87 protein-coding genes, 8 tRNA genes, 1 rRNA gene and 1 other RNA gene (1 of these 97 cut by a window edge) are annotated in these 91745 nt (G+C 57.8%); 63 read left to right on the top strand and 34 right to left on the bottom strand.

Features of this window, described 5'->3' with window-relative positions:
• Window positions 1-10: 10 nt before the first annotated feature.
• The 10 genes from rrf to DCS96_RS15205 all read left to right on the top strand — a co-directional run bounded on the left by rrf (window position 11) and on the right by DCS96_RS15205 (window position 7936).
• A 5S ribosomal RNA gene (gene rrf / locus DCS96_RS15250) occupies window positions 11-125 on the top strand.
• Between the two features lie 234 nt (window positions 126-359).
• Window positions 360-536 (top strand): hypothetical protein, encoded by a 177-nt coding sequence (locus DCS96_RS15245; protein WP_157953644.1) that lies wholly within the window; start codon window positions 360-362, stop codon window positions 534-536.
• Between the two features lie 72 nt (window positions 537-608).
• Window positions 609-785, top strand: coding sequence for a DNA recombination protein RmuC (rmuC, locus tag DCS96_RS15240; protein ID WP_198650101.1), 177 nt, complete (start codon window positions 609-611; stop codon window positions 783-785).
• Between the two features lie 66 nt (window positions 786-851).
• Window positions 852-1939 (top strand): IS3 family transposase gene (locus DCS96_RS15235; protein ID WP_116475254.1). Its coding sequence is split into 2 segments (ribosomal slippage): window positions 852-1107 and window positions 1107-1939, totalling 1089 coding nucleotides; the frame shifts between segments, so codons are not numbered across the junction.
• 237 nt (window positions 1940-2176) lie between these two features.
• Entirely contained in the window at window positions 2177-3187 is a 1011-nt protein-coding gene (gene dctP, locus DCS96_RS15230) for a TRAP transporter substrate-binding protein DctP (RefSeq protein ID WP_198650095.1), read from the top strand.
• Window positions 3188-3204: 17 nt separating this feature from the next.
• Window positions 3205-3711, top strand: coding sequence for a TRAP transporter small permease (locus tag DCS96_RS15225; protein WP_116475253.1), 507 nt, complete (start codon window positions 3205-3207; stop codon window positions 3709-3711).
• Between the two features lies 1 nt (window position 3712).
• A complete protein-coding gene (locus DCS96_RS15220) occupies window positions 3713-5002 on the top strand; it encodes a TRAP transporter large permease (RefSeq protein WP_116475252.1) in 1290 nt (429 codons plus the stop codon).
• A 9-nt stretch (window positions 5003-5011) separates the two neighbouring features.
• Window positions 5012-5416, top strand: coding sequence for an OsmC family protein (locus DCS96_RS15215; protein ID WP_116475251.1), 405 nt, complete (start codon window positions 5012-5014; stop codon window positions 5414-5416).
• A 5-nt stretch (window positions 5417-5421) separates the two neighbouring features.
• Complete coding sequence (locus DCS96_RS15210; RefSeq protein WP_116475250.1) at window positions 5422-5757, top strand: GYD domain-containing protein; 336 nt, start codon at window positions 5422-5424, stop codon at window positions 5755-5757.
• Window positions 5758-6556: 799 nt separating this feature from the next.
• Window positions 6557-7936, top strand: a complete 1380-nt coding sequence (locus DCS96_RS15205) for a PhoH family protein (protein ID WP_116475249.1) — start codon at window positions 6557-6559, stop codon at window positions 7934-7936.
• Here DCS96_RS15205 and thiQ read toward each other — a convergent pair.
• The 7 genes from thiQ to leuA form a co-directional block, all read right to left on the bottom strand.
• Window positions 7933-8628, bottom strand: a complete 696-nt coding sequence (gene thiQ / locus DCS96_RS15200) for a thiamine ABC transporter ATP-binding protein (protein WP_116475248.1) — start codon at window positions 8626-8628, stop codon at window positions 7933-7935. The two genes, DCS96_RS15205 and thiQ, sit on opposite strands and share 4 nt — an antisense overlap.
• Entirely contained in the window at window positions 8615-10213 is a 1599-nt protein-coding gene (gene thiP / locus DCS96_RS15195) for a thiamine/thiamine pyrophosphate ABC transporter permease (protein ID WP_116475247.1), read from the bottom strand. Before thiP ends, thiQ begins: the two co-directional genes overlap by 14 nt.
• Window positions 10213-11202 (bottom strand): thiamine ABC transporter substrate binding subunit, encoded by a 990-nt coding sequence (gene thiB, locus DCS96_RS15190; protein ID WP_116475246.1) that lies wholly within the window; start codon window positions 11200-11202, stop codon window positions 10213-10215. The genes thiP and thiB overlap by 1 nt, the downstream gene beginning before the upstream one ends.
• Before the next feature lie 235 nt (window positions 11203-11437).
• Window positions 11438-12037 carry a 3-isopropylmalate dehydratase small subunit gene (gene leuD / locus DCS96_RS15185; RefSeq protein WP_116475245.1) on the bottom strand — a complete coding sequence of 200 codons (600 nt, stop codon included), beginning with the start codon at window positions 12035-12037 and terminating at the stop codon, window positions 11438-11440.
• Between the two features lie 10 nt (window positions 12038-12047).
• The gene (gene leuC, locus DCS96_RS15180) at window positions 12048-13445 is read right to left on the bottom strand and encodes a 3-isopropylmalate dehydratase large subunit (RefSeq protein ID WP_116475244.1); all 1398 of its coding nucleotides are present in this window, start codon (window positions 13443-13445) and stop codon (window positions 12048-12050) included.
• Complete coding sequence (gene leuB, locus DCS96_RS15175) at window positions 13445-14545, bottom strand: 3-isopropylmalate dehydrogenase (RefSeq protein ID WP_116475243.1); 1101 nt, start codon at window positions 14543-14545, stop codon at window positions 13445-13447. Before leuB ends, leuC begins: the two co-directional genes overlap by 1 nt.
• A 2-nt stretch (window positions 14546-14547) precedes the next feature.
• The gene (gene leuA, locus DCS96_RS15170; RefSeq protein WP_116475242.1) at window positions 14548-16113 is read right to left on the bottom strand and encodes a 2-isopropylmalate synthase; all 1566 of its coding nucleotides are present in this window, start codon (window positions 16111-16113) and stop codon (window positions 14548-14550) included.
• 481 nt (window positions 16114-16594) lie between these two features.
• On the opposite strand from leuA, the gene DCS96_RS15165 reads away from it, so the two are divergent.
• The 13 genes from DCS96_RS15165 (at window position 16595) to tuf (ending at window position 27362) form a co-directional block, all read left to right on the top strand.
• Window positions 16595-17542, top strand: coding sequence for a hypothetical protein (locus tag DCS96_RS15165; protein ID WP_116475241.1), 948 nt, complete (start codon window positions 16595-16597; stop codon window positions 17540-17542).
• Between the two features lie 377 nt (window positions 17543-17919).
• A complete protein-coding gene (locus DCS96_RS15160) occupies window positions 17920-19638 on the top strand; it encodes an acetolactate synthase 3 large subunit (RefSeq protein ID WP_116475240.1) in 1719 nt (572 codons plus the stop codon).
• Window positions 19638-20132: an acetolactate synthase small subunit gene (ilvN, locus tag DCS96_RS15155; protein WP_116475239.1), complete on the top strand. Its 495-nt coding sequence runs from the start codon at window positions 19638-19640 to the stop codon at window positions 20130-20132. Before DCS96_RS15160 ends, ilvN begins: the two co-directional genes overlap by 1 nt.
• Window positions 20133-20234: 102 nt before the next feature.
• On the top strand, window positions 20235-20537 hold the full coding sequence (locus DCS96_RS15150; protein WP_116475238.1) for a DUF2845 domain-containing protein: 303 nt from the start codon (window positions 20235-20237) through the stop codon (window positions 20535-20537).
• A gap of 125 nt (window positions 20538-20662) precedes the next feature.
• Window positions 20663-21379, top strand: coding sequence for a helix-turn-helix transcriptional regulator (locus DCS96_RS15145; RefSeq protein ID WP_116475237.1), 717 nt, complete (start codon window positions 20663-20665; stop codon window positions 21377-21379).
• A 12-nt stretch (window positions 21380-21391) separates the two neighbouring features.
• Window positions 21392-21775, top strand: a complete 384-nt coding sequence (locus tag DCS96_RS15140; RefSeq protein WP_116475236.1) for a RidA family protein — start codon at window positions 21392-21394, stop codon at window positions 21773-21775.
• 49 nt (window positions 21776-21824) lie between these two features.
• Entirely contained in the window at window positions 21825-22226 is a 402-nt protein-coding gene (gene tusD / locus DCS96_RS15135) for a sulfurtransferase complex subunit TusD (RefSeq protein ID WP_116475235.1), read from the top strand.
• Entirely contained in the window at window positions 22226-22582 is a 357-nt protein-coding gene (gene tusC / locus DCS96_RS15130) for a sulfurtransferase complex subunit TusC (RefSeq protein WP_116475234.1), read from the top strand. The genes tusD and tusC overlap by 1 nt, the downstream gene beginning before the upstream one ends.
• A gap of 7 nt (window positions 22583-22589) precedes the next feature.
• Entirely contained in the window at window positions 22590-22874 is a 285-nt protein-coding gene (gene tusB, locus DCS96_RS15125) for a sulfurtransferase complex subunit TusB (RefSeq protein ID WP_116475233.1), read from the top strand.
• A gap of 135 nt (window positions 22875-23009) precedes the next feature.
• Complete coding sequence (gene rpsL / locus DCS96_RS15120; protein ID WP_116475232.1) at window positions 23010-23384, top strand: 30S ribosomal protein S12; 375 nt, start codon at window positions 23010-23012, stop codon at window positions 23382-23384.
• Window positions 23385-23467: 83 nt separating this feature from the next.
• Window positions 23468-23938, top strand: coding sequence for a 30S ribosomal protein S7 (rpsG, locus tag DCS96_RS15115; protein WP_116475231.1), 471 nt, complete (start codon window positions 23468-23470; stop codon window positions 23936-23938).
• Between the two features lie 76 nt (window positions 23939-24014).
• Window positions 24015-26114, top strand: a complete 2100-nt coding sequence (gene fusA, locus DCS96_RS15110; RefSeq protein ID WP_116475230.1) for an elongation factor G — start codon at window positions 24015-24017, stop codon at window positions 26112-26114.
• Between the two features lie 63 nt (window positions 26115-26177).
• Window positions 26178-27362 (top strand): elongation factor Tu, encoded by a 1185-nt coding sequence (tuf, locus tag DCS96_RS15105; RefSeq protein ID WP_116475229.1) that lies wholly within the window; start codon window positions 26178-26180, stop codon window positions 27360-27362.
• A gap of 105 nt (window positions 27363-27467) precedes the next feature.
• On the opposite strand, the gene dolP is transcribed toward tuf, so the two are convergent.
• The 4 genes from dolP to DCS96_RS15085 are packed head-to-tail and all read right to left on the bottom strand — an operon-like array spanning window position 27468 to window position 30803.
• Window positions 27468-28049, bottom strand: coding sequence for a division/outer membrane stress-associated lipid-binding lipoprotein (gene dolP / locus DCS96_RS15100; protein WP_116475228.1), 582 nt, complete (start codon window positions 28047-28049; stop codon window positions 27468-27470).
• Window positions 28050-28640: a D-sedoheptulose-7-phosphate isomerase gene (locus DCS96_RS15095; protein ID WP_116475227.1), complete on the bottom strand. Its 591-nt coding sequence runs from the start codon at window positions 28638-28640 to the stop codon at window positions 28050-28052.
• An 8-nt stretch (window positions 28641-28648) separates the two neighbouring features.
• Entirely contained in the window at window positions 28649-29014 is a 366-nt protein-coding gene (locus DCS96_RS15090) for a YraN family protein (RefSeq protein WP_116475226.1), read from the bottom strand.
• Complete coding sequence (locus tag DCS96_RS15085; RefSeq protein ID WP_157953643.1) at window positions 28989-30803, bottom strand: penicillin-binding protein activator; 1815 nt, start codon at window positions 30801-30803, stop codon at window positions 28989-28991. Before DCS96_RS15085 ends, DCS96_RS15090 begins: the two co-directional genes overlap by 26 nt.
• An 83-nt stretch (window positions 30804-30886) precedes the next feature.
• On the opposite strand from DCS96_RS15085, the gene rsmI reads away from it, so the two are divergent.
• From rsmI to msrA, 23 genes are all read left to right on the top strand, one after another.
• The gene (gene rsmI, locus DCS96_RS15080) at window positions 30887-31723 is read left to right on the top strand and encodes a 16S rRNA (cytidine(1402)-2'-O)-methyltransferase (protein ID WP_116475224.1); all 837 of its coding nucleotides are present in this window, start codon (window positions 30887-30889) and stop codon (window positions 31721-31723) included.
• A gap of 102 nt (window positions 31724-31825) precedes the next feature.
• Window positions 31826-32210: RNase P RNA component class A (gene rnpB, locus DCS96_RS15075), an RNA gene on the top strand.
• A 235-nt stretch (window positions 32211-32445) separates the two neighbouring features.
• Window positions 32446-32904, top strand: coding sequence for a division/cell wall cluster transcriptional repressor MraZ (mraZ, locus tag DCS96_RS15070; RefSeq protein ID WP_116475223.1), 459 nt, complete (start codon window positions 32446-32448; stop codon window positions 32902-32904).
• A complete protein-coding gene (gene rsmH / locus DCS96_RS15065) occupies window positions 32905-33849 on the top strand; it encodes a 16S rRNA (cytosine(1402)-N(4))-methyltransferase RsmH (protein ID WP_116475222.1) in 945 nt (314 codons plus the stop codon).
• Complete coding sequence (gene ftsL / locus DCS96_RS15060) at window positions 33846-34160, top strand: cell division protein FtsL (protein WP_198650094.1); 315 nt, start codon at window positions 33846-33848, stop codon at window positions 34158-34160. The genes rsmH and ftsL overlap by 4 nt, the downstream gene beginning before the upstream one ends.
• Window positions 34157-35902: a penicillin-binding transpeptidase domain-containing protein gene (locus DCS96_RS15055; protein WP_116475221.1), complete on the top strand. Its 1746-nt coding sequence runs from the start codon at window positions 34157-34159 to the stop codon at window positions 35900-35902. Before ftsL ends, DCS96_RS15055 begins: the two co-directional genes overlap by 4 nt.
• A complete protein-coding gene (murE, locus tag DCS96_RS15050) occupies window positions 35886-37358 on the top strand; it encodes a UDP-N-acetylmuramoyl-L-alanyl-D-glutamate--2,6-diaminopimelate ligase (RefSeq protein ID WP_116475220.1) in 1473 nt (490 codons plus the stop codon). Before DCS96_RS15055 ends, murE begins: the two co-directional genes overlap by 17 nt.
• Window positions 37355-38695, top strand: coding sequence for a UDP-N-acetylmuramoyl-tripeptide--D-alanyl-D-alanine ligase (locus tag DCS96_RS15045; protein WP_116475219.1), 1341 nt, complete (start codon window positions 37355-37357; stop codon window positions 38693-38695). Before murE ends, DCS96_RS15045 begins: the two co-directional genes overlap by 4 nt.
• Window positions 38689-39771: a phospho-N-acetylmuramoyl-pentapeptide-transferase gene (mraY, locus tag DCS96_RS15040; RefSeq protein ID WP_116475218.1), complete on the top strand. Its 1083-nt coding sequence runs from the start codon at window positions 38689-38691 to the stop codon at window positions 39769-39771. Before DCS96_RS15045 ends, mraY begins: the two co-directional genes overlap by 7 nt.
• 3 nt (window positions 39772-39774) lie before the next feature.
• Window positions 39775-41070 (top strand): UDP-N-acetylmuramoyl-L-alanine--D-glutamate ligase, encoded by a 1296-nt coding sequence (gene murD, locus DCS96_RS15035; protein WP_116475217.1) that lies wholly within the window; start codon window positions 39775-39777, stop codon window positions 41068-41070.
• Entirely contained in the window at window positions 41067-42242 is a 1176-nt protein-coding gene (gene ftsW, locus DCS96_RS15030; protein WP_116475216.1) for a cell division protein FtsW, read from the top strand. Before murD ends, ftsW begins: the two co-directional genes overlap by 4 nt.
• Window positions 42239-43330: an undecaprenyldiphospho-muramoylpentapeptide beta-N-acetylglucosaminyltransferase gene (gene murG / locus DCS96_RS15025; RefSeq protein ID WP_116475215.1), complete on the top strand. Its 1092-nt coding sequence runs from the start codon at window positions 42239-42241 to the stop codon at window positions 43328-43330. The genes ftsW and murG overlap by 4 nt, the downstream gene beginning before the upstream one ends.
• Window positions 43327-44793 carry a UDP-N-acetylmuramate--L-alanine ligase gene (gene murC / locus DCS96_RS15020; RefSeq protein ID WP_116475214.1) on the top strand — a complete coding sequence of 489 codons (1467 nt, stop codon included), beginning with the start codon at window positions 43327-43329 and terminating at the stop codon, window positions 44791-44793. Before murG ends, murC begins: the two co-directional genes overlap by 4 nt.
• Window positions 44790-45707, top strand: coding sequence for a D-alanine--D-alanine ligase (locus DCS96_RS15015; RefSeq protein WP_116475213.1), 918 nt, complete (start codon window positions 44790-44792; stop codon window positions 45705-45707). The genes murC and DCS96_RS15015 overlap by 4 nt, the downstream gene beginning before the upstream one ends.
• Before the next feature lies 1 nt (window position 45708).
• Window positions 45709-46482 carry a cell division protein FtsQ/DivIB gene (locus tag DCS96_RS15010; protein WP_116475212.1) on the top strand — a complete coding sequence of 258 codons (774 nt, stop codon included), beginning with the start codon at window positions 45709-45711 and terminating at the stop codon, window positions 46480-46482.
• Window positions 46442-47698: a cell division protein FtsA gene (gene ftsA / locus DCS96_RS15005; protein ID WP_116475211.1), complete on the top strand. Its 1257-nt coding sequence runs from the start codon at window positions 46442-46444 to the stop codon at window positions 47696-47698. Before DCS96_RS15010 ends, ftsA begins: the two co-directional genes overlap by 41 nt.
• 41 nt (window positions 47699-47739) lie before the next feature.
• Window positions 47740-48879 (top strand): cell division protein FtsZ, encoded by a 1140-nt coding sequence (gene ftsZ / locus DCS96_RS15000; RefSeq protein ID WP_116475210.1) that lies wholly within the window; start codon window positions 47740-47742, stop codon window positions 48877-48879.
• 103 nt (window positions 48880-48982) lie between these two features.
• Window positions 48983-49906, top strand: coding sequence for a UDP-3-O-acyl-N-acetylglucosamine deacetylase (lpxC, locus tag DCS96_RS14995; RefSeq protein WP_116475209.1), 924 nt, complete (start codon window positions 48983-48985; stop codon window positions 49904-49906).
• Between the two features lie 67 nt (window positions 49907-49973).
• Window positions 49974-50825, top strand: coding sequence for a M23 family metallopeptidase (locus tag DCS96_RS14990; RefSeq protein WP_116475208.1), 852 nt, complete (start codon window positions 49974-49976; stop codon window positions 50823-50825).
• A gap of 55 nt (window positions 50826-50880) precedes the next feature.
• A complete protein-coding gene (gene secA / locus DCS96_RS14985; protein WP_116475207.1) occupies window positions 50881-53625 on the top strand; it encodes a preprotein translocase subunit SecA in 2745 nt (914 codons plus the stop codon).
• A 120-nt stretch (window positions 53626-53745) separates the two neighbouring features.
• Window positions 53746-54465, top strand: coding sequence for a 1-acylglycerol-3-phosphate O-acyltransferase (locus DCS96_RS14980; RefSeq protein WP_116475206.1), 720 nt, complete (start codon window positions 53746-53748; stop codon window positions 54463-54465).
• A 40-nt stretch (window positions 54466-54505) separates the two neighbouring features.
• Window positions 54506-54850, top strand: coding sequence for a ribonuclease E inhibitor RraB (gene rraB / locus DCS96_RS14975; protein WP_116475205.1), 345 nt, complete (start codon window positions 54506-54508; stop codon window positions 54848-54850).
• A gap of 123 nt (window positions 54851-54973) precedes the next feature.
• Entirely contained in the window at window positions 54974-55582 is a 609-nt protein-coding gene (gene msrA / locus DCS96_RS14970; protein ID WP_116475204.1) for a peptide-methionine (S)-S-oxide reductase MsrA, read from the top strand.
• A gap of 20 nt (window positions 55583-55602) precedes the next feature.
• Here msrA and DCS96_RS14965 read toward each other — a convergent pair whose 3' ends face one another.
• Window positions 55603-56526 carry a bifunctional helix-turn-helix transcriptional regulator/GNAT family N-acetyltransferase gene (locus DCS96_RS14965; protein ID WP_116475203.1) on the bottom strand — a complete coding sequence of 308 codons (924 nt, stop codon included), beginning with the start codon at window positions 56524-56526 and terminating at the stop codon, window positions 55603-55605.
• A 136-nt stretch (window positions 56527-56662) separates the two neighbouring features.
• On the opposite strand from DCS96_RS14965, the gene DCS96_RS14960 reads away from it, so the two are divergent.
• Together DCS96_RS14960 and DCS96_RS14955 are read left to right on the top strand one after the other, a co-directional pair.
• The gene (locus DCS96_RS14960) at window positions 56663-58954 is read left to right on the top strand and encodes a DUF6351 family protein (protein ID WP_116475202.1); all 2292 of its coding nucleotides are present in this window, start codon (window positions 56663-56665) and stop codon (window positions 58952-58954) included.
• Between the two features lie 36 nt (window positions 58955-58990).
• On the top strand, window positions 58991-59398 hold the full coding sequence (locus tag DCS96_RS14955) for a hypothetical protein (protein ID WP_116475267.1): 408 nt from the start codon (window positions 58991-58993) through the stop codon (window positions 59396-59398).
• On the opposite strand, the gene DCS96_RS14950 is transcribed toward DCS96_RS14955, so the two are convergent.
• Window positions 59399-60211 (bottom strand): helix-turn-helix domain-containing protein, encoded by an 813-nt coding sequence (locus DCS96_RS14950; RefSeq protein WP_116475201.1) that lies wholly within the window; start codon window positions 60209-60211, stop codon window positions 59399-59401.
• A gap of 190 nt (window positions 60212-60401) precedes the next feature.
• Between DCS96_RS14950 and DCS96_RS14945 the strand changes: the two genes are divergently transcribed.
• From DCS96_RS14945 to DCS96_RS14935, 3 genes are all read left to right on the top strand, one after another.
• Window positions 60402-61799, top strand: coding sequence for an aspartate ammonia-lyase (locus DCS96_RS14945; RefSeq protein WP_116475200.1), 1398 nt, complete (start codon window positions 60402-60404; stop codon window positions 61797-61799).
• 1 nt (window position 61800) lies between these two features.
• A complete protein-coding gene (locus DCS96_RS14940; protein WP_116475199.1) occupies window positions 61801-62814 on the top strand; it encodes a type I asparaginase in 1014 nt (337 codons plus the stop codon).
• 170 nt (window positions 62815-62984) lie between these two features.
• Complete coding sequence (locus tag DCS96_RS14935) at window positions 62985-63203, top strand: glycine zipper 2TM domain-containing protein (RefSeq protein WP_116475198.1); 219 nt, start codon at window positions 62985-62987, stop codon at window positions 63201-63203.
• 83 nt (window positions 63204-63286) lie between these two features.
• Here the strand turns inward: DCS96_RS14935 and DCS96_RS14930 are convergent, their stop codons facing one another.
• Window positions 63287-63856 (bottom strand): CAP domain-containing protein, encoded by a 570-nt coding sequence (locus tag DCS96_RS14930; protein ID WP_232818288.1) that lies wholly within the window; start codon window positions 63854-63856, stop codon window positions 63287-63289.
• 229 nt (window positions 63857-64085) lie between these two features.
• Here DCS96_RS14930 and DCS96_RS14925 point away from each other — a divergent pair, with 229 nt between their 5' ends.
• The gene (locus DCS96_RS14925; protein ID WP_116475197.1) at window positions 64086-64940 is read left to right on the top strand and encodes a GNAT family N-acetyltransferase; all 855 of its coding nucleotides are present in this window, start codon (window positions 64086-64088) and stop codon (window positions 64938-64940) included.
• A gap of 137 nt (window positions 64941-65077) precedes the next feature.
• Window positions 65078-65710: a glutaredoxin family protein gene (locus tag DCS96_RS14920; protein ID WP_116475196.1), complete on the top strand. Its 633-nt coding sequence runs from the start codon at window positions 65078-65080 to the stop codon at window positions 65708-65710.
• A gap of 436 nt (window positions 65711-66146) precedes the next feature.
• Here the strand turns inward: DCS96_RS14920 and DCS96_RS14915 are convergent, their stop codons facing one another.
• From DCS96_RS14915 to pepA, 3 genes are read right to left on the bottom strand one after another with little or no spacing between them, the layout of a single operon-like run.
• Window positions 66147-69002 carry a valine--tRNA ligase gene (locus DCS96_RS14915; protein ID WP_116475195.1) on the bottom strand — a complete coding sequence of 952 codons (2856 nt, stop codon included), beginning with the start codon at window positions 69000-69002 and terminating at the stop codon, window positions 66147-66149.
• A gap of 4 nt (window positions 69003-69006) precedes the next feature.
• Window positions 69007-69459: a DNA polymerase III subunit chi gene (locus tag DCS96_RS14910; protein ID WP_116475194.1), complete on the bottom strand. Its 453-nt coding sequence runs from the start codon at window positions 69457-69459 to the stop codon at window positions 69007-69009.
• Between the two features lie 2 nt (window positions 69460-69461).
• On the bottom strand, window positions 69462-70973 hold the full coding sequence (gene pepA / locus DCS96_RS14905; protein ID WP_116475193.1) for a leucyl aminopeptidase: 1512 nt from the start codon (window positions 70971-70973) through the stop codon (window positions 69462-69464).
• A gap of 162 nt (window positions 70974-71135) precedes the next feature.
• Between pepA and lptF the strand changes: the two genes are divergently transcribed.
• Complete coding sequence (gene lptF, locus DCS96_RS14900) at window positions 71136-72245, top strand: LPS export ABC transporter permease LptF (protein WP_232818287.1); 1110 nt, start codon at window positions 71136-71138, stop codon at window positions 72243-72245.
• The gene (lptG, locus tag DCS96_RS14895; RefSeq protein WP_116475191.1) at window positions 72245-73315 is read left to right on the top strand and encodes an LPS export ABC transporter permease LptG; all 1071 of its coding nucleotides are present in this window, start codon (window positions 72245-72247) and stop codon (window positions 73313-73315) included. Before lptF ends, lptG begins: the two co-directional genes overlap by 1 nt.
• An 81-nt stretch (window positions 73316-73396) precedes the next feature.
• Here lptG and DCS96_RS14890 read toward each other — a convergent pair whose 3' ends face one another.
• Window positions 73397-73891: an RDD family protein gene (locus tag DCS96_RS14890; RefSeq protein ID WP_116475190.1), complete on the bottom strand. Its 495-nt coding sequence runs from the start codon at window positions 73889-73891 to the stop codon at window positions 73397-73399.
• A gap of 182 nt (window positions 73892-74073) precedes the next feature.
• On the opposite strand from DCS96_RS14890, the gene DCS96_RS14885 reads away from it, so the two are divergent.
• From DCS96_RS14885 to DCS96_RS14875, 3 genes are all read left to right on the top strand, one after another.
• A tRNA-Leu gene (locus DCS96_RS14885) sits at window positions 74074-74158 on the top strand.
• A 75-nt stretch (window positions 74159-74233) separates the two neighbouring features.
• Complete coding sequence (gene rlmD, locus DCS96_RS14880) at window positions 74234-75586, top strand: 23S rRNA (uracil(1939)-C(5))-methyltransferase RlmD (RefSeq protein WP_116475189.1); 1353 nt, start codon at window positions 74234-74236, stop codon at window positions 75584-75586.
• Between the two features lie 56 nt (window positions 75587-75642).
• A complete protein-coding gene (locus DCS96_RS14875) occupies window positions 75643-75837 on the top strand; it encodes a hypothetical protein (RefSeq protein WP_157953642.1) in 195 nt (64 codons plus the stop codon).
• 90 nt (window positions 75838-75927) lie between these two features.
• Here the strand turns inward: DCS96_RS14875 and DCS96_RS14870 are convergent.
• From DCS96_RS14870 to rsmC, 4 genes are all read right to left on the bottom strand, one after another.
• Window positions 75928-76013 (bottom strand) — tRNA-Leu (locus DCS96_RS14870).
• Between the two features lie 72 nt (window positions 76014-76085).
• Window positions 76086-76171 (bottom strand) — tRNA-Leu (locus DCS96_RS14865).
• A gap of 71 nt (window positions 76172-76242) precedes the next feature.
• Window positions 76243-76328: transfer RNA gene (locus DCS96_RS14860), tRNA-Leu, on the bottom strand.
• Window positions 76329-76459: 131 nt separating this feature from the next.
• A complete protein-coding gene (rsmC, locus tag DCS96_RS14855) occupies window positions 76460-77482 on the bottom strand; it encodes a 16S rRNA (guanine(1207)-N(2))-methyltransferase RsmC (protein WP_116475187.1) in 1023 nt (340 codons plus the stop codon).
• 290 nt (window positions 77483-77772) lie between these two features.
• On the opposite strand from rsmC, the gene dapA reads away from it, so the two are divergent.
• Together dapA and DCS96_RS14845 are read left to right on the top strand one after the other, a co-directional pair.
• Window positions 77773-78645: a 4-hydroxy-tetrahydrodipicolinate synthase gene (gene dapA / locus DCS96_RS14850; protein WP_116475186.1), complete on the top strand. Its 873-nt coding sequence runs from the start codon at window positions 77773-77775 to the stop codon at window positions 78643-78645.
• Between the two features lie 41 nt (window positions 78646-78686).
• A complete protein-coding gene (locus tag DCS96_RS14845; RefSeq protein ID WP_116475185.1) occupies window positions 78687-79277 on the top strand; it encodes an HAD family hydrolase in 591 nt (196 codons plus the stop codon).
• Window positions 79278-79312: 35 nt separating this feature from the next.
• On the opposite strand, the gene hfq is transcribed toward DCS96_RS14845, so the two are convergent.
• Window positions 79313-79684: an RNA chaperone Hfq gene (gene hfq / locus DCS96_RS14840; protein ID WP_116475184.1), complete on the bottom strand. Its 372-nt coding sequence runs from the start codon at window positions 79682-79684 to the stop codon at window positions 79313-79315.
• Window positions 79685-79795: 111 nt separating this feature from the next.
• Here hfq and DCS96_RS14835 point away from each other — a divergent pair, with 111 nt between their 5' ends.
• Window positions 79796-80974, top strand: coding sequence for an MFS transporter (locus DCS96_RS14835; RefSeq protein ID WP_116475183.1), 1179 nt, complete (start codon window positions 79796-79798; stop codon window positions 80972-80974).
• 255 nt (window positions 80975-81229) lie between these two features.
• Here the strand turns inward: DCS96_RS14835 and DCS96_RS14830 are convergent, their stop codons facing one another.
• The 10 genes from DCS96_RS14830 to mutY all read right to left on the bottom strand — a co-directional run bounded on the left by DCS96_RS14830 (window position 81230) and on the right by mutY (window position 87942).
• On the bottom strand, window positions 81230-82426 hold the full coding sequence (locus DCS96_RS14830; RefSeq protein ID WP_116475182.1) for a multidrug effflux MFS transporter: 1197 nt from the start codon (window positions 82424-82426) through the stop codon (window positions 81230-81232).
• Window positions 82427-82529: 103 nt separating this feature from the next.
• The gene (locus DCS96_RS14825) at window positions 82530-82739 is read right to left on the bottom strand and encodes a cold-shock protein (RefSeq protein WP_071472183.1); all 210 of its coding nucleotides are present in this window, start codon (window positions 82737-82739) and stop codon (window positions 82530-82532) included.
• A 479-nt stretch (window positions 82740-83218) separates the two neighbouring features.
• Window positions 83219-84190 carry a hypothetical protein gene (locus tag DCS96_RS14820; protein WP_116475181.1) on the bottom strand — a complete coding sequence of 324 codons (972 nt, stop codon included), beginning with the start codon at window positions 84188-84190 and terminating at the stop codon, window positions 83219-83221.
• Between the two features lie 149 nt (window positions 84191-84339).
• Window positions 84340-86040 carry a sensor domain-containing diguanylate cyclase gene (locus DCS96_RS14815; protein ID WP_232818286.1) on the bottom strand — a complete coding sequence of 567 codons (1701 nt, stop codon included), beginning with the start codon at window positions 86038-86040 and terminating at the stop codon, window positions 84340-84342.
• A gap of 107 nt (window positions 86041-86147) precedes the next feature.
• Window positions 86148-86223 (bottom strand) — tRNA-Phe (locus tag DCS96_RS14810).
• Window positions 86224-86234: 11 nt separating this feature from the next.
• Window positions 86235-86310, bottom strand: a tRNA-Thr gene (locus DCS96_RS14805).
• Between the two features lie 10 nt (window positions 86311-86320).
• Window positions 86321-86396: transfer RNA gene (locus tag DCS96_RS14800), tRNA-Phe, on the bottom strand.
• A gap of 30 nt (window positions 86397-86426) precedes the next feature.
• Window positions 86427-86502: transfer RNA gene (locus tag DCS96_RS14795), tRNA-Phe, on the bottom strand.
• Between the two features lie 94 nt (window positions 86503-86596).
• The gene (locus tag DCS96_RS14790; protein WP_116475180.1) at window positions 86597-86884 is read right to left on the bottom strand and encodes an oxidative damage protection protein; all 288 of its coding nucleotides are present in this window, start codon (window positions 86882-86884) and stop codon (window positions 86597-86599) included.
• Window positions 86881-87942, bottom strand: a complete 1062-nt coding sequence (gene mutY / locus DCS96_RS14785) for an A/G-specific adenine glycosylase (protein ID WP_116475264.1) — start codon at window positions 87940-87942, stop codon at window positions 86881-86883. Before mutY ends, DCS96_RS14790 begins: the two co-directional genes overlap by 4 nt.
• Window positions 87943-88119: 177 nt before the next feature.
• Between mutY and DCS96_RS14780 the strand changes: the two genes are divergently transcribed.
• Window positions 88120-89298, top strand: a complete 1179-nt coding sequence (locus DCS96_RS14780; RefSeq protein WP_116475179.1) for an aminotransferase-like domain-containing protein — start codon at window positions 88120-88122, stop codon at window positions 89296-89298.
• 471 nt (window positions 89299-89769) lie between these two features.
• Window positions 89770-90486 (top strand): tRNA (guanosine(46)-N7)-methyltransferase TrmB, encoded by a 717-nt coding sequence (gene trmB, locus DCS96_RS14775; protein ID WP_116475178.1) that lies wholly within the window; start codon window positions 89770-89772, stop codon window positions 90484-90486.
• Window positions 90487-90700: 214 nt separating this feature from the next.
• Here trmB and hemW read toward each other — a convergent pair whose 3' ends face one another.
• Window positions 90701-91745, bottom strand: partial view of a radical SAM family heme chaperone HemW gene (gene hemW / locus DCS96_RS14770; RefSeq protein WP_116475177.1) — the 3' portion only. It continues 101 nt past the right edge of the window; 1045 of the gene's 1146 nt are visible here — the last part of the coding sequence; its start codon lies beyond the right edge, outside the window; the stop codon is at window positions 90701-90703.

The raw sequence follows: 91745 nt of genomic DNA, 5'->3' as shown, positions 1-91745 counted from the left end.
CCAGTTTATGCCTGGCGGCGATAGCGTTGTGGTCCCACCTGATCCCATGCCGAACTCAGAAGTGAAACGCACCCGCGCCGATGATAGTGTGGCAGCTGCCATGTGAAAGTAGGTCACTGCCAGGCACCCAATAGAAAAGCCCGATACTGCTGTGTCGGGCTTTTTTGCGTCTGTGCAAAATGTGAGGGGAGAAGCATTTCTCTTATAGTATTCTGGGAAGCTAACCGGCCAGGTTTGCCCTCTCTGGAACATATTTTCGTCACCCGTTCCGCACTCTCGGTAAAGGTATTCCAAGCCTCGCAAACGCTATCCACAATGCCTTCATAATGGGTGTAAACCCGATTGGCAAGACAATGCTGATGCATCCAGAATTGTCTTGCTCTATCGAGTTTAATTCTGGGGAATACGGCGGCAATTTGATGATGCTGACGTTATTTATTAAATGCAGCGGCGATATCATCGGTATGCCAGCCAGCACCATCCATTATCACGACCGCATGCCTGCCCGGCTCCGTCAGGTAGGAGCGTTTGCCTGATGGAGCGGTATGAATTGAGAGGTTCACGTACCGTTCAGCGAGAGCCCGTGGGGGAGATTCCCTTGGTCTACTCTGGCTGCTCATACTCGCGCCGTGAGTGATCGAATCAACGAGCTGGCCGATAAACATTATTTCACGCTGCCAGGCCTCAGCTCGCCCGAGGTGGTGATCATGTTTATTCCCATTGAGTCGGCTTATGTAGAGGCACTAAAAAATGACGAGGCCCTGTTACAGAGAGCCAGACGGTAATCCCCCCGAAAAACAGCAGTGATCAAAAGTAGAATTTTCCGTAAGCTACACGCAGGGAGATTCTGCATGAAGAAATCACGTTTTTCCGACAGCCAGATTATGTCGATACTCAAGCAAGCCGAGAACGGCGTGCCGGTTCCGGAACTGTGCCGTGAGCATGGCATGAGCAGTGCCAGCTTTTACAAATGGCGCGCCAAGTTCGGCGGTATGGACGCGTCGATGATGGCCCGCTTGAAAGAGTTGGAGGATGAGAACCGCCGACTCAAAAAGATGTATGCCGAGGAGCGCATCAAGGCCGAGATCCGTAAGGAAGCGCTTGAGGGAAAGTTGTAAAGCCATCTCACCGCCGCGAGATGGCGACATGCGCGGTTGAGCGGCACGGCATCAGCGTACGGCTGGCATGCGAGGCCCTGGGCATTAGCGAGACCTGCTATCGGTACCAGGCAAAGCTCAGCGACGACAATGCCGAGATTGCTGACTGGCTGGTACGGTTGACCCATAACCAGCGGAATTGGGGCTTTGGCCTGTGCTTTTTGCATCTTCGAAACGTCAAAGGATTTGGCTGGAATCACAAACGGGTCTACCGGATTTACCGGGAGCTGGAGCTGAACCTTCGCATCAAGCCCAAGAAGCGCCTGGTTCGTGAAAAGCCTGAGCCATTGGCCGTGCCGGAAACGATTAATGATAGTTGGTCGATGGACTTCATGCACGACCAGCTCAACGATGGACGCAGTTACCGGCTGCTGAATGTGATCGATGATTTTAACCGCGAGGGGCTTGGCATCGAAGTGGACTTCTCGCTTCCGGCCGAGCGGGTTATCCGATCACTGGAGCAGATCATGGAATGGCGAGGCAAACCGCGTTCTATCCGCTGTGACAACGGACCTGAGTACATCAGCGGCAAGCTGTCAGCCTGGGCTGAAAAACGGGCGATCAAACTGGCATTTATCCAGCCCGGAAAACCGCAGCAAAATGCCTACATCGAACGCTACAACCGAACGGTCCGTTACGATTGGCTGGCCCAGTATCTGTTCGACAGCACCGAAGAAGTCCAGGATTATGCCACCCGTTGGCTCTGGCACTACAATCACGAACGACCCAATATGGGACTTGGAGGAATTACTCCTCAACAGAAGTTGGCTATGATGGCCTGAGGTCTACTTTTGAACCCCGCTAAAAATGGGGGGATTACCAGACCATCTTAGGCACCATAGCCATCCGTTTAAAGATAGCTGTCATAGTTATTCAATCAAACGTTCGTTTTTGTTTGCATTTTGTTACAATAACCATGGGGTTATACGTTATAACCAAAGGTGTTTGGAGTGGTAGAGTGAATTAATTTACAGTACGCCACAAATAAAAAAACGAACTAAACAAGGAAAGGTTTTGCAGTGAAAACATTCAGCAAGTATCTTCTGGCTGGGGTAAGTGCCAGCTTGATATCGATGTCAGCCGCTCAAGCACAAGAGTGGCGTTTTAATAACTTCCTACCTGAAACTCGACCTGAAACAAAAGAACTTGAACAGTATGCGGCGGATGTAAAAGCAAAAACAAACGGCGAAATTGATATCAAAATTTTTAGTGGTAGTTCTTTAGGTTTGAAGAACACTGACGTTTTACGTTTTTTACCTCGTGGCGCAGTAGATATGAGCTTGGCGTGGGCGAATTACCTAGGTCGCGACGCTGAAAGCTTAAGTACGGTTATGGTTCAGGGTACTATTGGTTCGGTAGAAGAGCTGAATGCAGCACTGCCAGAAGTGAAGAAGATTTATGCTGAAGAGTTTTCTGACTGGGATGTGGCAATTACCGGTTATGTTGCATTGCCTATGCTAGAAGCATCTATCTTCTGTCGTGAAGACCCAATTAACTCTCTTGAAGATCTTCGTGGTAAGAAGCTGCGAGTGTGGGCGAAAGATCAGGTTGATACATTTGGCCGTCTGGGCATTTCAGCGCAAATTATTCCTCAAGAAGAAATGTACGTTGCAATGAAAACAGGTGTTGTAGATTGTGCGGTTTACCCTGCGCTATACGCCCACACGGTTTCTCTACAAGAAGTAAGTAGATACGCTGCTTATCTGTACCCAATGGCATCTGGTCCATACATTTTAGGTATGTCTCAACGTAAGTGGGATTCACTATCTAAAGAACATCAACAAGCGCTGACTGAAGCGGGTGATGCAATTTGGGCTCGCACTAACTCATACGAAGAAGATCACCAGAAAGAACTGGATGCACGAGCTAAGTTAGTGAAAGGTGGTGTTCAATGGCTTGATGATTTCTCGGCAGAAGACCGCAAAGAATTCACTGCTGCTATTACTGAAGTATGGGGTGAACTTGCGAATGAGGCGGGTGGTAAAGCGCCTGAATATCGTGAGCGTGTACTAAAAGCCTTGGGTCGTTAATCACACCGAGACCAAATATGAATTTATTTTCATCATTAATTGATAAAGGGCTGAAGCATACAGCCTTTTTTCTTTCTATACTTTCTGCCCTCTCCCTGGTTGCGATCCTTGTTGTAATTGTTTCGAGTGTTGTATTGCGGAAATTATTTAATACTCCCCTTTTCTTTACTGAAGAATTAGTCGGTCTGTTGATGAGTGCGAGCTTATTTCTTGCATTACCGATGGTAACCATCAAAGGTCAGCATATTCGCGTAACCCTGTTACTGGATTCCCTGAAAGAACGTGTTCCGTTTCTCTCAACGATATTGGTGCTATTTGGTATTCTGGTTGGGATTAGTTTTACTAGCTGGATCTTTTGGGAAGCAATTCCGTGGATGGAGTTTGCAATCAAAAGAGAGCTTAAATCAGAAACCGCGCGCATCTTGCTTTATCCATTAATGTCAGTTGTACCGATTTCAATGGGACTGTGCGGCATTATTTACTTCGCAAGAATATTTGGCCTTCTTAAACTAGAGGAACGTTAAGATGTTTTGGACGACCCTCGTCTCTGTATTAGTTGCAACCGCGAGTAGTGGGATTGCACTTGGGGCTGCTTTGGGTTTCACCGGCCTAATTATTTTGCACTTTTTCAATTATGGTTCTGCCTACCTTGCGGTAGATACCATTTGGGGTATTTTTAACTCATTTACGCTTAGTGCTGTTCCGATGTTCATTCTGCTGGGTGAAATTTTGTTAAGAAGCGGGCTAAGTGAGCGCGCCTATACTGCATTTACTCCTATTTTTGCCCGCGTTCCGGGCGGGTTGCTGCATTCCAATGTTGCGGTTTGTACTTTATTTGGAGCGGTCAGTGGCTCAAGTTTATCAACGGCTGCGGCGATTGGTTCGGTTGCTTATCCTGAACTAAAAAAACGGGGTTACAACAAAGAAGCTGTAGTGGGAAGCCTTGCTGGCGCAGGTACGCTGGGGCTGCTTATTCCGCCAAGTCTGTCGCTATTAATTTTCGGTGCGCTGACTGAAACGTCTATTGGTCGACTTTTCGCTGCGGGTATTGTTCCGGGCATTATGGTGAGTGCGCTCTTTATGCTATATATCCTATTATGCAGTATGAAGAACCCTTTAATCGCCCCTAGAGATAACATCTCATACAGCCTGAAATACATTCTTGCAGGAATGATGCGTGTATGGCCAATCATGCTGCTTATTCTGGCTATTATGGGCAGCATTATGTTTGGTATTGCCACGCCTACCGAAGCCGCAGGTGTTGGTGTTGCAGTCGCTATTGTCATCTCGTTTGTATGGGGAGACCTGACTGTAAAAGGGCTGGTGGAGTCTGTCTACCGTAGCGCTTTGATGTTTGCTTCTATCGGTTTCATTGTTTTGGGCGCGACCATTCTTTCTCAATCAGTCAGTATATTGGGTGTTCCACAAGCGATTTTAGAAGCAGCAATTGACAGTGGATTAGGTAAGTACGGGGTCTTCCTACTTATCGTTCTAATTTACGTGATGTTTGGCTGTGTATTTGACGGCTTATCACTGATGATCATGACGATACCAATTGTGTTCCCGCTATTAACCGGCCTTGGTTTTGACCCGATTTGGGTAGGTGTGATGATCACCATATTGATTGAAATTGGTCAGGTGACTCCACCGGTTGGTTTAAACCTTTCAGTCTTAACTGCTGTGACAAATGGCGAAATCAGTTTAGGTCGCACGGCTATCGCGACCATACCATATTGGGGAATCTTATTACTGGCGATCGTGATTATTACGATGATGCCAAATGTCGTTTTGATTTTACCCAACACAATATTTTAAGGGGTATTTATGGGGATTAAAGTAAAACCTTCAAGCTACGGGCCGGCCACCGCTCATCTTGATGAGAACGGTGTTATTCGATTTTGCCTGAATGATAGTGAGTTAACAGCAACGCCTTCATTAGATAGCCCGGCGGTAACGCTGTTGTACTCGATTGCGTCTTGTATGGTTTTGTCACTGCAAATGGTTTCAAAGCGTAAAAAAATCGAAATTCAACCATTTAGTTTTGAAGTTACTGCTCACAAAGGCAGTGAATTACCAGCTCGTTTTGCTCATTATGACATCGTACTAAGCCGCAATGTGCACGAAGACCAGGAAGTGGCGAAGAAACTTCTGAAAGACGCAAAATCCATCTGTACCATCAGCAATAGTGTGTCTGGTACGTTTAAACTTTGTCTGGAAGGTGAGGAATAAAAGTCATGGCTTTAGAAACCTATTTAGTTCAAGTTGCTTTTACAGCAGATGCAATGGCAGGTCTGGTAAAGAATCCGGAAAACCGACTAAGCAGCATGATTCCTATTGTGGAAAAAATGGGCGGGCGTTTTATTGGCAGCTGGATTTCTTTTAGTGAGTATGACTCTATCGCGGTCATTGAAATGCCAGATCAGGTACACATTAAGGCATTTTCAATGGCTGCGATGGCTGGAGGCGGTCTGCGTCATTTCCACATCACACCTATGATGTCTTTCGAAAAAGGTGTGGAAGCAATGAAGCTGGCGGGTGATTTAGCTTATCAGGCACCACAAGAAGATTAGATGTAGAAAAAATAGAAGTGGTATTAAGCCGCTTCAGCCTGACGACAGTAAGCGCCATTAAATCAGCACCCTTGCTTTCAGCCGGATAATATTACTGTTTTTGAGATAGCTCAGCAGCAACCTGCCAGGGCGAGCAACAACTATTGACCTAATGCCTATAACTTAATAAATTTTTCATAATAAGCTATTGATATATATGACTAATTATTAGCAGGCACATTGCATCTCGAGGACAAGGTCAGTAAAGGGAACATGGTGTTTTCCGCTTCTGCGGAGCACTCACTTGCACATGGCAAAAGCAACGCCTTTTCAACGTCGAGCGGCCCTCGCCCTGCGAGGGGGCGGACTGCCAGGGAACCAATAGATAAGCCCGATACTGCTGTATGGGGCTGTTTTTCGTTTCGGTGGCCGGCACCTTTCACATGGCAAAGGTAGACTCAGGGTCGCAGAGACCTCTGTACTGTGAAAGGTGGGCGAGGTGTGCCCGGAAAAGGCTCTGCCTTGAAAGCCGGCGAGCGAGCCGTTCCCGAGTCATGCCGGGCAGTCCATTGAACAGCCCTTCACCGATGTGAAGGGCTTTGTCGTTCTGCATTCTATTGCGTTGAGCACCCTCTCCGTCTTGCCTCGTGGTCATCTTGCTTTTGTAAGTTTTCAGCCATACCGAGAAAAGAACCCTTGCCGATTCAGTAAAAGCGTTTTAGGTTAAACGTAATAAAGCTGTCATCTTGCTATCACCTTTACATGGTGTAACTGATAAAGCCGATGAACATTACAGGGGCTTAGCCCGGGGAGAATGCCTATGGACGGCAATGACCGTAAGCGCTTTATTCTGGATACCAATGTACTCCTGCACGAACCCCTCTCCATCTACTCCTTCAAGGAACACAATGTCGTTATTCCCATGACGGTCCTGGAGGAGCTTGACCGCATCAAGGACAGGCAGAAAGATGTCAGCCGCGACGCTCGTGTCGCCATCCGTACCCTGGAAGATATTTTTCACGATGCCACCCCGGAGCAGATTATCGCCGGGGTTCCACTGGGACTGAAGGACGATGAGGCGTCCGGCTCCATCGCCATTATTTCCGATCGACACCTGCCGGAAGGCTATTCGATGTTTACCGATGATGAAGCGGATAACCGCATCATCAATACCGCCCTCTACCTGCAAAAACATAATGCCGATGGCATGGCGGTACTGGTAACCAAAGACATCAATATGCGACTCAAGGCCAAGGGCGCCGGACTGGAGCATGTGGAAGACTATCGCTCCGACCAGCTGATCGACGATATTCGTCTGCTTTCAAAGGGCTTCAATCATATCAGTGACAGCTTTTGGGACAAGGTAGGTGAATGCGAGAGCGAAGCCCACGGCCGCGAGGTGATTCACATGGTGGCCGACGAGTTGCTGCCGGGAGCCCATACCAACCAGTATCTGATCGATGATGGTGACGATTTTGCTGGTCGGGTACTGAGCCGGGAAAATGACAAGGTGCGCTTCATCGATCTGGGGCGGGAACGAATGATGGGTCGCAAGGCCTGGGGCATACAGCCCAAGAATATCTATCAGGCAATGGCGCTGGATGCCCTGATGGATCCCCATATTGAACTGGTGATACTGACCGGTCCGGCAGGCTGCGGCAAGACCCTGCTGGCAATGGCCTCGGCGCTGGAAATGACCATTGAAAAGGGGGTATACGATCGGGTTATCGTTACCCGCAACACTCCGGAAATTGCCGAAAGTATCGGCTTCCTGCCCGGTACCGAAGAAGAAAAGATGGCACCCTGGCTGGCGGCCATTACCGATACTCTGGAGGTGTTGCACAAGCAGGATGAATGTATGGATGGCTCGCTCAGCTATATTATGGGCAAGGCCAATATCCAGTTTAAATCCGTCAACTTTATGCGCGGACGCAGCATCCAGAATACCTTTGTGCTGTTGGATGAATGCCAGAACCTGACGGCGTCCCAGCTGAAGACCATCATTACCCGCTGCGGCGAGGGCACCAAGCTGGTGTGTTCCGGGAACCTGGCTCAGATTGACTCCAGCTACCTGACCCCGGTGACCTCAGGGCTGACCTATATAGTGGAGCGTTTTAAAGACTTCGAGGGAAGTGCCAATATCTATCTGAATGGCGTGGTGCGTAGCCGTCTGGCCTCTTTTGCCGAGGAAAATCTCTAACTGCCCAGATAGGCCTTCAATTCTTCAGTGCGGGGGGCTGACAACAGCTCCCTGCCACCGTTTTCCACAATGCTGCCACTGTGCACGAAAGCGATGTTGTCGGCTACCCTGACGGCTTCCTCCGGGTGGTGGGTGACCAGCAAGACGGCCAGCTCCTGTGCGTCTGTTTGCTGCCGCAGCAGGCTCAGCAATTCGAAGCGCAAGGCGGGATCCAGGGCGGAGAAAGGTTCATCGAGTAACAATAGCGGCTTGCGCCGTACCAGGCTGCGCGCCAGGCCTACCCTTTGCTGCTGCCCTCCGGACAGGGTCCCCGGTTTACGTGCCAATAAGGCCGCCAGGCCCAGCTGTTCGGCCGCCTGCTGTACCTGGCTTTCTTGTTCCGTGGTCAGCCTGAGTGATGGTGACAGGCCAATGGCGATATTCTGATATACGCTCATATGCCAGAATAGATTATGGTCCTGGAACAGGGTGGTAATGGGGCGCTCGGCAGGTGACATTCCCAGCAGGCTGTGGCCATTGAAGGACAGGGTGCCAGAGTCGACCCTGGCGAAGCCGGCCACCATGGACAACAGCGTGGATTTGCCGGCACCACTTGGGCCGATCAGAGCCGTGATTTTCCCTGGTTTCACCTGCAGGGTGAAGCACAGACTTTGCTCCGGGTAGCGGCTGGTGAGCCGGTCAAGTTCGAGCATCTTTTCCTCCCAGTACCCGTTCAGTCAGGATAAACAGCCCCATGCTCAACACCAGCAGTACCAGGGCTGTAGCGGCGGCCTGCTCCATTCGGTAGCTGCCGAGTTGCTGATACAGCAGCCAGGGCAGGGTCTGCAGGTGCTGGCTGCCGAACAGGGCTATTGCGCTTAGATCACCGACCGACAACATCATCGACAGGGCCAGGGCGAGGGCAATCGGCTTGCGCAGCAAGGGCCATTCTACCTGGTGAATACGGGCCAGACCGCTGATGCCCAGGCTGGCACAGAGCCGGTCATGCTGCCGGGCCACGCGCTCCATCGGTAATTGCAGGGCCCGCAGTGCGTAAGGCAGGGCCATCAGCCCATTGACCAACAATACCAGTATTGTCCCCAGGCTGAATACATCTGTTACTCCTCGCAGCAGGATAAAGAGCCCGGTCGACAGCACCACGGCGGGTAAAACCAGGATGACGGAGCCCAGGGCTTCCATCAGGGCGGCGGAGCCTGTTTTCTGGAGGTGCAGCCGCAGGTAACGGCTGCTGGTCAGCAGGCCAAGGGTTAAGAGTACGGAAAGCAGACCCGCCCCCAACGCGATTTTCAGTGAACTGAGGGTCGCCTGCCATAGTTCGCTGGAGAGGAGTGCGGGCCATAGCTTGGGATTGATGCCGGCCGCGACAATCGCCAGCAGGGGCGGCAGAAACAGGCTCAGGCTGAGCAGCATGACCAATGTATCCGTCAAGCGGGCGCCCAGGTGATGTTTGTCCGGCCGATCTGGCTGACGGTGCCCGGGGCCGGCGGGCTGAATGGGCCTGGTCAGCCAATGCTGCAGCAGCAGGAAACCGCCGCACAATATCAGCTGTAGCAAGGCCAATGTCCCCGCCAGCGGCAGATCGAAATCAAAGCGTAGTGCCTGATAGATGGCCACTTCCAGGGTGGTGGATTTGGGGCCGCCCCCCAGGGCCATCACGGTGGCGAAACTGGTAAAGCAGAGCATGAAGATCAGACTGGCAAGTGCGGGCAGGGCTGCACGTATCGCCGGCCACTCCAGCCAACGGAACAGGTGGTGGGAGCGAAAACCGAGCTGGCCGGCCAGGCGCCAGCTGGCCTCGGGAATTGCTTCCAGCGTCTGCAACAGGATGCGGGCCGCCAGCGGCATATTAAAAAAGACATGGGCCAGCAGTATGCCGTTCAAACCATAGAGGTAGCCGACGGGTTCAACCCCCAGCGCCATCAACAGCTGGCTGACCCAGCCCTGGCGGCCATGGACGGCCACTATGCCAAATACCGCCAGGATTACCGGCAGCACCAGGGATAATCCGAACAGCTTGATCAGCAGGCTCCGCCCGAGAAAGCGCCGCCGGGACAGGGCGCGAGCCAGGGGAATGGCCAATGCCAGGCTCAGCAGGGTCGAAAGCCCAGCCTGGTAGAAGCTGAACCAGAGCACATGGCGCAGATAGCTGTCGGCCAGTAAATCGGTAAAGGTAAACTTGGGCACCTGAACCAAAAGGGCCCCTATGGGCCCTGTTATCAATAGCAGGATCAGGCTCAGGCTGACCGCACCCGGCAGCCACCACCAGCGGACGGGCATCAGTGGGCGACGCTGTTAAGCCATTGGCGCACCCAGCGCTGGCGATGCTCGGCCACTTCTTCCGCGCTGAAACTCAGGCTGCTGGCGGGCTGTACCAGCTCATCGAAGCCGGCAGGCAAGGGGGTGTCGATCACCGGATACATCCAGTTACCGGTGGCAATGTGCTGCTGGAAGCCGGGGCCGACCATAAACTGCAGGAAGTGATCGGCCAGTTCCGGCTGCCGGCTGGTTTTTACCTTGGCGGCCACCTCCACCTGCAGGTAGTGGCCTTCGCTGAAGCCGGCGGCCCGGTATTGAGTCTTCTGCTCGGCTTCGATGTGATAGGCGGGTGAGGTGGTGTAGGACAGCACCATGTCCGCCTCGCCTTTCAGGAACATGCCATAGGCTTCGCTCCAGCCCTTGGTCACCGACACGGTGCGCTTGGCCAGGTTCTGCCAGACGTCGGGCGCCTGCTCACCATACAGCTGTTGTACCCACAGTAGCAACCCAAGGCCCGGGGTGCTGGTACGGGGATCCTGATAGAGCAGGCTAAGATCGTCCCGTTCCAGCAGTTCGGCAAAGCTGGCCGGTGGGGTGTCCAGCCGGTCGGCATCATAGACAAAGGCGAAATAACCGTAGTCGAAGGGTACAAACAGGCGGTCATTCCATCCGCCGGGCAGCTGAATGCCGTCGAATTCAACCTTGTGCTCGGCGAGCAGCCCGGTTTCCTTGGCGGCCTGCAGCAGGTTGTTGTCGAGTCCCAGCACCAGGTCGGCCTGGGTACTGTCACCTTCGAGACGCAAGCGGTTGAGGATGGAGACGCCATCATCGAGGGCGACGAATTTCAGCTGACAATCACATTCGGCTTCGAAGCTTTCCTTGATGGCCGGACCGGGGCCCCAATCGGATGCGAATGAGCCGTAGGTATAGACGGTCAGGGTCGGCTCCGCGGCCAGGGTCTGGCCGGAGAATAATAATGGCAAGGAAAGGGCGAGTAGCTTCTTTTTCATTTGGTCACTCCTGGTTGACCGGGGTGGCCATCTGCTCAAATGCCTGTGCCGGCATAAACCGGGCAGTACATGAGTATGCGCTCAGCGGTTGACCGCAGCCCCCTTTTGAGAATAGGTGTTATTGTAGAGAGCTTTGCCAACACAGACCAGTGCCTTTTCAACAAGATATGTGTGTCAACGACGAGCCAGATAATAAAACGCCGGCATCATGCCGGCGTTTTCGATTCAGTCTGGTTTACAGCCAGCCGGGCTGCCTGGCCTCATAGGCGTCGATTTGATCCTTGTGCTGCAGGGTCAGGCCGATGTTGTCCAGGCCATTGAGCAGACAGTAACGACGGAACTCGTCAATCTCGAAAGAGAAGGTATGCTCGCCGGCGCGCACCTGCTGGGCTTCCAGATCCACTGTTACCTCGGCGCCCCTGTTGGCCGTCACATAGGCAAACAGGGTGTCTACCTCGGCGTCGGTGAGCCGAACCGGTACCATGCCGTTATTGATGGCATTGCCGTAGAATATATCGGCAAAACTGGGTGCGATAATGGCCTTGAGACCGAAATCGGCCAGTGCCCAGGGCGCATGTTCACGGCTGGAGCCACAGCCGAAGTTTTCCCTGGTCAGCAGTATGCTGGCCTGATCATAAGGCGCCTGGTTCAGCACAAAGTCCGGATTGGGTTGCAGGCCGGCATCGTCCAGGAAGCGCGAGTCATGGAACAGGTGTTTGCCAAAGCCGGAACGGGTCACCTTCTGCAGAAACTGCTTGGGAATGATTTGATCCGTATCTACGTTGGCCGCATCCAGGGGGGCGGCGATACCTGTTAATTGCTTGAATCCGCTCATTTAAAACCCCTTATAAATCCCGAATATCGACAAAGTGACCAAACACGGCGGCGGCGGCAGCCATCGCCGGGCTTACCAGGTGGGTGCGGCCACCCCGGCCCTGACGGCCTTCAAAGTTGCGGTTGCTGGTGGCGGCGCAGCGCTCACCCGGCGCCAGCCGATCATTGTTCATGGCCAGGCACATGGAGCAACCGGGCAGACGCCATTCGAAGCCGGCTTCGGTAAAGATTTTATCAAGTCCCTCGGCTTCTGCCTGGGCCTTGACCTGCTGGGAGCCCGGCACTACCAGGGCCTGTACTCCGGCGGCGACCTTGCGACCCTTGGCAATGGCGGCGGCGATGCGCAGGTCTTCAATCCGGCTGTTGGTACAGGAACCGATAAAGACCTTGTCTATGTTCACTTCGGTCAGTTTCTTGCCTGCTTCCAAGGCCATATATTGCAGTGCCTTGGCGGCGGACTGGCGCTCGACCGGATCGGTAAAGTCTTCCGGCACCGGTATGGTGCCGTCGATGGCCATCACCTGGCCCGGGTTGGTGCCCCAGGTTACCTGCGGCGCTATCTCGGCGCCGTTCAATTCCACCACGGCGTCGAACTTGGCGTCGGCATCGGACTTGAGGGTATGCCAGTAGCTGACCGCTTCATCCCAGTCCTTGCCGGTGGGGGCGAAGGGCTTGTCCTTGAGGTAATCGATGGTGGTCTGGTCGGGGGCTATCATACCCGCCTTGGCACCCAGCTCGATGGCCATGTTGCAGATGGTCATACGGGCTTCCATCGACAGGGACTCGATAGCGCTGCCACAGAATTCGACCACATAGCCGGTGCCGCCGGCATGACCGACCTTGCCGATAATCGCCAGTACCAGATCCTTGGCGCTGATACCCGGCTTGAGTTCGCCGCTGATCTCTATCTTCATGGTCTTTGCCCGGCCCTGCTTCAGGGTCTGGGTGGCCATGACATGTTCCACCTCTGAGGTACCGATACCGAAGGCCAGGGCGCCGAAGGCACCGTGGGTGGCGGTATGTGAGTCACCACAGACGATGGTGCTGCCGGGCAGGGTCAGGCCCAGCTCGGGACCGATTACATGCACTATGCCCTGGTACTTGTGGTGCAGGTCGTACAGGGGGACACCGAATTCTTCGCAGTTTTTGGCCAGGGTTTCCATCTGGATGCGGGCCATTTCGCCGGAGGCGGCGATGTCGTTGGTCTGGGTAGACACGTTGTGGTCCATGGTCGCCCAGGTCCGATCCGGTCGGTGCAGCTTGCGGCCTTTTTCCCGCAGGCCGTCAAAGGCCTGGGGCGAGGTAACTTCATGCACCAGGTGGCGGTCGATATAAATCAGCGGTGTCTCACCGGCGACATCGCGCACCAGATGCGCCCCGAAGACTTTCTCATATAAGGTGCTGGCCATTAGTTTGCCCTCCTGATGCGAGTGACTATCTGCTCACCCATTTGACTGGTAGATTGCACCGGATGTTCAGCATTTTCGCTGTGCAGATCACCGGTAAAGTAACCGGCGGCGAGGGTTTCACTGACGGCGCGCTCGATGGCTTGGGCAGCGTCTTCCTGCTTGAAGCTGTAGCGCAGCATGAGTGCTGCGGACAGGATCTGGGCGATGGGGTTGGCAATGCCTTTGCCGGCGATATCCGGGGCTGTGCCGCCGGCCGGTTCGTACAGGCCGAAGCCTTTTTCGTTCAGGCTGACGGAGGGCAGCAGGCCCATGGAGCCGGTGATCATGGCCATCTCGTCGGAGATAATGTCGCCGAACAGGTTGGAGCACAGCAGCACGTCAAACTGGGATGGATCCTTGATCAGCTGCATGGTGGCGTTATCAATATAAATATGATTGAGGGTCACATCCGGGTAGTCCTTGGCGACTTCGATAACCACCTCACGCCACAGGATGGACGCCTGTAGTACGTTGGCCTTGTCCACCGAGGTAACGAGGCCGCGACGACCGCGGGCGGCTTCGAATGCAAGCCGGGCGATACGCTCGATCTCGAAGCGGTGATAGACCTCGGTATCGAATGCCTTCTCTTCGGGCCCGGCGCCTTCACGCCCCTTGGGCTGGCCGAAGTAGATACCGCCAGTCAGCTCACGCATGCACACGATATCGAAACCGCGGGCGCTGATATCGGCGCGCAGCGGCGAGAAAGACTCCAGACCCTGATAGATACGGGCTGGGCGCATGTTGCAGAACAGCTTGAAATGACCGCGCAGGGGCAGCAGGGCGCCGCGCTCCGGTTGTTCGTTGGGCGGCAGCTTTTCCCACTTGGGGCCACCCACTGAACCGAACAGGATAGCATCGGCGGCCTCACAGCCGGCCAGCGTTGCCGCCGGCAGCGGCGAGCCGTGGTTATCGATGGCGATGCCGCCCACATCAAAGTGGCTCAGTTCCAGGTTGAAACCAAATTCGGCCTGTACCTTGTCCAGCACTTTCAGGGCTTCCGACATTACTTCCGGACCTATACCGTCTCCGGGCAGCACTGCCACCTTATAACTTGCAGTCATACTCACACTGTCTCCATACGAATTTTCTTTTGAATTTCTTCTTTCTTTTCGGCGACCTGCTCGGCCCGCCAGATGCTGTTGATCACATGCACCAGTGCCTGGGCGGAGGATTCGACGATATCGGTTGCCAGCCCCATGCCGTGGAACTTGCGCTCCTTGTATTCGGCGACGATGTCAACCTGGCCAAGGGCGTCCTTACCTTCGCCCTTGCTCTTGAGTTCATATTTATCGATACGGATATCGTAACCGGTAACCCGGTTGATACACTGATATACGGCATCGACAGGACCATTACCCACGGCGGCCTCGTTGACCGTCTCGCCGCCGACCGTCATGCGCACGCTGGCGGTGGACATCACATCGCTACCGGATTGTACACTGAGGTACTTGAGCTTAAACTGCTCCGGCTCTTCGTGGATCTGGCTGAAGAACAGCAGGGCTTCGAGATCATAATCGAACACTTGTCCCTTGCGGTCGGCCAGGGCGAGGAAGCTGGTATACAGGGTATCGAGATCATAGTCCTGCTCGCTGTAGCCCATCTCGTTCATGCGGTGCTTGATCACATGGCGACCGGAGCGGGAGGTCAGGTTCAACTGGTTCTTGGGCAGACCGATACTCTCGGGGGTGATGATCTCGTAGGTATTCTTGTTCTTCAGCATCCCATCCTGGTGAATACCGGAGGAATGAGCGAAGGCGTTGGCGCCGACGATAGCCTTGTTGGGTTGTACCGGCATGTTGCACAGATTACGGACCAGCTGACTGGTGCGATAGATTTCCTGGTGCTTGATATTGGTATGTACCCCGAGCAAGTCGCCACGGGTCTTCATCACCATCGCCACTTCTTCGAGGGAGCAGTTGCCGGCCCGCTCGCCGATACCGTTGATGGTACACTCGATCTGGCGGGCGCCCTGTTGCACGGCCGCGATGGAATTGGCTACCGACATACCCAAATCGTCGTGGCAATGCACCGAGATAATGGCTTTATCAATATTGGGCACTCGATTAAACAGCGCCTGGATGATGCCGCTGAACTCACTGGGGACAGTGTAACCGACGGTATCGGGAATATTGACTGTGGTGGCGCCGGCCTTGATCACCGCTTCTACCATGCGGCACAGGTTGTCGATGGGAGTGCGGCCTGCATCTTCACAGGAAAACTCCACATCGTCGGTGTAACCGCGGGCATGTTTGACCGCATCGACACTCATCTCCAGCACAGAGCCGAAGTCCTTGCGCAGCTTGCTTTGCACATGAATATCGGAAGTGGAGATAAAGGTATGAATACGGAACTGATCCGCGACCCTGAGCGCTTCGCCGGCGGCATCGATATCGGCCTTGAGCGCGCGGGACAGGGCGCAGACCCGGCTGTTCTTGACGTGGCGGGCTATGGTCTGGACCGATTCGAAGTCCCCGGGTGAGGAAATGGGGAAGCCGACTTCCATCACATCAACCCCGAGACGTTCCAGTGCCAGGGCGATTTGCAGCTTTTCTTTTACTGTCAAACTGGCGGACAGGGCCTGTTCACCGTCTCTTAAGGTAGTATCGAAAATAATGACTTGATCTGACATGTCGCTTCCCCTTGTTTGGATCTATGCCGCCCGCGACAGATATAAAAAACCCGTGCGGATAGCACGGGTTTTAACTTGAATATGTGGGTGATGAATCCCAGCTACGCTTGACCCGTGCGCCTGTGCACAATAAGAGTTAGTAGTAGCTGAATGGTTTTTTGCATAGCACTCATCACCGAAAAAAGAATCCGTCAACAACGCTATACCAATATCGAGAAACCGGGCCTGTGTCAACTTATGCCATAAGGCGCCAGAGGCATTCTTGTTGTCAAAGTAGCTGATCAGGCCTTTGATGTTGAATTTATTATTTGTTTTTATGTTATTTGTTGGTGTTTTATTTTGGTATCGTCATTCCTTGTTGGGGTATTCCTCTGTTGTTTATTATTTTTTAAATCAGACTAAATTCTGGCGAGCTTCATCATCTTGTCATTGGCCGGGTGCAGACTGATCCAATGGTCTGATATGACAGGGATAGCAACCCATGAGAATTTTGTATTTTATTGCCGATGGTGATTATGTATCCCACTACTATGCAAGGATGCTGGCTGGGGCGTTACATTCACTGGGTGGTGAACTGGAAGTGGTGTGCCCTGCGGGAGCTGGCGTGGCAGCGTTGGGCGGGCTGACGTTTTCCTCCCAGGCCATGCATGCACGCCTGCGTCAGCAGGATTATCAGCTGGTGTTCGCAGGTAACAGTGGTCTGGCTCTCTGGCTAAAACTGTTTGCCTCAAGCCCGGTTTTTATGCTTGCCCAGGGTCATACCGGCGGCCTGATTCGTCGGGCCGGCATCGAGGTTATCGGCCTGGACTGGTTTCATTTTGGTCGCTCTGTGTTGCCACCCTTGCTGGATACGCTGAGTGAGGCACGGTCGAGTGATTATGATGTTTGCCTGGCATTACCCCACCAGCCTCTGGAAAAGATTATTCGTTACCAGGCTGGCGGCGCTCCCAAGGTTTGTTGCCACCCTGAGGTAACCGGTATGCACAGGATCGGTGCCTTGACCCTGCTGCCCTGGCAGCACTGGCCCGCGGCTCTCCGCCAGAGTCGCACCGTACTCAGCGAGGGCCAGCTGAGTGTGGTGGCCGAGGCGCTTCATTGCGGCATCGGCTTAACCCTGTTAAACCAGGGGCAAGGTCGGGTTTCCTGCCATTCCCGGTTGCTGGTGGAGCTTGAGCTGGCGAGTAGGCTGGCACGTTTAAGTGAGCCCTTTGTCCCCCCGGCGATTAAACCCGGAGCTCAGCTGCCCCGGGTACACTATCCCCGGGTAGCCAATGCGCTGATGCACTGGCTGCTCGCCGGGCAGCCGGTATCGCTGGCGACCCTGGCCCGCCAGCTATGGCGGCAGGTCTTGTTCGCCGAATGGGCGGATGAACATTTGCACGAATTGGTCGCCGATGATGATATGCAGTGTGGTGGCCTATTGAGATAAGCCCGATTGGCCCGCTGGTTTACCAAGGATCTGTGCTATAAACCCTCCAGAGTTTAGATAAAAATAAGAGCCCAAAACTGTTTTATAGTGATTGTTTCTGCTTTGTGCCTGTTGCTGCGGGGGTGAAACAGTTGAATCAGCTGTCTTTGGCGTCATTAGCAGTAAATAAAGCCGTAGACAACCGGTATAAAGCAGGTTAAGGTGCTTTTTAATGCTTTTTCTACTTGTTAGTTACGAAAGTAGAAGTGATTGTTTAATAAAGATAAAAATTGGCTATTTTGGTGTTATTGCACAGTTTTGACTCTGGTTGAGTTAAAGCCGTTTAAATAAGACCGACAGTAGCGGAACATGAGTGGACAGAGCCTGGAGGGCTTATCATGGAGATGTTGTCGGGCGCAGAAATGGTAGTACGCGCGCTGGAAGATCAGGGGATAGAACATATTTTCGGCTATCCCGGTGGCTCAGTGCTTGATATCTATGACGCCTTATTTGAAAACAGCAAGATTGAACATGTACTGGTGCGTCATGAGCAGGCCGCCGTACATATGGCCGATGGTTATACCCGTTCTACCGGCAAGGTCGGTACCGTGCTGGTGACTTCGGGTCCCGGAGCCACCAACTGCATTACGGGAATCGCCACCGCCTATATGGATTCCATTCCGATGGTGGTGCTTTCCGGCCAGGTGCCGACCGACTACATCGGTGATGATGCCTTCCAGGAAACCGATATGATAGGTATCTCCAGGCCTATCGTGAAGCACAGCTTCCTATGCAAAAAAGCCACGGATATCCCGCTGGCCATAAAAAAAGCCTACTACATTGCCGCGACCGGTCGGCCGGGCCCTGTGGTGGTGGATCTGCCCAAAGACATACAGAACCCGAAAGAAAAGCATCCTTATGTTTACCCCAGCTCGGTGGAAATGCGCTCCTATAATCCGACCGGCGTGGGCCACAAGGGACAGATCAAGAAAGCGATGAAGGCCCTGGCTGAGGCCAAGCGTCCGGTGATGTATGTGGGCGGCGGTGCGGTCACTGCCGAAGCCAGCGCCCTGGTGGTGCAATTGGCCGAAGCCTTCAATCTGCCGGTAACCAATACCTTGATGGGCCTGGGCGCCATGCCCGGCACCCACAAGCAGTTTATCGGTATGCTGGGTATGCATGGTACCTACGAAGCCAACAAGACCATGCACAACTCCGACCTGATCCTGGCTGTCGGTGCCCGTTTTGACGATCGGGTGACCAACAATGTGGCCAAGTTCTGTCCTCATGCGACTGTAGTGCATGTGGATGTGGACCCAACCTCCATTTCCAAGACCATCAAGGCCCATATTCCGATCGTCGGCTCGGCCGATACGGTTCTGGCACAGATGCTGGAAACCATTCGCGAGCTGGGACTCAAGCCCGATGTGCAGTCCCTGGATGACTGGTGGGCGCAAATAGAACAATGGCGTGCACGTCAGTGCTTGCGCTACGAAAAAAGCGATAAGTACATCAAGCCTCAGCAGGTCATCGAAAGTATATACAGGATCACCAAGGGGGAGGCTATCGTCAGCTCCGATGTGGGCCAGCACCAGATGTTTGCGGCGCTCTACTACCCCTTCGACAAGCCGCGCCAGTGGATCAACTCCGGCGGCCTCGGCACTATGGGCTTTGGCCTTCCTGCGGCCATGGGAGCCCAGCTGGCGCGTCCGGATGCGGTATCCATTTGTGTAACCGGTGACGGCTCTATCCAGATGAACATTCAGGAACTGTCCACCTGCATGCAATACAACATACCGGTGAAGATCATTTCCTTGAACAACAATGCCCTGGGCATGGTGAAGCAGTGGCAGAAGATGTTCTATGAAGGGCGTCAGAGCCACTCTTACATGGAGTCGCTGCCTGATTTTGTCAAGCTGGCGGAAGCCTATGGCCATGTCGGAATCCGGGTATCGGAGCCGACAGAACTGGAGGCGGCCCTGGAGAAGTGTTTCTCCCTGACCGACAAACTGGTGTTTATGGATATCATGATCGATCCGGAAGAGCATGTTTATCCCATGCAGATTAAAACCGGCGCCATGGATGAAATGTGGTTAAGCAAAACGGAGAGAACCTGATGCGGCGTATTATATCCCTGTTATTGGAAAACGAGTCCGGTGCGTTGAGCCGTGTGGTCGGGTTGTTCTCCCAGCGGGCCTATAACATAGAAACCCTGACGGTGGCGCCGACCGAAGATCCGACCCTGTCCCGTATGACCATAGTCACCATGGGTAATGATCGGGTGATAGAACAGATCACCAAGCAGCTAAACAAGCTGGTGGATGTGCTCAAGGTCAGCGATCTGACCGACGGTGAGCATATCGAGCGGGAAATCGTGCTGGTCAAGGTGCGCGCCGATGGCGCGAACCGGGATGAAGTCAAGCGCACCGCCGATATCTTCCGGGGCCAGATCGTGGATGTGACCCCCCAGTTGTATACGGTTCAGCTGGTAGGTACCAGCGAAAAGCTGGATGCCTTCATCCGTAATATGGCTGACACCACGGAAGTGGTAGAAGTCGTCCGTAGTGGCGTTTGTGGTGTATCTCGCGGCGAGAAGTCCCTGCGCGCCTGATGATGGCTATGGTGTCCTAAACCGCCTGCGGGCGGTTTTTTATTGCATCGATGATCCAGACCCGACCCGGGGGCAAGCTATCTTTAGGTCAGGGAGGTGGTTATGCGGTATTGGTGGCTGGGATTGATGTTGTGTCTGTGGCTGGTTCCGACCCAGGCCGACAGCATGCGTTGCAATAATCGCCTGATCACCGATGGCGATCCCATCGCCCTGTTGCTCCTCTATTGCGGGGAGCCGCTGGTGCGGGAAGTGGCTTGGCGCCATTATCGCAACCATTATGGCCGTTGGTACCGGGAGCCGGATGGAGAGCGCTGGACCTACCATTTTGGCCGCTACCGGTTTATGCAGATAGTCACCATCAGGAATGGGATCATTGTCAGTATCGAAAATGGCCCCAGGGGATAATGTTATTGCCGGTCAGTCATTTTACCCAATCCTGCTTGTATGGGCTTCGGCCATCATCAAAAAAAGTTGACATCTGACATGATCAATTGAAAATCAGGGGGAAAGACAGGCATAGGGAGCCAGCAATGCCGGATGAGAGTGGGGCAGCCTTGTTAACCGAACAATTCAAACGCAAGAAGCAATTCAACCAGCAGGATCGTCAGCTGTTGGCGGCTTATGCCCATATGGTGGATGGCCTGGCCGATATGTTTGGCAGGCATTGTGAGATAGTGCTGCATACCCTGGAAGATCTGGATGATTCGGTGATCAAGGTTGCCAATGGCGCTGGTAATGGTCGTACCTCCGGCGCTCCGCTCACCGAGCAGGTATTAGCTATTTTGCCTCAACTGGAGCAGCAACAGCTGAGTCATAGTCCCGCTTACTTTACCCAGGGGCGTCTCGGAGGGCCGATGAAGTCGAGCACCCTGGCGGTGCGCAACCTGGAGGGCGAGGTTATCGGGTTGTTGTGTATCAACCTGGATCTGGCCGCCCCCTTTCATGAATTTATGGCTGACTTTTTACCCAAGCCGGTCGAGGCGCCCGACAATTCGCTGGACAACTTCAGCAATAATGTCGAAGAGCTGGTGACCTTGACGGTCGAACGCACCATCGACGAGATCAATGCCGATCCGGATGTGGCCAACAACGCCAAGAACAAGCAGATTGTCATCAGCCTCTTCGAGAAGGGCATCTTCGATATCAAGGACGCCATCGCCATGGTGTCGGACAAGCTTAATATATCCAAACACACCGTTTATCTTTATATTCGGCAAAAAAAACGCGATGAAGATGACATCGCCTAACCAGGAGTACCTATGACTAAAACTGTAATTGCGACCGACAAGGCACCGGCCGCCATCGGCCCTTATGTACAAGCCACCCGCCAGGGCAACATGGTCTTTACCTCGGGCCAGATCCCGCTGGATGCGGTATCCATGGAAGTGGTTGCCGGTGGTATCGAAGAGCAGACCCGGCAGGTAATGGACAACCTGATGGCGGTACTGGCCGAAGCCGGTGCCGATGCCAGCAAGGTGTTGAAGACCACTTGTTTCCTGTCTGACATGAACAACTTCGTTGCTTTCAACAATGTCTATGCCAGCTACTTCACCGAGGGTGCCCCGGCGCGTTCCTGTGTGGAAGTGGCCCGCCTGCCAAAAGATGTGCTGGTAGAAGTCGAAGCTGTCGCCTACGTCGAATAAGCCTTGTCCGGGGGGGCCAATGGCCGCCCCGCTTGATCAGGATCCTGTCATGACCTCTCCGTCTCTCAACTTTGCACTCCTGGTCACCGGTCCCTGCTATGGCACCCAGTCGGCCTCGGATGCCTATCGCTTTGCCCGGGCCCTGCTGGCTCAGGGGCATAGCATCATCAGCATCTTCTTCTATCAGGAAGGAGTACACAACGGCAACAGTTTCTCTCTTCCCGCCAGCGATGAAACCGATTTGCATCGGGCCTGGATTGCGTTGGCCAATGAGCAGCAACTCAGCCTGGAGCTGTGTGTCGCTGCGGCGCTCAGGCGGGGTCAGGTTGATGAGGAGTCGGCCCGGCAGGCGAACCTGAGCGGCGCCAATGTCAAGGCGCCTTTCCGGCTCGGTGGCCTGGGTTCTATGGCTCAGGCGGTGCTGACCGCAGACCGGGTGGTACAGTTCTGATGAATAAACCTGCTTTTGTGTTCCGCACCCCTCCTCATGGCACGGCCAGCGGACGGGAAGGTCTGGATGCGGTGCTGGCCGCCTCGGCTCTGACCGATGAGCTGGCGGTATTTTTTATCGGCGATGGGGTATACCAGATACTCGAAGGTCAGGATCCGGGCGCCGTGCTGACACGTAATTACACTCCCACCTTTGGTTTGTTTGAGCTGTACGATATCGAGTCCATCTATGTGTGTGCCGAGTCGCTGGTCGAGAGAGGGCTGAGCGTCACCCGGCTGAGTATTGCCGTGCAGGCCCTGTCTCGAGACAAGCTGGTGGCCCGTCTGGCCGACTTTAATGTACGACTGAGCTTTTGAGATCCGTATGTTGCACACCGTTAAACACTCTCCCCTGAGCCATTTCCATCTGGCGCAATGCCTGCGTTATATGGACGCGGGAGATCAGCTACTATTATGGCAGGATGCGGTGATCGCCGTCACCTTGCCTGACTGGCAACAGCAGCTTGCTTCCCTGGCCGAGAGGGGAGACCTGTATGTCATGCGCGATGATCTGGTGGCGCGAGGCCTGGAGGGGCAACTAGGAACCCCCGTGTCTATGGAGGATCTGGTGTCCCTGATCGTGGAAAAAGGCAGCCCACAGGCATGGTAGTCTTCCTTTTGCCAAAATAAGGCCAGGAAACTGTATAATTCTTGACTCATAAACGGGCTGGGAATAGAATTTTGCGTCCCTGTTTTGGGGATAGATTTTTCACAACTGTAGAACGACATTTTTCAGGAGCTGTTAATGGCAACAATTAACCAGCTGGTACGCAAGCCGCGCGAAAAGAACGTTGCAAAAAGCAATGTTCCCGCGCTGGACGCTTGCCCGCAAAAACGCGGTGTATGTACTCGCGTTTACACCACCACCCCCAAGAAGCCGAACTCTGCTATGCGTAAAGTGTGCCGTGTTCGTCTGACCAATGGTTTCGAGGTTAACTCCTACATTGGTGGTGAAGGCCACAACCTGCAGGAGCACTCTGTTGTGCTGATCCGCGGTGGTCGTGTTAAAGATTTGCCCGGTGTGCGTTATCACACCGTACGTGGCGCGCTGGACACCTCTGGTGTATCCGCCCGTCGCCAGGCCCGTTCCAAGTACGGCGCCAAGAAGCCCAAGGCTTAATGGTTCTCCGTTAAGTAAGGCCAAACATATTTAATTTTTAACCTTTTGTTTTGGGTTATTCCTGAAGTTACGGAGAGTTTGCAATGCCAAGACGTCGCGTAATCGGCCAGCGTAAAATCCTGCCGGATCCCAAGTTCGGATCCGAGCTGCTGGCAAAGTTCGTAAACGTAGTAATGGTAGACGGTAAGAAGTCTACTTCTGAACATATCGTATACGGTGCCCTGGATATCGTTGCTGAAAAAACCAGCAAAGAGCATCTTGCCCTGTTCGAAGCGGCACTGGACAATGTTCGTCCTACTGTTGAAGTTAAATCCCGCCGGGTGGGTGGTTCTACCTACCAGGTGCCGGTTGAAGTACGCCCCGTGCGTCGTAATGCCCTGGCCATGCGCTGGTTGGTAGACGCCGCTCGTAAGCGTGGTGAAAAATCTATGGCTCAGCGTCTGGCCGGCGAGTTGCTGGATGCCGCCGAAAACAAAGGCTCTGCGGTCAAGAAGCGTGAAGACGTGCACCGCATGGCTGAAGCCAACAAAGCGTTCGCACACTATCGCTGGTAGTCGGATGGGCGCGGTTCAGGCCGCGCCCCTTTGGTTGCTGACTAAGGACATTAGACCTTAGCAAGAGGATTTTATTGTGGCTCGTACAACCCCCATTGAGCGCTACCGCAATATCGGTATCAGTGCTCACATCGACGCCGGTAAAACTACCACTACCGAGCGTGTGCTGTTTTACACCGGTGTAAGCCATAAGATCGGTGAAGTGCATGATGGCGCAGCCACCATGGACTGGATGGAGCAGGAACAGGAGCGTGGTATTACCATTACCTCCGCGGCGACCACCTGTTTTTGGGATGGTATGGCTCATCAATACCCCCAGCACCGCATCAACATCATCGACACCCCTGGCCACGTTGACTTCACCATTGAGGTCGAACGTTCCATGCGAGTGCTCGACGGTGCTGTCATGGTTTACTGTGCTGTGGGTGGCGTTCAGCCCCAGTCCGAGACCGTATGGCGTCAGGCGAACAAGTACCATGTACCGCGTATTGCCTTCGTCAACAAGATGGACCGTACTGGTGCCAACTTCCTGCGTGTGGTTGAGCAGATTAAGTCCCGCCTGAAAGGTGTGGCCGTTCCTGTTCAGCTGCCGATCGGTGCCGAAGAGCACTTCAAGGGTGTTATTGACCTCATCAAGATGAAGGCCATTAACTGGAATGACGAAGACAACGGTACCTCCTTTGTCTACGAAGACATTCCCGCCGAGATGCAGGATCTGGCCGATGAATGGCGCCAGAACCTGATTGAGTCCGCGGCTGAAGCCAATGAAGAGCTGATGGACAAGTATCTGGAAGGTGGTGAGCTATCCGAGGCAGAAATCAAGGCTGCCTTGCGAAGCCGCGTGCTGAACAACGAGGTGATCCTGGTTACCTGTGGTTCTGCGTTCAAGAACAAGGGTGTACAGGCCATGCTGGACGTGGTGGTTGACTATCTGCCGTCTCCGGTGGAAGTTCCTGCCATTGCCGGTGTAAAAGAAGACGGCGAAACGCCCGATACCCGTGCCGCCGATGATGCAGCCCCGTTTGCTTCTCTGGCGTTCAAGATTGCCACCGACCCCTTCGTGGGCAACCTGACCTTCTTCCGCGTCTATTCCGGTGTGATTCAATCCGGTGATACGGTGCTGAACTCGGTCAAAGGCAAGCGCGAGCGCTTTGGCCGTATCGTACAGATGCATGCCAACAAACGTGAAGAAATCAAGGAAGTCCGTGCCGGTGATATCGCTGCCGCTATCGGTCTGAAAGACGTGACCACCGGTGACACCCTGTGTGCCCAGGACGCGCCTATCATACTGGAGCGTATGGAGTTCCCCGAGCCGGTCATCTCCGTAGCCGTTGAGCCGAGGACCAAGGCTGACCAGGAAAAAATGGGTCTGGCCCTGGGGCGTCTGGCGCAGGAAGATCCGTCATTCCGTGTATGGACCGACGAGGAATCCGGGCAGACCATCATCGCCGGTATGGGCGAGCTGCACCTGGACATCATCGTCGACCGCATGAAGCGCGAGTTCAAGGTAGAAGCCAACGTGGGTAAACCCCAGGTGGCCTACCGCGAAAGCATTCGTGCTTCTGTGGAGCAGGAAGGCAAGTTCGTACGTCAGTCCGGTGGCCGTGGTCAGTTTGGTCACGTCTGGATCAAGATCGAACCGCAGGCCGCCGGCACTGGCTACACGTTCGAAAATGCCGTTGTTGGTGGTGTTATTCCCAAGGAATACATCCCTGCCGTCGACAAGGGCATCCAGGAACAGATGAAACAAGGTGTTCTGGCGGGCTATCCGATCGAAGACATCAAGATTACCCTGTACGATGGTTCTTACCACGATGTTGACTCTTCTGAAATGGCCTTTAAAATCGCCGGTTCCATGGCGTTCAAGGCGGGCTTCATGAAGTGTAACCCCGTGCTGCTTGAGCCGATGATGAAGGTTGAAGTAGAAACGCCGGAAGAGTACATGGGTGATGTGATCGGTGACGTTAACCGTCGCCGTGGTATCATCGAGGGCATGGAAGACGGTCCTACCGGCAAGGTTGTTAATGCCTTGGTACCGCTGTCCGAAATGTTCGGCTACGCCACCGACCTGCGTTCACAGACTCAGGGTCGTGCTTCTTACTCCATGGAGTTTGCCAAGTACGCCGAAGTGCCTGCGAACATGGCCGAAGCGGTTATTGCTGCTCGTAAAGGTTAACTAATCTTTGTTTAAACTCCCCACCCGCATGGCGGGTGGGTTCAAACTAGGAAGGACTAGTCCGTGTCTAAAGAAAAATTTGAACGTAACAAACCGCACGTAAACGTAGGTACTATCGGCCACGTTGACCACGGTAAAACCACCCTGACCGCCGCCATCACCAACGTGCTGGCCAAGCAGTGGGGCGGCGCCGCCCGCGCTTTCGACCAGATCGACAACGCCCCTGAAGAAAAGGCCCGTGGTATCACCATCGCCGCTTCTCACGTTGAGTACGACACCGAAAGCCGTCACTACGCTCACGTTGACTGCCCTGGCCACGCCGACTATGTGAAAAACATGATAACCGGTGCTGCCCAGATGGATGGTGCCATCCTGGTTGTTGCCGCTACCGACGGTCCTATGCCGCAAACTCGTGAGCACATCCTGCTGGCCCGCCAGGTAGGCGTACCTTACATCGTTGTGTTCATGAACAAGTGTGACATGGTTGACGATGAAGAGCTGCTCGAGCTGGTTGAGATGGAAGTGCGCGAACTGCTGTCCGAGTACGACTTCCCGGGCGACGACATCCCTGTTATCCAGGGCTCCGCGCTGAAAGGCCTGGAAGGCGATCCCGAGTGGGAGCCGAAGATCCTGGAACTGGCTGCTGCCCTGGATTCCTACATCCCTGAGCCTGAGCGTGCCGTTGACGGTGCCTTCCTGCTGCCGATCGAAGACGTGTTCTCCATCCAGGGCCGTGGTACCGTTGTTACCGGTCGTGTTGAGCGCGGTATCATCAAGGTAGGTGAAGAAGTTGCCATCGTGGGCATCAAGGACACCACCAAGACCACCTGTACCGGTGTTGAAATGTTCCGCAAGCTGCTGGACGAAGGCCGTGCCGGTGAGAACGTAGGTGTTCTGCTGCGTGGTACCAAGCGTGAAGACGTTGAGCGTGGTCAGGTTCTGGCCAAGCCGGGCTCCATCACTCCGCACACCGACTTCGAATCCGAAGTATACGTACTGTCCAAGGAAGAAGGCGGCCGTCATACTCCGTTCTTCAAAGGCTACCGTCCTCAGTTCTACTTCCGTACCACTGACGTGACCGGTACCATCGAACTGCCGGAAGGCGTTGAAATGGTTATGCCTGGCGACAACATCAAAATGGTTGTTAGCCTGATTGCTCCTATCGCGATGGAAGACGGTCTGCGTTTCGCTATCCGTGAAGGTGGCCGTACTGTAGGCGCCGGCGTTGTTGCTAAAATCATCAAGTAAGTGATTTTCTCACAACGTTAAAAAGGAGGCTTCGGCCTCCTTTTTTTATTTGTGCGTTAAAGCAAGGGGCAAAGGTCAGGGCCGCACCGGCTTGCCAACCCGCAGTCAGTTAACCGCCTGAATAAATTCAAACATGGTAACCACCCGTTTGACGCCACTGACATTGCGCGCTATGTGTACGGAAATATCGGCTTCGCGCTGGGTGACCAGCCCAATCAGAAACACTTCCCCATTTTCGGTCACTACCTTGATCTTGGTGCCGTCGATATTTTTTTCCGCAATCAGGCTGCTTTTTACCTTGGAAGTCAGCCAGGTATCCTGGGTGCTTACCGACAGGGAAACTGGCTTGCCCAGACGGATTTCATTGTAGACCTGCTCAATTCCGGGGACCCCCTTGACTATCTGTTCCGCCTGCAGGCGATAGTCTTCAGTGGGTGCCTGACCGACCAGCAGTACCCTGCCTTTGGTACTGATCACGCTTATCTTGCTTTGCTCCCAGAGGGGTTTGGTTTCACCCAGACGGTGCAGGGCCCTCATTTCTATGGCCTGATCTTCAAGCTGGGTACCTATGGTACGCCTGTCCGTAGCCATTCCCCCTCCGGTGGCCCCGCCCGCAACGAACATACCGGCACAGCCCTGGAGTAGGGTCAGGGAGAGTAGCGCAAGGGCTACGTTTTTTTTCATCAATCAGTCCTCCTGTTTTGGGAACAGTGTTCGGTCGATCAGGTCACACAGGCAGTGCAGAGTTAACAGGTTGACCTCGTGAATACGGGGAGCGCGCAGGGCGGGCACACGAATTTCCACATCATTGGGTCCGAGCAGGCCGGCCAACTCGCCGCCGTCGCCGCCGCTCAGGGCTACAATGGTCATATCCCGGCTCAGTGCTGCCTCTGCGGCCTTGATCAGATTGCGGCTGTGGCCGCTGGTCGAGATGACCACCAGCACGTCTCCGGCCTGGCCGAGTGCCCGGATTTGACGGGCATAGGCCTCGTCAAAGTGGTGATCCACGGCGATGGCGCTGATACTGCTGGTATCTAGGGTTAGGCAGATCGCCGGCAGGGCGGGGCGCTCGGTTTCATAGCGATTGAGTAATTCGCTGACAAACAGCTGTGCCAGCGCATTGGAGCCGCCATTGCCGCATACCAGTATCTTGTGGCCGTTAAGCAGACACATGACCATCATCTGTGCGGCAGCCAATATGGTGTCGGGCAAGGCCTCGGCGGCGGCAATCTTGGTTTGGATGCTTTCGGTAAAGCTGGCTTTGATTTCTTCCTGCATGGGATCCCTTAAAAGGCGTTTTGTATCCAGTGAATGTCTGAGCCTTCACAGGCGATCAGATCGAAGCGACAAGGCTGCCGTGCTTCGTTCAGTCCCCTGGATTGTAAATAAAAAGAGGCGGTGCGTCTTACTCTACCTTGCTTGGCGGCGGTCACCGAGGCGAGGGCACCACCAAAGTACCGGCTTTTACGGTAGCGTACCTCGATAAACACCAGGGTATCACCCTGGTGCATGATAAGATCAATTTCACCCAGTCGGCATTGGAAATTGCGGCACAGCAGCCTCAGCCCCTGCTGACGCAGGTATGCCTCGGCCCGCCGCTCATGGGCGTCACCCTGTGCCCGCTTGCTACCGGGCGGGTAGCCAGCGCCCATCTTGGTATATTGCCCACTGCAGGCTTCGCTGCAGGGTTCCGTCCGGAGAAATGTTCAACAGCCCGGTCAGCGCCGGCAGCTGCTCGGAGCTGGCTCGCAGCTGGCCCAGTTGCGGCAGGCTGGCCAGGGCGTCATGACCAAATGCAAACAGACGCAGCCAGCTGCTGCTTGCTTGGGGCCAGGATTCGGATATTTCTTCCTTCAGTTGGGGAGATGCCTCGAGCATCCAGGGCATGTCTGCCAGCTGTAGGCCATTGAATTCACGCACGGTCGCGCCCTCAGGGACATAGCTGCGGGAAATGACATAGGCCGGCAACCTGGCGGCCCCCTGACTGTCCTGCACCAGGTGAAAATAAGGCAAGGTGATCTGGGTTTCGGTGGCATTGGTGACCAGGAACAGGGCGTCGACCGGTGCATTGGTGGCGCTCACCCAGTCGGGGTCGTTACCAGGCTGGACTTGCCTGCCATTGCTGTCCGGGGGAGCCGATGTGGCCAGCGCCGCCCTGATATCCTGTTCGACCTTGTCCTTATCTCCAAAATAGGCCAGGGTCGCAGGTGTTCCGCTTAGCTGCTGCCAGAGCAGGTCAAACTGGTTGGCAATCCGCCGGCCCAGCTCGTGGTCGGGGGCAAACACCAGGGGATGTCGGTGGCCCTGCTCCCACATATGGTGGGCAACCTCGACGGTATCGGCCTCCGGCGACAGGGAAAAGTAATAGGTATGCGTCAGCTCAGGTTTGTGAGCAGGTTCATTAAGCGCCAGTACCGGCAAGGTCGGCTGGAGCGCCAAAAGCGCCTCTACATTCTCCTTTAACAGGGGCCCGACAATAAAGTCGGCGCCGAGCGCCTGTACCTGTTGGTATACGGTGTCGATGCTGCGGTCATTGGTGTCGATAAAGCTCAGCTGGGCGCCTTGTCCCCCATGGGCGTGCATCATACCCGTACGAATGGCTTCTGCCTGTTCGGCCAGGCGGCCGCTGAGGGGCAATAGAACGGCTATGTGATCGGGCTGGTAAAGCGCTTGCCGGGGCTGGTCCGGCATGGGGGGCAAAAATATCGCCCCTGGATGGGAAGGGTATAGCTGGGACCAGGATTCCAGTTGCCACTGCCTTGGGGCGGCCTGCAGAGCCTGATTGTTGACAATGGCCATCAATTCAAACCAGCCGCGGGTCGCCTCACCATCGTCTTTCTTTTGTGCCATTCGTAATGACGCAGGGCTTTGCTCAGCCAGCAGGCGGTAGATACGCTCCCGGATATGGTCGGCTTCGGTGCCGGACAGCCGTCTGTGCAAGGCGATATATTGCCGGACGGCGGCGAGGGGTTGTCCCTGTTTTTCGAGCAACAGGCCTTGGGTCGACAACAGCAGCGACAGGCCGGTTTCCGGCAGGGCCGCCGTATCCAGCTGGTTCAGGCTTTGTTCGGCCAGTTCAGGCCGGTTGCTGGACTCGGCCCAGTTTGCCTGCAGTAGCAGGGCGATTGCCTGCTGAGTCGGCGTATTGGCATTGAGCGGTAACTGCGCTAACAGGGCTTCGGCCTTGTCCGGTTCCCCTTGTTGCAGATAGGCTCGGATGGCCAATGCCTGCCAGGCAAACAGCGCTTGCTGTGGTGCCCTGTCCGACAGGCGATGATATTGTTGCGCCGGTCTGTCGATGGCGGAAAAAACCTCTGGTGCCGTTTGCTCCTGAACGCTGACTCGAGTCGGTTCAATGGCGCCGCATGCCAGCAGCGAGGAGGAAAGCACCATGGTGCAGAGCAGTCGTGATACACTCCCGCGTTGAATATGTTTAGCCAATCCATTAATTCCAAGCTGTGTCATTCTTGTCCCTAGTGTAATGGGGGCATGCTGGTGAGACAATTGCTTACGCAGGAGACCCTATGAGCCCAGCGTCTGTTCTTTATATAGTGCCGACCCCAATTGGTAACCTGAGTGATATCAGCCACCGCGCCCTGGAAGTATTGCAGCAGGTGGATGTGATTGCCTGCGAGGATACCCGACATACCGCCAGGCTGCTTTCCCATTACCAGATTAGCACTCCAACCTGGGCCCTGCATGACCACAACGAGCAGCACAAGGCGGAGCAGCTGGTTACCCGGCTGTTATCGGGTAAGAGTATCGCCCTGGTATCGGATGCCGGTACCCCCTTGATCAGCGATCCCGGCTATCACCTGGTCAACCGCTGTCGCGAAGCAGGGATCCGGGTGGTGCCCCTGCCCGGGGCCTGCGCCGCCATTACCGCACTTTCTGCAGCCGGTCTGGCCACCGACCGCTTCGCCTTCGAGGGCTTCCTGCCGGCTAAACAGAAAGCCCGTCATGACAAGCTGGAAAGCCTGAAAGAAGAAAGCCGCTCGTTGATCTTTTATGAGTCGCCCCGCCGCCTGCTGGATACGGTAGCCGAGCTGGTGGCGGTGATGGGAGCGGAACGTCAGTTAGTGGTCGCCCGGGAGCTGACCAAGACCTTTGAAGCCATTCATAGCCTGCCGGCCGGCGAGATGCTGGACTGGCTGAGCGAGGATGATAACCGCAGCCGGGGGGAAATAGTGCTGATGGTGGCGGGTCACAAGCCGGATAGCGAGGCGCTGCCCGCCGAGGCGCTGCGTACCCTGGCATTGTTACGGGCCGAATTGCCGCTGAAGAAGGCCGCTGCCATCACCGCCGAGATACATGGCGTGAAGAAAAACGCGCTTTATAAATACGGGCTGGAGCAGGAGTAATACTCCTGATGGGATTGGTGTGGTTTTGATCTTATCCAGGTCTCAAGTCCCAGGACCCATCAGTGTTTGTGCCGGGGGCCGGGCTGGTGTACACTCCGCCCCGGAGTCGGCCAGGCGATCGCTGCCTCGTCGTTATGCCTTCGGGCAAACGAGCGGGGGGGAGGAAAGTCCGGGCTCCATAGGGCAGGGTGCCAGGTAACGCCTGGGGGGCGTGAGCCCACGACCAGTGCAACAGAGAGCAGACCGCCGATGGTCCGCAAGGGATCAGGTAAGGGTGAAAGGGTGCGGTAAGAGCGCACCGCGCGACTGGCAACAGTTCGTGGCACGGTAAACTCCACCCGGAGCAAGACCAAATAGGCCCCCTACAGGTGCGGCCCGCGCTGGGGGCGGGTAGGTTGCTTGAGCCAGTGAGCGATTGCTGGCCTAGAGGAATGATCGTCACCGAGCTTGCTCGGGACAGAACCCGGCTTAAAGGCCGACTCCAACACTTTCAGAGGCGCAGCTCAGGCTGCGCCTCTTGCTTTTGGTTGAGCGTTCATTTTCCCCTCTTTGTCAAATTCATCCTATAGCACAGACAACGAATGACCTGTTTCAGGGTGCGGGTCGCACTTCCTCCGATATCAGTACTTCCCAGCTTGAAAAGCTTGAGTCCCCTCCTTACACTCTATCGTGGTGGGAAAAAGTGGCTTATTGTGGATTAAAGTAGATTCTAAGGATGCTTGATGCTTCGTGGTGCGCACGCCATCAGCCTGGATAGCAAAGGGCGCCTGGCGATACCGACACGCTTTCGGGACTGGTTGCGGGATGACTGCGACGGTCAGCTGGTATGCACCATAGATATCAATAACCCCTGTTTATTGCTGTATCCCCTGGTCGAATGGGAAGAAATAGAAAAGAAGTTGAAAGGGTTGTCGAGTATGAATCCGGCCGAGCGGCGTCTTCAGCGCCTGCTGTTGGGCTATGCCAGTGAGTGTGAACTGGATGCCCAGGGGCGGTTCCTGGTACCTGGACCCTTGCGGCAACATGCCGGACTCGAAAAAAAAATCATGCTGGTGGGACAATTGAACAAGTTCGAAATCTGGGGCGAGTCCCGCTGGCAACAACAAGTTAACGATGACCTGCTGGTCCTGCCTGAACAGGACTGGTCGGCATCAGAACGTTTGCGGGACTTTTCTTTATAAATGAATGATAAACAGGAACACATTACCGTTCTGCTGCATGAGGCGGTCGCCGGTCTTGCACTCAAGCCCGATGGTATCTATGTCGACGGCACTTTCGGACGGGGGGGGCATTCGCGGTTGATCCTCAGCCAGCTGGGCGCGGAGGGCCGGTTGTTTGCCATCGACCGGGACCCCCAGGCCATCGCCGCCGCTGAAGCCATCGATGATCCCCGCTTTCAAATTCTGCACGGTCCTTTTTCTCGCCTGGCCGAGATGATGGCAGAGCAGGGTATGACAGGGCGCATAGATGGCGTCCTGCTTGATCTGGGGGTCTCCTCACCCCAGCTGGACGAGGCGGAGCGCGGTTTCAGCTTTCAAAAGGACGGCCCGCTGGATATGCGCATGGATCCGAGCAGTGGTCAGAGTGCGGCCGAGTGGCTGGCCCGGGCCGAGGTGGATGATATCGCCTGGGTGCTGAAAACCTTCGGTGAAGAAAAATTTGCCAGGAAGATTGCCCGCGCCATCGTTCACGACAGGGTTCAGACTCCGTTTACCCGCACCCGGCAACTGGCCGAGATGATTGCCCGGGTCAACCCCAGTCGGGAAAAAAACAAGCATGCCGCCACCCGCAGCTTCCAGGCCATTCGCATCTATATCAACAGCGAGCTGGACGAAATCGAACAGGCGCTGGACGGTGCCCTCGAGGTGTTGGCCCCCGGGGGCAGGCTATCGGTGATCAGCTTCCATTCCCTGGAAGACCGGCTGGTTAAACGCTTTATCCGTAAACATGAAAAAGGACCTGAAGTACCTCACGGACTGCCGCTGACCGAGGCGCAGCTGGCCGGTGGTCGCCTGTTGAAGAGCATCGGCAAGGCACAGAAACCTTCCGAACAGGAGGTGGCGGCCAACGCCCGGGCCCGCAGCTCCGTGTTGCGGGTCGCCGAACGGTTGGCGGAGGCTGAATGATTGAGCGGCGGATAAATCTGACCAAGGAAATTGGCCTGGATTTATGGCGCCACAAATGGCGTATGCTGCTGGCCTTGCTCACCCTGGGTTCGGCGATGACGGTGATCCTGGTGACCCACAGCACCCGGCAACTAACCAGTGAATACAACGAATTGATGGCGGAGCAGGATCGCCTGGATATCGAGTGGCGAAACTTGCTGTTGGAGCAGAGCACCCTGATGGAGCACAGCCGGATAGAAGCCCTGGCCCGTAACAAGCTGGGCATGAGCCGACCGGCTCCCTCTGAGGAAAAGTTGGTTACCAAACGATGAGACGGCGCAAGACGCACAAGAAAGAACCCCTGCTGGTCGGCTGGCGCTTCGCCACCGTCTGCAGTGTGATTTTGCTCGCCTTCGTGGCCCTGTTTGCCCGGGCCGCCTGGATCCAGGTGGTGTCGCCGGACCGGCTGCGGCTGGAGGGTGACATGCGTTCCCTGCGCACCACGACCACCACCAGCACCCGTGGCATGATCCTGGATCGCAACGGTGAAGAGCTGGCTGTGTCTGTTCCGGTGCAGGCGGTGTGGGCCGATCCCAAGCAGGTTCATGGGGAAAACAGCCTGGCGAAAACCCGGGCCTGGCAAGCACTGGCAGACGTATTGGGCATACCCGCCGAGACCCTGCAGCAAAGGGTCGCGAATCCCAAGCGCCGTTTTGTCTACCTTCAGCGACAGGTCACCCCATCGGTCGCCGAATATATCCGCAAACTGAAGTTACCGGGCGTGCACCTGCGGCCCGAAGCCCGTCGTTTTTATCCGACCGGCGAAATTAACGCCCACCTGGTGGGCATGACCAACATCGATGGCAAAGGAATTGAGGGCATAGAGCGGGCCTACAACGAATGGCTGACTGCTCAGGCCGGCGAGCGTCGGGTGCGCAAGGATCGCATGGGACGGGTCATTGAGGATCTGGGGGTGGTATCGGAGGGCCGGGAAGCCAATAACATCCAGCTCACCATAGATCAGCGCCTGCAGGCGCTGGCCTATCGTTCCCTCAAGCGGGCATCGGAATTCCATCGGGCGACGTCCGCTTCCCTGGTGTTGCTGGACGTGAAAAACGGAGAGGTACTGGCGATGGTCAACACCCCTTCGTTTAACCCCAACAACCGGGGCCAGTATCAGAGCTTCCGCGCCCGCAACCGGGCAGTCACCGACACCTATGAGCCGGGCTCGACACTCAAGCCGCTGATTGTCGTCAGTGCGCTTGAAAACGACATTATCAAGGCGGACTCGATCGTCGATACCTCGCCGGGTTGGATGCGTCTGGGCGGCAAGCGGGTGTCGGATACCCGCAACCTGGGCAAGATCAGTGTCAAAACCGTTATCCAGCGTTCTTCGAACATGGGCATGGCACGCATGGCCCTGCAGGAAACCCCCGAGCAGTTGCTGGATACCCTGTACCGCTTCGGGCTGGGCATCGACTCCGGCATGGGGCTGGTGGGCGAAAGTACCGGCATGATCCCCCAACGCCGCCGCTGGTCCGACATAGAGCGGGCGACCCTGTCGTTTGGTTATGGTATTACCGTTACTCCGTTGCAGCTGGCTCAGGCCTATGCGGTACTGGCCAATGGTGGTGTGCGCTATCCGCTGACCATCGTCAAGCGCAGTCAGCCGCCGGTGGGCGAGCAGGCGGTGCCAAGGCAACATGCTGATGCGGTACTGCAGATGATGGAAAGCGTGATAGGCCCGGGGGGCACGGCCCGTAAGGCGGCGATCCCCGGTTACCGGGTGGCCGGCAAGACGGGTACGTCGCGCAAGGCCATTGCCGGTGGCTATGGCAGTGATTATGTCGGGGTATTTGGCGGTATGGCACCGGTGAGCGACCCACGGCTGGCGATGGTGGTGGTGATCAATGAACCCCAGGGCGAGCAATATTATGGGGGGGACGTGGCGGCCCCCGTGTTTGCCGAGGTCATGAGCGCGGCCCTGCAGCTGCTCAATATTCGCCCGGACGCCGCGACCGAAGAGCAGTTACAGTTGGCCGGACAGGAGGCGCGCAATGTCCCTCACACTTAGAGATCTTGCGGTGCCGCTCGGATTGTCGGCACCGGCGATCACCGTTTCTTCCTTGACGTTGGACAGCCGGGCAGTCACGCCTGGCTGCCTGTTTATCGCGATCAAGGGCCACTCGGTGGACGGTAGGCAGTTTATTTCCCAGGCCTTGGCGGCAGGGGCGGCGGCGGTCATCCATGAAGTGGACAGCCCGGAGCAGGCCGGCCTGGATCATCAGGATCACCGGTTGCTGGGGGTCTATCAGCTGCCCCGCCAGCTGTCGCTGTTGGCCGGTATCTTTTATGGCGATCCTTCATCGGAATTGCAGCTGGTGGGGGTGACCGGTACCAATGGCAAGAGCACCATCACCCAGTTGATTGCCAACTGGAGCAGTCTGCTGGGACGCAAGGCGGGAGTCATGGGCACCCTCGGCAACGGCCTGTTCGGTCAGCTGCAGGAGGCGGTCAATACCACAGGATCAGCCCTGGAAGTACAGCAACAGCTGGCCGCCCTGCATGCCCAGGGCGCCGGGCGGGTAGCGATGGAAGTGTCCTCTCACGGGCTGTGCCAGCACCGGGTGGCGGCGCTGGATTTTGATGTGGCTGTATTCACCAATCTGAGCCGTGATCACCTCGACTATCACGGAACCATGGCTGCTTACGGCGAAGCCAAGCGGCAGTTGTTCGAGCAGTGTCGGAAGACGCGTATCATCAATGCCGACGATAGCGTGGGTCGCCGCTGGCTCAGCCTGTATCCGGATGCCATCGGCTATAGCCTGCACGGTCGGGTAGGGGACTTTGCCGGCCCGCAGTTGGTGGCCGAAACCGTACATTTTTATAATGATGGGTTGAAAGTGACCATTAACTCCGACTGGGGGAATGGTGTATTATCCGCTCCTTTGCTGGGACGCTTCAACGTCGCCAACCTGTTGGCGGCGATGGCGGCCCTGTTGGCGCTGGGCGAGTCCCTTGATGCGCTGTTGGCTACGGCTCCGCAACTGAGCGCCGTGGCAGGGCGGATGGAGCGTTTTTATCGTCCGGGCAAGGCGCTGGTGGTCGTGGATTACGCCCATACCCCCGACGCCCTGGAGCAGGCCCTGCAGGCCTTGCGCCAGCACTGCCGGGGACAGCTCTGGTGTCTGGTCGGCTGTGGCGGTGACAGAGACAAAGGCAAACGACCCTTGATGGCCGCGGCGGCAGAGGCCGGCGCGGATCGGTTGATCTTGACCGATGACAACCCGCGTACTGAGCAGGCCGGGGCCATCCTGGCCGATATGGTCGCAGGCCTGACCAGGCCGGATGCGGCCATGCGGGTCCATGACAGAGCAGCGGCGATTGCCCTGGCGGTTGAACAGGCAACGCCCGATGACATTATTTTGGTGGCCGGCAAGGGCCATGAGGATTATCAGATAGTGGGTACACACAAGCATCATTACAGCGATCGTGAAACCGCGGCCCGGTTATTGGGGATAGCCCTATGATCAGCCTGCCTTTAAGCCTGTTGGCCCAGGCCAGTGGTGGCGAGTTGCGCGGTGCCGACGAGGCCATACTGGCGGTGACGACCGACAGCCGGCAGCCGCTGGCCAAGGGCTGCCTCTTCGTGGCGCTGATCGGCGAACGTTTCGATGGCCATGAATTCGCCGCCCAGGCCGTGAAACAGGGCGCTTGCGCCCTGTTGGTTGAACGTTGGTTGGAGCTGGAAGTACCCCAAATCAAGGTGGCAGACACCCGCCTGGCACTGGGCCTGCTCGGCGGTCTGGTGCGGGAGCGAAGCTCGGCCAGGTTTCTGGCCATTACCGGCAGCTGTGGCAAGACCACGGTCAAGGAAATGGCGGCGGCGATATTGCAGCAAAAAGGCAAGGTCATGGCGACTCGGGGCAATCTGAACAACGAGATCGGTGTTCCTCTGACCCTGTGCGAGCTGACAGCGGACACCGATTTTGCGGTGGTTGAGCTGGGCGCAAACCATATCGGCGAAATCGCCTGGACCAGCTCGCTGGTCAAGCCCCATGTAGCCTTGATTAACAATGTGGAGGCTTCTCACCTGGAGGGGTTCGGCTCGCTTGAGGGCATCGCCAAGGCCAAGAGCGAGATCTACGACGGCCTGGTGGCCGGCGGTGTGGCGATTGCCAATGGCGACAGCCCTTTCTATAACGGCTGGCGGGCCCAGTGGCCGTTGATCAGTTTTGGCGAGCGCCGGGAATACGAAGCCCGACAGGTCACCCTGGACAAGTCGGGCTGTGCCCACTTCCGCCTGCTGACCCCCCTGGGCGAGGTGGCGGTGCAGTTGCCGGTACCGGGCAGACATAATGTGGCCAATGCCCTGGCGGCGGCGGCGGCGACCCAGGCGCTGGGTGCCAGCCTGGAGGAGATAGCGACCGGACTTGGCGCGTTCAACTCAGCCAAGGGCCGCTTGCAGGTATGGACGCGACCCGGTCTGACGGTACTGGATGATACATATAACGCCAGCGTCGCTTCGGTATTGGCGGCGCTGGATACCCTGGCCAGCCTGCCCGGCTATCGGATCTTTGCCTTTGGCGATATGGCGGAGCTGGGCGGTTATAGCAAGGACATGCATATCAAGGTGGGCGAACATGCCAGAAAGCTGGGTATCGACCTGATACTGACCGTGGGTCAGGACAGCCGCCATACGGCGCAGGCAGCCCATGGACGGCATTTTGACAACAAACAGCAGCTGTGGCCGGTCCTGGCCGAGGCATTGGCACAGCACAATAAGGTGGTAGTTTTGGTGAAAGGTGCACGCAGTGCCCGGATGGAAGACGTGGTTCGGGCCATCCAGGAGGGGATATCATGCTAGTCTGGCTGGCCGAGTTACTGACTCCCCATTTCAGTTTTTTTAATGTGTTTTCCTATCTGACCTTCAGGGCCATCATTTCCATCCTGACCGCCCTGTTCGTTTCCCTGTGGATAGGCCCCCACCTGATCCGCCGGCTGCAGCGGCTGCAGATCGGCCAGGTGGTGCGCAATGACGGTCCCGAATCCCATTTCAGCAAGGCCGGTACTCCCACCATGGGCGGTTTGATGATCCTGATCGCCATTTTCGTTTCTGTGTTGCTGTGGGCCGATCTGTCCAACCCCTATGTGTGGGTGGTGCTGTTTGTGCTGGGAACCTTTGGTGCCATCGGCTTTGTCGACGATTACCGCAAGGTTGTGCGCAAGAATACCGATGGCCTGATTGCCCGCTGGAAATATTTCTGGCAGTCGGCCGCCGCCCTGGCTGCGGCCGTCTTTGTCTATGCGATCGCCCGGGAGCCAAGCCAGACCCAGCTGGTGGTGCCTTTCTTCAAGGATGTGATGCCCCAGCTGGGCTTGCTGTTTATCGTGCTCAGCTACTTCGTGATCGTCGGCTCCAGCAATGCGGTCAACCTGACCGACGGCCTCGACGGTCTGGCGATCATGCCAACCGTGATGGTGGCGGCTGGTTTTGCCCTGGTGGCCTGGGCTACCGGCAACGTCAATTTCGCCAGCTACCTGCATATTCCCTATGTGGCTCATGCCGGTGAGCTGACGGTGGTTTGTACCGCCATGGTCGGTGCGGGACTGGGCTTCCTCTGGTTCAATACCTTCCCGGCCCAGGTATTTATGGGCGATGTCGGCTCCCTGGCCCTGGGGGCAGCCTTGGGTGCCATCGCCGTGCTGGTCCGCCAGGAGTTTTTGCTGGTAGTGATGGGCGGTATCTTCGTGATCGAAACCCTGTCGGTGATCCTGCAGGTGGGCTCCTACAAGCTGCGTGGTCAGCGTATTTTCCGCATGGCTCCTATCCATCATCATTATGAACTGAAAGGCTGGCCTGAACCGCGGGTAATAGTGCGATTCTGGATTATTACCCTGATGCTGGTGCTGGTTGGCCTGGCTACCCTGAAGCTGAGGTAAAAGATGTTACCAGAGCGGATCCTGATTATTGGGCTTGGACAGACGGGACTTTCCTGTGTGCGCTATTGCCTGCGCCGGGGACGGCTGCCCCGGGTGATGGATACCCGTTTGCATCCTCCCGGCGAGGATCAGCTGCCCGCCGAGGTAAGCCGCTATTTCGGCGGCCTGGATGTAGAGCAGCTGCTGGCGTCCGAGCTGATCGTGGTCAGCCCGGGGGTGCCGCTGGCCACCCCCGAGTTGCAGCAGGCGTTGGCCGCCGGGATCGAGATCCTGGGTGACATAGAGTTGTTCGTGCGGGCCTGCCCGGCACCCGTGGTGGCCATTACCGGCTCCAATGGCAAGAGTACCGTCACTACCCTGGTGGGCGAGATGGCCAAGGCCGCGGGTGTCCGGGTGGGAGTGGGCGGCAACATCGGCACCCCGGCGCTGGATCTGCTGACCGAGCCGCTGGAACTGGCGGTACTCGAACTGTCCAGTTTCCAGCTGGAAACCACTCCCGGCTTGCGGGCGGTAGCGGCGACCGTGCTCAATATCAGTGAAGATCATCTGGATCGCTACGAGTCCCTGGCCCACTATCGGGATACCAAGCTGACCATCTACCGTCATGCCGGGCTGAAGCTCTATAACCGGGAAGACAGCCAGACCCTGCCTCCGGCGGGCGGTGGCGTCAGCTTCGGTCTGGATGAACGGGAATATGGCCGGCTCGAGCAGCAGGGCCGGCTGTGGCTAAGCCGGTTTGGCAAGCCGGTGCTGGCGGTGGACGAGCTCAGGATAGTGGGCAGCCATAACCAGCTCAATGCCCTGGCAGCCATGGCCTTGGCCGATGAGGTCGGCATTCCCGAAGCCGCCCAGCTAACAGTGTTGCGGGAGTTCAGCGGACTGCCCCACAGATGCCAGTTTGTGGCGGAGAAGCAGGGCGTGCGCTGGCTAAACGACTCCAAGGCCACCAATGTGGGCGCTACCCTGGCGGCCATCGCCGGGGTGGCCGAGAGCGTGACCGGCCGGCTATGGCTGATCGCCGGCGGCCAGGGCAAGGGCCAGGACTTCAGCCCGCTCACGCCGCTGCTGAAAGATCGCATCGCCGGTATGCTGTGCTTCGGCCAGGATAAGGACAGGCTGCTGGCCCTGGCGGACAATACCGTAGCGGTGGCAGGCCTGCCCGAGGCGGTTTCCTGGTGTGCGAGTCATGCCTTGCCCGGTGACTGGGTGCTGTTCGCTCCGGCCTGTGCCAGCCTGGATATGTATGCCAACTACATGGCTCGGGGCCAGCATTTCATCACCCTGGTGGAGGCCCTATGAAGCTTGTTCCCAGCCTGGATCTCGATTGGCTCCTGCAGCCGTCCCAGGGGCTGATCTATGATCGCCAGCTGGTGATCCTGGCGCTCTCGCTGATGGCCATCGGCCTGACCATGGTCGCTTCGGCCTCGATTGCCGAGGGTATCGCCCTGAATGATGACCCCTTCTATTTCGTCAAGCGACACAGCGCCTTCCTGTTGCTGTGCCTGGTGTTGAGCGGCCTGGTACTGCAGGTACCCATGTCCCGCTGGCAGCAATTCAGCGGCAGTTTTCTGATTTTGGCACTGCTGTTGCTGTTGCTGGTGCTGGTGGTGGGGCGTAATGTCAACGGCAGTACTCGTTGGCTGGCCCTCGGGCCCATCAATGTGCAGCCGGCGGAACTCGCCAAGCTGGCACTATTCACTTTCCTCGCCGGTTACCTGGTACGCCGGCAGGCGGAAGTGAGGGGCCATTGGAAAGGCTTCCTCAAGCCGTTGGCGGTGATGGCCGCCATGTCGGTGCTGCTGCTGATGCAACCGGATCTGGGGTCTGTGGTGGTGTTGTTCGTGACCACCATCGGGATGCTGTTTCTGGCCGGTGCCCGGCTCAGTCAGTTTATCAGCCTGATTGTGTTGGGCTGTTCACTGGTGGGCTTTCTGATCGTCAGTTCCCCTTACCGGATGCGTCGGGTGACCTCTTTCCTCAACCCCTGGGATGATCCCTTTGGCAGCGGCTATCAGCTGACCCAGTCGTTGATGGCTTTTGGCCGCGGGGGCTGGCTGGGGGAAGGCCTGGGTAATTCCATCCAAAAACTGGAATACCTGCCCGAAGCCCATACCGATTTTGTATTTGCCATCCTGGGCGAGGAGCTGGGCTTTATCGGCGTACTACTGGTGCTGGCGCTGCAGGCCTGGCTGGCCTTCAAGGCCCTGTTGATTGGACAGAAGGTGTTGCTCGGTGGTCGCCAGTATGAGGGTTACCTGGCGATGGGCATCGGCATCTGGTTCAGCTTCCAGACGGTAGTTAACGTAGGCGCGGCCTCCGGCCTGCTGCCCACCAAGGGCCTGACCCTGCCGCTGGTCAGTTACGGCGGCTCCAGCCTGTTGGTGATTGGAGCTGCGGTGGCAATCCTGGTACGTATCGACCATGAATGGCGGCGCGACAACATGCAGGCCAGACAGCGGGAGGCGACATGAGCGACAGCAAGACCCTGCTGGTGATGGCCGGTGGTACCGGCGGACACGTTTTTCCCGGCCTGGCGGTCGCCGACAGGCTCAGGGACGAGGGCTGGCAGGTGCACTGGTTGGGCACCGCGGACCGCATGGAGGCCCGGCTGGTACCTAGCCACGGTTATCCCCTGCATACCATCGCCATTGCCGGAATTCGTGGTAATGGCCTCAAACGGCTAGTGACTGCCCCCTTCCAGATCCTGAGGGCGCTGTTGCAGGCATGGGCCGTGCTGCGTGAAGTTAGACCCCAGGTGGTACTGGGCATGGGCGGTTTTGCCGCCGGTCCCGGCGGGGTGGCGGCCAGGCTGGCCGGTATTCCGCTGATCCTGCATGAACAGAATGCCGCCGCCGGGCTTACCAACCGCCTGCTGGCCCGTCTGGCCAAGCGGGTGTTGATGGCCTTCCCTGGTGCCTTCGCCGTCAGCGACAAGACCGCCGTAGTCGGCAATCCGGTACGTCCGGAGGTGCTGGCCCTGGCCGCCCCGGCCGCACGTATTGACCTTGCGCCCCAGCCGTTGCGGCTGTTGGTGGTGGGCGGCAGCCTGGGGGCCCGGGTGCTGAACGAGATGGTGCCGCAGGCGGTAGCCCGGGCCGGCAACATCCGGGTGCGTCACCAGACAGGAAAGGGCAATGGCGAGGCGGTGCGTATCGCCTACCGGGCACTGGGGCTGGAGGCCGATGTCAGCGAATTTATCGACGATATGGCCGGTGCCTATGGCCAGGCCGATCTGGTGGTGTGCCGGGCCGGTGCGCTGACGGTGTCTGAAGTCGCGGCGGCGGGCTTGGGCGCCATCTTCGTGCCCCTGCCTCATGCGGTGGATGATCACCAGACCAAGAATGCCCGCACCCTGGCCGATGCGGGGGCAGCCTGTCTGCTGCCTCAGAGGGAGCTGACCGTGGCCGGACTGGCCGAGCAGCTGCAGACCCTGGCCGGGGATCGTGCCCGCCTGCTGGCGATGGCCGAACAGGCCCGAAAACTGGCAATTACCGATGCAGCAGAGCGGGTGGCCGAGTGCCTGCGTGCGCAGCTAAAAATGAATGAGAGAATGGCATGACCAAGGTTGAACTGACAAAACTGAGAACCATGGTACCCGAGATGAGACGGGTGCGGCGGATCCACTTCATTGGTATCGGCGGCGCCGGTATGGGCGGCATCGCCGAGGTGCTGGCCAACGAAGGCTATGCCATTTCCGGATCCGATATCAGCCATAATGTGGTCACCGATCGGCTGGCCGCCCTGGGCGCGACCATCTACCTGGGCCATGCCGCCGAACAGGTTGAACAGGCCAGCGTGGTGGTGGTGTCCACCGCCATCCACCCCGACAACCCCGAACTGCTGGCGGCCCGGGAGCTGCGCATCCCTGTGGTGCGCCGGGCCGAAATGCTGGCCGAGCTGATGCGTTTTCGCCACGGGGTGGCGGTGGCCGGCACCCATGGCAAGACCACCACCACCAGCCTGGTGGCCAGCATCTATGGTGAGGCGGGCATGGATCCCACTTTCGTGATCGGTGGCCTGCTCAACAGCGCCGGTTGCAACGCCCGTCTGGGCTCAAGCCGCTACCTGATTGCCGAGGCGGATGAGAGCGATGCCTCCTTCCTGCATCTGCAGCCCATGGTGTCCATCGTCACCAATATCGAAGCGGATCATATGGATACCTATGGCGGTGACTTCAGCAAGCTGGAAGGCACCTTCATGGATTTTCTGCACAATCTGCCGTTTTACGGCCTGGCGGTGCTGTGCGTGGATGATCCCGTGGTGCGTGAGCTGTTGCCGAGAATTGGCCGTCAGTTTGTCAGCTACGGATTCGCCGAGGATGCGGATTACCGGATAGAAGATTTTATCCAGCAGCACGATCACAGTTGCTTCCGGGTTTGCCGTCCGGACGGCAGCAGCCTGGAGGTGCAGCTGAACCTGCCCGGCCGGCACAATGCCCAGAATGCGGCGGCGGCCATCGCCGTGGCCTGTGAGGACGGGGTGGCCGACCAGGCGATACTGGCGGCCCTGGCCAAGTTTGCCGGGGTAGGCCGTCGCTTTCAGCAATACGGTGAGTTCGACACGGGCAGGGGCAGAGTCAAGCTGGTGGATGATTACGGTCACCACCCCAGCGAAGTCCGGGCCACCCTGAATGCGGTGCGTGCCGGCTGGCCCGAGCGCCGCCTGGTGACTATCTATCAGCCCCACAGGTACACCCGCACCCGGGATCTGTACGAGGACTTTGTCGATGTGCTGTCAAAGACGGATGTGCTGATCCTGCTGGAAGTATACAGTGCCGGTGAGGCGCCGATCCCCGGCGCCGACAGCCGGGCCCTGTGCCGTACCATCCGCAGCCGTGGCCAGCTCGAGCCCGTCTATGTGGCAACGCCGGACGAGGTGCCTGCAGTCCTGGCCGAGCTGATGCAGGACGGAGATCTGGTACTGACCCAGGGGGCCGGCAATGTCGGCGGACTGGCACGCAAGTTGGGTGAGCTGCAATTGTCAGTGGCGGCCATGAAACAACCACAGGGGGAGCAGGTATGAGCCGGTTTGGCAAGGTTGCTGTGCTCTATGGCGGTCGCTCCGCCGAGCGGGAGGTGTCGTTGCGTTCCGGTGCGGCCGTGCTGGCCGGGTTGCAGCGAGCGGGTGTCGATGCCCATGGCGTCGACACCCGGGATTATCCGCTGGCCCGCCTTAAGGATGCGGGGTTTGATAGCGCCTTTATCGTGGTTCACGGCCGGGGTGGGGAAGACGGCACCCTGCAGGGAGCGCTGGAACATCTGGGGTTGGCCTACACCGGTTCCCGGGTGTTGGGGGCTGCGCTGGCGATGGACAAGATCCGCACCAAGCAGGTCTGGCGGAGCATGGGGTTGCCTACCGCCGAATTTCGGGTGGTGCATAAAAACTCCTTTACCCCGGATGACGCGGCCGCACTGCTGGCACAGTTCCGGGGGCCCATTTTCGTCAAGCCGTCCCATGAGGGTTCCAGCATCGGCATGACCAAGGCCACCGATGCCGACTCCCTGGCCCAAGCGATCATCGAGGCCTTCAGGTTTGACGATGAGGTGCTGCTCGAGCGGTTTATCCAGGGGGATGAATATACCGTCAGTATCCTGGGCGAACAGGCATTGCCGGCTATCCGCCTGCGCACCCCCCACGATTTTTATGATTACTCGGCCAAATACCAGTCCGGGGATACCGAATATCTGTGCCCCTGCGGCCTGAGTGAAGCGGAAGAAGCCGAACTGGGTGCCCTGAGTCTGAATGCCTTCCGGGCGGTGGCCGCCAGTGGTTGGGGGCGGGTCGATCTGATGCGCGATGCCGATGGTCAATGGTGGTTGCTGGAGGTGAATACGGTGCCGGGCATGACCGAAACCAGCCTGGTGCCCAAGGCGGCCAGGGTTGCCGGCCTGTCTTTTGAACAGCTGGTGGTCAAGGTGCTGGAGATGGCGTACTGATATGGGCGGCACCGTCACTCGGACTCGCCTGGGCTTTATTGCCGGCCTGACTCTGTTTGTGTCGGTGCTGGCAACCCTGGCGTGGGGCTTGTGGCAAATCGGACTGTGGATCACCTCTTCCAATCAGCTGCCGATGCATAGCCTGATCATCCAGGGTGAGCACGAATACCTGAGCCGGGAGCAGGTGCGGGAAGCCGTCCTTGCCCTGCCCCAGGTAGATAACTTCTTTACCCTGGAGGTGGATCAGGTCCAGCAACAGCTGTTGACTTTGCCCTGGGTGTCCCAGGTATCGGTGCGCAAGCAATGGCCCGACAAGCTGCGGGTCTATATCGTCGAGCAGGACGTGGCCGCCTTCTGGAATGAAGGGGCCCTGCTCAACCGCCAGGGAGACATTTTTGAGGCGGATTATCGTGGCCTGGAGCTGGCCCTGGTGTCCCTGTCGGGGCCCGATGAAGAGTCCGGCAAGGTATTAACGGAATATTATGGCTTGCAGCAGCTGCTGCAGCCCTATGGTTACGACATAACCCATGTACATCTGACTCCCAGGCTCTCCTGGGAGCTGGCGTTGTCCAACGGGGTCAGGTTAATCCTGGGACGGGAACATATAGAAACCCGTCTGCAGCGATTTATTGATGTCTACCCGGGTATCCTGGAGCGTGAGCGGATCGACTACCTGGATCTGCGTTACGATACGGGCCTGGCGGTAGGATGGAAGCGGGACGAAGAGACAGACAATGACAAAAAACGCGGAACGCAATCTAATCGTCGGGCTTGATATAGGCACGGCCAAGGTCACGGCTCTGGTGGGCGAAGTGCTGCCGGACGGCGACCTCAATATCATCGGCCTGGGCAGCCATGCGGCCAAGGGCATGGACAAGGGGGGCGTTAACGATCTCGAGTCGGTGGTCAAGTCACTGAAGCGGGCGGTGGATGAGGCCGAGATGATGGCCGACTGCCAGATTACCTCTGTCTATCTGGGGCTCTCGGGCAAGCATATCGAATGTCGCAACGAAAGCGGCATGGTGCCCATTTCCGATGAGGATGTGACCCAGGAGGATGTGGACAATGTGATCCATACCGCCAAGTCGGTGCGCCTGTCCGATGAACACAGGGTGCTGCATGTGCTGCCCCAGGAGTTCTCCATCGACTTTCAGGAGGGCATCAAGAACCCGATTGGGCTGTCCGGGGTGCGCATGCATGCCAAGGTCCACCTGATCACCTGCCATAACGATATGGCGCGCAATATTGAAAAATGCGTAGAACGTCTGGGGCTGCGGGTCGATCAGCTGATATTCAGCGCGCTGGCCTCCAGCTATGCGGTGCTGACCGACGATGAAAAGGAATTGGGTGTCTGTGTCGTCGATATCGGTGGCGGCACCATGGACATGGCGGTATTTACCGGGGGGGCCCTGCGCCATACCAAGGTGATCCCCTATGCGGGCAGCACAGTGACCAGCGACATCGCCTATGCCTTTGGTACGCCGCCACTGGACGCCGAGGCGATCAAGGTGCGCCATGGCAGCGCCTTCAGCCGGAAGGTAAGCAAGGAGGATACCATAGAGGTACCGAGCGTCGGTGGTCGTCCGGCCCGGAGCCTGCAGCGGCAGACCCTGGCGGAGGTGATCGAGCCCAGATATAGCGAACTGCTGGGGATGATCAATCAGGAGCTGACCAAGGTACAGAGCGATCTGAAAAAAATGGGGGTCAAGCATCAGCTGGCCGCCGGCCTGGTGTTGACCGGTGGTGCGGCCCAGATTGAAGGACTGGTGGAGTGTGCCGAACAGCTGTTCCAGTGCCAGGTACGTATCGGCCAGCCCTCGGGGGTTAAAGGGCTATCGGATTATGTGGAAACGCCAGTCTATTCGACGGCTGTCGGCTTGCTGCAATACGGCAAGGAGCACCAGTCCATGCCTCAATTGGAATACAACAACAAAACCAGCGTATCCGGCCTGCTGAAGCGGGTGGGCAACTGGTTGCGTGGCGAATTTTAATCTTGGCAGGAACCAACCAAGAGCAAAGCGGAGAGAGACTTATGTTTGAACTGATGAATGATCATGAGCAGGAAGCCGTCATCAAGGTAGTGGGTGTCGGTGGCGGCGGCGGTAATGCCGTGGAACATATGGTGCGGGAAAACCTCGAAGGGGTAGAGTTTCTGGCCATCAATACCGATGCCCAGGCCTTGCGTAACTCCAGCGCCAATACCACCCTGCAGGTGGGCAGCGCCATTACCAAGGGCCTGGGAGCAGGCGCCAACCCGGAAGTCGGTCGCGATGCGGCGCTGGAAGACAGGGACGCCATCCGCGACCTGCTGGAAGGGGCCGACATGGTGTTTATTGCCGCCGGTATGGGCGGTGGCACTGGTACCGGGGCGGCGCCCGTAGTGGCGGAAGTGGCCAAGGAACTGGGCATACTGACGGTGGCGGTGGTCACCAAACCGTTCGCCTTCGAGGGCAAGAAACGCTTGAGCTATGCCCAGCAGGGGATCAACGAGCTGGCCAAGCATGTCGACTCGCTGATCACCATCCCCAACGACAAGTTGCTGAAGGTGCTGGGGCGGGGCATTTCCCTGCTGGACGCCTTCAAGGCGGCCAACAATGTGCTGCTGGGCGCGGTACAGGGTATCGCCGAGCTGATCACCCGTCCGGGCTTGATCAACGTCGACTTTGCCGATGTGCGTACCGTGATGCGGGAAATGGGTACCGCCATGATGGGTACCGGTTCCGCCACCGGTGAAGACAGGGCCGAGGAAGCCGCCGAAAAAGCCATTTCCAGTCCGCTGCTGGAAGATGTGGATCTGGCCGGTGCCCGCGGCATACTGGTTAACATTACCGCCGGCCTGGATATGACCATCGAAGAGTTTGAAACCGTGGGCAACGCGGTCAAGGCCTTCGCGTCCGAAAATGCCACCGTGGTGGTGGGTACGGTTCTGGATCCGGAAATCTCCGACGAGCTGCGGGTTACCGTGGTGGCGACCGGCATCGGTGCCGAGCGCAAGCCCGATATAACCCTGGTCAAGTCCAGCCCGGCCCGGGATGACAACGGCATGCGTCGCCTGGAAACCCAGCGGGAAGAGCAGGTTGGCAAGGTGGCGGTGAATTCAGATGCGACCCAGGTCAAGCCCGATCTGGATTATCTGGATATACCGGCATTTCTGCGCAAACAGGCCGACTGAGAGGCTGAAAAGGCGCTCAATTGGCGTAGGTCAAAGGTTGTGCTAACATGTCCGACCATATTAATTGGTGCGGACTTAGGCCCTATTGTTGGCGGACAAGCGTATGATTAGACAACGAACCCTGAAGAATACCGTGCAGGCAACCGGAATCGGCCTGCACTCCGGTCACAAGGTGCAAATGACATTTGTGCCCGCCCCGGCCAACACAGGAATAGTGTTTCGTCGCACCGATCTGGATCCCCAGGTGGAGATCCGTGCCGATGCCGACCTGGTCAGAGATACCATGCTCTGTACCGCCCTGGTCAATGAGCAGGGCGTTCGGGTGTCGACCATCGAACACCTGTCGGCGGCATTGGCCGGCCTGGGCATCGATAACCTCTATATTGAGGTGGATGCCCCCGAGGTGCCGGTGATGGACGGCAGTTCGCATCCCTTTATCTACCTGCTGCAGTCCGGCGGCATCCGCGAGCTGAATGCCCTGAAGCAGTTTATTCGCATCAAGCAACCGGTACGCGTCGAGGATGGGGACAAATGGGCCGAGTTCCGGCCCGCCCGCCGTGGCTTCAAGCTGGATCTGACCATCGATTTCAAGCATCCGGTATTCGAAGGCAAGAGCCAGCAGCTGGTACTGGATTTTTCCGGCGCCGCCTTCGTCAAGGAACTGAGCCGGGCCCGTACCTTTGGCTTTATGCGGGATATCGAATACCTGCACTCCCAGAACCTGGCCTTGGGCGGCAGCCTGGAAAACGCCGTGGTGCTCGATGACTACCGGGTACTGAACGATGATGGCCTGCGTTATCCAAACGAGTTCGTCAAACACAAGATGCTGGATGCCATCGGTGATCTTTACATGTGCAACCACAGTATCCTGGGCGAGTTCCGAGCCTACAAGACGGGTCATGCCCTCAACAACAGCCTGTTACGAGCCCTGCTTGCCAATCAGGAAGCCTGGGAGCTGGTGACCTTCGGCGAAGCCGGGGCCGAATCGCCAATCCGTTACTACGATACGGCGCTTAACCTGGCCTGAATTTAATCCACCCACGCCGGCCTTCTCTCCGCGCCGGCGTTCCTTTTGGTTTTTCCAGAATACGCCCATGACAGCCAGTGTTTTCCCCCCGGCCCAGGCCATGTTCCTGCGTCCCCTCGGCGCCCTCTGTATTGCCCTGCTGGTGGCCATTTCACTGGCCTTGTATTGCTACAGTCAGTGGCAGGCCGTTCAGGACAACAATGCCCGCCTGGTACAACAGCTGGAACAACAGCGGCGCGGCCAGCAGCAACAACTGTCCCGCATCGGCAGACGGCTGGGACAGCTGCAGGCCGAACTGGGTCAGGTGGCCAGCCTGAGCCAGCGGCTGCAGCAGGATTATGCCCTGGGGGATGAACTGGCAACCGGCAAAATCTTTGACAGTGGCCTGCTGCAGCGCTCCTTCAGTGGTTTTGCCGAACTGAATATGGCTCTGAATCTGCTGGCGAGCCAGGCCAGGGAGCAGGGGCGGGCGCTGTCCACCCTTGAATCTCTACTGCTGAATCTCCATATAAACGAAATTACCCAGGTGCATGGCCACCCGGTGCCCACCGGTCAGGGCCGGCTGAGTTCCACTTTCGGCAACCGGAGGGATCCCTTTACCGGTCAGGGCCGATGGCACAGCGGAATTGATTTTTCAGGTGAGCTGGGCACCCCCATCGCGGCGACCGGCGCCGGGATCGTCAGCCTGGTGACCGAACACCCGGCCTATGGCCGCATGATAGAACTGAACCACGGGCAGGGCTGGACCACCCGTTATGCGCACCTGGACAAACAGCTGGTCAGCGTCGGTGACAAGGTGGAAAATGGACAGCTGATAGCCCTGATGGGCCGCACCGGCCGGACGACCGGCGTGCATCTGCATTATGAAGTGTTAAAAGGGAACAAGCGGCTGGATCCGGCGCGCTTCTTGCCCCAGTAAATTTTCGACCCCGCTCACGGCGGGGGGTATTTTCCAACATCCTAATTGGCCAAGCATGATTACCAAATTATTCACCAAGATAATCGGTAGCCGTAATGACAGAACGCTCAAGCGGTTGCGTAAAGTAGTAAATGAAATCAATGCCATGGAGCCCAAGTTCGAGGCCCTGTCCGACGCCGAGCTGCAGGCCAAGACGGCCGAGTTCCGCAACCGGCTGGAGCAGGGCGAAACCCTGGAGGCTCTGTTGCCGGAGGCCTTTGCCACCGTACGCGAGGCTTCCAAGCGGGTGTTCGAGATGCGCCACTTCGATGTACAGCTGCTCGGTGGCATGGTGTTACACAACAACCAGATAGCAGAGATGAAAACCGGTGAGGGTAAGACCCTGACCGCGACCCTGCCGGTCTACCTCAATGCCCTGACCGGCCGTGGCGTGCATGTGGTGACGGTCAACGACTATCTGGCTCGCCGCGATGCGGAGACCAACCGGCCGCTGTTCGAGTTTCTCGGCCTGAGCGTGGGCTGCAACCTGCCAGGCATGGGTCCCCAGGAAAAGAAGGCCGCCTATGCCGCCGATATCACCTATGGTACCAACAACGAGTTCGGCTTCGATTATCTGCGCGACAATATGGCCTTCTCGCCGGAGCAGCGGGTTCAGCGTCCGCTCTACTATGCGCTGGTGGATGAAGTCGACTCCGTGTTGATCGATGAAGCCAGAACTCCCCTGATTATCTCGGGGCCGGCGGAAGACAGCTCGGAGCTGTATACCCGCATGAATACCTTGATCCCCAAGCTGGTCAAACAGGACAAGGAAGACTCCGAAGAATACCAGGGGGATGGTCATTACACGGTCGACGAAAAGAACAAGCAGGCACTGCTGACCGAAAACGGCCAGATCTTCGTGGAAGAAGAGCTCAAGCGCATGGGCCTGTTGAACGAGGACGACTCCCTGTTCTCCGCCAGTAATATCATACTGCTGGCCCACGTCAACGCCGGGCTGCGTGCCCATACCCTGTTCGAGCGCAATGTGGATTACATAGTGCAGAACAACGAGGTGGTGATCGTCGATGAGCATACCGGCCGCACCATGCCGGGGCGTCGCTGGTCCGAAGGCCTGCATCAGGCAGTGGAAGCCAAGGAGGGGGTCAAGATTCAGAATGAAAACCAGACCCTGGCCTCGATCACCTTCCAGAACTTTTTCCGCCTGTATGACAAGCTGGCCGGCATGACGGGGACCGCCGATACCGAAGCCTTCGAATTCCAGCATATTTATGGCCTTGATACCGTGGTGGTGCCGACCAACAGGCCCATGATCCGCAAGGACATGGGCGACCTGGTATACCTGACCGCCGCCGAGAAATATCAGGCCATCGTGGCCGACATCAAGGATTGTGTCGAGCGGGGTCAGCCGGCACTGGTGGGTACCGTATCTATCGAAAACTCCGAGCTGCTGTCGCGCATTCTCGAGCAGGAAGGCATCAAGCACCGAGTGCTGAATGCCAAGTTCCACGCCCAGGAGGCGGAAATCATCGCCCAGGCGGGCCAGGCAGGTACCGTGACCATCGCCACCAATATGGCCGGGCGGGGGACCGATATCGTGCTGGGGGGCAACTGGCTGGCGGAGATAGAGGCGCTGGACAACCCGAGCAGCGAACAGATTGCCGCCATCAAGGCCGACTGGCAGCAGCGCCACGAGGCGGTGATCAAGGCCGGCGGCCTGCATATCATAGGTACCGAGCGCCATGAATCCCGCCGCATCGACAACCAGTTGCGCGGTCGGGCAGGCCGTCAGGGCGATCCGGGTTCCAGTCGTTTCTACCTGTCGATGGAAGATGCGTTGATGCGGATCTTCGCCTCCGATCGGGTCACCGGCATGATGAAAAAACTGGGCATGGAAGAAGGCGAGGCCATCGAGCATCCCTGGGTGACCCGTGCCATCGAAAACGCCCAGCGTAAGGTGGAAACCCGCAACTTCGATATCCGTAAGAACCTGCTGGAATTTGACGATGTGGCCAATGACCAGCGTAAGGTGGTGTACGAGCAGCGTAATGAGCTGCTGGACACCGGCGATATTAAGGAAACCATCGAAGTGATCCGGGAAGACGTGTTCAATGGTGTCATCGATGAATACATTCCGCCCCAGTCACTGGAAGAGATGTGGGATGTGCCCGCCCTGGAGCAACGGCTTAAGGCCGACTTTGCCCTTGAGCTACCGCTCGGCGAGTGGCTGTCGGCCGATGAGCGCATGCACGAGGAGAAGCTGCGGGAGAAAATCCTAGAGGAAGCGGCCGCCGCTTATCGACAGAAAGAGGCTGTGGTCGGTGCCGAGGTGCTGCGGCAGTTCGAGACCTCGGTGATGCTGCAGACCCTGGACGGCCTGTGGAAAGAACACTTGGCGGCAATGGACCACCTGCGCCAGGGCATTCACCTGCGTGGCTATGCCCAGAAGAATCCCAAGCAGGAATACAAGCGCGAGTCGTTCGAGCTGTTCACCGGCATGCTCGACAGTCTCAAGCGGGAGGTGGTCAGCATCCTTAGTCGGGTCAAGGTGCAGAGCCAGGAAGAAGTGGAAGCCGCCGAGGCCCAGCGTCGCGAGGCGGCTGAACGTATCCCGCAAAGCTTCAGCCATGCCCAGGCCGAGAATCAGTTGGCGAATGAGCCCGCTGTGGCAGGCGCCTCTTCAGCCAGCGCCTCTGCAGCCGGGGATACCTTCGTACGTGACGGCGCCAAGGTGGGGCGCAATGATCCCTGCCCCTGCGGCTCCGGCAAGAAATACAAGCAGTGCCATGGCCGGTTAAGCTAAGCCCTTGAGATCCCCGGCCCAGGCCGGGGATTGTCCCTGCTTATCTGACCACTGGGGCTACACTTGTTCACCCAAAATCCCGCCAGTATACTGCCGTCTCCCAAACCCTGAGGATCCTTCATGTTAAAGCTGCTTAGGCTGTTGCTGCTTGGCCTGGCCATGGTCGTGGTATTTGTATTGGGCACCCTGCTTTGTCTGCTGCGGCCCCGTCACCCCAACAATGTTCACCTGCTGGGCCGGCTGTTTCATCTGGCCTGTCCATTGATCGGCCTGAAGGTCCGCATCCGCGTCGCCGAACAGGCCAGGGGGCTGCATTCGGCCGTCTTTATCGCCAACCACCAGAGCAACTGGGATATAGTTACCCTACCGGGGGTAGTGATGCCGCGCACCGTGGCCATCGGCAAGAACAGCCTGTTCTGGATCCCGCTGTTCGGCCAGCTGTTCTGGCTCAGCGGCAACCTGCTGATCAACCGGGAAAACAAGGCCAAGGCGGCGAGCACCATCGGTAAGGTGGTAGACAAGATCCGCCATCGCAACATGTCTATCTGGATGTTTCCGGAAGGTACCCGCAGCCAGGGCAAGGGCCTGCTGCCGTTCAAAACGGGGGCCTTTCACATTGCCCTGCAGGCCGGGGTGCCGATTGTACCCATCGCCTGCTCCAGCTATTTCGGGCAGGTCGATCTCAATCGCTGGGATAATGGCGAACTGATCATAGAGGTGATGCCGCCGATCCATATAGAGGACTATAAAAGCACCCAGATCCGCGAGCTGCTGAAGCACAGCCGGCAGCTGATCGCCGAGCGTATTGCGGTGCTGGACACAGAAGCGCGTCGGCCCTAAGCTTGGCAATCATTTTACCGTAGACGGCCCAGGAGCCCTTATGAGCGAGCCCATCGACTGGCAGCAAGAGACCCGTGACATTATCGAATCCCTGCTGGAAGACGGCAGTAACCCGGATGCGGAATACACGATCGAGCATCACTTTTCCGGCGCCGATTTCAACCGGCTGGAAAAGGCTGCGGTGGACTGCTTCAAGGCCGGTTTCGAGGTGACGGATGCGGAAGAGCTGACCCTGGAGCGGGGCCAGACCCTGCTCTGCTTCGATGCCGTCGGCGACGCCCCCCTGACCGAAGATGCCATCGGCGCACAGATCCGGTTATTGCTGCCGATCGCCGCCAAGTACGGTATCGAATACGATGGCTGGGGCACCTACTTCGAGGAGTAACGCCCCTGGTATCCGACAAGGAAGCCCTGTCGGCGGCACATTGTCGGTGAAACGACAGGCGTCTGTTCACGGTCAACTGGATACGGACTTGATCTTGAGCAGCACCAGCTCGGGGAGCCATCGATGAAACATACTCCACACCTCGCCACCCTGGCTATCCTGTTGTGTTCCGGCCTGGTACAGGCCGAGTCGGCAGGCTCCGATACCTCGGTGGCCATCTTTGCCGGTGGTTGCTTCTGGTGCATGGAGCCCCCCTTCGACAAGCTGGACGGGGTGCTCTCCACCACCTCCGGTTATACGGGGGGCCACAAGCTGAATCCAAGCTATCGGCAAGTCTCCGCCGGGGAGACCGGTCATGCGGAAGCGGTAAGGGTCGTCTATGATCCGAGCACGATAAGTTACCGGGAATTACTGCGGGTGTTCTGGCGCAATATCGACCCGGTCACCGCCAATCGCCAGTTCTGTGACCAGGGCAGCCAATATCGCAGCGCCATCTATTACCGGAGCCTGGCGCAACGGCAGTTGGCGGAGCAGTCCAGGCAGGCATTGATCGACGCCGGCCAGCTGCCCGGGCCCATAGTGACCGAAATCGAGGCGGCCTCAACCTTCTACCCGGCAGAAGAGTACCATCAGGACTACTACCTTAAAAATCCGCTGCGCTACAAGTTCTACCGTTATCAGTGCGGTCGCGATCAGCGGCTGAAGGAGCTATGGGGTAGCAAGCCGCAATGACCCGACACAGGCCAGGCTAATCAACCAGCGGTGTCGGTCAGTTCCAGCCCCAGGGTGATTTCGCAGTCATGGTGGCCGCTGTTACCCAGCCGCGGGCAGGGCCGGAAACCCAGGCCCCGGTAGAGCGCCAGCGCCTCGCCCAGGCAGGCGGTGGTTTCCAGGTAACAACGTCGGTAGCCCATCTCCCTGGCCCGGGTCAGGGCATGCAGGGCCAGCCGCTTGCCCAGCCCCAGTCCGCGACCGTTGGCCGCCAGATACATTTTCTGCAATTCACAGGTGTCGGCACTGGCCGCCACCGGACCTATGCCGGTACCGCCCAGCAAGCGTCCCTCTTCATCCTTCACTACCCAGTAGCCTTTCCCCTTGCCCTGATAAAAGTCAAACAGGTTATCCAGCTGCGGATCGGCCACGCTGAAGCCGCGATCGGCGGTTAGTCCATATTCGGCGGAAACCGCGCGGATCAGGGCGGCCAGGGCGGCATTGTGCTCCGCCTGCAACGGCGTGATGAGCAGGTTTTGCTGTTGCCGGCTGCGGGTCAGGGCGCGACCATAGAGGGCCAGCCCCTGGCTGACAATATCTTGTTCCCGGGGACTGAGCTGGGCCAGGGCCCGGGCCACGTAGTCATTCATTTCCCGGTGCAGCGCCGCCAGTTTTTGGCGCCCCGGTGAGGTGAGCCGGACCAGCTTGCTGCGACCGTCGTCGGGGTTATCCAGGTAATCCACCAGTCCCAGCTTGGCAAGGCGGGCCAAGGGCCGGCTGGCGTTGGACTTGTCTACCCGCAGGCGTTCGGCCAGTTGATTGATATTGAGTGGGCCCTTGTCCAGCTCGATCAACAGGTGGGCCTGTACCGGAGACAAATCCACCCGGCCACAGTGTTGATCCAGCATGCCCAGCTCCCTGACCAGGGTGCGGGAATGGCTGCGCAGGGCGCTTATCTGATCCATAGCTACTCCTTTGTTGTGAGGAGCAACTATATCCACATTGTTGTTATCCGCAACTATTTTTTCCGTCCGGGAACTTAGATCTGGCTCACATCTATTGACTACTATTAACCAAGGTGGACGAAGAAAGGTATATGCCATGGATAAGGCTAACAAACCCTCAGACTGGCTACGACTCTGTGCCATGGCGGGGCTGACCATCCCCTTATTGTTAATCCTGTCGGGCTGCAGCGAGATAGAAGCCCGATTAGGCAAAGAATTGAAGCCGACACCACCCGACGTGCTGGTTGAAGCCTTGCCGCCCGGCTATGATCCGGGCGCCCCCAGGCCCCCCTATCTCGGTCCCCATGCTTCACTGGTTCCCCTGGAACTGTCTCGCTTTGAATTTCCCGTTCAGCCGGGTGAGGTCGGCCCCATCGACGACTCCCTGGGCCCCCTGCAGTATCCGTTTTCCTGCGATACCGAAGAAGTTGACCTGGGCCAACCGCTGGTAGATAACCAGGAGGGCATAGGTACCCCTGTTTATGCGATGGTGGACGGAGAGAAAGACAAGGGCAGGCTGTTGGGTCATAGCCGGGACTGCCTGTTGCCAACTCGGGTGGGGTATTATTACAAGGTGGCAGAGGGCGATCATTTCAAGGCCCTGTCCGCCGGTGAGCTGCCGGAGGACATTGCCTGGCTGGAGCTGGATGGCAAGCGGCTGCCCTTCGTACTGAGGGTGGAACAGGGCACCATCAACCGCTTTATCTATGCCATTGCCATGCTGGCCGACCCCGATGACCCGGTCGAAGGAACCAGCAGTCCCTACTGGAACCGCAAGCTGATCTATTATTTCAAGGGCGGGGTCGGCATTGGCAAGCGCCAGGGCAAGATGAGCCTGGGTCACCTCAGCAGTCGCCGGGTGGGCGAGCTGGCCAAGGGCTATGCGTTGATCGGCTCCAGTGGCAATGTCACCAGCACCCATTACAACATGTGGCTGGCGGCCAATACCGCCGAGATGGTCAAGGCCCAGTTCGTGGCCCGTTACGGTAAACCCGACTATACGATAGGCATCGGTGGCTCGGGCGGAGCCGTGCAGCAATACCTGATAGCCCAGAACAAGCCGGGCCTGCTTGATGCCCTGATCCCCCTCTATAGCTATCCGGACATGATCACCCAGAGTATCTGGGCACTGGACTGCGAGCTGCTGGAGTATTATTTTGATGTTACCGCCCGGGATAACAAACGCTGGAAGGTGCAGGAGAACCGCGGCCTGGTGATGGGAGTCTCGGCCAGCAGCGAGATCGAGCATCCCTTCAAGAAATATTACCGCTGGGCCCGCTATGCCGGACTGGGGCAACGTCTGCCCAAGCTGGCCCCGGGGGCGACCGAATGCTCCAAGAGCTGGCGCGGCCTGGCCCCCTTGACCAACAATCCCCACTATTCCCATCGGGCCCAGCATTACACATCAAAAGTGGCCAAGGTGGCCCGCTTCAGCCATTGGCATGATGCGGCCCATATCTATGGGGTTGGAGAAGACGGTTTCGCCAATCGCACCCATGACAATGTCGGCGTGCAGTATGGCCTGGATGCCCTGAAAAAGGGGGATATGAGCATCCCCGAGTTTTTGCATATCAATGCCAATATCGGCAGCTGGAAGGCGCCCAGGTACATGACGCAGGAACGGTTGTGGGTGCTGACCGGCGACGACAGCCTGTCCCGGGTGTCGATCTGGAGCGATCATAATATACAGAAAACACCGGGGGGCGCCGCACCGCTGCGGATCTTCGAGCGTAATCAGTACAAGCTGGTACGGGTGGCGCCGCGTAGTCAGGGACACCCTGGTGCCATGGCGGCTGCCTATCACTCCGGCCATGTATTTTTGGGTAATATTGATATTCCCATTATCGATTTGCGCCACTATCTGGATCCCGAGCTGGATATGCACCATTCCTATGCCAGCCTGTCGTCCCGGCTGCGTATTCAGCAGGCCAGGGGCAATAGTGACAACATGCTGATCTGGCAGAGCGAGAAGCCCTACGATCCCAGTGACAAGGCCTTGGCACTGCTAGATGAATGGCTGACCACGGGGCGCCGTCCGGCGACGGCACAGGATGCCTGCTGGACCATAGACGGTGACTTGATCGCCGAGGGCCCGGATGTCTGGTCCGGACCCTGGATGGGCGAGCAGCAGGCAGGAGCCTGCCTGCAACGTTTCCCCCCCTATCGCTCTCCCCGCAATGTATCGGGCAGCCCTCTGAACGGGGATCTGTTCAAGTGTGCGCTGATGCCGGTGACGCAGGCCCTGAACCGGGGCATCTATGGCGACGTCGATATGACGCCCTATCAGGACATGCTTGAAACCATATTCCCGGATGGCGTCTGTGATTACTCCCGGGGTGACATTGCCAGGCCTTCGGATAGCGAGCTGGGGATGAGGACCATGCTATAGTTGCCGGCCATCGAGGAAGCAAGGGAGCATCCCCAGGTGCAAGACCGGCATGAATGGGAAAGTCTGCTATGGGACGAATACAAATATCGTCACGATCATATCTGGAAAAAGCTGTTCCAGATCACCATAGGAGTGGTGTTGCTGGGGGCGGTGCCCTACCTTAAGCCCGATATAACCCGGGCCTTGCAGGGCTGGATTCTGATCGCTCCCCTGCTGGGCACGGTATTGTCGCTGATCACCATTTTTCTGATGCATTTCGAGTTGGGGCTGTTCGCCAGGATAGCCCAGGCGCATCGGCACAACCAGGAACGTCATGGTCGTATACGTCATGACAGGGGCAGCTATTTTCGCTATCTGATCATGGTCTATGTCTGTTTCCTGTTTCTGGTCAGTCTTGCCAATGTGGTGGTGGTGCGGCAGTTGTGGCTGGGGCTGGTGGCATAGTCAAAAATAATGCCTGGCCCGGAAGTGGTGTTCACCCGGTGCCATATCGTTGCCGATGGCTTCGAGTATTGACCGGGAAATCTGGCCGCTGTCGGCTTCGAAAGTACTGCACAGGGCCAGGGTACGGCGAATATCCACCTGCCGACCCAGATATTCCAGCACCACCCGGGTACAGCTGGGGATGCGTTCGCCGCTGGCGGAAGCCCCGAGGCGCAGACCGCTGAGCCGACCCACTCGGCTCTTGAAGGTGGGGATCAGTATGGTCTGGGTGATCTGGTTGCCGGTGAGCGACTCATAATCGACTAGGAAAATCCGGTCCGCCAGCAGGTGGGCCATGCCCAGATACTTGCTGTGGTAGACCCGCTCTCCCGGATTTTGTTGCAGGCGCTCGGTGCGCTGGTAATAGACGCCGGTTCCCCGGCGTTGCAGGCAGACCAGGTTGCGCAAGATCTTGCCCGGGAATGCCATGGAATAGTGGTACTCGAAGTAATAGCCCAGATATTTCTCCAGCCCATGAGAATTGGCCTGCAGCAGGCTCAGGTGAGCGGTTTCCGGATGCGCCTCTTCCGCCAGCTGGGGTTTGGGCCTGACCTGGATCAGCAGCTCAAACTGGCTGTGGGGCATCAGAATTTCGTGCTCTTCAACCCCGAAGAAATCACACAGGCGGCGCAGGCTGTGAGCCGATGGCTTATAGCGGCCGCTTAAATAGCGGTTGAACTGGGGCCGGTTGATCTTGAGCTTGCGGCATACCTCGGCCACAGACTTGTAATAACTGCAGAGCAGGCGCAGGTTTTTGGCGAAATCTTGGTGCATATGGGCTCCCTGGAACTGCCACCAGTGTACCTAAAGTCATTTTTCTGCAACAGGGTGCACCTGTCTCTTTTCGATGCACTTTGTGCGCCACTCAGCGTCATATTGAGCCAGTGCGTCAAATTCTCAGCGTCTGTCTCCGCTGCTGTAATAGGCATCACAGTCAACACATGGGTGAGAGGGCGTAGCAACAATGCAAACACGTATCGAGCGGGATTTATTGGGTGAACAGCCAGTGCCGGAGCAGGCCTGGTATGGTATTCAGACCCAGCGGGCCCAACAGAACTTCACCATTACCGGGGTACCCATTAGCCATTTTCCCGAACTGATCCGCGCCCTGGCCATGGTCAAGGCCGCCGCCGCTCAGGCCAACCGCCAGTTGGGCCTGCTGGAAGAACACAAGGCCGACGCCATTGTGGCCGCCTGCGGCGATATCATGGACGGCCTGCTGCACGATCAGTTTGTGGTGGATTTGATCCAGGGCGGGGCGGGGACCTCCACCAATATGAATGCCAACGAGGTGATCGCCAACCTGGCGCTCAGCAAGCTGGGCCATGCCCGCGGCCAGTATCGGCAGTTGCACCCCAACAATGATGTTAACCGCTCCCAGTCCACCAACGATGCCTATCCCACGGCAGCCCGGCTGGCCATTGTCTTTGCCGCCCAGCCGCTCAAGCAAGCCATCGCCGAGCTGCAGCAGGCTTTTGCGACCAAGGCCGAGGAATTTGCCCATATCCTCAAGATGGGGCGGACCCAGCTTCAGGATGCGGTGCCCATGACCCTGGGGCAGGAATTCGAGGCCTTCGCCGTCAATCTGGGAGAGGAAGCCGCCCGCATCGACGATGCCTGCCGCCTGCTGTGCGAAGTCAACCTGGGGGGCACCGCCATCGGCACCGGCATCAATGCCCATCCCAAATACGCGGCGCTGGCCGTCACCCATCTGGCGAGCATTTCCGGCCAGCCGGTGAGCCTGGCCCACAACCTGGTGGAGGCCACCTCGGACATGGGGGCCTTCGTTTCTTTCTCAAGCGTGCTCAAGCGGCTGGCGGTCAAGCTGTCCAAGATCAGCAACGACCTACGCCTGCTGTCCAGCGGCCCGCGCACCGGCCTGGGAGAAATCCAGCTGCCTGCGATGCAGCCCGGCTCCTCGATCATGCCCGGCAAGGTCAACCCGGTGATCCCGGAGGCGGTGAACCAGACCGCCTTCCAGGTGATCGGCGCCGATCTGGCGGTGACCCTGGCCGCCGAAGCGGGACAGCTCCAGCTCAATGCCATGGAGCCGTTGATCATCTATAACCTGCTCAACTCCAGCCGCATGCTGGGCGAGGCCATCCGCATGCTGGATACCCGCTGCGTCCGCGGCATCCAGGCCAACGAGGCCCAGTGTGCCTCACATCTGCATAACAGCATCGGTATCATCACTGCCCTGGTGCCCCATATCGGCTACGACAATGCCAGCCGTATCGCCAATCAGGCCCTGACCAGCGGTGCCACCGTCGCCGAGCTGGTGCGCCATGAACAACTGCTCAGTGAAGAACATCTGGCCGCCGTCCTCAGCCCGGCGGCCATGGTCGCACCCATGGGGGCCTGATATGGGCAGGGTACTGATATTGCACACCGGTGGTACCATCGGCTGCCGGGCTTCCAGCGACGGCCACAGGCCGGCTCCCGGATTTGCCGAGCTGCTGCGTCGGCGGTTGTGGGACAGTGGCGAGCCGGAGCTGCCCGAGTTCGATGTGATAGAGCTCGGCCAGTTGATCGACAGCGCCAATCTGAGCCCGGCTCACTGGGCCCAGATCGCCGGCCTGCTGGTGGTGCACTGGCAGGATTACGATGGTTTTCTGGTGTTGCACGGTACCGACACCATGGCCTACACCGCCTCGGCGCTGTCGTTCATGTTGCAGGGCCAGGACAAGCCGGTGATCCTCACCGGCTCCCAGATCCCCCTGAGTGAGCGGCGCAGCGATGGCCTGGACAACCTGATCAACGGCCTGCATCTGTGCATGACGCCGATGCTGGCGGAAGTGTGTGTCTACTTCAACGGTCGGCTGCTGCGGGGTAACCGAACCACCAAGCTCAAGGCTACCGAGCTGGATGCCTTTGCCTCCCCGAACCTGGCGCCCCTGGGCGTGGCCGGGATCAGCATGGAGCTGAATCGTGGCCTGCTGTTGCCCGCTGAGTCCCTCAGTTTCCGTATCCCGCAATTTGATGCCGAAGCGGTCACCGTGCTCAGCCTGTACCCGGGCATTTCGGCCCGAGCCGCCCGGGCCCTGCTGGACCATGAGCGGGTGCGGGGCGCCGTTATGCTTAGCTTTGGCGTGGGCAATCCGCCTGATGCCAATACCGAATTGATGCAGGTGCTGGAACAGGCGGTGGAGCGGGGCCAGGTGATCGTCAACCGTACCCACTGCCTGTACGGCAAGGTGGATCAGGGTACCTATGCTACCGGCAACAGCCTGACCCGTATTGGAGTGACGGCGGGGGCAGATCTCACCCTGGAGGCGGCGTTTGCCAAGCTGCATTACCTGCTGGCCCTGGATCTTGTCCCTGACCAGGTACGCGGCCTGATGCTGCAGCCCATGCGGGGGGAAGTCAGCGGGGTCTGAGTCCGGCCGTTGATGGTGGGCCAGGGGAATTAAAGCGATGCATATGAGGTCTTATTAGCAACGACAGACAGCTTCGCGGCGGCGCCCTGGCTTTGGCTGTGCCGGCTCTGTATTCCCGGCGGGCGCACGGTTGACGCCCTGTCATTACCAGCCAAAGTCGAGGTAGTAGTATGAATATCACCAGGAAAGCGGTTGCCGGCGGCTTGGCCGCTACTCTGCTGCTGGCGGCATGCAGTAACCTGTCCGAGCGGGATCGTAATACCGCCATCGGGGCCGGGGTCGGTGGTGTTGCCGGCTCCGTGCTGACTGAAGGCAGTGCCCTGGGTACCCTTGGTGGCGCCGTGGTCGGTGGGGTGATCGGCCATGAAGTGAGCAAGGACAAAAAATAAACGAGTATATCGAGTCAGCCCCTCACGTTAATGGCGGCAGGGGGAGGTCTGCTTCCTTCGCCGTCCTTGCTCTGCCATGCGGCCTAATAGGCGCGTTCCCCCAGGTAGTTGCCCGGCGGGTAGTAGTTGCACACCAGTATCATGTTATCGCGGCATATCGACCTGGCGCAGCCCAGCTCGCGGGTGTCGTGCCACACCATCTGGGTATAGTGGCCGGCCACCTGGGCGGTAGAGCGGGTCAGTGGTTGGCCCGAATAATCGCGCTTTTCCTCCTGCCAGGAGCGGGCGCCGTCCAGCACGTCATAGTAACCCAGGGTGCCCATAAACAGGTTTTCGCCAAAGCCCGAGCCCTGGCTGTGCACTATGTCGCACCCTTTGGCCAATACCCGGGCCCAGCGTTCGGCCTGGGCGCTGGCGTCGGCGGACCAGCGTAGCGGAGACGTGCCCACCTCGGCTCGCACCCGGTTATGGTATGCAAGCAGCCCTTGCCGTTCGTCCTCCGAGAGCGAGCCTGCCATAACGGCGGTGGTTACCGTCCGCACTGAGGAGGCCGGCAAGCCGTCTCCATAACCGGACTGGCGACCGGACTCGACACCTGGCCCGTAGCAGCCCAGCAGCAGGCTCAGGCCCGTGAGGATCATCATCTTTTTCATTAGTCTCCCCCTTCCCGTGGTGGCTACCCTTAAGAATGGCATAAATCTCCGGGCCCCCGACAAGTCATGCTGTCGACCATTACTCGGGGAGCTGGACGACGTCGGCTGTTGAACATCTTGGCGGTCCGACTGCCAGCCCGGACGGCTGCTAGAGTTAAAGGCAGCGAGCAGGGCACACTGACCCCGCCAGTGTCAGACACCGCCGCTTATGCATGGAGGCCCTGAATACATGACGCAGAACAACACCTATACCATCAGGACCATGACCCGACCGGAAATCGATATCGCCATCGACTGGGCGGCGGCGGAAGGATGGAATCCCGGTTTGCACGATGCCGACTGCTTTTATGCCGCCGACACCCATGGCTTTCTGGTCGGCCTGCTGGGGGCGAAACCCATTGCCGTGATTTCGGTGGTGAAATATGGGGGCTCTTTCGGCTTCCTTGGTCTTTACATTGTCAAACCCGAGTTTCGTGGCCTGGGTTACGGCCTACAAATATGGAATGCCGGCCTGGCATATCTGGGAGGCCGTGATATCGGGCTTGATGGGGTGATCGCCCAGCAGGCCAACTACAACAGATCCGGATTTACCCTGGCGTACAGCAATGTCCGCTATCAGGGGCATGGTGGTGGGGAATATCCCGCCCATTCGGGAATAGTGCCGCTGGCGTCGATGTCCTTCGCCGACATATGTACCTACGATACCCTGTGTTTTCCCGAGTCTCGCCCACAATTTCTGTGGTGCTGGCTTAATCAGGCCGGGAGTTCAGCCCTGGGCATACGGCAGGACGGCAAGCTGGCGGGCTACGGGGTAGTGCGCAAATGTCGTAGCGGCTACAAGATAGGCCCCCTGTTTGCCGATACCGCGGAGTTGGCCGAGCCCTTGTTCCTGGCGTTGCAGTCCCGCGTTCCCGAAGGGGAGCCACTGTTCCTGGATACGCCGGCGGCAAACGGGGCGGCGATCGCACTGGCCCGACGGCACCATATGCGCGTTTCCTTCGAGGCGGCCCGCATGTACAGGGGGCAGAGCCCCGCAGTCTCCATCAAGCGGCTGTTCGGTGTGACCAGCTTCGAACTTGGGTAGCTCGGCTCATCACGGGGGGACAAGGCCGGTTATTTTTCCCCTGTTGTAATATCAACCGGGGTCCGGACGGTCTACTGCCAATAGAGACCCGGTTATCGGTCAAGCCGGGGCGGCAAGGTGGCACAGGGAGCAGAAGTATGGATAGCAAAACGGTCAGGGTGACGCTGTTTCGATGGGCGGGGGCCTGGGGGCCGTTCAAGGTCAATATTCCCTGCGGGGAATGCTCCCTGTCCAAGGACGTGATCCAGGACACCCTGGCCACCGAACTGGCGGGGATCCCGGTCGAGCTGGAGATCCGCGAATGGCTGAGCGAGTGGTGGCGGCCGCTGGTAAAGGGTGGCTGGCATGCGCCCATCATCATGGTCGGGGGCAGGGTCATCGCCCAGGGCCATGCCCTTAACCGGGGGGTGCTGGTGCAGGCGGTGATCGAAGCCCATGCGACCAGGGCCGCCATCTCCGGCAATCACCTGTTCGGCAAGCAAAGTTGTCCCCACTGCCAACGGGCCAAGGACTATCTGCAACAGGCCGGCATCGACTACCGCTATCATGATGTGGTCAAGGATCCCCGGGCCCTCTACGAGATGCTGGCCAGGGTCAAGCCCATCATAGGTCCCAAGACGCCGGTGACCGTACCGCAGATCTGGCTCGACGGCCGTTACATAGGCGGTGCCGATCAGCTGAGCAAGCGGGTGCATCAGCAGGTGATGCCCAATTATGATCGCGGCCAGTGTTCCTTGTCGCCGGAGCGGCGGCAGGAGCATGGCCAATAATACCCATCGCATTACACATTCGATCTTTTTGGCTGTCACACTAATTCCGGACAAAGGAGCCACTCCGCCGACACGTTCAAGCACCTCCCTGCGACGCTCAGCACATGACATCCCTGTCATATGATGGTCGGTGGAGTGAGCCCTTTGTCCTCCTTGATGGCTACGGAATTGCCTGTTGGCGCTATCTTCGGGCAATTCTGTGTTCAAGGAGAGGCAACAGAGAACGACTCTCACGACCCTGATATGGCGCGGCCGAAAATGCTCCTGCCGTTCCGGCATTCCCGCCATCCCTGCGGTCAGATGGCATGTCCGAGCTTTATATGGCGTGTCGTGGGTGGCGGCTGTGTTGCCTCAGGGGCAGCGCAGCCGTCTCCCTGGACTCAAATAAAAAGCCAGCCTTTTCAGGCTGGCTTTGTTTCAGGGGTAAGGGCTCTGCTTACAGGCTGGCGATCTGCGCCTGCTGCTGCTGCAGCTTGACCTGGGTGGCCCGGTAGTCGTCGAGCTTTTCCTGCTCCTTGGCGACCACCTCGGCCGGGGCCTTGGCGGCGAAGCCGGGATTGCCCAGCTTGCCGGCCAGGCGCTTGATTTCGCCGGCCACCTTGTCCAGCTCCTTCTGCAGGCGGGCCAGCTCTGCATCCTTGTCGATCAGACCCGCCATCGGCAGCAACAGCTCGGTATCACCGATCAAGGCCTTGGTGGACACTGGAGCGTCCTCATCGGCGGCCAGCAGGGTCAGCGATTCCAGTTTGGCCATCGATTTGAGGAAGGCCTGATTGTCGGTGGCCCGGCGCACGTCGGTATCGTCGGCGGCCCGCAGCAGTACATTCAGCGCCTTGCTGGGCGGAATATTCATTTCGGCACGCAGGTTGCGGATCGATACGATAAAGCGCTTCACCCACTCCAGATCGGCCATCGCCACCTCGTCGATGCGGGCTTCGTCCACCTCGGGGTAGGCGGCCAGCATGATGGTATCGCCGCCGCGACCGGCGAGGGGGGCGACCCGCTGCCAGATCTCTTCGGTGATAAAGGGCATGATGGGGTGGGACAGCCGCAGCAGGGTTTCCAGCACCTGGATCAGGGTCTGGCGGGTACCGCGTTGCTCGGCTTCGGTGCCGTTCCATAGTACCGGCTTGGTCAGCTCCAGATACCAGTCACAGAACTGGTTCCAGATAAACTCGTAGAGGGCGTTGGCGGCGCGATCGAAGCGGTAGCTGTCGAGGGCGGCGCGCACGTCCCGAATGGTGACCTGCAACTGGGCCTGGATCCAGCGATCGGCCAGGGAGTAGACCAGTTCGCCGCCGTCCTGCCCGCAATCCTGCTGTTCGGTGTTCATCAGCACATAGCGGGAGGCATTCCACAGCTTGTTGCAGAAGTTGCGATAGCCTTCCAGTCGGCTCATGTCCCAGTTCAGATCCCGGCCGGTAGTGGCCATCGCCATAAAGGTGAAGCGCAGGGCATCGGTGCCGTGGGGCTCGATGCCGTCGGCAAACTCCTTGCGGGTGCGCTTGGCGATCTTCTCGGCCAGCTGCGGCTGCATCATGTTGCCGGTGCGCTTCTGCACCAGATCTTCCAGGCCGATGCCGTCGATCATGTCCAGTGGGTCGAGTACGTTGCCCTTGGACTTGGACATCTTCTGGCCCTGTTCGTCGCGTACCAGGCCGTGCACATAGACGGTCTTGAACGGAACTTGCGGCTTGCCGTTTTCGTCCTTGATGAAGTGCATGGTCATCATGATCATGCGCGCCACCCAGAAGAAGATGATGTCGAAGCCGGTGACCAGCACGCTGGACGGATGGAAGGTGGCCAGCTCCGGAGTCTTTTCCGGCCAGCCCAGGGTGGAGAAGGTCCACAGCGCCGAGCTGAACCAGGTATCGAGCACGTCTTCATCCTGACTCAGCACCACATCGTCGGCCAGCTGGTGGGTGGCGCGCACCTCGGCCTCGTCGCGGCCCACATAGACCTTGCCGTCGGCATCGTACCAGGCGGGAATGCGGTGGCCCCACCACAGCTGGCGGGAGATGCACCAGTCCTGGATATCGCGCATCCAGGAGAAATACATGTTTTCGTACTGTTTGGGCACGAACTGGATCTCGCCGTCTTCCACCGCCTTGGTGGCCACGGCGGCCAGCGGTGCGGCGCGTACATACCACTGGTCGGTCAGCATCGGCTCGATCACCACGCCGCCCCGGTCACCATAGGGCACGGTCAGATCGTGATCCTTGACGCCGTCGAGCAGGCCCAGGTCATCGAGGGCGCTGACGATGGCATCGCGGGCGGCATAACGGTCCAGGCCCTGGAATTGGGCCGGCAGCTCGCCACTGTAGACGGTGCTCGGCTCGCCCTTGGTGTTGAACACCTCGGCTTCGGCCCGGATCTCGGCATTCAGGGTCAGCACATTGATCAGCGGAAGCGCGTGGCGCTTGCCCACCTCGGCGTCGTTGAAGTCATGGGCCGGGGTGATTTTCACGCAGCCGGTGCCCTTTTCCATATCCGCGTGTTCATCGCCGACGATGGGAATACGACGATCGACCAGGGGCAGGAGGATTTCCTTGCCGATCAGGTCTTTGTAGCGCGGATCTTCCGGGTTGACCGCCACAGCTGTGTCACCCAGCATGGTTTCCGGACGGGTGGTGGCCACCACCAGGTAGTCCTTGCCGTCGGCGGTCTTGACGCCGTCGGCCAGCGGATAGCGGAAGTGCCACATATGGCCCTTCATCTCGCGGTTTTCCACCTCCAGATCGGAGATGGCGGTGTGCAGCTTGGGATCCCAGTTCACCAAGCGCTTGCCTCGGTAGATGAGATCATCGTCATAGAGCTGCACGAATACTTCTTTCACCGCATTGGACAGGCCTTCGTCCATGGTGAAGCGCTCGCGTTCCCAGTCCACCGAGGCGCCCATGCGGCGCAGCTGGCGGGTGATGGTGCCGCCGGATTCTTTCTTCCATTCCCAGATCTTGTCGATAAAGGCATCGCGGCCGTAATCGTGGCGGTTCTTGCCTTCCTCGGCGGCGATCTTGCGTTCCACCACCATCTGGGTGGCGATACCGGCATGGTCGGTACCCACCTGCCACAGGGTATTCTTGCCCTGCATACGCTGATAGCGGATCAGGGTATCCATGATGGAATCCTGGAAGGCGTGGCCCATATGCAGGCTACCGGTCACATTGGGTGGCGGTATCATGATGCTGTAGGGATCTTTGCTGGTATCGCCATGGGCTTTGAAATAGCCCTTGCTTTCCCATTGCTGGTACAGGGCTTGCTCGATGGCGTTGGGATTAAAGGTTTTTTCCATTGTGCTATACGTCTTCAGTTTGGGGTGGTACAGGCTCGGTGGTCAACTGGAAACCGGCCTGACGATAGGCTTTAAAGCGTTCACGGGCCAATTGCTTGGCTTGCTCCTCGGGAGGAACGAAGTCGATCAGCTGGCTGAAGCGGCGGGCGAAGGCGGGCGCCAGGGGATGCAGGTTGATCAGTACCGGCCGGCCAGCCTGAGGAACCTGCCAGCCGATCACCACGGGAGCCCCCTGGCGGGGGCCTTCGCCCTGCAGATTGTGGGCAACGAAGCTGTCGGCTTCCTGTTGCCACAAGCGTTCGTCCAGCGCTTCGGCCTGCGCTTTATCCCGGGTGTGGATAAACACCCCCTGCCCCTGCCGGTAACAGTCGGTGGCCAGTTGGCACACCAGCTGCTCCAGCAGGTCGGGCGCGGTGGCCGAGGCCTCCGGCAGCAGATAAAAACGGCCCTGGCTCATGCTCATTCTTCGACGTTGACCACGCCGGCCCGGTTCAGCAGAAACTGGGTCAGCAGGGGCACGGGGCGGCCGGTAGCACCCTTGTCCTTGCCGCTCTTCCAGGCGGTACCGGCGATGTCCAGGTGTGCCCAGTTGTATTTGCGGGTAAAGCGGCTGAGGAAACAGGCGGCGGTAATGGTGCCTGCCGGTCGGCCGCCGATGTTGGCCATATCCGCGAACGGGCTCTCCAGCTGCTCATGATATTCGTCACTCATCGGCAGGCGCCAGGCGCGGTCGCCTGCCTGTTCCGAGGCGTTGAGCAGCTCATGGGCAAGGGGGTTGTGGTTGGCTAGCAGGCCCGAGGTATGGTGGCCCAGCGCTATAATGCAGGCCCCGGTGAGGGTGGCCACGTCGATCACCGCTTCCGGCTCGAAGCGCTCCATAAAGGTCAGTGCATCACACAGCACCAGCCGGCCTTCGGCATCGGTGTTGAGTACTTCCACCGTCTGGCCGGACATGGTAGTGAGGATATCGCCGGGACGGTAGGCGTTGCCGTCGGGCATGTTTTCACAGCCGGCCAGCACCGCCACCACATTGATCGGCAACTGCAGCTCGGCCAGGGCATGCATGGTGCCGAGCACCGAGGCGGCACCACCCATGTCATATTTCATTTCGTCCATGCCTTCGGCGGGCTTGATTGAAATACCGCCGGCGTCGAAGGTCAGGCCCTTGCCGACCAGGGCGATGGGACGGGCCGAGGCTTCGGGGTTGCCCTTGTATTCGATGATCGACATCATGGCTTCGTTGTGGGAACCGCGAGCCACTGCCAGGTAGGCGTTCATGCCCAGCTCGGCCATTTCCTGCTCGCCGATCACCCGGGTGCTGATGTTGTCGTAGGCATCAGCCAGCTGCCGGGCCTGGGAGGCCAGGTAGGCAGGGTTGCAGACATTGGGTGGCATATTGGCCACATCGCGACAGACGCGTACCCCCTTGGCTACCGCCAGGCCATGCTGGATGGCGCGTTCGCCGATAGTCAGCTCCCGCCGTGTCGGAACATTGAATACCAGCTTGCGCAACGGACGGCGCGGTTCGGCCTTGTTGGTCTTGAACTGATCAAAGGTATACAGGCTGGATTTGGTGGTTTCTATTGCCTGACGCACCTTCCAGTAGGTATCCCGCCCCTTGACGTGCAGCTCGGTTAAGAAGCACACTGCCTCCATTGAGCCGGTTTCGTTCAGGGTATTGATGGTCTTGGTGATGATCTGCTTGTATTGGCGTTCGTCCAGCTCCCGTTCCTTGCCGCAGCCGACCAGCAGCACACGCTCGCCGAGTACCCCTGGTACCTGATGCAGCAACAGGGTCTGCCCGGCCTTGCCTTCCAGATCGCCGCGGCGCAGAAGGGAACTCAGGTAGCCATCACTGATTTTATCCAGTTGTTCGGCAACGGGAGACAGGCGGCGGGGTTCAAACACGCCGACCACAATACAGGCACTGCGTTGTTTTTCGGGGCTGCCACTTTTAACACTGAACTCCATGGATTCTCCTACGGCTTGAAGACAATAGGCGCCAGATGAACGATAATATGGACCCATCGGTAAAGGCGCCGATCTTCGCTTATTAAACATGCGAAAATAGTGATTTTACGCATATTCTTAAGCGTTTCCATTAAAAAAGACAAGTTTACACTGGGATTAACGGTGATTGCATTCCGCTATTTGTTTCGCGAAACCCTGAAGACTCAGCTGGCCGTACTGTTCGTCTTGCTGCTGATCTTTATCAGCCAGAATTTTATCCAGGTGCTGGGAGAGGCCGCCAGCGGCAAGATACCCGCTGCTCTGGTAGCCAGGCTGCTGCTGCTCAACATGCCCGAGATGGCTACCATCATGTTGCCGGTCAGTCTGTTTATCGGGGTGTTGTTCGCCCATGGTCGCCTGTATGCCGAAAGTGAAATGACGGTGATGCGCGCTGTCGGCATGGGGCCGGGCAAGGTGATGAAGGCGACCATGATATTGGCCCTGTTCTGGTGTTGCGTGGCCCTGGGGAACTCCCTGTGGCTGAACCCCTGGGCCAAGGGGCAAATCTACCAGCTGCGGGATCAGGTGCAGGCGGATCCCGGCTTTGCGGTACTGCGCGAGGCCCGCTTTATGAGCCTGGACGGAGGGCGCATCGTCGCCTACGTGGAAGAGGTGGAGAAAAACGGCGGCGCCGGCCAGCTGAACCATATCTTTGTGGCCCAGCGGGGCCAGGGGCAGCAGATGCCGGCGGTGGTGGTGGCTGAGGCCGGGCGGCTCAACGAGCGGGATGATGGTCAGTGGCTGACCCTGGATCAGGGTCGTCGGTATGGTGGCGAGCCCGGCACCCGTGCCTTCGAGGTGGCGGACTTCCGGGAATACAGCGCCTTTATCCGCGCCGCCGAAGTCGAGGCCTCGGAGCAGAAAGAATCGGCTACCCCCAGCCTGGCGTTATGGCATTCCGAGCAGCTCAACGATAAAACAGAATTGCAGTGGCGGCTAGTACTGCCGTTGTCGATGCTGGTGCTGACCCTGATAGTGGTGCCCCTGTCGGTGGTCAACCCGCGGCAGGGCCGCTACGCCAAACTGTTGCCGGCAATCATGCTATATCTGGCCTACTTCTTGCTGCAGAGCGCGTCGCGCTCGGCGCTCAATGGTGGCACCCTACCCGCCACTCCCGGTCTCTATATAGTACCATTGGGTTTCCTGTTGCTGGTGGCGCTGCCGCTGAATGTGCTGGAAACAGCCTGGTGGAACCGGGCGCGTGAAAACTTCAGACGGAGCAAGGCGGCCTGATGTTCAGTATTTTCGATCGTTATGTCGGCCGTACCGTGCTGATGTCCATGTTGTTGTGTGAGCTGGTGTTGGTGGGCCTGTCGGCAATCATCCGCTATGTGGAGCAGCTCAGGAGTGTGGGCGAGGGCAGCTATGGCCTGTTGCAGGCTTTTTATTATGTGATCCTGTCCATGCCCAAGGAAATCGTGCTGTTTTTCCCCATAGCAGCACTGCTGGGCGGCTTGATCGGTCTCGGCCAGCTGGCCGGCTCTAGTGAGCTGGTGGTGATGCAGGCGGCGGGACGTTCCCGCCTCAATATTGTGGTGAGCGTGCTGAAAACGGCCCTGCCGCTGATGCTGGTGGTGATGCTGGTGGGGGAGTATGTGGCGCCGACCACCAAGCTGGCGGCCGATGATCTGCGTACCCAGAGTCGCTCCGGTGGTCAGGTGGTGCTGTCGGTGTATGGGGTTTGGGCCAAGGATGGGGATGCCTTTGTCAACATTTCCCAGGCCAGGCGGGATGGCTCACTGCAGGGACTGACCCTCTATTACTTTGACGGGCAGATGAAGCTGACCCGCATAACCCAGGCTCGCGAGGCCAGCTATCGGCAGGATGCGTGGCAATTGAGCGAGGTGACCGACACCCTGTTCAACCATGGGGTCGCGATTACCACAGAAAGTTTTGAGCGTCGGGCCTGGCGCTCCGGGTTGACGCCGGAAAAGTTGGGAGTCGTGGCGATAGACCCGGATGAACTATCAATGCGCGGCCTGTGGGAGTACAAGGGCTATCTGGAGGACAACCGGCAGGACAGCAGCCGTTATGCACTGGAGTTCTGGCGCAAGGCACTGCAGCCAGTGATGGTGATCGCCATGATGCTGCTGGCTTCTTCGTTTGTATTTGGTGCCCTGCGCAGCGTCAGCATGGGTGCCCGCCTGCTAATGGGCATACTGTTCGGTTTTGGCTTCTATGTATCGAACGAGGTGTTCGGCCCCATCAGCCTGGTGTATTCGGTGCCGCCGGTGATCGGGGCGCTGGGCCCCAGCCTGATGTTTATCGTGATTGCGCTCTATATGCTCAATCGCCGGGCTTGAAAGCCGGGATTGGGGATCAGAAACTCGGTTTCAATATCCCCAATCCCCAATCCCCAATCCTCAGTCCCCAGTCCCCAGCCGCTATTTTTCCAATAGCTGGCGGTTTTGTTCCTTGGTCAGCACTACCATCTCGCAGCCAGCCAGCTTGTCTTGCAGTGCTAATTTGGTGCCGGGATTAAGCCAGACCCAGAAGTTGCCCAGGCCGAGCAGCGCGGTCACGGCCCGAACCAGGGCCTGGGATATGCTCAGGCGGCTGCCGTCCGTGTTTTGCACCCTCAGTCGCCAGGCACGCATGCCGATGGTCTGACCGCTGGTGTGCCAGAACCAGCCGTAAAAGCCGATGATGATGGAACCCAGATACAGGCTATACAGGGGGCTGGCGCCCAGCAAAGCGGCGGCATCCGCGTGCGGCCCCAGGTCGATCCAGCTCAGGGCCAGCGCCAATTGCACCAGACCGTAGCCGATAAAGCCGGCCACCATCAGCAAGGCCACCACCACCAGAAAATCATAAAGCCAGGACCCCAGGCGACGTATCACGCCAGCCCTGGGCAGGCCGGCAAAAGCTGCACCCTTCATTCCGTTATTCCCCTCGATGTTTGCCGGCATTCTAGCAAAACTCGGCCAGGAAGGGAGCCAGGGCTTGCCAGTTTCCGAGCGGGCAATAAGTGTGCAATTGGGCCGACCTGCGCAAAATAAGCTTGCGAGCTATAAGTGGATACGTATAATGCAAACCGCCTACCGAAGGTAGGCCTACCAGTGGCAGTGTGATGAAATCGGTAGACATGAGTGATTCAAAATCACTTGCCTTCGGGCGTGGCGGTTCGAGTCCGCCCACTGCTACCACTTAAAACCCAGCATCGGCTGGGTTTTTTTGTTTTTGCCAAGCTGACAAACAGCTCCTTTCCTGCAGAGTATCCTATGGTTAAGCCCGGCCAGCTCGTATCCGTATCAGTTCATAGCCTCACCGATAAAGGCGATGGTATCGCCAGCCTGGAGGGGCGCCCGCTCTATGTGGAGCATGCCTTGCCCGGTGAGCGGGTGCAGGTACGGCTGACCACAGTGCAGCCCAGCTACTGCCAGGGCACCCTGGTACGAGTAGAGCAGGCCACGGCGGGGCGGCGCGAGGACTTCTGCGCCTATACCGCCTGTGGCGGCTGTCAGTTGCGGGTGATGAGCGACGAGGCGCAGCGGGTGCTGAAACGGCAGTTGCTGGTAGACGCTCTGAGCGGGCAGGGGCTGAGCTGCGAGGTGGCAGAAACCCTGGCCATGGCCGACCCTTATCATTACCGTAACAAGGCTCAGTATGCGGTACAGCCCGGCCCTCGCATCGGCTTTTATGCCAAGCACAGTCATCGGCTGGTGGAGGCGGATCACTGCCGGGTGCAGGAACCGGTGACCGGTGAGGTGGTGGCCAGGATCAGGGACTGGATGCAAGACCGGGCCGTATCCGCCTATGACGAGACGCTGCATGCCGGTTTGATCCGCCACCTGATGATGCGCAATGGCGTGCACAGTGGCGAGTTGATGGTGGTGCTGGTGGTCGCGGAGTCCCCTTCGGAGGACGTGCTGGCACAGCTGGTGAACAAGCTTGCCCCGGTACCGGGGCTGGCCAGCCTGATCCTGAATATCAACCCTTCCCGGGGGAACCGCATCCTGGGTCCGGAAAGCCGGATGCTGCTGGGCAAGCCGGTGATCGAGGACAGCCTGGATGGGCTCCGATTTGCCATTTCTCCGTTGTCTTTTTACCAGATAAACCCACGACAGACCGAGGTGCTGTACCGGGAGGTGGTGCGGCTGGCGGGTTTGCAGGGCCATGAGGTGGTATTTGATCTCTATTGCGGCATCGGCACCATAGCCCTGTTTCTGGCGCGGTTTGCCAAAACCGTTCACGGTATAGAGATAGTGCCCGAGGCGATAGCCGATGCCCGTGCCAACGCCGAGCTTAACGGCATAGATAATGCGGTGTTTCATGTGGGGGCGGCGGAGCAGAAAGTGCCCGAACTGTATCAGGCCGGCATCAAGGCTGAGGTCGTGGTGGTGGATCCGCCCCGCAAGGGCTGTGAGCAGCCTTTGCTGGAGACACTGGTGAAGATGCAGCCCCAACGGCTGGTGTATGTGTCCTGCAACCCTAAAAGCCTGGTTCGGGATCTGGCCTGGCTGTGCAAGCATGGTTTCACACTGGAGCAGGCTACACCGGTGGATATGTTCCCCCATACCATGCATGTGGAAACCGTGGCCTTGCTGACCTGGAACAGATGCGCGGTGCAATAAACCTTGCAATTATTTAAATGATAACTATTATCATTGGTATCTTTCGGGGGAGGCTGATGATGGTCGTGATTTTGATATTGGGCTGGTTGATGTCGGTGTGGTGGGTGCCGGGCACGGCCCTGCCCCTGTGGCTTAGCGCGGGCTTTGCCCTGTTTGCGATATTGCTGGTGATGCCTTCGTTGCGCCGGCATTGGTGCTGGCTGCCACTCGGGAGCATAGCCGGTCTAGTTCTGGGGTTTCTGATGGTATAAGGCTGTAATGAACAGACTGACAGCGAACGGCTTGTTCAAAGGTAAAAGCAGGGAGTAGTTCTGAATAATATGAAAGGAATTTTACAATCGTGGTGCGAAGGGGGGGACTTGAACCCCCACGTCCATAGGACACTAACACCTGAAGCTAGCGCGTCTACCAATTCCGCCACCCTCGCATACCTGATTGTCCGGCTGTTTTAGATGAGACCATCATCGTGGTTTTGAGTATCTGTCAGACTCGAGGAGTCTGGTGCGAAGGGGGGGACTTGAACCCCCACGTCCATAGGACACTAACACCTGAAGCTAGCGCGTCTACCAATTCCGCCACCCTCGCATACTCATATTGTCCGGCTGTTTAAGATGAGGCCGTCATCGTTTTCCTGGCCAACCGGTTATCCGGTTATTTGGTGCGAAGGGGGGGACTTGAACCCCCACGTCCATAGGACACTAACACCTGAAGCTAGCGCGTCTACCAATTCCGCCACCCTCGCCTGCCAAGGACTGCGAATTCTATAGGATTTTTTTCGGTCGTCAATACGGGACTCCCGAGAAAAAGCAAAAAAAACGGCATTTTGCGCTGTTTGCTCAGGAAACCCTCAATAGTAGTTAAAATGCCCGCACCCTAGCCCTTGGTCGCCTGATAGATTTTAAATTTGCCGGTGGCCGCCAGCGTCTCACAGTTGCCGAAGCTGGCCTGGATCAGATCGGGGTAGGGCAGGAAGGCATTGGCCACCAGGGTGAGTCGGCCGCCGGGTTTCAGGTAATGGACGGCTCCGTGCAGCAGCTCTTCCGTGGTGCTGTAAAAGGTTTTCAAACCCGCGTGGAAGGGAGGGTTTGTGATGATCTGGTCAAACTTTCCGTTCACCTGGTTCAAACCGTTGGAGGCATATACCCGGGCATTCAGGCCATTGTGCGCCAGGGTCAGACGGCTGGCCTCCAACGCCAGGGCATTGATATCTATCATCTCCAGCTCGAGTTCCGGCTGGCGTTTGAGCAGGCTGGCGCCGATCACCCCGGCCCCGCAGCCAAAATCGAGAATTCTCCCCCGGAGTGGACCCAGGGTTTGCAGCAGCAGGCTGGAGCCCGGATCCAGGTGTTCGGCGCTGAATACCCCCGGCAGGGTACAAATCTGCAATTTTTCTCGTGGGAAATCATAGTTTTTCAGCCAGTCGGCCTGCAGGAAGGGGGCCACTGGGTGGTTCAGAATGCCATGATACAGGCTGGCCCGGCGGGCACTGTCCAGCTTGTTTACCTGGTCACAGTAAGGCGCCAGCAGCTTGGGGGCCGACTTGACGCCGCCCTTATTGTCGCCGGCGATATAGATATGGCCGCCTTCGGCGAGCAGGGGAAGGCAGGCAGCCAGCAGATATTCTGCTTCGGCCTTGGCCTTGGGCATCAACAGCAGGATGGCGTCAAAGGTTCCGCCCGTGGGGGTAGAACCAAATTCAAGTGGTTGATAGTTCTGGCTTTGGAGCCACTGCGCATAGCGGTAATCGGTGCTGAACACCCGTGGCGTCGGCCCTGCATCGGCCATGGCCAGCGGCAGGCTGTCTTCCAGTTGCCCGCAGATCAGCAGGCCGGGCCGGCACAGGGTGTCAAAGTTGCGGGTCAGCATTTCGCCGACCGAGGTCAAGGCCTGAAACATGTCGGGCTCCGGAGTCAAAAAGCAATTGGCCATTATACATGCTGTTGCAGTCCTTGACATTTGCCAGTCATTAGCAAAAGATGCACTTCAAGATCTTTCTGGGGCAAGTCATGATTTTTATCGCCAAACGCAAACCGGTGAAACCGCTTAAACGAAAAGCGGTATTCTGTATTGCGTGACCGGCCCCCGCTCTAGTTGACACGAGATATTCTCGAACCCCGGTTACGCAGCAGCGACCGGGGTTTTTTAATCGCCATTTTTTCATCCTCTAGCCAGGAGAAGGAGTTTCCATGTTTCGCGGTTCTATAGTTGCCCTAGTCACCCCATTTGACGGTGCCCGGGTGGATGAGGCGGCGCTGCGCCGCCTGGTTGACTGGCATATCGAGCAAGGTACCCACGGCATAGTGCCGGTGGGGACCACGGGAGAGAGCCCTACCCTGAGCCATGATGAGCATTGCCGGGTGATCGAAGTCGTGGCCGAGCAAACCGCAGGACGGGTGCCGGTGATTGCCGGCGCCGGTTCGAACAACCCGGTCGAGGCCATCGAGTACAGCCGTTATGCTCAGCAGGTGGGCGCCGATGCGACCCTGCATGTGGCCGGTTATTACAACAAGCCCAGCCAGGAAGGCCTGTATGCCCACTTCAAGATGCTGCACGACGCCACCGAACTGCCGATCATCGTCTATAATATCCCGCCCCGTGCGGTTGTCGATATCAGTCCGGCAACCATGGCGCGTATTGCTGAGCTGCCGCGCATTGCCGGTGTCAAGGATGCCACCGGTGATCTGGCTCGTCCCTGGGCCGAACGGCAATTGATTGGCAAGTCCTTCTCCTGGCTGTCCGGTGAAGACGGTACCGCCGTGTCCTACAATGTGGCCGGTGGGGTGGGCTGTATTTCGGTAACCGCCAATGTGGCACCCAAGCTGTGCGCCCAGCTGCAGGAGCTGACGCTGGCCGGCAAGTGGGAGCAGGCTCGCGAGCTGCAGGACAGGTTGCTGCCCCTGCATCAGGCAATGTTTGCCGAGCCGAACCCGGCCGGTGCCAAATATGGCTTGTCCTTGCTGGGTCTGGCCAGCGACGCCTGCCGTGTACCTATCCTTGAGTTACAAGACAGCACCAAGGCCCGTATTCGCCAGGTGATGGAACAGCTCGATCTGATTTAAGCCCATGGCCGCACCTGCGGCCATGACAAATGGTAAAAGCAATGAATCTAGCGCAGTTTGATGGCCTGATTTTTGACCTGGATGGCACCCTGGTCGATACCATGCCCTTGCACCTGTCGGCCTGGGAGCGGGCCGCCGGGGAATTTGGCTTTCACTATGATGCGGACTGGATCTACGCACTGGGTGGTGTACCCAGCCGCAAGATAGCCCGCTTGATCGCCGAGCAGCAGAATATCAGCCTGGATGGTGACCTGGTTGCCCGGGTCAAGAATGGCTACTATCAGAATCAGTTGCTCAGTGCCAGGGCATTTCCCGCCATGCTCGCTTTGCTGCGGCAATGGGTGGGGACACTGCCGATGGCCATCGGCACCGGTTCTGCCCGGGTCAATGCGGAGCGGGTGCTGGAAAATACCGGCCTGAGCCGGTATTTTCCAGTGGTGGTGAGCGCCGATGAGGTGAGCTTGCACAAGCCCAATCCCGATACCTACTTGCTGGCGGCCGAGTTGCTGGGCGTAGCGCCGGAACGCTGTCTGGTGTTTGAAGATACGCCTATCGGTCGGCAGGCGGCCCGGGCCGCAGGTATGGCATGTGTGATGGTGGTGGACGGTGAGCCCAGGTTTGATGTGGAGTGAGGGCACCCAGGTGCCCTCTTCCGGACGAGCCTGCGCTAGCCCTGATCATCCTGGTCGCCATCCGAATTTCCGGAGTGCCCATGGTGATTGGAGTGATCATGGTGGTTTTCGTAGCGCGGACGCCTCGGTTTGTTGATGATCACACCGGTGCGGGGGGGGCGGCGGGTGGCCGGAGATATGGTTGATATCTTGGCCTTGTAGATTAACTGCTGCTGACCTCTGGGGTCCGACAGTAAGATACTATATTGGTCAAAGGCACTGATCATCCCTTCCAGCTTGATGCCATTTGTCAGGAATATGGCGCAATGAGTCTGATTCTTGCGCAACCAATTCAGTGCCGCGTCCTGTCCATTACCCAAAGAAAAGGCTTGTTGCAGCGATTGGGGATTTGAAGATTGGGCAGTCATGTAGGCAGTCCTGTTGTTATTTTTCAACCTTGATTGTGCTTAATGAATGCCCAGCTTGTCAAAGTAAAGCTCAAATAAATCCGGCAACCCCTGAGCCTTTAAGGAGACGGCGTGACGACATCCGAGCAGCAGACCGGCACTATTGTCCTGGCCTGTTTAATAGTCAGTATAGGACAGCTCAGCGTTGGCCTGCTGTTTCCGGTATTGCCTGCCATCAGCGCGGCGCTGAATGAGCAGCCGGAGCGGGTACAGTGGTTGATTTCCCTCTATTTGTTTGCCTTTGGTCCGGTACAGTTGCTCTATGGTCCCCTCAGCGATGCCCGGGGACGACGACCGGTGCTGCTGGCCGGTCTGGCGATTGCCCTGCTGGGGGTCGGATTGTGCCTGATCCCTGGCGTTTCTTTCGGATGGTTGCTTTTGGGGCGCTTTCTGCAGGGGCTCGGAGCGGGCTGTGGCGCCGTGGTGTCGCGAGCCATGCTGAGGGACAGGTTTGAGGGGGCCGGGCTGCGTAATGCATTGTCTTTTATCGCCATGGCCGCGGCTTTTACCCCCATTATTGCCCCGGCCGTGGGCGGGGTGATAGGGCACCATTTGGGATGGCACAGTGTCTTCATGGCCATGATGTTGTACCTGCTGTTGACCTGGCTACTGTTGCTGAGAGGCTTCAGAGAAACCCGTCGGGGCGATGGCCAGTCGCTCCGGGTACGCCATATCCTCGCCAACTATCGGCGTCTGCTGGGAGACCGGCATTTTATCGGCCATGGGGGCATGTTGTGGGGACAGTTCTCGCTGATGATGTTGTCAATCTCTGTGCTGCCTTATGTGATGCAGACCCAGATAGGCATGACCGCCGCTGAATATGGCAGCTGGGCCCTGTTGCCTGCTTCGGGGCTATTGTTGGGAGGGCTGATCAACAACCGGATCCAGCATAGGGTGGATGCGGTCGATATACTGCGTTTCAGCCCCTTTATCCAGATGAGCGCCGGATTATGGGTGCTCTTGATGCCCCTGGCGCCTCACTGGATGATCGCCGGTATCTTTATTCAGGCGCTGGGCAACGGTATGGCCTTCCCCAATGCCATGAGCCGCCTGCTGGAGCCTTACCGTGAGCTGGCGGGGGCCGCTGCCGCCCTGTCCGGTGCCCTGCAGATGCTGTTTGCCAGCCTGATATCGGCAGGACTGGTGTTTGGCGGGGTACACACCGCCTTTAGTCTGGGGTTGTGTATTATGCTGGGTGCGCTGGGGCTGAAGCTGCTGTCCCGGGTCGCGGTCGGCCGGGACACCCTCTAGGGTGTGTTCCGATATTGCTCATGATGTCGTCGCCGCCCCAACAGGGCACGATCAAGGCAGCAGGCGCAACGCATAGTGGGCCTATGGGTGCGGCTGCTAACGCAGAGCGTGCCCTGTTGGGCCATGACCCGAAGGGCTGAGGCTGTGCTGCGGCGTTGCTTACCACTGATTTGGGCCCACCAAACTGCGTGGTGCGCGTCTTGCCACGAAGCGGCACAGCCTCAGCGTCATTTATGCGCAGCAACGGAACACACCCTAAGCGTCGCTGTCGGCCAACAGCCGGTGTTCCCGGGGCAGGCGGCTCAATGCCAGCAAGGCCACCAAAGCCAGCAGCAGGATAGTGAGGGCGCAAGCTTCGCCGGGGCCGAAGGGCAACCGGATGGCGGTGTAGGAAATGGCGGCGGCACCGGTCATCTGTAGGCAGCCCAGCAGGGCGGCGGCGCGACCGGCCCTGTCTCCAAAGGGGGCCATGGCCGAGGCGGCGGCAGAACCGAGGATCAGGGAGAAACCGACCGAACACAGGCCGACCGGTATCATAAAGGCCCACAGACCGGGCGCCACTCCCATCCAGATCAGCATTGCAGCGCCACCGGCCAGGAGTGCCAAGCTGCCAATCTCTACCACGCGGTGCCGTCCCAGGCGCTTAACCAGGTGAGGGGCCGAGAAGCTGGAGGCCATGATTATCAGCGCATTGGCGCCGAACACCAGGGCAAATTGGGTTTCATTCAATCCCAGGTGTTCCATCAGGATCAAGGGGGCGAAGGTCACATAGGTGAGGATGGCTCCCATGGCGGCGATGCAGGTCAGCATATAAACCCGGAAAGCCCTGTGATGCCATACGGACAGATAGCCCTTGATAGACAACAGGGGCTGGCGACGGGGACTGGCGGGGCGTGTTTCCTGTAGGCGGAAGGCGACCAGCATCAGGGCACAACCGGCAAACAGGGCCAGAAACATAAAATTGGCCTGCCAGCCGAGGTTGATACTCAGCCAGGCCCCCAGTACCGGTGCCAGGGCCGGCGCCACGCAGAGGGCGCCATTCAGATAGGAGTAGGCGCGGGCGCTGTCAGTGGTGTTGAGCCGGTCACGCACCACGGCAAAAGCCACCACAGAGGTGCCGCAGGCGCCGAGACCCTGGACCATGCGGGCAAACAGCAGCAGGGACAACTGGGTGGCAAAAGAGGCAAGTATGGAGCCGATCAGGAACAGACAAACGGCGCACAGGGCGACGGGGCGACGACCCCAGCCGTCAACCAGCGGCCCGAACAGCAATTGTCCCAGGCCAACGGCAAGCATAAAAATAGACAGGCTGAGCTGAATATCGGCGGCACTGGCGCTCAGTGACTTGGCCATTTGCGGCATGGCCGGCAAATAGATATCAATCCCCATGGGGCCAAACAGGATCAGTGGCAATAACAGCAATACCAAACTTGTCACCGGTGCTTTTGTCATGGAGTCTGACCTTTTTGCGTTCAGGGTGGAGATACAGATAAAAAATGCCAAAACAAAAAAGCCGCGCCCGGGGGCACGGCTTAGGAATTCTGCTGTAAAGGTCTTACAGAGGAACTACGTTCTCTGCTTGAGGACCTTTCTGGCCTTGAGCTACAGTGAACTGTACTGCTTGGCCTTCAGCCAGAGTTTTGAAACCCTGAGACTGGATGGCGCTGAAGTGTACAAACACGTCAGGACCTTGTTCTTGCTCGATGAAACCGAAGCCTTTGGATTCATTGAAGAACTTAACTTTACCTTTAACGATATTAGACATACCTAAATCCTGTAAACAAACTTACATAAATAACTAGCTGAGAAAAATACCGGTTTAACTTATGAAATACAGGACGAGGTACCACTAGAACTTCGTAAGCAAAAACATAAATATAGCCGTATTCTTCAAGCTGAAGTCACTCTACCCCCTTATCCCCCGGTGGTCAACAGGTATTTGGTGACTCTTGCATATTTCATCTTGCTTTTCATAATTGGCAAAACCGGTGGGGCAAGGGCTGTATTGGCGGGCATTTTGGGGGTGGCAGGCGAAGGATTAGGCTGTTTATTCCCACACTTTCACAATCTAACTGTTTGAATGAAAGGCTTTTGTCTGTCTTGTTGCCGTTGAGGGTTGGGGACAAGATTGGCACCGAACTCTGGGGGGTGAACATCGATGTCCGCGTCAAGGGGGGAGCAGCCGCAGGTGGCTGCGAAGACGTTAACCTGGTGAGAGCCGGCGACGCGTATTGGGACTCATATTCAGCGTTTGTTAATGGCAGCCCGGAACAGCATTTCCAGTCTCAGGGTGAAGGCCCAGCGCGGTTCAAAGTCCGAACCCCGGGGGAAATGCAGCTCCGGGATTACATCGAGATAGAGGATCTCTTTATGTAAGTTTCGGCGATAATTGGCGAGCAGGTAATAATCGTTAATCTGCGGGTCGGTAACACTGTTGCCCACCAGGGTTGCTGCATAACGAACGGCATGGCGCCTGCCGAGAATCTGATTCAGTTCTGCGGATTCTGAGAACTCGAAAGTATCTTCGGTTTCCCGCCATTGCAGGTTGGTGATAAAGCGTAAGTGCCGGATGTCATCGAGGGGGCGGCCCAAATCCCAGCGGCTACGAACCGAGTAACCTTCACTGTCAAACCAGGACGCCCGGTTATAGGAACTCAACTGCCATGGCTTGCTTTTCAGGCGCCACAGCCGCTCGCTGGTAATTCGGGCATATGGGTCTAAAGGCAGCTTTATTTTTACCCCGGCACCCAGATGGGTATCCCAATACCGGCTCTTGTCTTTGCGGCTCAAGCGGGCAAACCCCAGTATGGTATTACCCACATCCCGGGCATCATTGCGCAGGCTGTTGGAGCCCTGTTCGGCCAGTGTACCCTGGGATTCTTCGGGATCGCTTTCGATGATTAGCCGCAGCCTCTCCTTGGTGGTTGGCATATCGAGCCGGAAGCGGATGCCGGGCTCGGCCGTTAGATCTTCTGTTTCCTGCCACTGAAGCTCCTGGTTCAGGCGCAGGTAAGAGTTATTCTCCACTTCCAGGCTGTCATCGTCACCGAAAAAGCCATCGATATTACGGGAGCTGTTATCAACCCAGTGCGACACCCTGTCATGGATGGGGGTTATGCTCTCAATCATCCAGGGAGACAGATCCGAGTCGGATTCGGGGCTCCCCCAGGCGTTAAAAGTCAGCAATGACGTCAGTATCCCTGCGATTATTTTCATATGCTGTCCTTATGCCTATCAGTTCAACCTAGGGAGTCGCCGGTCATATTGTCAATACAGCGGCACCGCGATTATCTCTCTGGGGATTGGCGTATCTGACATCGGTGGTCTGGCGACGGTGCCGAGCCCGGCAGCCGGGCGTTGTCTGTTCAAATCATGGGTTCGGTGGCAACCACTACCTGGTTCCTGCCCTGTCGCTTGGCCTGATAAAGCGCCCTGTCGGCCCTTTTCAGCGACTCGTTGATCCCTGCGGTATTTCCAGGCCAGTAGGCAACACCGAGGGAGATAGTGATATCGCTCACTGCCGGCAGCTTATACAGCGCGACCTGTTGGCGCAAACGTTCGGCAATATTATCGGCCACATGACCCCCTGTATCTGGCAATAAAATCAGGAACTCCTCCCCGCCACTGCGGCACAGGGCATCACCCTTTCTGGCATTGTTTCGCATCAATTGCGCCAACGACTTGATTACCTGGTCACCGGTATCATGGCCGTGGCGGTCATTGATCCCTTTAAAATGATCGATATCCAGGGCGATGATGGCAAAGGGCTGCTGTATTTCCTGATAATAATCCAATACCTTTTGCATGCCTCTGCGATTGTACAAGCCGGTCATGGGGTCGGTGTGGCTGTCGGTATTGAGCTGAGTGATTTTGTCGTTAAGCAGGCCGACGCCCTTGAGGATGGCGCGTTTCAACAGGGCGGACTCAAAATACCAGGAGCGGATGGCCAAGATGCTTTCCTGGGCATGCTGTTGATCCATTTCTCGGGCATTTTTCGCCAGTTGCCAGAGCGGCCTGGAAATCAGCAGGGCGGAACACCAGATGAACAGCAGGGTCAGCAAGGCCAGCGGCAGTATCTTGATAAACACCGACCGTATCTGGTCATCGAGCTCGGCCAGCGTAGCCGAGCTCGGTCGTTGAGCCACAACCCCCCAGCCGCTGAGGGGGACGGGGGCAAAACCGGCAAGCATATCCGTGCCGTGCGAGTTGATCAGGTTGGCGGTTCCGCTCTGGTTGCGGATGACGGCTGCTATCACCGGGTTGCCGGTGACCTGCTCTCCGATCCGCTTTTGATCCAGGTGGTAGATCATCACGCCGTGTCTATCTACTACATAGATATAGGAGCCGTCTTTATAGTGATGCTGCCCCAGTAGCCGGTTGAGGATATTTTCTCCCTGTAGATAAATGCTCCCCGCCACAAAACCCAGGTAGCGGCCATCGGTGGCGAAAATAGGATGAGAAATACTGATCAGGTAATTGCCGGCGACAGATAGAAAGGGGTCTGTCACCAGCGGTTGCCTGGCGTCCAGAGACTGTATTGCGCTGGGGGAGGTGAGTTGTATTCCCTTGATTTGCAGGGTTGCCGGTGAGGTCGCCACTATCATGGCATCGGCATTGACTATAATCACGGAGTTGAAGCTGTTCGTTTGTCGGTGCAGCCGTCTCGTTTCCTCCAGCAAGGCCGGTTCATCATCCATCTTTGTGGCAAGCAGCGAGGCACTGTATTTAAGCTGAGATTGTGCCGTTTTCAAAAAAGTGTCGGTCGTTTCGGCGAGTTTGGCCGCATACACCCGGTTGGCTTCCAGGGTATTGTTTATCAGTAATTCCCGTTGCACCTGATAGGTGGCATAAACGCTGTTGAGCAGGGTGATCAAGACACTGACTATGGTCAGGATGAGGATCAGGCGTCGCAAATCCAAACGCAGCAAAAGGTGTAGAATCTTCATGGGGTTATTGGAGAATTCCTTGGCTTTGAGGATTTGCTGCGCAGGCTCTGGCTGATGACATTCTAGTTTAATGTCGTCGTTAAAATCCAGCTTGTGACGGTGCCGCCGGCTGAGAGCCATGAAAATCTCCCGGCAGGATGTCTCGGTTCTGGCCTGTTTGCGGACACGAGACAGTAATACCGGTGTGCAGATACAAAAAAGCCCCGCTTATGCGGGGCTTTCTCAGATGGTGCCCAGAGGCGGAATCGAACCACCGACACGGGGATTTTCAATCCCCTGCTCTACCGACTGAGCTATCTGGGCAAAACTTCGAATGGTGCCGGCAGAAGGAGTCGAACCCTCGACCTACTGATTACAAGTCAGTTGCTCTACCAACTGAGCTATGCCGGCAACATATAAATGGTGCCCAGAGGCGGAATCGAACCACCGACACGGGGATTTTCAATCCCCTGCTCTACCGACTGAGCTATCTGGGCAATACTGGGCTTGTTTAGAGCACCTGAAAATGGTGCCCAGAGGCGGAATCGAACCACCGACACGGGGATTTTCAATCCCCTGCTCTACCGACTGAGCTATCTGGGCAACGGGGCGTCATTAAATAAGATCGCCTATGGCAAGTCAACCGCTTTTTGGAAGGCTCGAGCGCGTTCGCTCAAGCCTTGAGCAATGTGCCGATTTACTCCGCTGAACCCGGGTTGGAGGGGGGAGTATAGCCCTCGATGTTGACTTCGGCATCCTCGAACAGGTAGGCGACCATTTCCTGCTCAAGCAGCTGACGGTGCTCGGGATTCATCATGTTCAGCTTTTTCTCATTGATCAACATGGTCTGCTTTTTCTGCCATTCGGCCCAGGCTTCCTTGGAGATATTGTCGAATATCCGTTTGCCTACTTCCCCCGGATACAGTTGAAAATCCAGGCCTTCTGCTTCTTTTTTCAATCGCTGACAAAAAATAGTACGGCTCATAGTGTCCTCTCGGTGTGCAGTTGCGGGTAGGCCAGCAATTTCTTGGTGGCGGCAGCCAGGCCTACCGATGCAGGTCGCTGCAAGTTATACCAAAGACGCTCATTTCCTGCCATGACCTCAAGGGGCTGGCGCTCCAATTCGACCAGGAAAGGCGAAATATCCAGGTGAAAATGGCTGAAGGTATGGCGAAAGCCGGGCAGAGGCTGGGGCTCGCCGGCTTCCGGGTGACGGGCCAGCCAGGCACGCAGCTCGATTTCATCCCTGAATTCGGGAAAGCAATAGAGGCCACCCCACAGGCCCTGGGGTGGCCTCTGCACCAGCAGTAACTGTTGGTGGTGTTTCAGCAACAAGAAGCAGGCCTGTTTTTCCGGTATCTTTGCTGTCTTGGGTTTGCCGTGTGGATAGGCCGTCGGTGTGCCCAGGGCATAAGCCCGGCAGTCGTCCTGCACCGGACAGCGCTCGCAGCTGGGGCGGGAGCGGGTGCAGATAGTGGCGCCCAGATCCATCATCGCCTGGTTATATTGCTCTACCCCCTGTTGCGGGGTGAGTCGCCCAACCTGTTCCCACAGCCGGTTTTCCACCTCTTTTTTGCCGGGCCAGCCTTCAAGAGCCAGCCAGCGCGCCAGCACCCGCTTGACGTTGCCGTCGAGAATGCCGTGATGCTGGCCGAGGGACAAAGACAGCACGGCGCCGGCGGTGGAGCGGCCGATACCGGGCAGGCCGAGCACTTCCTCGAAGCGCTCGGGGAACCTGCCCTGGTAATGATCCCGGATAATCCGGGCAGCCTGGTGCAGGTTGCGGGCGCGGGCGTAGTAGCCCAGGCCGGTCCAGTGGTGCAATACCTGGTCGCTGTCGGCATCGGCCAGGCTGACCACGTCGGGGAAGCTGGCCATAAAGCGCTGGTAATAGGGGATAACCGTATTGACCTGGGTTTGCTGCAGCATGATTTCCGACACCCAGACCCGGTAGGGCGTTTTATTGAGCTGCCAGGGCAGGGTCTTGCGGCCATGGCGCTGGTACCAGTCGAGTACCCGTTCGGCAAAAGAGTCTGTGTTCACGGTAATTACGAGCTGAAAATGAATGCCGGGATCAGAGCACAGCGTCGGCCTCAGTGCAAACCGCAACGGCAGCCGGGCAATATTCTTTCCGGTTCCTTGTTTGTTATTGGGATGTTTTCTGATACAAAAGAAGGGTTTTGTTGGCGCCTGCCAAGCTTGTTTACCAGAGAGACCTCTATGCAGCCCTTTTTTGCCCAGCGCTTTGCCAAGGTAGAGCCTTCCTTTATCCGTGAAATCCTGAAAGTCGCCGTCAATCCGGAGGTGATCTCCTTTGCCGGCGGCCTGCCCAACCCCGAATTCTTTCCCAACGAAGAGCTGGAAGCGGCCACGGCCAAGGTGCTGCAGAACAAGGGCAACGGCGCCCTGCAATACGCCGCTACCGAAGGTTTCGGCCCGCTGCGCGAATATATTGCCGAGCGTTACGCCAGGCAACATGGCATGCGGGTGTCGCCGGACAATATCCTGATCACCAACGGCTCCCAGCAGGCATTGGATCTCATCGGCAAGGTACTGGTGGATGAAGGCTCGGATCTGATCATCGAAGAGCCGGGCTATCTGGGCGCCATTCAGGCGCTGTCGGTCTATCAGCCCAACTTTCGCGGCGTGTCGCTGAATGACGATGGTCCCGATCTCGCCGAGCTTGATGCCCTGTTGGCCGAACCCAACCATGCCCGGCTGATGTATGGTGTGACCAACTTCCAGAATCCGTCGGGCCTGAGCTACAGCATGGAAAAGCGCAAGGCGATGGCCGAGCGGCTGATCAAGCACCATGTACTGATGGTGGAAGACAACCCCTACGGTGAACTGCGTTTCGAAGGCGAGCATCTGCCGCCGATCGCCAAGCTGGCACCGGAAAACGTGGTATTGCTGGGTTCATTCTCCAAGGTGGTGGTACCGTCGTTCCGTTTGGGCTGGATGGTGGTTCCCGACTGGTTGCGCCAGAAGATAACCATTGCCAAACAGGCCTCCGACCTGCACACCAACGGCTTCGTACAGCAGGTGCTGTACAGCTACCTGCAGGATAACAGCCTGGACGCCCATATAGATCGCATTCGCACCGTTTACGGCCGACAAAAAGTGGCCATGGAGCAGGCGTTGTTGAGTCACTGTCCCGGCATTGACTTTACCCGGCCAGAAGGCGGCATGTTCCTGTGGCTGAAGCTGCCGCAACATGTGGATGCCATGAGCCTGTTCAATGTGGCCATCAAGGAAAATGTGGCCTTTGTGCCGGGCCGTCCCTTCTATGTGCGACCGGATATTCTCAATACCGCCCGCCTGAGCTACTCGGGGGCTGATGAGAGCACCATAGAAGAGGGCATCAGCCGCCTGGGGCGGGTGATCCAGCAGGTACTGTAAAGACAGTTATAAGCCTTAAGCCTGTCTCTTAGTCACAAATTTTTGTTGATCTTAATGAGGTCATCAGGCGAAGCGCACTGCTCAGCCGACACGCCGTAAACCCTTCCCTGGGGGCTCAAACCGCGCCATCCCTGGCGCGGATGGTCGGTTGAGCAGACACCCTTTGCCCTCCCATCGGCAGCTGAGTGGTTTGTCAGTGGTGCTCACCGACGACTCCGAGTCTCAAAAGAGGCGGCTGGGATAGCCTCAGCCGACCATCACATGACAGGACGTCATGTGCTGAGCGTCGCAGGGATGCTGTTTAGCGTGTCGGTAGAGGCTACCCAGTTGCCTCTGAGCATATCTTATGGGCTGACAGAGTTGTGACTAAGAGACAGGCTTATAGCTTATGGCTTATCGCTTTCTTTTTAAGCTTGCACCTTTGGGCTAACTTTGGATAATTCGCCTTCCCAAGCCAGCCGGAGAGAGCAAATGACAGATGTAAATCAGGCCGATTACACCGAAGACGGCCACTACAAGCGCAAGATCCGCAGCTTTGTACGCCGTGAAGGTCGCCTTACCAAGGGCCAGGAAAAAGCCATGACCGAGCAATGGCCGGTGATGGGCATTGAATTCAGCGGCCAACGGCTCGATCTTGATGCGGTGTTCGGCCGTAACGCCCCCCGGGTGCTGGAAATCGGCTTCGGCATGGGCGCCTCTCTGGTGACAATGGCCAAGGCTGCGCCCGAGCAGGATTTTATCGGTATCGAGGTGCATACTCCGGGGGTGGGAGCCTGCCTGATGGGGGCCGCGGAAGCGGGCATCGGCAACCTGAGGGTAATGTGCCACGATGCGGTGGAAGTGTTCGAGCAGATGCTGCCGGAGCAGAGCCTGGATCGGGTGCAGCTGTTTTTTCCGGATCCCTGGCACAAAAAGCGTCATCACAAGCGGCGCATTGTGCAGCCGGCCTTTGTGGAAATGTTGCGCAGTAAGTTGAAGATCGGCGGGGAATTCCATATGGCCACCGACTGGGAAAACTATGCGGAGCATATGCTGGAAGTGATGAAGGCGGCCCCCGGCTATGCCAACGCCGCCACCGAAGGCGATTATATGCCGCGGCCCGATTACCGTCCGTTGACCAAATTCGAACAGCGTGGCCAGCGCCTCGGCCACGGGGTTTGGGATCTGATCTTTACCCGTGTTGCCTGAGTCAGCTTACCGGGATTGATGAAACCTGTCGGGCCAAGGCCCGACCTATGTCAGAGTCCGCTGCTCACGGTTTACTGCAGGTAAGAATTTGTGGTGACGGCGGGCCATTTGGTGGAGAGCTGACCGACAAAAGACAGCGCTTTACCAAGCCTCTGTGGGAGCGCAGTTGTTCGGTTCTTCGCCTGATGAGAATCAGCCCCGGGCCAACTCAATGCTACTCCGCCATAAATAAATCCAGCAGCCGGTTCAGGAAGCGCCGCCCCAAGGGACTCACCTGCCAGCTGTCGCCCTGATCGAGCAACAGTTCCAGCCTCAGCGCTTCCTGCAGCGGCTCGGCCAGGATTGCCGGACTCAGCCCGGTCAGTTGCTGGAATTCCGTCTTGGGCATGGGCTCGAACAGCCGCAGCCGGTTCATAAAGTACTCCAGCGGCAGATCCTCGGCCTTGATCGGCCAGTATTGATCCAGGTAGGGCCGCTCGGCGTCCAGGTATCCCTTGGGATGCTTGACCTTGACGGTGCGTACCAGCTTGCCCTGGGCGGGCAGGCTGATCTTGCCGTGGGCGCCGCAGCCGATGCCCAGATAATCGCCGAAACGCCAGTAGTTCAGGTTATGGCGGGCCTGGTGACCGGGCTTGGCGTAGGCAGACACCTCGTATTGCCGGTAGCCGTTGGCCAGCAGCAGTGCATGGCCCTGGTCGTAGATATCGGCCAGGGTTTCGTCTTCCGGCAGTGCCGGAGGACGGGAGGCGAAAGGGGTGTTGGGCTCTATGGTAAGCTGATACCAGGACAAATGAGGCGGAGCCAGATCGATGGCCTGTTGCAAATCATGGAGTCCATCGGCCAGGGTTTGTTCGGGCAGGCCGTGCATCAGATCCAGGTTAAAGGTTGGCAGGCCGACCGCCTTGGCCTCGCGGGCGGCAAAGCGGGCCTGTTCCGGATCGTGGATGCGGCCCAGTCGGCGCAACTTGTCTGCCTGGAAGCTCTGGATGCCGATGGAGATACGGTTGACGCCTGCCTGCATAAAGCCGGCGAAGCGGCCGGCTTCCACTGTGCCCGGATTGGCCTCCAGGGTGATTTCTATCTCCGGGGCAAACGGAAGCTGTTCCCGGATGCCTGCCAGCAGGCGGCCGATTGCCTCGGGGCTGAGCAGGCTGGGAGTGCCGCCGCCGATAAAGATGCTGTGCAGGTGACGCCCCTGGACCAGGTGCTGATCCTGGCGCAGATCATCGAGCAGGGCCGAGATATAGGCCTGCTCCGGG

Origin of the sequence: Zobellella maritima (genome assembly GCF_003075035.1) — a bacterium.
GTDB lineage: Bacteria > Pseudomonadota > Gammaproteobacteria > Enterobacterales > Aeromonadaceae > Oceanimonas > Oceanimonas maritima.
This window is presented reverse-complemented; position numbering and strand designations above follow the sequence as displayed.

Bases quoted from the DNA above. Each gene is read 5' to 3' on its own strand.
- DCS96_RS15165 (WP_116475241.1), top strand. From the start codon at position 16,595: ATGAGAATTTTGTATTTTATTGCCGATGGTGATTATGTATCCCACTAC.
- murG (WP_116475215.1), top strand. From the start codon at position 42,239: ATGAGCGACAGCAAGACCCTGCTGGTGATGGCCGGTGGTACCGGCGGA.
- DCS96_RS14910 (WP_116475194.1), bottom strand. From the start codon at position 69,459: ATGAGCCAGGGCCGTTTTTATCTGCTGCCGGAGGCCTCGGCCACCGCG.
- DCS96_RS14980 (WP_116475206.1), top strand. From the start codon at position 53,746: ATGTTAAAGCTGCTTAGGCTGTTGCTGCTTGGCCTGGCCATGGTCGTG.
- ftsW (WP_116475216.1), top strand. From the start codon at position 41,067: ATGAAGCTTGTTCCCAGCCTGGATCTCGATTGGCTCCTGCAGCCGTCC.
- DCS96_RS15095 (WP_116475227.1), bottom strand. From the start codon at position 28,640: ATGCAGGAAGAAATCAAAGCCAGCTTTACCGAAAGCATCCAAACCAAG.
- thiQ (WP_116475248.1), bottom strand. From the start codon at position 8,628: ATGCTCGAACTTGACCGGCTCACCAGCCGCTACCCGGAGCAAAGTCTG.
- DCS96_RS14965 (WP_116475203.1), bottom strand. From the start codon at position 56,526: ATGGATCAGATAAGCGCCCTGCGCAGCCATTCCCGCACCCTGGTCAGG.
- DCS96_RS15160 (WP_116475240.1), top strand. From the start codon at position 17,920: ATGGAGATGTTGTCGGGCGCAGAAATGGTAGTACGCGCGCTGGAAGAT.
- DCS96_RS14950 (WP_116475201.1), bottom strand. From the start codon at position 60,211: ATGCACCAAGATTTCGCCAAAAACCTGCGCCTGCTCTGCAGTTATTAC.
- DCS96_RS14935 (WP_116475198.1), top strand. From the start codon at position 62,985: ATGAATATCACCAGGAAAGCGGTTGCCGGCGGCTTGGCCGCTACTCTG.
- DCS96_RS14920 (WP_116475196.1), top strand. From the start codon at position 65,078: ATGGATAGCAAAACGGTCAGGGTGACGCTGTTTCGATGGGCGGGGGCC.
- rpsG (WP_116475231.1), top strand. From the start codon at position 23,468: ATGCCAAGACGTCGCGTAATCGGCCAGCGTAAAATCCTGCCGGATCCC.
- DCS96_RS14990 (WP_116475208.1), top strand. From the start codon at position 49,974: ATGACAGCCAGTGTTTTCCCCCCGGCCCAGGCCATGTTCCTGCGTCCC.
- DCS96_RS15210 (WP_116475250.1), top strand. From the start codon at position 5,422: ATGGCTTTAGAAACCTATTTAGTTCAAGTTGCTTTTACAGCAGATGCA.
- DCS96_RS15140 (WP_116475236.1), top strand. From the start codon at position 21,392: ATGACTAAAACTGTAATTGCGACCGACAAGGCACCGGCCGCCATCGGC.
- DCS96_RS14825 (WP_071472183.1), bottom strand. From the start codon at position 82,739: ATGTCTAATATCGTTAAAGGTAAAGTTAAGTTCTTCAATGAATCCAAA.
- DCS96_RS14875 (WP_157953642.1), top strand. From the start codon at position 75,643: ATGATGGTCGTGATTTTGATATTGGGCTGGTTGATGTCGGTGTGGTGG.
- rsmI (WP_116475224.1), top strand. From the start codon at position 30,887: ATGAGCCCAGCGTCTGTTCTTTATATAGTGCCGACCCCAATTGGTAAC.
- tusB (WP_116475233.1), top strand. From the start codon at position 22,590: ATGTTGCACACCGTTAAACACTCTCCCCTGAGCCATTTCCATCTGGCG.
- DCS96_RS14780 (WP_116475179.1), top strand. From the start codon at position 88,120: ATGCAGCCCTTTTTTGCCCAGCGCTTTGCCAAGGTAGAGCCTTCCTTT.
- rlmD (WP_116475189.1), top strand. From the start codon at position 74,234: ATGGTTAAGCCCGGCCAGCTCGTATCCGTATCAGTTCATAGCCTCACC.
- tusC (WP_116475234.1), top strand. From the start codon at position 22,226: ATGAATAAACCTGCTTTTGTGTTCCGCACCCCTCCTCATGGCACGGCC.
- tusD (WP_116475235.1), top strand. From the start codon at position 21,825: ATGACCTCTCCGTCTCTCAACTTTGCACTCCTGGTCACCGGTCCCTGC.
- leuD (WP_116475245.1), bottom strand. From the start codon at position 12,037: ATGAGCGGATTCAAGCAATTAACAGGTATCGCCGCCCCCCTGGATGCG.
- DCS96_RS15150 (WP_116475238.1), top strand. From the start codon at position 20,235: ATGCGGTATTGGTGGCTGGGATTGATGTTGTGTCTGTGGCTGGTTCCG.
- secA (WP_116475207.1), top strand. From the start codon at position 50,881: ATGATTACCAAATTATTCACCAAGATAATCGGTAGCCGTAATGACAGA.
- DCS96_RS15055 (WP_116475221.1), top strand. From the start codon at position 34,157: ATGAGACGGCGCAAGACGCACAAGAAAGAACCCCTGCTGGTCGGCTGG.
- DCS96_RS14960 (WP_116475202.1), top strand. From the start codon at position 56,663: ATGGATAAGGCTAACAAACCCTCAGACTGGCTACGACTCTGTGCCATG.
- DCS96_RS15205 (WP_116475249.1), top strand. From the start codon at position 6,557: ATGGACGGCAATGACCGTAAGCGCTTTATTCTGGATACCAATGTACTC.
- dapA (WP_116475186.1), top strand. From the start codon at position 77,773: ATGTTTCGCGGTTCTATAGTTGCCCTAGTCACCCCATTTGACGGTGCC.
- ilvN (WP_116475239.1), top strand. From the start codon at position 19,638: ATGCGGCGTATTATATCCCTGTTATTGGAAAACGAGTCCGGTGCGTTG.
- DCS96_RS15015 (WP_116475213.1), top strand. From the start codon at position 44,790: ATGAGCCGGTTTGGCAAGGTTGCTGTGCTCTATGGCGGTCGCTCCGCC.
- pepA (WP_116475193.1), bottom strand. From the start codon at position 70,973: ATGGAGTTCAGTGTTAAAAGTGGCAGCCCCGAAAAACAACGCAGTGCC.
- DCS96_RS15010 (WP_116475212.1), top strand. From the start codon at position 45,709: ATGGGCGGCACCGTCACTCGGACTCGCCTGGGCTTTATTGCCGGCCTG.
- DCS96_RS15145 (WP_116475237.1), top strand. From the start codon at position 20,663: ATGCCGGATGAGAGTGGGGCAGCCTTGTTAACCGAACAATTCAAACGC.
- DCS96_RS15045 (WP_116475219.1), top strand. From the start codon at position 37,355: ATGATCAGCCTGCCTTTAAGCCTGTTGGCCCAGGCCAGTGGTGGCGAG.
- DCS96_RS15220 (WP_116475252.1), top strand. From the start codon at position 3,713: ATGTTTTGGACGACCCTCGTCTCTGTATTAGTTGCAACCGCGAGTAGT.
- DCS96_RS15245 (WP_157953644.1), top strand. From the start codon at position 360: ATGCATCCAGAATTGTCTTGCTCTATCGAGTTTAATTCTGGGGAATAC.
- DCS96_RS14930 (WP_232818288.1), bottom strand. From the start codon at position 63,856: ATGAAAAAGATGATGATCCTCACGGGCCTGAGCCTGCTGCTGGGCTGC.
- thiP (WP_116475247.1), bottom strand. From the start codon at position 10,213: ATGCCCGTCCGCTGGTGGTGGCTGCCGGGTGCGGTCAGCCTGAGCCTG.
- leuB (WP_116475243.1), bottom strand. From the start codon at position 14,545: ATGACTGCAAGTTATAAGGTGGCAGTGCTGCCCGGAGACGGTATAGGT.
- ftsA (WP_116475211.1), top strand. From the start codon at position 46,442: ATGACAAAAAACGCGGAACGCAATCTAATCGTCGGGCTTGATATAGGC.
- mraZ (WP_116475223.1), top strand. From the start codon at position 32,446: ATGCTTCGTGGTGCGCACGCCATCAGCCTGGATAGCAAAGGGCGCCTG.
- rsmH (WP_116475222.1), top strand. From the start codon at position 32,905: ATGAATGATAAACAGGAACACATTACCGTTCTGCTGCATGAGGCGGTC.
- murD (WP_116475217.1), top strand. From the start codon at position 39,775: ATGTTACCAGAGCGGATCCTGATTATTGGGCTTGGACAGACGGGACTT.
- lptG (WP_116475191.1), top strand. From the start codon at position 72,245: ATGTTCAGTATTTTCGATCGTTATGTCGGCCGTACCGTGCTGATGTCC.
- DCS96_RS14845 (WP_116475185.1), top strand. From the start codon at position 78,687: ATGAATCTAGCGCAGTTTGATGGCCTGATTTTTGACCTGGATGGCACC.
- msrA (WP_116475204.1), top strand. From the start codon at position 54,974: ATGAAACATACTCCACACCTCGCCACCCTGGCTATCCTGTTGTGTTCC.
- ftsL (WP_198650094.1), top strand. From the start codon at position 33,846: ATGATTGAGCGGCGGATAAATCTGACCAAGGAAATTGGCCTGGATTTA.
- hfq (WP_116475184.1), bottom strand. From the start codon at position 79,684: ATGACTGCCCAATCTTCAAATCCCCAATCGCTGCAACAAGCCTTTTCT.
- rraB (WP_116475205.1), top strand. From the start codon at position 54,506: ATGAGCGAGCCCATCGACTGGCAGCAAGAGACCCGTGACATTATCGAA.
- DCS96_RS14925 (WP_116475197.1), top strand. From the start codon at position 64,086: ATGACGCAGAACAACACCTATACCATCAGGACCATGACCCGACCGGAA.
- DCS96_RS14915 (WP_116475195.1), bottom strand. From the start codon at position 69,002: ATGGAAAAAACCTTTAATCCCAACGCCATCGAGCAAGCCCTGTACCAG.
- DCS96_RS14820 (WP_116475181.1), bottom strand. From the start codon at position 84,190: ATGAAAATAATCGCAGGGATACTGACGTCATTGCTGACTTTTAACGCC.
- murE (WP_116475220.1), top strand. From the start codon at position 35,886: ATGTCCCTCACACTTAGAGATCTTGCGGTGCCGCTCGGATTGTCGGCA.
- DCS96_RS15215 (WP_116475251.1), top strand. From the start codon at position 5,012: ATGGGGATTAAAGTAAAACCTTCAAGCTACGGGCCGGCCACCGCTCAT.
- leuC (WP_116475244.1), bottom strand. From the start codon at position 13,445: ATGGCCAGCACCTTATATGAGAAAGTCTTCGGGGCGCATCTGGTGCGC.
- leuA (WP_116475242.1), bottom strand. From the start codon at position 16,113: ATGTCAGATCAAGTCATTATTTTCGATACTACCTTAAGAGACGGTGAA.
- DCS96_RS15225 (WP_116475253.1), top strand. From the start codon at position 3,205: ATGAATTTATTTTCATCATTAATTGATAAAGGGCTGAAGCATACAGCC.
- lpxC (WP_116475209.1), top strand. From the start codon at position 48,983: ATGATTAGACAACGAACCCTGAAGAATACCGTGCAGGCAACCGGAATC.
- DCS96_RS15090 (WP_116475226.1), bottom strand. From the start codon at position 29,014: ATGGGCGCTGGCTACCCGCCCGGTAGCAAGCGGGCACAGGGTGACGCC.
- DCS96_RS14790 (WP_116475180.1), bottom strand. From the start codon at position 86,884: ATGAGCCGTACTATTTTTTGTCAGCGATTGAAAAAAGAAGCAGAAGGC.
- mraY (WP_116475218.1), top strand. From the start codon at position 38,689: ATGCTAGTCTGGCTGGCCGAGTTACTGACTCCCCATTTCAGTTTTTTT.
- DCS96_RS14890 (WP_116475190.1), bottom strand. From the start codon at position 73,891: ATGAAGGGTGCAGCTTTTGCCGGCCTGCCCAGGGCTGGCGTGATACGT.
- ftsZ (WP_116475210.1), top strand. From the start codon at position 47,740: ATGTTTGAACTGATGAATGATCATGAGCAGGAAGCCGTCATCAAGGTA.
- rsmC (WP_116475187.1), bottom strand. From the start codon at position 77,482: ATGTTTCAGGCCTTGACCTCGGTCGGCGAAATGCTGACCCGCAACTTT.
- DCS96_RS14940 (WP_116475199.1), top strand. From the start codon at position 61,801: ATGGGCAGGGTACTGATATTGCACACCGGTGGTACCATCGGCTGCCGG.
- trmB (WP_116475178.1), top strand. From the start codon at position 89,770: ATGACAGATGTAAATCAGGCCGATTACACCGAAGACGGCCACTACAAG.
- rpsL (WP_116475232.1), top strand. From the start codon at position 23,010: ATGGCAACAATTAACCAGCTGGTACGCAAGCCGCGCGAAAAGAACGTT.
- DCS96_RS14815 (WP_232818286.1), bottom strand. From the start codon at position 86,040: ATGGCTCTCAGCCGGCGGCACCGTCACAAGCTGGATTTTAACGACGAC.
- thiB (WP_116475246.1), bottom strand. From the start codon at position 11,202: ATGAAAAAGAAGCTACTCGCCCTTTCCTTGCCATTATTATTCTCCGGC.
- DCS96_RS14945 (WP_116475200.1), top strand. From the start codon at position 60,402: ATGCAAACACGTATCGAGCGGGATTTATTGGGTGAACAGCCAGTGCCG.
- DCS96_RS14830 (WP_116475182.1), bottom strand. From the start codon at position 82,426: ATGACAAAAGCACCGGTGACAAGTTTGGTATTGCTGTTATTGCCACTG.
- murC (WP_116475214.1), top strand. From the start codon at position 43,327: ATGACCAAGGTTGAACTGACAAAACTGAGAACCATGGTACCCGAGATG.